The organism is Paenibacillus sp. NPDC056933 (assembly GCF_042674385.1).
In the GTDB taxonomy this organism is placed as follows: Bacteria; Bacillota; Bacilli; order Paenibacillales; family Paenibacillaceae; genus Paenibacillus.
Map to the genome: position 1 here is coordinate 792846 of NZ_JBHUQN010000003.1, position 106937 is coordinate 899782.

Genomic DNA, 106937 nt, shown 5'->3' on the forward strand with positions numbered 1-106937 from the left:
TCTGAAATGGAACGCAGTAACCGGAGCTACCGGATATGACCTGGAGATAGATGGCGCTGTAGTGTCCACTACTGCCACTGCCTACACGAAGAGTGGCCTTGCATCAAACACAAATCACACCTTCCGTATTCGTTCCAAGAATGCCGCAGGAGTAGGAACATGGGGTGATTTGATTAGCGGAACCACGCAATTGAACACCCCAGTATTGAAAGCCGCATCGGAAGAAACGGCTATTAACCTGACGTGGGCAGAAGTCGCTGACGCTACGAAATATGAAGTGGAGGCTGATGGCGTGGTAGTAGCAACAGTGAACAAACCATCGTACATGCACAGCAGCTTGCTCGCCGGAACAGCACACAAATATCGCGTACGGGCTTTGACTGACACTAATACGAGTGCATGGACTGCCATTTTGACACAAAGCACATTACCTGCTTCCGTTAGCGGTCTGACTATAAACTCGGTAACGAACGCGGCAATAGCTTTGAAATGGAACGCAGTAACTGGAGCCACAGGTTACGATCTGGAGATCGATGGTGTCGTAGTGTCCACTACTGCCACTGCCTACACGAAGAGTGGTCTCGTAGCAAACACAGAGCATACCTTCCGTATTCGCTCGAAGAATGCTGCAGGAGTAGGGACATGGAGTGATTTAATTAGCGGAACTACGCAACTAAACATTCCAGTGTTGAAAGCCGCATCGGAAGAAACGGCTATTAACTTGACGTGGGCAGAAATCGCTGACGCTACAAAATATGAAGTAGAAGCTGATGGCGTAGTAGTGGCGACAGTGAACGAACCTTTGTACACACACAGCAGTCTGCTCGCAGGAACATCACATAAATATCGCGTACGTGCGCTGACTGCTACTAATACAAGTGCATGGACAGCCATTTTGACACAAAGCACAATTCCAGCTTCTGTTAATGGACTTACCGTAAACTCTGTAACTAATACGGCTATTGCTTTAAAATGGACAGCTGTAACCGGAGCTACGGGGTACGATCTGGAGATCGATGGAACAGTTGTCGCTGTTACTGGCGTTGCCTACACCAAGAGTGGTCTTGCAGCCAATACAGAGCACACCTTCCGCATCCGCTCGAAGAATACCGCAGGTGTAGGAACATGGAGTGATTTAATTAGCGGAAGCACGCAATTGAACACCCCTGTATTGAAAGCCACATCGGAAGAAACGGCTATTAACCTGACATGGGCAGAAATCGCCGACTCTACGAAATATGAAGTGGAAGCCGATGGCGTAGTGGTGGGGATAGTGAACGAACCTTCGTACACTCATAGTAGCTTGCTCGCAGGAACAGCACACAAATATCGCGTACGTGCTTTGACTGCTACCAATACAAGTGCATGGACAGCCATTTTGACACAAAGCACACTGCCTGCTTCCGTTACTGGATTGACTATTAACTCCGTAACGAACGCGACGATCGCACTAAAATGGAACGCAGTAACTGGGGCCACCGGATACGATCTGGAGATTGATGGGACCGTAGTACCCACTACTGCCACTGCTTACACGAAGAGTGGTCTTGCAGCGAACACAGAGCACAGCTTCCGCATCCGTTCGAAGAATGCCGCAGGTGTAGGTGTGTGGAGTGATTTGATTAGCGGAACCACGCAATTGAACACACCAGCGTTGAAAGCGACATCCGAAGAAACAGTTATCAACCTGACGTGGGCAGAAATCGCAGATGCTACGAAATATGAAGTAGAAGCCGATGGCGTAGTAGTAGCGGCAGTGAACGAACCTTCGTACACACACAGCAGTCTGCTCGCAGGAACATCACATAAATACCGCGTACGGGCTTTGACTGCTACTAATACGAGTGCATGGACAGCCATTTTGACGCAAAGCACATTGCCTGCTTCGGTTACCGGGTTGACCATTAACTCCGTAACGAATGCAGCAATAGCCTTGAAATGGAACACAGTAACTGGAGCTACCGGATATGATCTGGAAATTGACGGTACAATCGTCGCTGTTACTGGCGTTGCCTACACCAAGAGTGGGCTCGTAGCAAACACAGAGCACACTTTCCGCATCCGCTCAAAGAATGCCGCAGGTGTAGGTGGGTGGAGTGATTTGATTAGCGGAACAACACAATTGAACACCCCAGTATTGAAAGGAACCTCAGACAGAACAGAAATTCTATTAACATGGGATGCTGTCATTGGTGCCTCTTCATATGAAATTGAAGCAGATGGTCAAATCGTAGCGACTATAAATGATACAACCTTTATTCATTCCGATTTGCTTCCATCAAGCCTTCATAAATATCGCATTCGTGCACTGAATGATCAAAATGTAAGTGCTTGGTCTTCTGTATTAAGCATCAAAACATTGAATTAAGGATGTAGATCAGGGGGATAGGTTGCGCATAAATGCACCCTATCCTCTCTTTTGTTCGTAAAGAGGTTATGGACTTGAAGTGAGAAAATAAGGTAATGTATAGTTATTATCCATTCGGAATGAGAAGTTTGAGAGGGGCGTTTTAGCGATGAATCTGGGTAACTGTCCTCGCTGTGGTAGATTATATGCTTTGAATTTTCGGGATGTATGCTCGAATTGTATTAAGGAAATAGAGCAAGAATACCAGGTTTGTGCAGATTACCTGCGTGAGAATAGAGGCGCCAACATTCAGGAATTATCCGATGCAACAGAGGTTTCGATCAAAACGATTACGAAGTTCATCCGAGAGGGGCGGATTTCCATCGAAAACGCCCCAAATATGATGTATCCTTGTGAAGTATGTGGAACCCTGATTCGCGAAGGCCATATGTGCGACTCATGCCGGAATCGTTTGACTAAGGATTTGGCTGGAGCAGCTCGCGAAGTAGGTCAGAAGGATAACGGCAATATAGGCGGACGAACCTACAATGCCGTCGACAAACTGCGCGATTCATAGGAACGAGGGCTTAAATACAAGTTTTGCTATAACAAATGTTTTGGAACGTACCGATAAACTTATTAAAGATTATCGGTTTTTTTTATTATCCTAATCGTTTGATAACATAAAGATAATGTGAAAAATCCTAAGGTGGAAGGAAGTGCAACTCGTATGAAAATCAATGAACCGAGTAGAATTGGTGCAATCAATTCATATCAGAGGAACGTTGAATCCAATCAGCAGGCTGATGCCAAAAAGAGCCGCCGTAAGGACGAAGTATCCATTTCTCCGGAGGCGATGAAGATGCTTGAGGAACAAGGTCGTACACAGGATGCAGGACGTATACAACGGATACAGGAACTGAAAGAACAAGTAAGTTCGGGAACTTACCAGGTGGACAGCAGCAAGCTTGCTGACAAGTTACTGCCGTACTTTAAGTCATTTGATAAGGAATAGGTGATCACGTAATGGCAGCACTGGACAGATTAATTGCAGTTTTGCAGCAAATGGAACAAAGTCACCGCGAGATGCTGGCACTCAGCGAGATCAAGAGACAGGTCATTGTCAAAAACGATGTGGATCAACTCATTGCTGTAATGAATAAGGAATCCAAGTTTATGAAACAGCAGGAGCCACTGGAGAGTGAACGATTGAGTGCAGTTCATGAACTGCTTCAGGAGCGGGGCATTAAGTCGATGCTTAACCTGAATATCACAGAGATCTCCAAGCTGATCTTTGATCCGGCTGATAAACAGCGATTGCTTGAAGTCCAGAAGAAGCTAGCGGGAACATTGCAGGAATTGAAAGAAATTAATCAATTGAATCAAAAACTGATCGAGCAATCATTGATGTTTATTGATCTCTCAATGGACATATTTGCTTCTCGGCCGGAACAGGATGCCACATATCAGCATCCTGCTGATAAGAACGGTAATCCAGGGCGAATCGGTCTGTTTGACACGCGTGCCTGATTAATTAGGGGGAAACCAGGTGACATCTACATTTCATTCAATCGAAACCGCTAAACGCAGCTTGTTCACACAGACGACAGCTCTTAGCACAACTGGTCACAATGTGGCTAATGCCAACACTGAAGGATATTCGCGGCAGAAGGTAAACATGCAAGCATCCATTCCAATGGAGCCGTTTGCATTTTTACATAGTACAACACCGGGACAATTAGGAACAGGGGTAGAGTTCGACTCTATTACCCGTGTCCGTGAGAAGTTTCTCGACGACCAATTCCGCAATGAAAACACCAACTTCGGAAGTTGGTCCATTCAACGGGATACGCTTGAGAAGCTAGAAGCCATTGTGAATGAGCCATCCGACACAGGATTTCGGACTGTAATGGATAACTTCTACAAATCCTGGTCTGATCTGAGCAAAAATCCGGAGGATGTAACGGCACGTCGTATCGTAAAAGAAACGACATTGGCACTTACAGATGCGATGAACCAAATCAGCCGTCAACTGGATGCGCTCAGTCAGGATTTGGACAGTAACATTGCTGTGAAAGGTAATGAAATTCAGGGCTATCTCGGTAACATTGCGAACCTTAATAGTGCAATTGTAAAAGTCGAGTCTCTTGGAGACAATGCCAACGATTTGCGTGACCAACGTGATCTGATGACGGACAAGCTGTCCAAAATCATGAACGTTACAGTTACGGATTCTCCGCAAGGATACCAGGTTCAGATGAATGGACAGGCACTCGTTACAGGCGGTGCGGTACAAGTAACGGTAGATCCTGCTTTTCTGAATGCTGCGTATACAGCAGGCACGCTCACTAACGGCGAGGTTCACGGCATGATCAAGTCCAGAGACAGTTTGGTGAGTGATTATCAGAAACAAATGGATGACTTAGCTAATACGCTTGCCAACGGTGATATTGAGATCACCCTTCCAGCAGGCTCAGTCCTGCCAGACAATACTGTTCTGGGTGGGGTGACATATACAGGGGCTGCACGTACCCTGGCAACTGATCTGAAGGTTACAGTCAAAGGTCTGAACGGTCTGCACCAACTTGGGTATAGCATGGATGGAACGACTGCACCAGGAATTCCATTCTTTACCGCTTCGGGTGGTGGAACAGCAATAACAGCTGGCAATATCTCATTAAATGCCGCAATTCTCGCTGATCCGAATAAGATTGCAACATCTTTAAGAACAACTATTGATTCCTCGGGAACAGAGACCGTAATCAAGGGGAATAATACGCTTGCCAATCTGCTTGCCAACCTTAAAGATACGCCGATGAAATCAGCTGACGGTTTGCGTAATGCAACGGTTGGCGCTCAATTCAGTGCCATTGTAGGTCAACTTGGGGTTCAATCCCAAGAGGCTGCACGCCAGACATCGAATTCGGAATTCCTCGTGGAGCAGGTCGACACGCGTCGCCAATCTGTGAGTGGTGTTTCCTTGGATGAAGAGATGGCAAACATGATCAAATTCCAGCACGCGTACAGTGCCTCTGCACGTTTTATGACCACTTACGACCAGTTGCTTGATAAATTGATTAACTCTACGGGTACAGTAGGCAGATAATAAGAGAGGAGTGACATAGTAGACGATGAGGATTACAAATAATATGCTTAGCTCGCAGTTGGTGCTCAACTTGAATCGCAATGCACAGCAAATGAACAATACACAAACTCAGCTGGCAACAGGCCGTAAAATCAATAAACCATCTGACGATCCTGTAGGGATTACATACTCCCTTCGTTATCGTGGAGAACTTTCTTCCAACGAGCAATATCAAAAAAACGTGGATAGCACGATTTCATGGTTGGAATTTAATGATACGGTGATGGACCAGACAGGAAGTGTCATTGGACGTCTAAGGGAACTAACAGTGCAGGCAGCTACCGGAACTAATCCCCAAGAGGCACTGGATGGCATTAACGAAGAGATAAAGCAACTTAAGGCACAACTCGTTGATATTTCAAACAGTAAGCTGAATGGGAAATACATTTTCAATGGCGAAACCTATGATCAAAAGCCTTATGATTTTCCAGCAAGCGCGGATGGTTCATTTGATACAACTAATGCAGCTGCGGTAATAACCGACCCTGGCAAAATAAACTTCATTGTTGGTGAGAGCATACAAATGCCGATTAACGTAACCGGAAATGAGTTTTTTGGAAACTCTACAGAAACAGACAATTTATTTGTTATCTTTAATACGATTAGCCAAGCTCTTACAGACGGAAACTTGGGTGAATTGTCTAATCAGCTTGATGCGATTGACAGTCGTACAGATAAAATTTTGGCTATTCGTGCTGAGGTTGGGGCTAAAACGAACAGGGTTGATCTCATGCAAGGAAGATTGAGTGATCTTGAGGTTAATCTGACCGACCTGCAATCGAAAGTGGAGGACGCAGATTTTGCCGAATTGTCTATCCAATCCAAGATTCAGGAAAATATCTATAATGCTTCGTTATCTACAGGTGCCAAAATTATTTCTCAATCTTTGGTTGATTTCCTTAGATAACTAGGAAGGGTGATCTTTTGAAAACTCTCCCCATCCTACAGATTCATACAACACCTTCTGTGTTGCAAATTGATGCCGATCTAGGTCAGTATTCCATTCGTCAGCCTAAGGCAGATGTTCAAATGACGACACGTCCGTCGAAGCTGACCGTGGAGAGCCATCCGATCCGATTCGAGGTAGATCAGAGTAGGGCGTTCTCCGCCTATACGGGTGGAAACATGATTGATATGAACGCACGCATCTATTCGGGAATCGAGAAAATTTTTCTTGAAAACATGGCTGAACGTGTTGAACAGGGGAATGAATTGGCTGCTATTCACAAACCGGGTAATACGATTGCCAACATTGTAGGAACTAACTGGAAATCAAAACCTTTTCCTGAAATAAGGACGCCTGCTTCCATGGATAACGTCGATATACGAATTGAGACTCGAGCGCCGAATATTCGTTTCGAATCGGCTGTCTCTGAAATGAACGTTACCGTGAACAAACCAGAGATTGAGTACCATCGGGGGAAATTGGATATCTATGTGAAGCAGTATGCTTCAATTCAATATACTCCGCCTGCTATAGATATAGGGATGTAGTAGTTATAATAGAGCTATAGACGGTCTTCATTGTAGACTTCTATGGCTCTTTCTGTATAAAATCTTCGCCAAGGAGGCGCTTATTATTAATATTCAGACAAGCATGTGGGGAGAACTTGATGTTAGAGAAGAAAATATATATCACTTTTCGAAAGGTTTGCCTGGGTTCGATGAAGAGACTCAATTTGCATTAATTCCATGGGAGGAGACTCCCTTCATCTACTTGCAGTCTATAAAGGAACCTGACTTGTCTTTCTTGCTAGTAAGTCCTTTTGTTTTCGCCCCGGACTATAGTTTTGAGCTTCCTGAGGCAGATCGTGCTGAACTGGAGATTAGTGAAGAGGTTTCCGTATACTCCATCGTAACCATTCAATCAGAAGTGAGTAGATCCACGATGAATTTACTTGCACCTGTGGTACTTAACCCGAGTAAGAGAACAGGAAAACAAGTGGTTCTTCACCAGTCATCATATGCAACACGTCATCAGATCTGGCCAGCAAAAGATACAAATTCAGTGAAGGGTGGAGTTTGAGATGCTGGTATTGTCACGAAAAAAAGGAGAGTCCATTATCATCCAGGATCATATTGAAGTGACTGTACTGGCAGTAGAAGGTGATACGGTGAGGATTGGAATATCCGCTCCTAAGCACATCGACATATTCCGTCAGGAAGTTTATGCATCTATTCAGGAGGCAAACCGTGAGTCTGCTACACCCCTTGCGCCTAGCGTCGAGGCATTTATGGAATTACTCCGTGAGACAGAAAATAAAAAAAAATAAAAAAAATCCAATTTGCTATAAACAGTTCCTCACAATCTGTCGATATATAATTTAGACGCTGCTTCGGCAGGGCGGCCGACCTTAATGTCGCGGCGTTTACCACAAGGATGTGGAACTAACTTATTTCAGGGAGGAAACACTCAATGATTATCAATCACAATATCGCTGCGATGAACACTCATCGCCAACTGAACGCAAACACAACTAACACAAACAAAGCTATCGAAAAATTGTCTTCCGGTCTTCGCATCAACCGTGCAGGTGACGATGCAGCAGGTCTGGCAATTTCCGAAAAAATGCGCGGACAAATCCGTGGTTTGGATATGGCTTCCAAAAATGCTCAAGATGGTATCTCTTTGATTCAAACTGCTGAGGGTGCATTGAACGAAACACACAGCATTCTGCAACGTGTTCGTGAATTGTCTGTTCAATCTGCGAATGATACGAACACTGATGATGATCGTAAAGAACTTCAAAAAGAAGTAGCTGAGTTGACCAAAGAAGTAGATCGTATTTCGACTACAACTGAGTTTAACACTAAAAAATTGCTCGATGGCGCTGGTGTCAGCGGTGCAGTATTCCAAATTGGTGCTAACACAGGTCAATCAATTACATTGTCAATTGCGAATATGGGCGCAGCATCCTTAGGAATTTCTGCAGTAAACATCGATACTCAAACAGGTGCTAACGCTGCAATTTCAACTCTGGATGCGGCTATTAAATCGGTATCTTCCGAGCGTGCTATGTTGGGTGCAAACCAAAACCGTTTGGAGCACACAATCAACAACCTGGGAACCACTTCCGAGAACCTGTCTGCTGCTGAATCCCGTGTTCGTGACGTAGACATGGCTAAAGAAATGATGAACCAAACGAAAAACAATATCCTTGCTCAAGCTTCCCAAGCTATGTTGGCTCAAGCAAATCAACAACCGCAAGCAGTTCTTCAATTGCTTCGTTAAGTTTAATCGAATATCTTTCCACTATCGAAAAACTCTCATCTTTTTTAGATGGGGGTTTTTTCTTTTTTTATTTTTTCTAAACTAATCACTCATCTAAATATGACCGATATAAGGAGTAACGAAAACTATTCTTTAGTGAGAGGAAATTCTGATATATGTATAAAACAATTGCATTATGTATGATTGTAAAAAATGAGGAACAGTACTTAAGAAGATGCCTAGATAGTGTGAAAGACAAAGTGGATCAAATCATAATCGTAGATACTGGTTCGACGGATGCGACGGTGGATATAGCGAAAGAATATACAAATGAAGTTTATAACTTTGCATGGGTCAATGACTTTTCTGCAGCGAGAAATGAAGCGATTAAATATGCAACTTCAGATTATATTTTAATATTGGATGCAGATGAATATTTGGATGAGAGCTCAGACTTAAAAGCGGATGTAAGTTCAGAATGTGATTATTATTTTCTGAAAGTTCATAATATTTTTTCTCATAACCAAAAAATAGAGCATACCTCTATACGAATTTTCGCTAATTTTAAGGGGTTATTTTATCGCAATCGGCTGCATGAGCATTTAAATAATTTAGACGAGGATAAGAAGGCATTTACAAGCGGCTTTGGAAAATCGTATCTCTACCACACAGGGTACACAGATGAAATGATGCAAGATAGAGATAAACAAAAAAGAAATTTACCTTTAATGCTACAGGAAGTAAAGGAAAATCCCAATGCTTATAATTTGTTTAACATGGGCAGAACCTATAAGTGGGTTGGGGAGCATGAAAAGGCAATACACTATTTTAAAAAGGCATATCCATTAAGTACTAATTTAATTATTGTATCTGATCTTTTGACCAATTTAAGCCACTGCTTAGTTTCTTTAAAAAGAGAGTTCGAGGCTTTGCAAATACTTAATGATGCTACTGCTCTGTACCCTAATGAAACAGATTTACGTCACACCCAAGCACTGGTGTTCTCGGAGGTTCATTACTATAAAGATGCTACAGCAGCATTAAAAACTTGTTTGCAACTCGGTGATCAAGGAATAACAGTAACTGAGGGCAATGGGGGGTTCATGGCATATTATAGATTGGCAGAATTGCATGAGAAAAATTATCGCCTTTCGCTAAGCTATGAATACATTATTGAATGCGTTCGAATAAAAAAGGACTTTATGGCTGGAATTGCAAAATATTTTGAGATAGTGACCATGGCGAGTATCCCACTGACTGATGTTTATCAGAATTTTAATCAAATATATCGTATCTCAGCCATTAAAGAGCTTAAGGTTTTACTTGAAGTGCTTTATGCTTTACGGCATCCTATTCTGAACAGATATCTCAATGACTATAAAATTAATCCCGAAGATAATGTCCTGGTGATAGCAACTCAGTACGATAAGCAATATGACAAAGCAAAATCCATGTGGTTAGGGATGGCAAATATTGATGCGGAGAATGGTGAAGATATTTTGCTGCTTGCACTAATTCTCAAGGATTCTGAGCTTTTCGAATTGTCCAGATCTTATTTGAATTTAAGTGTAAAAGAAGCAAAGGTGCTTCGAAGCATTATTATGAACCACGAAATAGATATACCCAAATATACAACATACTTGGAAAATATACTAGAAAAACTAGTTGATCGCTTGTTGATACTCCAAGAGTATGAAATCTTCCAATGTAGTTTGGAGTATATTTGGTTGGGTTCTTTAGAACTTAAATATAATACTTTAGAAAAAATGATGAGGTATGGTTTTAATGAAGTAGCTATTGATCTTTTAGTTAAATTATTCGAGGTTAATCCTAATGATGCGAAAATAATAAGATTATTGGGAGATGCTTGTTTGAATTCCGGTTATCTGGAAGATGCACAGCTTCTTTATACAAAGTTATTAGATCTTTGCCCTGAATACAGCTCTTATGAAAGAAGCTATCGTTTGTACGAACAATTAGAAGATAAGGAAATGATGAAGAATATTGTTGATAGCATCAAAAATAAATTCCCACTTTGTTTGTGGGTTCATGAAATAGCTATCTAAGGAAGGTGAGGGAAATGAAAGTTAGAGTTGCTGTCATTGGTACAGGTAATATGGGTCTTAATCATATACGTAACTTATATCATAATCCCAACGTTGATTTAGTTGGTATGGTTGATATTAGTGAAGAAAGAATAAAACAAGTGCAGAATTTGTTTGATGTGGAAGGATTTCATGACTACAAAGAACTCTTGGGAAAGGTTGATGCAGTAAGTATAGTAACACCAACAAGTACCCACTTTGAAATTGCTAAGTTTTTTCTCGAAAATCGCGTGAATGTTCTTTTAGAAAAACCCATCACTCAAGAGATAGATGATGCTGAGAAACTCATTGGAATTTCTGGAAAAATGGGAGCGAAACTAGCTATTGGACATATTGAGCGTTTTAATCCTGTCATGACTGAGATGAAGCAAATGCTCAATGGTAAGAAGCCAGTTTATATTGATATTCACCGGGAGAGTCCGTTCGATGCTCGGATTTTCGATACAGATGTGATATCTGACTTGATGATTCATGACATTGACTTGATACACTTTTTGCTTAATGAACCTATTCGGGTTATATCTGCACAGGGAGTAAGTGTTCATTCTGATAAAAATGACTTAGTGAATGCGCAACTTATAAGTAAAAGCGGTGTTCTCATTAGTATAACTACTAGCCGAGCTACTGAGCAGAAAATCAGATCATGGAGAGTTATTATGCCGGATAAGTTAATAGAGGCAGATCTTCTAGAGCGTAAATTATATCTAACTCGCAGAACATCTGTAGGAGTAGACTTATTCCAAACAGGCTTTGATCATAAATATACGCAGGAACAGATTACTGCAAAAATTCTAGTCGCTAATTATGAACCTTTGCAGATGGAAATAAATGATTTTATCAATTCTATAAAAACTGGAATTGCCCCTCAAACTGGTGGAGTTGAAGGTTTAAAAGCTTTGAAAATAGTAAAAGAAATTCAAAAAGCGACAATACTTGATTCTCATTCATGGGTATTAGAAGAACAGGAGCTGAGTATAACGATATGAGACATATTCCTATAGCCAAGCCATCCATAGGAACAGAAGAAATTGAAGCTGTAACTCGAGTTTTGGAGACAGGACAGTTAGCTCAAGGTGAGACAGTTTATCAATTTGAACGGGAATTTTCAGAACATTTTGGTTATACAGGATCAGCAGCGGTTGCCAATGGTACTGCAGCTTTGCACATTGCCCTATTGGCTGCAGGCGTCAAGCCAGGAGATAAGGTTCTAACTACTCCATTCACCTTTGTAGCAACTAGTAATGCTATATTATATTGCAATGCAGTTCCTGTTTTTGTTGATGTAGACGAGGCTAGTTTTAATATCTCACCGGAAGCTATACGTAAGGCAGTTCATGATTTTCCCGAGGCAAGATATCTTCTGCTTGTTCATTTGTTTGGACAATCTTGCGAGATGGACAAAATAGCTGAAATAGCAAAAGAAGTTAATCTAACCATTATTGAAGATTGCGCTCAAGCACATGGTGCAACTTACCAATCCAAGCCAGTAGGTACATTTGGTTGTGGCGGCACGTTTAGCTTTTATCCTACCAAGAACATGTCTACGGGGGAAGGGGGAATGATTGTTTCTCAGGATACGCAGTTCTTGGATACTAGTAAATTGCTAATCAATCATGGTTCAAAACAAAGATATGTGCATGAAGTGCTTGGCTATAATTATAGAATGACTAATATTGCAGCAGCTATCGGTATTGAGCAACTCAAAAAAATTGATCGAATGAATTCTGCTCGCAGAAAAAATGCCGAATATTATTTCTCCAATATACACAACAGCCTGGTTACATTACCATTTGTTCATGAATATTCACATCATGTGTTTCATCAATTCACAATAACGACTACTCATAGAGATCAACTCGTAAGCTATTTATCTGAAAAAGGAATTGGGACGGGCATTCATTATCAATTACCAGTCCATAAGCAAATGCACATAAAAGAGTACTTGGCATCTGTTAAGCAAAAGCAGTATTCGTGTCCTACAGCAGAAAAACTATCAGAACAGGTATTGTCTATTCCAGTGAATCCTGAGCTGTCTATGGAAGATCTTGAGTATGTGGTTCAGACAATCAATAACTTTTCTGTATAGTTGAAATTTACTATGGTAGGGTGATTTTAAATGGAATTTGAATTATGTATGAATCCCACATTGTTATCTACTATAGCGGAGCAATTTAATTGTAAAGTTTTAGGGGGTAATATTCTTATCTCTAAATTTGGGAACTTGTCCAGTAGGGCGAATATGCCTCAAATGCAGCTCAGCTATATTAATTCAGAAGTGTATGTAGAGCAATTTAATAATTCTGATATTGGAGCCTGCATTGTTCATAGCTCCTTCAAAGAGTTGAAATCATTCAGTTCAGTAAAAAGTTATTTAGTAACTGATGAAAATCCTGAGCAATTATTCTATCAAATTTTTATGTATTTTGTTCAAGAAAATACATTTCAAGTTGTGGAAGACCGAAGAGGAGCTAATATTTATTTGGCAAAGACAGCGGTGATTGGAGAATCAGTTACCATTGGGAATGATTGCGTAATAATGGATAACGTAGTTATCATGCCTAACACTATTTTGGGTGATCGGGTCGTTATAAAACCCAATACAGTTATAGGTGGAAATGGATTTCAAGTGAAAGATATAGGTGGAAAGAGAAAAGTTATTCCGCATGTAGGTGGAGTCTATATATCTGATGATGTTGAAATTGGATCATGTGTGACGATAGATAAAGGTCTATTTGGTGAGTTTACAACTATTGGTAGTGAAGTGAAAATAGATAATAATGTATATGTAGCACATTCTGTTTGTATTGGTAAGAGAACGATGCTAGCAGGGGGAGTAGTGGTAGCGGGAGGAGTATCTATAGGTTCAAGTGTATGGTTGGGTATACAGGTTTCAGTAAACCAACTCTTAACTATTGAAGATTATATCTATGCAGGAGCTCATGCGGCTATAGTGAGGTCAGTGAAAGCTCATCAGAAGATAGTTGGTGTTCCAGCAAGAGTAATCGGATGGGTATGCACTTGTGGAAATGATTTACATTCGACAAAAGAACCTTCCGTCTGGGTTTGTCCTCAGTGTGAAAGTCACTATATGTTAAATGATAGTGGAAATATGAATAAACAATAGAACTTATAAGTTAAAGTATAGATAAATTTTAAGGAGATGAAGGATAATTACTGTAAAAAATGGTATGGATATAATCGATTGCTACAACGATATTGAGAAACTAAATGTACTTAGAAATGAAATGGTTGGACTGAGTAGTGATGAAGAAATATTTAGTTGTATTAACATCTTGGTTGAATTCATTATTGGAAGCCAAAAATATTTAAGGTATCAAGAGTTCGAACAACTAACGGAGAGTGTCACCACATTTATCGAGTATTGTAACGGTGAGTATACTCGAGAAGAAATGATTTCACTCTATAATGGAGTCATATTTAAATGCAGTGAGTTTTATCAAGTTCTAAAAAATCAACATCGAGTCAATATTTATTTTTTAGGACAAGATGATGAAAATATTATAACCCAATGTTTTCGTGAAGAATATACAGTGTTCAAAGGGTTTTTCTCAGATGATAAAAATTTATTCCCTTTTTTAAAGGGAATAGTAGAGAAACAAGAGGCCGAATATCATGTTTTGATTCAAAATGTGGATGATGTAAGTGAAGAATTAGTTGGTTTGCTAGCTAATTTTGACGAAGTCATTAGTTATAAAAAATTGGTTCAGGAATTGATTAGTAATTTTGTGAATCAGAAATATTATAGTAATTATGACTACTACTATTTATCTAAAAATATGAAGAAAAATACTGATTCAGAAATTTTAGCAGCAGGATCGTCTTATTCAATGTTTGGGCTTAATGAACGCAGTTTTGATAAAAGTGTTCTGAATTTGTCTCTTGCTTCTCAGGATCTTTACTATAGTCATAAAATCGTAAAAGAGGCCTTGAAGTATAGTCGAAACATTAAATACTGTATTATAGGTATGTCCTACTACAGTTTTCACTTTGATTTATCCAGAAGTAAAAAAGAAGCTGAAAAAAGGATAAACAAAGTTTATTATCCTATTTTTAAGGATTCTCACCATTTCGAAGTAAACGATAGTGTCACCTCATCTGATATGAATTTTGATGATAATAACCTGAGTTTTTTATATCATATTATATTCAATAAAATAAAATTAGACCAAACTATTGTTGAAGCAGTAATTGTACACGATTCATACTTTAATAATAATGTTAACAGAGAACTCTTCAGCTTACTTGGAAATGTTAGATTGGAGGATATGGATCTCTCTCAAAAGGTAGCAGTAGGTCAACAAAGAGCAGAACAACATAATCAATTATTAGTCCATAATAAAACTGTAGAAGAAAATACTAATATTATGAGAAATCTTATTAATTATTTAAACGAAAAAAGGATAACTCCTATCGTTGTGGCATTCCCGGCGACGGAATATTACCAAAAGTTTTTTGATCACGAATTTAAGGCTGTTTTCTATGAAGTCATGAACAGTCTAGCTAATACACACACGTTTAAGTTAGTCGATTTATTTAATTCAGATGACTTTGTTGAGTCTGATTTTTTAGATATGGACCACCTAAATGAAAAGGGTGCTGTTAAAGTTAGCAATATGCTGAATATGGTATTAAATAGTCTTCAATAAACTATTATAGTTTTAAATTCTTCACAATATACCCTAAACAACCGATAAAATAATAAATAGGCCATCGGAGGTTGGAAGAATGAATCTGCAATTTTCAGTTTCAACGAATCAGATGAATGGACCGTCTCAAAGTAGTGAAAATTTCACTACTGGTAACAAAACAACTGAATCATTAGTAACTGCTATAAAAAGTGGATCTGCTTTAACTAAATTGGAGCAACAGGGGGTTGCTATTCCTCTTGGAGAAGAGCAGCTTATTCGTGCTATTGACCGCGCAGTCAAAGCTCTTCAGGGTCCAACCACAACCTTGGAAATGAGTGTGCATGAGAAAACACACCAGATCCTGGTTAAAGTTTTGAATAAAGAAACTGGTGAATTAATTCGTGAAATTCCACCTGAAAAAACACTTGATCTTGTAGCTAACATGATGGAAATTGCCGGAATACTTATAGATGAAAAAGTATAAGGGGGTACTGTAATGCGTATAAATGGCTTTTCTGGTATGGATATAGATAGTATGGTGACATCATTAATGACTGCGAAGAAGTTACCATTAAATAAACTAAATCAACAAAAACAAATTTTGGAGTGGACACGAGAAAGTTATCGTGAACTGAATAGTAAAATTGTGCAACTTAGTGATAAATTACAAAAAATGAATAGGTCAGAAGCAATGAACACCAAACTTTCAACAATTTCTGGAAATACTACTGCTCTTAAAGCAGATGCCAATTCTAATGCAAGTTCTACACCGATGTCGGTTGAGATCACCCAATTGGCAGCCCAATCTCATTTAAGTACTAAAGCGAATGAAACATTGAATGCTACACTTAGTACTACCTTAGGAGAGATCGCCGGAAGCGACACACCAGGAGAATATGAGTTAAATATCAATGATAAAAATATTAAATTTAACAGTACGGATTCTATTACAACAGTAATCGCTAAAATCAATTCTGGAGGAGCAAATGTAACAGCATCCTTTGATGAAATAAGTGGGAAATTTTCAATAACTGCAAAAGAATATGGGACAAAAAACAATATTAAATTACAAGACGGTGCTACAAATACTTTACTTGCTTTATTAAAAACAGGTACAGGTTCAGCAGATGTGAATGCTGCTGTAAACGGTTCTGTTAAAGTAAAAAACTTAAATGATGGAACTGAAAAAACGTATAGCCCCGAAGGCAATACGCTTACTGTGAATGGTGTGAAACTTACTCTTTTAGAGAAAACTGATTCTAATAATCCTGTAAAAGTTACAACTCAATCTGATCCTGCCAAAGCGATGGAAACGATAAAATCCTTTGTGGACACATATAATGAACTACTGGGAATGATGAATACCAAACTAAGTGAACAAAAATTTCGTGATTTTGCTCCATTGACAGCGGATCAGAAGAAAGACATGAAGGAAGACGAGATAAAAAATTGGGAAGAAAAGTCCAAAAGTGGATTACTAAAGAATGATTCGATTCTTAGTACGGCTGTTTCTTCAATGCGCATGGTTATAGCAGGGCAATTAGGCGATTTAAGTTCTTTTGGTATTACAACTGGACAGTATTATGAGAAAGGTAAGTTGCAAATTAATGAAGAAAAATTGAAGGCAGCTTTAACTGCAGATCCAGATAAAGTATTGAGTGTTTTCCAAGGGTCTGGGTCAGACGGTACTAAAAAACCTATATTCAGTGAATTAAGAAGCCAGCTTAACACTCCGTTAGATATGTTTGCTAAGAAGGTAGGTACTTCAAAATACGATTCAAATGCGAGTATTTCTTTGAACGTTGATAGTATAATGGGAAAACAACTTAAAGAATATAAAAGTCGAATTACGGAGTTCGAACGCAAAATGAAAGATGCTGAAACGCGTTACTATAAACAATTTACAGCAATGGAGTCTGCAATGAATAAGTACCAATCACAATCATCAAGCTTAACAAGTTATCTACAATAGTGAAGAAAGGATGATCTAACTTGATTACATCTCCTTATGAAAAATATAAAAATTCATCAGTGCAAACTTCTACTCCTGGACAGCTTGTCATCATGTTATATGATGGTGCTATTCGTTTTGTTAAGGCTGGCTTGGATGGAATATCTTCGAATGATTACGCTAAAGCAAATATGAACTTAGGGAAAGCTCAAACCATCATAAGCGAGCTAATGTCTACATTGAATCGTTCTTATGATATTTCGAAAAATTTGTATTCTCTTTATGAATATATGAACTATTTGCTTATTCAAACGAACATTAAAAAGAAAGTGGAATCAGGTGAAGAGGTCTTGGGTTACCTCCAAGAGCTTCGTGAAACCTGGATCACAGTAACTAAACAAACAGCAGGTATGCAATTACATGGTGAGTAATAGTATCGGTGATATGTTAGAGGAAAGTCTTACCCAGTTAGAGCGAAAAACACAGCAATTCATTTTACAACTTGATGAGACTGACTATGAAGAAGTTGAGAGATTTGTAGAAGAACGTCAGGATCATGTAGATCATTTACTCAAGATGCTGGATGGACAAGTAATTACTGTAGAACAAAAACAAATGTTGAAACGTATATTAAGTCACGATGCTCAGATAAACCAGCGTATGCAATTTCTTAAAGAAGAAGCCAAAGATTGGCTAGTCCAACGTAGTCGAGCTAAATCACAAAGAAATGCTTATGATTCTAAATATGCACCTGATAGTTATTTAATGGATAGAAGGAAATAGTATATTACAGAGGAGCCTTGTGGATAAATTCCACAAGGCTCCTCTGTTTTTCTAGAAAAACTATTTTCTTTTTAGCCAATGATAATCAATAAATATTCGTAAAATCGATTAAATCGTCCTCTTCTTCATAATTAAACACTAATGTATGTTTCCCCAATCTATAGGTCATTTCATATCCACCGGCCGCTTCGTTATAATATTCATTATAAGGTTTACCCAGCCAGAGCCGCACATTCTGTGGGGCGAGATTCTGTTTCTCGTTGTATAGTTGCAGAATGGCAATGCGTGACTTGGCATTAAGTTCATGCATATACGAATCAAAGCCTAAGCCAAATTGAGGATAGTAATAAAATGCTCCCCATTCCCCGTTTCCACGAGACTTAGGTTTATTTAGATTACTCTGCACGGACTTGAGAGTCATTCCAATCTTGATGTCAGATCGACCTGGCAGCATGCCCTTTGATGCAGCGGCCTTAAGACTCTCCAGATAGGCTCGATCCCCCATTCCGGAGTTTGGCCAAGACGATTGATCCAAATAACGGGTATCGCAGAGACGCAGCTCCAGCTTGCTAACATTTAGCTTAAATGTATCAACTGCATACTTGAATTGCATATTGTTATAATATTTGAATTGTACTCTGGAACCTGACAAACTGCGGATACCATCATTTCTGAGAGCCCAGTATGTGTCGGAAATCTTTTTGCCTTTATTGTCGGTGAATTTTATTGGTTGCAACACACCAGAACGGATTATATAAGTGTGTACCTCATTAAAGTTGGAAGTACCCCAATCTGTAAGCATTAACATGTCAGGCGTTCCTGCATCTTTCCCTTTAATTGTATAATTCCAGGTCTGAGGCAAAATAATAGTTTCAATAGGTAATTTTGTAGTTTGAATGGTTCCGAACTTAGCTCCTTTTTTTAGAAGCGCTGCACGATACGTTCCAGAATAACTTTTGTCGCCTGTTTTATTGTTTGTCCAGTCATTAGGCTCTGTAAGGGTAAATTTCTGCTCATCATCCGCGAATAGATAAACGGTATAAGACGTTTGATTTGCATCCCGCAGTGTGAAGGAGAGACGGCTCTTACTTTTGAGTTGATCGGCAGAGATTTGTTTTTCTTTTGCAGCGGCAGTTGTCGGTAGCATTAGTAATGTGCATAATGTGATACTGGCGAAAATTAGTATTGCTAGTAAGCTCCACTTTCTGTAATACTTTGAATAGATCATCGTTGATTCTCCTCTGGCTATTGTAGTGAAAATATGTAATTTGAAACTTTATAAATTGTATCATTTTTGCTGTTATTCGCACAGCAGAGTAATTCCAAATAAATCTGTAATTAATACATAAAAATAGATCTATCACTAGACTAACAACCCTCATTATTAACAATCCCCCACCATTCAACAAAACCCCCAATTAATCTACAAAAAATTCCAAGAAAACATTTACTTTACCAATTGACAATGGATAAGTTTGGATGGTATCATCTGAATTGTGAGCAAGGGTCTTTGACACAACCTCACTTCATTTGATGACGAAGGGAATGTTAGTGCATGCAAGGTAAAGTAAAATGGTTCAACGCAGAAAAAGGTTACGGTTTCATTGAAACTGAAGACGGCGGCGACGTATTCGTACATTTCTCCGCAATTCAATCCGAAGGATTCAAAACTTTGGAAGAAGGTCAATCCGTAGAATTCGACATCGTCGAAGGCGCGCGTGGACCGCAAGCAGCTAACGTAATCAAATTATAATCATCCGGACAATCCGACCTACATATATGGTTAGATGGTTACCAATTGAATTATCGCTAGCATCAGACTCCGGTTTTTCCGGGGTCTTTTTTTGTTTAATAGATTCGAGATTTGAGGATCAGTTGAGGTCAATATTCGTAGGAGTCTGGCAGATACAACAGGTAAATTAATTTTCATTTTACAGAATAGATTGAAGGAGCTCGGAAACGGTTAATTACATCATCAAGCGCCTATTAAGACAATCCATGTTAATGAATGATTATGCCTCAAAATGGAGAAATATCGCGAAATATGGCGGTAAGCCTATGTTGGCAGATGTGACTTGAACAGATGTCATTATTCGGTCACCTGGAGTTTTTACATGGCGCTTACATTCGTGTTATAATGAAGTGGCAAAGGAAAAGGAGGAGTGCCCTATGAATTTAAGTATTCGAGGTCAACAAATCGAGGTTACCGATGCTTTGAAGGATTATGTCGACAAAAAGTTGAGTAGACTCGAGAAGTATTTCGATGCACCCCTTAACTCTGACGGTGCTGTTACATTGAGCACGACGAGAGGCTTGCATACGGTAGAAGTGACGATCCCTTTGAAAGGCTTTGTGCTCCGCGCCGAGGATGAGAGTGACGATATGTACGCTTCCATTGACTCCGTGGTAGACAAGTTGGAACGCCAGATCCGTAAACACAAAACGAAAATTAACCGTAAGTTCCGCCAGGAAGGCAGCCTGAAAACGCTCTTCGTGGAAGATCCGACAGGCACAGTGGCTACTGCTGAACTGGATACGGAAACGGATGACGATGATTTGGAAGTGGTTCGGACGAAACGGTTTATGTTGAAACCGATGGACGTGGAAGAAGCCATTCTCCAAATGAACATGGTTGGCCATAATTTCTTCGTATTCTCCAACATTGAGAATGAAGAAGTTAGCGTTGTGTACAAACGGAATGATGGAAAATACGGTTTGATCGAACAAGGTTAATGGATTGATGATAATACCTAGCCTAGTTTTAATGACTGAATCTATGAATGACTAAACCTATGTTTGAAAAGAAAAAGTGATTACTTAATGATAACGAATAATGACAGGGACACAATGCTTCCTGTATTGGAATTGAAAAACTAACAAGAGCCTCCATCCTTTATGGGATGGGGCTCTTTGGCGCGCGGCGGGGGCTGGAAAAAAGTCGCTAAAGCAAGATTGTGAAACTATTTCCCATGCTGCTGCGTCTAATAGATAGTAGAAATGCGATAGATCCGTGGAAAGGATATACTAAATTTTCATAGCACGAAGATGTCAGGGCAGATATAATTCTCAGATGTATTCTTTTTCTCTATATTGAGATTTTCATCCAAATTTACCACCAAACTTCGTTAACATGGCTTATCTTTCTGGCAAATGAAACGGCATAATTTAAGGCTTCCGCTAACGACTATGATTTTTTGCACTTATTCTCCTTCCGAGAGGCGTCAGAAGTTCAAAGAAGTGTACCGTGGCTTGTTGCGGGGACCCTTACAAACTGTTACAATTTATACAAAGAGAATCATTGTCCTGATGAGGAATTGTCAACGAATGATCACTAATCATAATCAATGACAGGCACAGCACCATGAACATGATTCATAAGGCTCGGTATTCGGTTGTTTCTAATAACCGGATCCGGATGAATTACCGAATCAGCTTCATGAAGGAACCTTGGCAAGCCTGGAGTTGATTCACTTATATTATTTATATCGTTTGTCACCCCCGGGCAAGTGGATACATATCCATCCGATGGTGTCGCGTGGCGGCAGCAGGGGGTCTATTCTGTTTTGCACGAAAGGGGTATACCATGCTAGGACTTGTCAAAAAGATCTTCGGCGACATGAACGAACGTGATGTTAAACGTCTGATGAAGACAGTCGATGTGATCAATAAACTGGAACCACAATTTCAGGCTCTGTCTGATGAACAACTGAAATCCAAAACGGATGAATTCCGTGCCCGCATTGAAAAGGGAGAAACCACGGACGAACTTCTTCCAGAGGCATTTGCAACCGTACGTGAGGCATCTCGCCGTGTACTGGGCAAACGTCACTATGACGTACAGATGCTCGGAGGCATTGCCTTGCATGAAGGCCGGATTTCAGAGATGAAAACGGGTGAAGGTAAGACACTGGTAGGAACGCTCCCGGTATACCTGAATGCATTGATGTCCAAAGGTGTACACGTGGTAACGGTCAATGATTATTTGGCTCAACGGGATAGCCAGGAAATGGGACAAATTTATGAATTCCTGGGCATGACGGTAGGGGTTAACCTGAGCGGTATGGACCATGCGTTGAAGCAACATGCTTATGCATGTGATATTACGTACGGAACGAATAACGAATTCGGTTTTGACTATTTGCGTGACAATATGGTGTTGTACAAAGAGCAGATGGTACAGCGTCCATTGTTCTTCTGTATCATTGATGAAGTGGACTCCATTCTGGTCGATGAGGCACGTACACCTCTGATCATTTCCGGACAAGCTCAGAAATCGACAGATCTGTACTATGCAGCTGATCGTTTTGTGAAACGTCTGGTTCCGGAAGAAGACTTTACGGTGGACATCAAGGTGAAATCCGTAGCGTTGACTGAAGCTGGTGTGGCGAAGGCGGAGAAAGCGTTTGGTATCGAAAACTTGTATGATCATGCCAATGTTACGCTCAACCATCACATCGTACAGGGATTGAAAGCCAACGTAATCATGCGCCGTGACGTCGATTATGTGGTGAGTGATGAGGAAGTACTGATCGTCGATGAGTTCACTGGCCGTCTGATGGCAGGCCGTCGTTATAGCGATGGATTGCACCAGGCGATTGAAGCCAAAGAAGGCATTGAAGTACAGAACGAGAGCATGACACTTGCTACGATTACATTCCAGAACTATTTCCGGATGTACCGCAAGCTTGCGGGAATGACGGGTACAGCGAAGACTGAGGAAGAAGAGTTCAAAAAAATCTATGGTCTTGAAGTATTGCAAATTCCAACCAACCGTCCGAATAAACGGAATGATATGGCTGATGTGGTGTACAAGAGCATCGACGGCAAGTTCAAAGCGGTTGTGGAAGAAATCGTGGAACGTCACAGCAAGAACCAGCCGGTTCTGGTTGGTACGGTATCGATTGAGAACTCCGAGCGTCTTTCGGACATGCTGAAACGCCGTGGAATCAGACACCAGGTACTGAATGCCAAGTACCACGCTGAAGAAGCGGAAATCATCTCAGGTGCAGGCCAAGCAGGCGCGGTGACGATTGCAACCAACATGGCTGGACGGGGTACAGATATTATCCTGGGCGAAGGTGTTGCTGAAGTGGGCGGTCTTCACATCATTGGTACAGAGCGTCACGAATCTCGCCGGATTGATAACCAGCTGCGCGGACGTGCAGGACGTCAGGGTGACCCAGGTTCCACACAGTTCTACCTGTCACTGGGTGATGAGCTAATGAGACGTTTCGGTGCAGATAATGTACTGAACATGATGGAGCGTCTTGGTTTTGAAGAAGACCAACCAATTGAGAGCCGGATGATTACCCGTGCGGTAGAGTCGGCACAAAAACGGGTTGAAGGTAATAACTTTGACGTACGTAAAGTCGTTCTCCAATATGATGATGTCATGAACCAACAACGTGAAATTATATATAAACAGCGCCGCGAGGTGCTTGAGTCCGAGAATATCAAACAGATCGTTATGGATATGATCAAACCTTCCATTGAACGTATCGTGGAAGCTCATTGCAGTGACGATATTCCAGAAAACTGGGAACTGCAGGAAGTCGCCGACTACATGAACAGCAAATTGCTGGATGAAGGTTCCGTAACGAAGGATGATCTGTGGGGCAAGGAAGCCGAAGAGATTATCGATTATCTGTTTGAGAAAGTTCAGAACAAGTACAATGCGCGTGAAGAGCGAATCGGTGAAGAGATGGTTCGTGAGTTCGAGAAAGTGGTTGTGCTCCGTGCAGTAGATAGCAAATGGATGGATCACATTGATGCGATGGATCAATTGCGTCAAGGTATCCACCTTCGTGCCTACGGCGGTACAGATCCGCTGCGTGAGTACCAGTTCGAAGGCTTCGAAATGTTCCATCAGATGATTGCTTCGATCCAGGAAGAAGTGGCAACCTATGTGATGAGAGCGCAAATCGAGAGCAATCAGGAGCGTCAGGCGGTTGTGGACGAAAGTCAAATCTCAACTAGCGGCGAACCTACGGAGAAACGTCCGGTAAAAGTGTCTGACCAGATCGGACGTAACGACCCATGTCCATGTGGCAGCGGCAAAAAGTTCAAACACTGTCACGGTCAAGAGTAGTCAAACGACTCTCATATATTACCCTGCGTATAAGTTGGATCTGAATTTTTTACACCATAACGGAGAGTGCAGAAGCAATCTGGAGAAGCGAAGCGTTCGCATTTATCACCGGATTTTTCCCTTGTGAAAGGGAATCAAGAAAATCTGGGGATAAGAGCGATCGGAAGATGCTACTGTAATTGGAGTGGTAAGGTGTAACGAATGCTGGATCAACTTAAATAGAATGACATGAACGGCTCCTTGCGGCCGGGTATTCTAAATGATCAAGTGAAGGATGCACAACCTGTCATTGGTGCATAGTTATAACTATGGGACCATGTTCATGGAGAAGAGGATTGCCGATATAAAGGTAACCTGGACTCCAAGGTGAAACATCGGATACTTGATCTTAAGGAATGCCCTGGATGCGGGGAGCTTATCTTAATGAAAAGAGGAATTGCACATGATCGATCCAAGCGTGAAGCAGGACCTGCGTGAAATAGGCAAGAAACTAACAAATCTTAGGGGGTCTCTTTGACTTAGATCTGAAGCAAGAGATGATCGAGAACTTCGAAGTGAAGATGTCTGCCCCGGATTTCTGGGATGATAATGATAAGGCGCAATCCGTAATCGCCGAGCTAAACGCAGTGAAGGGATCTGTGGACCAGTATACCAAGCTGCAGCAGGATTATGACGATGCGGTCATGATGGCAGAACTAGCTGATGAAGAAGGCGATGATGATCTTGCTGTGGAAATCGCCAACAGTGTGACGGCCATCGTGAGCAAGGTAGAAGAGTTCGAGCTACAGCTTCTCCTGAATCAGCCGTATGACAAGATGAATGCCATTCTCGAGCTTCACCCGGGTGCTGGGGGTACCGAGTCACAGGACTGGGGACAGATGCTGATGCGGATGTATACACGCTGGGCCGAGAAACGTGGCTTCAAAGTTGAGGTGCTGGATTATCTGGCAGGAGATGAAGCAGGAATCAAGAGTGTCACGTTATCCATCAAGGGGCACAACGCTTATGGGTATCTGAAAGCTGAGAAGGGTGTTCACCGGTTGGTGCGGATCTCACCTTTTGACTCCTCAGGGCGTCGGCATACTTCCTTTGTATCTTGTGATGTGGTGCCTGAGATTGATGACACGATTGAATTGGACATTCGAACAGAAGATCTCAAGATTGATACCTATCGTGCGAGTGGCGCGGGTGGACAGCATATCAATACCACCGACTCAGCCGTACGGATTACTCACCTTCCAACAGGTGTGGTTGTAACGTGTCAGAATGAACGTTCACAGATCAAGAACCGTGAGCGAGCGATGACGATGCTTCGTTCCAAATTGTATGAACGTAAAATTGAAGAACAAAAACAACAGCTGGACGAAATCCGAGGAGAACAGTCGGATATTGCGTGGGGTAGCCAGATTCGCTCCTATGTATTCCATCCCTATAGTATGGTAAAGGATCACCGTACGAGCGTGGAGACTGGAAACACAGGAGCAGTTATGGATGGCGACCTCGATGGATTCATCGATGGTTATTTGCGCAGCCAGATTAAAGTAGATACCGATTAATCAAAAGTTCCTGTATAGACCCGATACGTGTAGGCGTATGCTGGTGTATACAGGGGCTTTTTTTTGAGCATATATACAAAAAAAGGAGAGCACGATGACATGCAGCAGCAACAGCATTTACACAATAATCGCAAAAAGAGGTGGACCACCCTCATCCCCCTGAACGGCCCCTGGAGAAATGTTGTGGATACCGCATCCATCATTTTAGGTTCGTTTTTGATTGCCGTGGCCTTTAATTTATTCTTACTTCCAAACCAGATTGCGTCAGGCGGAGTATCCGGGTTATCGATATTGGGCAAACATTGGCTGGGGCTTGAACCGGCATATACCCAGTGGGCCATTAATATTCCGCTTCTGATCGCAGGTTTTCTCCTGATTGGCAAGCAGTATGGTATCCGTTCAGTGCTTGGCAGTATTGTGCTTCCACTGTTTGTCTATCTCACGAAAGACTGGGCTATTCCAACAACGAATCCGCTGCTCGGTTCTCTTTATGGAGGAATTGGGGTTGGACTTGGTATTGGGATTGTATACAGGGGGAGAGGTTCAACAGGAGGCATGAGCATCCTCGCCAGAATCGTGCAAAAATACAGTGGACTGAGTTACTCTCTTTGCGTCGTGATTATGGATGCTACAGTCATCATTATGGCTGCCTTTGTATTGTCATTGGAGCAGTCGCTTTATGCGCTGATTGGGTTGTATGTTACGGGGAAAGTCATTGATGCCGTCGAGATGGGATTGGGGTACTCCAAGGTGGCGTACATTATCTCTAACCAGATCGAACCGATTACGAAGGTGATTCTCGAAGATCTGGATCGCGGATTAACGAAGCTGGAGGCAAAAGGTGGATACACTGACGATCAGCGAACCGTACTGATGGTTGTGGTTGGGCAAAATGAGGTGCCGCGACTGAAAGCATTAATCCGGTCGGTAGACCCCGGGGCTTTTGTCATCATTAGTAATGCGCATGAAGTGCTCGGCGAAGGGTTTAAGCGCGAACACACGTAAGCACACGTGCCACAAGTATATTCCATGAATCATCTATATAGAAAAAAAGCAGGGAGCGTCTCAGCCAGATCTGGCGAGGGTGTCCCTGCTTTTATATTGAAATTACCTATAGCGACAATTAAATTGAAATCTTATCGATGGACGTTATGGACAGTAAAAATCACCGAATAACATGAATCGGCAGATTGTCTGTTCAGTCTACAACGCTTCTGCTATTACAAAATCGGAGACAGCAGTCGAGATATGGCCTCTTTGAAGCGAATTTTCAGACTACGATTGTTGTATTCCTCCAGCGTCATCTCACGGGATACAAGAAGATCATGCTCAAACGTCTGCACAAGTGCAGTCGCAATCGCTTCGTCATACATAAAAGCATTGACCTCAAAGTTCAGTCGGAAGCTGCGGTAATCAATATTAGCCGTTCCCACAGATGCGACCATACTGTCGATAATAAGCGTTTTGGCATGAATGAAGCCATTATCGTAGATGAATACGGTAGCGCCCACTTTTAATAACTCACCGATATAAGATAGCGTAGCCCAATATACGAAGGCGTGATCCGGTTTATTGGGAATCATAATGCGAACATCAATCCCTGACAGGCACGCAAGACGAATGGCTTCGAATACACTGGCATCCGGGATAAAATAAGGCGTCTGAATCAGAATGGAGTGTTTGGCTCCATTGATCATCTTCAGATAACTATTCTTGATGTGCTCTGTCTCTGCATCCGGTCCGCTGGACACAATCTGCATGGCCGTTGTTCCTGTCCCCTCAATATGAGGGAAATGCGCCGGAACATACGGAGTATCATGCTGTTTGGACGCTTCATTCCAATCCAGAAGAAAACGGGTCTGAAGCGCATGAACAGCGTTCCCCTGAATACGCAAATGAGTATCTCGCCAGTATCCGAACTTGGAGTTCAAACCAAGATATTCATCTCCTACATTAAACCCGCCTGTATATCCGAGGTTACCGTCAATGATGACAATTTTACGATGATTTCGATAGTTCATACGCAAGTTGATCAGACTGAATTTGGATGGGAAAAAGACTTCAACCAGGCCACCTGCTTCGCGCAACTCTTTGAAAAAGCGTTTGGATACCCGCCGCGATCCCAGCGCGTCATATAGCAGACGAACCTTGACGCCTTCCCGCGCTTTGCGGATGAGTGCATCCCGGATTCTTTTGCCGAGTCGGTCACCTCTATAAATGTAATATTGCACATGAACATGATCCTTCGCTGCCTCGATATCATCGAGTAATCGCTGGAATTTGTCTGTCCCGTCGGTAATAATCTCGACCGCATTGTCTTCAGTCAGTAGAGCATCGTTCTGCTTCAGGTTCATATAGATCATGTCCTGACTGCTCTCTGTCGCTTGGTTACGGAACGGTGTCCGATTGTCGTGCAGCTGTTCAAGCTGGCTAGCAATACGTTCTTCAAGCCCGAGTTTCTTGCGCTCTTTCCACTGGAAAAGCCGGTAGCGCGTCAGATTTTGCCCTGTTAATAGATAGAGTACAAACCCGAACACCGGAATAAAGTTCAAGACGAGCAGCCAGGCCCAGGATGCACTCGCATCCTTTCGTTCGAAGAAGACGACCGCCGCAGCGAAAATAATATTCAGGCCCAGGAGTACAACAAGTAAAATGGATTCGATATGCACTGTAGTCCCCCATGTTTCATAATGACCATCATGAATCCATTCATAAACCCTTCCTCGTGTAGATTGATTATGAATTAGACCCTGGTTGTAATGTTTCCTATAATACGTATTTTAGCAGAAGTATCCCGGTTCGTCCGCAGATGTTGGAAAGATATGTTCGGGAGCCATAAGAATCCATGTGAAATTGATGAGAGAGTGTTGTATTTATATAACTAGAGTCGTATAATAATACACAAATATGCATAGAAGCGACGGAATTGCTGTATGAAGGCTCATTGAGAGCAGGAGAACAGTATGAGTAGCGCATACAACGAGATTGGGGGAGCGAGAGTGAATAACAAATTAAAAGTGGCAATCGTCGGTTCCACCGGCTACGGCGGGGTGGAGCTGATTCGTTTTTTCCAGAACCATCCGCAGGTTGAAATTACTTCGGTAATCTCTTCATCCAGCAGTGGTGAGTCCATCGCAGATGGATTCCCGCATTTGACGGACGTGATTCATAGGCCGCTCGACGGAGTAGACCCGGCTGAGATCGCAAGTCGTGCAGATCTGGTGTTCACAGCAACCCCGTCTGGTGTAAGCGCGAAACTCGTTCCGAGCCTGCTTGAAGCAGGTCTTAAAGTCATTGATCTGTCTGGAGATTTCAGACTCAAGGATGGAACGGTGTATGAGGAGTGGTATAAACACCCGGCACCATCTGCTTCATTGCTGGAACAGGCGGTATACGGCATGGCAGAGGTGTATGGAGACGAAGTGAAGGGCAAAAGCTTTATTTCCAACCCAGGCTGTTACCCGACGGCTACGTTACTCGGCTTGATTCCAGCTGTTGAGGCGGGATGGATTGATCCTTCCAGTATCATCATTGATGCCAAATCCGGTGTATCGGGTGCGGGGCGGGGAACAAGTCTGACGAATCATTATGCAGAAATGAATGAGAATTTCAAAGTATACAAACTCAATAAACATCAGCATATTCCTGAAATTGAGCAAGTGCTGGGCAATATCATTGGAACTCCAGTCACAGTAACATTCACAACGCAGCTGGTGCCGATGACGCGTGGGATCATGAGTACGATGTATGCCAAACTAACTGGCGAACACAGTGACCGTGAAATCATTGATCTGTATCGCAAATATTATGAGAATCGGCCTTTCGTGCGTGTGCGTGAGCCGGGGATCTGGCCTTCAACCAAGGAAGTGTACGGATCGAACTATTGTGATATCGGATTTGCCGCTGACCCTCGTACAGGTCGTTTGACGATCATTTCGGTTATTGACAACCTGGTGAAAGGTGCATCCGGGCAAGCGATTCAAAATATGAACCTGATGATGGGATGGGAGGAGAACCTCGGGCTGAACATGACGCCGGTATATCCGTAAGGATTGGTTTGGTGGAAGAGCGTGCAGACGTCATTCCGGAACCAGCTAAGGAGAATCGGATCAAGCTAAGCGAGCGGATCATCGGCATGCAGCCGAACGCATAACGGGGGATAACATATGGGAACGAATGTGGAGCAAAAGGCTTTTACGATAGTTGAGAACGGAACGATTGTAACCCCGCGCGGGTTTACTGCTGGCGGACTGCATTGTGGTTTGAAAAAAACATCTCGCAACGACATCGGAGCGATCCGCTGTGACGTTCCAGCTACCGCTGCCGCGGTGTATACAACGAACGTGTTCCAGGCTGCGCCTCTGAAAGTCACACGTGAGAGCTTGAGCAATGGACGCCTTCAGGCAGTCATCGTGAACAGCGGCAACGCCAATGCGTGTACCGGGCAACAAGGCGAAGAGGATGCCTACGCCATGCGTACGGCGGCTGCGCGTGAATTGGGTGTAGCGGAAGAGGATGTTGCTGTCGCTTCCACAGGTGTCATTGGTGAATTGCTGAAGATGGACGCTGTGCACTCGGGGATTAGCGGCCTTCCGGCACACATGGGCAAGGAAGAAGAAGAAGCGGAGCATTTTTCCCAAGCTATTCTGACAACCGATTTGGTGAAAAAAGAAGCCTGCGTCGCCGTTGAAGTGAACGGCAAAACGATTACGATTGCAGGTGCCGCCAAGGGATCGGGGATGATTCATCCGAATATGGCGACCATGCTGGCCTTTATGACCTCAGATGCGGTCATTGGCGCAGAAGCGTTGCAGCGCCTGCTACGCCAGGCGACCAACCATACCTTCAACATGATTACAGTGGATGGAGATACAAGCACAAACGACATGCTTGTAGCGATGTCCAGTGGTCTGGCAGGCAATGAAGAGCTGACTGTGGAACACCCGGATTGGGAAGCTTTTGCTGCCGGATTTACTTATGTGTGCGAAGTGCTTGCCAAAGCCATTGCGCGTGATGGCGAAGGAGCGACGAAGCTGGTTGAGGTACAGGTAACAGGTGCAGTAAGTGATGAATCCGCGCAAGCGATTGCGAAGACCGTTATTGGTTCCAGTCTGGTGAAATCCGCCATGTTTGGCGCGGATGCCAACTGGGGACGAATTATTGCAGCCGTAGGGCGCGCAGGACAGCCGGTGAACCCGGAGACGGTTGATATCCGTCTGGGAGAGATTTCTGTACTTGCACAATCTCGTCCGGTCTTATTTGACGAAGAAGCAGCGTTGGCCTACTTGCAGACGGATACCGTACGCATTGGGGTCGATCTGCACCACGGCGAGGGAACAGCCATCGCTTGGGGCTGTGACCTGACGTATGACTATGTACGAATTAACGCGGCATACCGCACGTAATAGGCAACTATTTATATTTACACGTTAACGGAGAATGCAGAACCAATCTGAAGAAGCGTAGCGTGCGCCTTTATCCCCGGATTTTACCCTTTTTAAAAAGGGATCAATAAAATCTGGGGATAAGAGCGATCGAAAGATGGTACTGCAGTCGAAGTGGTCGAGTGTAACGATCCATAGTTCATTATACGAAATACGAAAGGAGTGCCCTCATGAATTCAACATTGCAAAATGAAAGTACCGGAACTGAATCTGGAGCTGAGAAGCAGACGTTTGTCATGAAATGCGGAGGCAGCACCCTGGCGGCATTGCCTGAATCCTTTTTTGCAGATCTGCGTGACTTGCAGTCCCAAGGGACTCAGCCTGTCATCGTGCATGGCGGCGGCCCTGCGATCTCGGATAATTTGGCGAAGCTGGGCATTGAGACCGAGTTTGTGAACGGATTGCGTAAAACAACGGAACCCGTACTGGATGTCGTGGAGATGGTTCTTGCGGGGAGTATTAACAAACAGATCGTACGCCTGATCCAACGTGTTGGTGGACGTGCGCTGGGCTTGTCGGGTGTGGACGGTGGTTTGATCCAGGCGAAACCGGTTAGCAACCACGCAGAGATCGGTTGGGTAGGTGACGTAACAGGCGTTAACGCGGAGATTATTCAAGGTATCGTAAACATGGGCTATATGCCAGTTATTGCGCCAGTTGGTGTGGATGCATCAGGCCAACGTTATAACATCAACGCAGATACAGCTGCAGGTGCGGTAGCTTCCCATCTCGGGGTGAGCCGAATGATCGTGGTGACTGATGTTCCTGGCATCATGAAGACCGTAGGCGGCGAGAAAAAAGTACTGCCATCCGTCTCGGTTCAGGAGATTGAGGATATGATCCAAACTGGAGAAATCTACGGCGGCATGATTCCAAAGGTGCGTGCAGCCATCGCTTGTATTCACGGCAAAGTGCGTGAGGTCGTCATCGTAGACGGCAGCGAACCACAGATCCTGAGCCGTGTGCTTGGCGGAGAAACGATCGGAACCCGAATTATGCGTATGCAGTAAGGCGATTTTGTAATAACCGAATTTGTAATAACCGAATTTGTAATAACAGAGTAATCAACATGATGTACAAGGCTTTTCTATATAAGAAAAACAAACATTACACAATAACGTAGAGGACAGAAATAACCTGAAGAAGCGAAGCTAAAAGCTTTCTGAAAGAAAGCTGCTTCAAAAGCATATGCTGCGCCTTTATCCCCGGATTTTACCCTCTATAAAGGGATCTAAAAAATTCCGGGGGATAACAGCGGTCGGAAGATGGTACTGCAATCGAAGTGGCCTAGTGTAAAGCGGGGTTGGCTTATATAACTGCCACTGTACTCACATAAAACGAAGGAGTGAAAGGTGATGGCAAAAGGCAATGAACAGCCAGGTTCTGGCACAGCAGTAGCGGGCGTAGCGGCGACAGGGGCAGCGGCCCAGACGGAAAGCTCTCTTTTCCAAACGTATGCGCGTTATCCGATTAATCTGGTCAAGGGAAAAGGCAGCTGGTTATGGGATGATCAGGGCAACCGTTATCTCGATTTTATGTGCGGATTGGCTGTAACGAGCCTGGGCCATGCACCGGAGAAGGTAGGAGCCAAGCTGAAAGCTCAAATAGATGAGCTGTGGCATGTCTCTAACCTGTTCCAGATTCCGGGTCAGGAAAAAGCGGCGGCTTTGTTGACAGCAAATACGTGCGCAGATGCCGTGTTCTTTTGTAACAGCGGTGCAGAGGCGAATGAGGCTGCAATTAAACTGGCTCGTCGCTATCACCAGAAGGTGAAGGGTACAGATCGGTACGAAGTCATTACATTTGCCCAGTCCTTCCACGGACGGACACTCGCAACATTAACGGCAACCGGGCAGGATAAGGTGAAAGAAGGATTTTTGCCATTGCCAGCCGGATTCGTAACTGTACCATTGCATGACACAGCGGCACTTGAAGCGGCGATTGGACCCCATACAGCAGCGATTATGCTGGAGATGGTGCAAGCTGAGGGTGGCGTGCATCCAGTCAAGCCGGATTTTGTCCACCATGTTCGGAAACTGTGTGAAGAGCACGGACTGCTGTTGATTGTAGACGAAGTGCAGACGGGAATGGGACGTACAGGTAAACTGTTCGCGCATGAGCATTATGGCATTGAGCCAGACATTTTCACGGTAGCCAAAGGTATTGGCAGTGGATTCCCTGTAGGTGCGATGCTGGGTAAAGGTTATCTGAAGGATGCGTTTACGGCGGGCAGCCATGCAACGACGTTTGGCGGCACACCGCTTGCTTCCTCTGTTGTCATTGCAACGATTGAAACGATGCTGGAAGACCACCTGCCAGAGCGTGCAGCTGAAATGGGCGAATACCTGATGAACTCCCTGCGGGAGCGCCTGACAGGTAATGCGTTTGTAAAAGAAGTACGGGGTATGGGTCTGCTGGTCGGAATCGAATGTGCTGAAGCGGTAGGCGACATCGTGCTTGCTGGTCAGAAGCGAGGCATTCTCTTTGTATCCGCAGGACCGAATGTCATTCGTCTGCTTCCGAATCTGTATGTGAGCAAAGAAGAGATTGACGAAGCAGTATCCCTGGTAGCTACGCTGATTGAAGAGCATGTGGCGGCGAAGAACGCCTAATAAGGCTTTATACGACCTTTCTGACTCGGGGCCTTCACCGGCCTCGATGCGGAACAAGATGATGAATCCCTGTAGCCGCGCGGTAAACTAGCGGAAGATGAAAGTGAGCAGCCGGATGGTCAAATCTCAATCTTCTACACTCTTCTGCCCATGCGGGTGCAGGGAACCGGAAATAAGGAGGACAACACTAACATGACACAAGCGCAACAGACGGAAAAGGTACAGAAGGTCGATCTTAGAGGCCGTGATTTTATTGAATTTACAGATTATACGGCGGAGGAAATCCGCTATTTGCTGGATCTTGCGATTGAGATTAAAGGCAAGCAAAAAAACGGTGTTCCGTATCAGCCACTCCAAGGCAAAACGATCGGACTCATTTTTGAAAAATCATCTACACGTACGCGTGTATCCTTTGAAGTCGGCATGTTCCAGTTGGGTGGACACGCACTCTTCCTGAGCAAAAACGATATCCAACTTGGTCGCGGGGAAACGACACATGATACAGCCAAAGTCCTGTCACGTTACCTGGACGGCATCATGATTCGTACCTTTGGACACCATAATGTGACTGAACTGGCACAACATTCGGATATTCCGGTTATTAACGGTCTGAGCGATGCAGCACATCCGTGTCAAGTACTTGCGGACTTCCAAACCGTATTGGAGCACAAAGGCAAGTTGGAAGGTCTGAAAATGGCTTATGTTGGAGACGGCAATAACATGGCGCATTCCCTTATGCTTGGTGCAGCGAAGATGGGCATGCATGTTGCAGTAGCAACTCCGGAAGGGTATGAGCCTGACAGCGGAGTTGTAGAGCAGGCGCGCAGCATTGCACAGGAGAGCGGCTCACAGGTGATTGTAACGTACAGTGCACAGGAAGCTGTGAAAGATGCAGATATCGTGTACACGGATGTATGGGCAAGCATGGGTTTTGAAGAGGAACAGAAGATTCGTGAGCAGGCATTTGCCGCGTATCAGGTAGACGAGGAATTGATGAAAGGCGCCAAGCCGGATTATATGTTCCTTCACTGTCTGCCAGCTCACCGCGGGGAAGAAGTGAGTGCCGGAGTCATTGATGGCCCGAACTCCCTGATCTTTGATCAGGCGGAGAATCGTCTGCATGCACAGAAAGCATTGATGGCTGCGTTAATGAGCGAATAGAAGCTGTTTGCCTGAATGGGTTGATTTTAGGCACAGATTTCGCGATGATAGGTTTATCTATTTATACTCTAAAAAGTAAGATAAACAGGAGCGTTACACAAACGGAGAGACAGAAAAGACCTGAAGAAGCGGAGCGTTCGCCTTTATCACCAGATTTACCCTTTTAAGAAGGGGAATCAAGAAAATCTGGGGATAACAGCGATCGAAAGGTTTTCTGGCTCGTAGTGCTCAGTGTATGAAAGCTTTGTTTAACTTATCGCAACTGAACTTGGGGAGGACCATTGAACATGGCTAAGGAAAAAATCGTACTCGCTTATTCTGGCGGGTTGGACACATCTGTAATTTTGAAATGGTTGAAAGAAACATATGATGCAGAGATTATCGCATTTACGGCGGATATCGGACAAAAGGATGAACTGGACGGCCTTGAGGAAAAAGCACTCGCTACAGGCGCTTCCAAAGTGTACATCGACGATCTGCGCGACGAGTTCGCAAAAGATTTCATCTATCCCATGTTCCAGGCGGGTGCCCTCTATGAAGGGCAATACCTGCTCGGTACAAGTATCGCACGTCCACTCATTGCAAAACGTATGGTGGATATCGCTCGTGCAGAAGGCGCTACAGCGATTGCTCACGGCGCTACAGGTAAAGGGAATGACCAGGTTCGCTTTGAGCTGAACGCAGCTGCGCTGACACCAGACATTCAGGTCATCGCGCCTTGGCGTCTGGAAGAGTTCCGCAACCAGTTCCCAGGACGTGCGGAGATGATCGCTTACGCTGAGAAACATGGGATTCCGGTAACCGCATCGGCGGCGAAACCGTATTCCACTGACCGTAACCTTCTGCATATCAGCTATGAGAGCGGTGTGCTCGAAGACCCTTGGTTCGATCCAAGTACGGACGAGAACAAAGACATGTTCCTGCTCAGCAGCGCACCTGAAGATGCACCGGATCAAGCGGAATATGTTGTACTTGATTTTGAACAAGGTAATTGTGTTGCACTGAATGGTGAGCGTTTGAGCCCACTGCAAGTGATGGAGCAACTGAACGAGCTGGGTGGCAAGCATGGTATCGGCCGTGTGGACATGGTTGAGAACCGCTTTGTTGGCATGAAGAGCCGTGGCGTATACGAGACACCGGGCGGAACCATTCTGTTTACAGCACACCGCAAAATGGAATCCATCACGATGGATCGCGAAGTCATGAACCTGCGTGATAGCCTGATCACACGCTACAGCACACTCGTTTACAACGGTTTCTGGTTCGCACCGGAACGTCTGGCACTGCAAGCGCTGGTGACCGAGAGCCAAAAAAATGTTACAGGTACGGTTCGTGTGAAACTGTATAAAGGCAACATCATCGGCGCAGGGGTGAAAAGCCCTGTCAGCCTGTACAATCCAGACATTGCAACGATGGAAGCTGATCCAACGCAAGCATATGATCAAGGGGATGCAACGGGCTTTATCCGCTTAAATGCGCTGCGTTTGAAAGTAAACTCCGGTGTGGAGCAAAACAAAAACTAATTTCATCATGCATACAGAGAATAAACGATTATAACTGACAAGGCGGGCCGTTCTTGCACATCTGGCAGGAGCGGCTTTGTCCATGAGCGAAAGGGGAGTACTCACTGTGAGCAAGCTGTGGGGAGGACGTTTTACAAAACAAACCAATCACCTGGTTGAGGAATACACGGCGTCAATCAACTTTGATAAAGCGTTGGCCGAGGAAGATATTCAAGGAAGTCTGGCGCATGTAACGATGCTGGGCAAATGCGGCATTCTGCCGGCAGAGGATGTAGAGACGATCAAGGAAGGTTTGATCACCGTTCTGCACAAAATCCGTGCAGGCGAAGTGGAATTCTCCGTATCGGATGAAGACATCCACATGAACATTGAGAAAAACCTGATCGATACTATCGGCCCTGTAGGCGGCAAATTACATACAGGACGCAGCCGGAATGACCAGGTAGCAACGGATATGCACTTGTACCTGCGTGAGCGCGTGGTTGGATTTGTTGGCATGCTGCACTCGTTGCAGGAAGCGCTGATCGGACAAGCCAAAGACAATCTTGATACAATTGTACCGGGGTATACGCATCTTCAACGTGCACAACCGATTCTGTTCGCCCATCACCTGATGGCGTATGTCTCAATGTTCCAACGGGATGCGGAGCGTCTGATGGACAGCTACAAACGCATTAACGTGCTGCCACTGGGTGCAGGTGCACTTGCGGGCACAACGTTCCCGATTGACCGTCATTTTGTGGCGGAACAACTGGGATTCGATGGGGTATATGAGAACAGTCTGGATGCGGTCAGCGACCGTGACTTTATTGTGGAGTTCCTGGCAGCCGCTTCGCTGATCATGACTCATTTGTCCCGTCTGAGTGAAGAACTGGTGCTGTGGAGCAGTACGGAGTTTGGTTTTGTTGAACTGGATGATGCATTCTGCACGGGCAGCAGCATTATGCCTCAAAAGAAAAATCCGGACGTTCCCGAACTCGTCCGTGGTAAAACCGGACGTGTATATGGAAACCTGATCGGTTTGCTTACCGTACTGAAATCTCTTCCGCTCGCGTATAACAAGGACATGCAGGAAGACAAGGAAGGCATGTTTGACACGGTAGCGACACTGGAGGGGGCACTTCAATTGTTTGCTCCGATGATTGCCACGATGACGGTCAACAAGGGTCGGATGCGTCAAGCGGTCAATCAGGATTTCTCCAACGCTACAGATATTGCGGACTTCCTCGTGGGCGAAGGCTTGCCATTCCGCCAAGCGCATGAAGTGATCGGTAAAACGGTGTTGTACTGCATCCAGAACGGCAAGTATTTGCTGGATCTGACCATTGATGAATTCCGGCAGTTCTCCCCGCTGTTCGATGAGCGGATCTATGATGTCCTGCAACCGGAAGCGGTTGTAAATGCTCGTAATGTGTATGGCGGCACAGCTTCGAACCAGGTGGCTGAGGCGATTGCACGTAGTGAAAAGGTGCTGGAAATTACAGAGCAGTGGATTACCAATCGAGGTTAATTTTACGGCATCTTTTTGAAATAAAACAAAAAAGCAGGCAGTGAGAATTTTCACGGGCCTGCTTTTTTGGTTATGTTACGAACGATGTTTCAGCGAATGAACTGTCCGCCTGAGTAAGGATTGGCGGGTTCCACCGGATGTTTCTTTTATTTACGCTCACGCAGAGGCAACCATTTCAATACATTCTGAATCTTCTGATCCCAATAGCCCCACTCATGTTCACCGGGTTCCTCCTCATAGGTTAATTGGAGGTCGGTCTGCGCACAGGCTTCACGGAAGGATTGGTTCTGATCATACAGGAAGTCTTCCGTCCCACAGCATTGATAGAGCAATGGCTGAGGTCCGCTGCTCGCTTGGTTATCTTTCAGTAGTTGGAGCAGGTCGTTCTGCGAGCCTGCAATCTTCGGCCCAAAGATACGTTCCATTTCGGCCCGCCAGAGTGGGCTGGAATTCATATTATCCATATGCGCCGTCATGTCGAGTGCCCCGGATAAACTTGCTGCCGCAGCATATTGATCTGGTTTACGAAGAGCTAGTTTAAATGCACCGTAGCCCCCCATAGATAAGCCGGCAACGAAGTTATCCTCCCTTTGATGCGATAACGGGAAGAAAGAGCGGGCGATGGTGGGCAGTTCCTCACTGATGAAGGTCCAATACGATCCTCCCTCAACCATGTCCGTGTAGAAGCTGCGATGCACTTGAGGCATGACCACAGCAATCCCCAAGTCAGCGACGTATCGTTCAATGGATGTGCGGCGAAGCCAGATAGAGTCATCGTCCGATAGACCGTGCAGCAGATACAGTGTGGGATGCAGTCCTTGACCCGATACGTTCTCCATACCAATCTGATTGTGGGTTTGTTGTGGCAGGATCACATGCATGCTGGTGCTTAGACCAAGCGTGTCCGAGTAAAAATTACATTGAATAAGTGCCATGTGCTAAAGTAACCCCTTTCATAATTCATTGTCGAAGTGTTCTGATTTGATACAAGGGATGGAAGCTGGAGCTGTCATGGCTCCAAAGTGTTTATAGTAAACAGGTTATACGTAAATCTCTTCCGATGCAACAACAAGGTCCACTGTAGGGAGAGGAAAGTAAACGCTTCCGAAAATATGTGAATTTTTATGTGGGAGCAGGAGATAGGAATAGAAAACGGTGGTTCAATTCACAATGTTCTTCGCCTTCTTTACAACGTAACAATGTTATGTTACATTGATATCAATATAAAGGGGGACCATATATGACCGATGATTTGATCTCCAAAAAAGAATTGCTGGACCTGACGGGTATCTCCTACGGCCAGTTATACCGCTGGAAGCGGAAAAATCTCATTCCGGAAGAATGGTTTATTCGGAAGTCCTCCTATACCGGACAGGAGACCTTTTTTCCGAAACAGCAGATTTTACTGCGGATCGACAAGATTCTCAATATGAAGGATGGATTGTCGCTGGATGAGCTGGCAGACGTATTTTCACCTACATTGGGTGAAGTGGAGATGTCCTCTCAACAGCTGGTGGAGCGAAACATTGTTTCGCAAATATCGCTCGATCTGTTGAAAGAAGCACATCAGGAACGACCGCTGTATGCATTGGAACAGATTATGATGCTGTATGTACTTGATAAGCTGTTAATGAGCGGAGATATAACTCGGCAGGAGGGTGCGTTGCTGATCGATGTGATGTCTGAACATTATTATCGTTTCACTGGCAGACCAAGCGAGCTGGTCCTTATTCGCAAGATGGGTGTTCCATCATTCATGCTGGTGGCGGCAGGAACGGAGTTTTATTTTGACAATGGTGTGAAGGTGGTTCTAAGGCAGCCTATGGGCACGTTTATGGAAGAATTAAAACTCAAATTGGGATAAGGAGAGGATCATATATGGAGGAACGAAATTTGCGAAATGATCTGAACGTAGCAGGCTTGAGCCAAACGGCAGGCGGGGAATTTCACCGGGTATCCATTGATGGCATGGCTAAGGTAAACGGTAACCTGGACTGTACCTCTCTTAATGTGAATGGGACATTGAAGATGCATGGATCTTTGAGTGCAGAAAGTGCAACGATCAATGGCATGTGCACCCTGAATGGCCCCTTGATCAGTTCTCGTGTTCGTGTGGATGGGTTGACCACTATTAACGGAGATCTCCGCAGCCCAGAGCTTGAAGTGAACGGAAAGTGTACCGTACGCGGACGAGTGGATGGAGAACGAATCGATATTGGCGGGGTGATCGATATCGAAGGCGACGTACAATGTGAGTCCCTGAACGTACAGGGCAATATTAAAATCAGTGGCTTCCTGAATGCGGGAACGGTTGAGATCAGGCTGCATACATCCTCTTCGGCCAAAGAGATTGGCGGGGAACGCATTGATATTCGTCGTAAAGAACAGACTGGTTTTTGGAAAAGTATTGGCCTGAGCGGTACACCTTCATTCAAGACATCCTTGATTGAGGGGGATGAAATCGTGCTGGAAGATACCGAGGCTGACATTGTTCGTGGCAACAAGGTTCATATCGGTCGCGGCTGTAACATCAGACTGGTCGAATATTCGGGTGAGCTTGAGGTAGATCGGGATGCCAAGGTGGGCAGCAGTCAGCAAATTTAATTTTTGATTTGGAGCGAAAGGGATGTGGTCGGCTTGAATAACCATTTTGCGGGTTCAATGGATAAAAAACATGATATTAGCATCATCGGCGACGGCAGTTCTTCTGGTGGTGTGTACGGAAAGGTCAAGGTAGTGGGGGATTCCTCATTTAACGATAATCTGTTGTGTGATCAATTCAAATGTACTGGCACATCGGTTATATATGGATCTCTTGAATCAACCGATATCAAAATTACGGGAACCCTTACCCTGAAAGAGCGGGCTGCTGCCGGCGACGAAGATCAGGAGGGCAATTATGCTCCTAACCTACATGCAAAAGCTGAACATATGAAAGTGGTAGGGGAGCTTCATGTGTCAGGCGATTGTCAGGTGGAGGATATGAAGCTAAACGGCCGTTTTACGATAGCAGGTATGCTCAGCGCCGAACAAATGACACTTAGAATCATGGGGCCATCCGAGGTCAGGGAAATGGGTGGATCTATCATTTCAGTGAAGAGCGGCAAGGGCAAACTGTTCGAAGGTTTATTTTCGGGGCAGAAATCGGTACTCAAGGTAGAAATGATCGAAGGTGACGATATCGAATTGGAGTACACCGAGGCAGAAGTTGTTCGAGGGGATAAAATAAAAATTGGCCCCGGCTGCCGGATTGGTACAGTGGAATACCGCTCTTCTCTGCAAATACATCCGCTATCGGAAGTTTTGGTGCAAAGCAATCGGTCCTTGGACTGATTATCCGCCGTAACTTTTCGGATATACTAATGCAGTCATATGAATAGAGCGTGAATGGAGAGATAGAGTAGAATGGTTGCACGTAAAAACAATATTGGATTGGTACTGGCAGGGTTACTGCTGAGCATACTGATGGCTTCGATGGACAATACCATCGTGGCAACGGCTATGGGGGACATAGTCGGGAAGCTGGGTGGACTCGACAAGTTCGTCTGGGTGACCTCCGCGTACATGGTAGCCGAGATGGCGGGTATGCCGATCTTTGGTAAATTATCGGATATGTACGGACGGAAGAAGTTTTTTGTATTTGGCATTATTGTGTTTATGCTTGGATCAGCATTATGCGGAACGGCAACTTCGATTGTTGAGCTGACGATGTACAGAGCTATTCAGGGTATTGGTGCTGGTGCACTGGTGCCGATTGCCTTTACCATTATGTTTGATGTGGTCGCGCCTGAATCCCGGGGCAAATTAGGCGGTTTGTTTGGAGCTGTGTTCGGCTTGTCCAGCGTATTCGGTCCGCTGCTGGGTGCTTACATTACACAGTATGCGACATGGGAATGGGTATTTTATATCAATCTGCCGCTTGGCCTGGTTGCATTTGTGTTTATTGCATTTTTCTACAAAGAATCTCATCAGCATCAGTCCCAACAGATTGATTGGCTGGGTGCAGTGACGCTGATTGGTGCTGTGGTTTGTCTGATCTTCGGTCTTGAGCTAGGTGGCAAAACATACGCCTGGGGATCGTGGCAGATTATCGGATTGTTTGCCGGATTTGTAGTGCTGGCGCTGCTTTTCCTGTTTGCGGAAACAAGAGCCAAGGAACCGATTATCTCCTTCGGCATGTTCCGCAACCGGGTGTACTGGTCCAGTAACGTCATTGGCATGTTCAGTGGCGCGGCATTTATTACGGCATCCGTGTACATTCCGATCTTTATTCAGGGCGTGCTCGGCGGCAAAGCGACCAATTCCGGACTCGTTCTGCTGCCCATGATGCTGGGTTCTGTCGTAACCGCCTCTATGGGTGGGGTACTCATGACCAAAATCAAGTATCGTAACATTATGATTCCTACATTGGCCCTGCTGGTCGTTGGCCTCGGGTTGTTAACCACACTGGATGAGGGTTCTTCCCTCTGGACGATACGTATTTACATGGTGATGATAGGTCTTGGTGTTGGAGCTTCGTTCTCGGTGCTTAGCAATGCAGCCATGAACTCGTTTGAACCGCAAAGACGCGGTGCTGCGAGTTCCACGCTTAACTTTTTGCGGTCACTCGGCATGACGATGGGGATTACGATCTTTGGTATCGTGCAGAGCCAGGTATTTACGCGCAAAATGAACGATGCCCTCGCCGGATCAGCGGCGGAAGCGGGTAGCGCCGGTGCTCCAGCAGGCGGTGTACCTCAGGGAGTGGATCTGAGCGATCCGCATGCGTTGCTGTCGCCAGAGCTGAGAAAGGCGATCCCGCCACAGGTGCTGGATGCCATTACGCATGCATTGTCTTCCTCCATCGTGCAGCTCTTTGCTTGGGCTGCGATTCCGGCAGCGCTCGCATTAATTGCTGCGTTCTTCATGGGTAAGGAGAAGATGGTCATTGGCGAGGAGCAGGGAGAATATACAGGCGGACATTAAAAAGGTTTCAGTCTGATCGTTACAACGATAAGAATCTATACAACAAACCAAAGACACATCTCTCAGGAGCCCAGTATGGGAAACGGGAGATGTGTCTTTTTCTTTTTTTTATTTTGGCAACGTGATTCCATCTAAAGTGCGATCAACTAGATATAGAGATTAAATTTAAGGTTGCTTCGTGTCGCTAATGCCATCTTCCACAATAGAGGGTTCCTGAGGATCAGGCAGGTTAATATGACCAGAGGAGCGGGCAATCAGGCGATTCTGAGCTTTGTACGTGTCACGTGTTATGGTTTTGGATTCGACAACTTTACCGTCGACCTTTTTGGTGCGGACCGTTTCAACAATATACCCGGGCTGACCGTTCTGGAGCACTTGCTGGACTCCATCCGGCAATACATTGCTGGCAACATATTTCACGGGGGCACTTAACGTTTCAATCGTATGTGATTCCAGCGCATAACTGACGTTCTCCGGGAAGGTGCCGAAAAATTTGACTGTTAAGCTTCCACCTTCCACTTTGGCCTGAATCAGCAAGGATTTGCCGGTATTGTTTTTGAATCGAAAATTAATCGAACCTGAGGCAAATGTGGCATCCAGCCCCTTTGGCAAATATTTGACGGGCAGGGAGTGATTGCGGCGCTCCACAATATCCAGCCCGGTTAACAAGGCAGCGTTATAGACCGTGCTGGATACCTGGCAGATGCCGCCTCCAATACCAGGGGTTAACCGTCCATTCACGATGACTGGTGCTTCCCGGAAGCCATAGTCTTCCTCCGCCTTGCGGATGATCTTCTCATAATTAAACGTACCATTAGGCGGCAAAATCATGTTGTTAACGGCTTGCGCTGCTGCACTGACGTTATGTATCCGGCCTTCACTGCTGTTGCCAAGGCTGGTGGAGAACTGGATGATCTTCCGCTCAATCCCCTCCTTGCGCAGCGAGTCGAGAGTTATCTCAGGTTGCAGTGTATACAATGGCAGCTGAATTAGCAGCGGATTCGGCTTCGCCTCTTGCTCCAGTGCAGCGAAATCCCGGTGCAGCTTGACCTGCATCAGGCTCGCGAGTTCATCCCACGCGATCCGGCGGACGCCCTTTTCCGGGATGTATTGCACCTGGTCACTTGCGGTAATGCGGCGGACAGCGTCCGCGGGTGAACCGAAGCTTTCCTTTTCCCAGGCAGGATTCAGTTGTTCTTGCAGTGGTTTTGAATGATACGTCAGCTTCAGGGGCCACTCCTGGATGAAATGATACCGGGCATAAGCGCGCTCCCACAGATTGCCTTCATCCAGCTGCTTTACGGCTGCCCGGAAGTCGTCAGCACTGTAATTTGCACCTGTCTGGGCAGCGGTGAACGTCATTGTTTTGGCTGCTGGATCGTCCACCTTCAGAGTGACAGGCCACTCCTCCAGTTGTTTCAATCGTTCATCCAGTGCTTGTTGTACCTCCTTGCGATTCATCCCCTCTACGGACCATTCGCCAACACGTACACCTTTCGGCAGAGCAGGCTGGTTCACGTACATGTACAGTAATCCGTAAGATGCGGAACCGATCAAGAGGATTGAGAATAGCACAATGACTGTCAAATGTATTTTTTTCATATCCGTACGCTCCTTTGTACTTCTGTTGTTCCGCAATTCGTAACACTTTCCATATATATGATCCAATGATGGAAAACTTTCGGGTACTCAATAGGTAACAAATTTGTTACAATAAAATTTATATGTATCCATGCTTCACCATCGAAAAAGGGGCGAAATGGATTTTCCCTGATGAAATTCAGGTCTTTTTAAAGGAAATGCCGGGATTGTGTCGAAATGATAATGGCTAACTATGCAACGGGAAGTGATGATGTGATAGAAATGCAGGACGTGTGGAAGACCTATGCCAATGGGACCCACGCATTACAAGGGGTGTCGGTGAAGATCGACCGCAATGAATTTGTCTATATCGTCGGTCCATCCGGCGCAGGCAAATCGACATTTATGAAATTGATGTACCGGGAAGAAGTTCCGACCAAAGGACAAATATCCATTAACGGATTTAATATCGGTAAGTTGAAGCCACGTAAGATCCCTTATGTGCGCCGTAATATCGGCGTTGTGTTCCAGGATTTCCGTCTGCTGCCACGCATGACGGCATTTGAGAACGTGGCATTCGCCATGGAAGTTATTGAAGCGCCGAAGCGTCACATCAAGAAGCGAGTGATGGAAGTGCTTGATCTGGTGGGACTGCGCAGCAAGGCGAACCGTGAACCTTCACAGTTGTCGGGTGGGGAACAGCAGCGTATTGCCATCGCACGTGCCATCGTGAACAATCCGTCTGTCATTATTGCGGACGAGCCTACGGGGAATCTGGATCCGGAGACGTCTTGGGGGATTATGCAACTGCTGGATGAGATTAATTTCCGGGGGACAACCATTGTTATGGCAACCCACAACAAAGATATCGTCAATACGATGCGTAAACGGGTTATTGCGATTGAACGGGGACAGATTGTACGGGATCAGATGAGAGGGGAATACGGTTATGAATTTTAGTACTCTCTTGCGCCATTTGCGGGAGGGATTCAAAAATGTATTCCGCAACGGCTGGATGTCCGTGGCCTCCATCATGTCCATTATCGTGTCACTGCTTATTTTGGGTGTGTTCATGCTGCTGGTTCTCAATGTGAATTCCATGGCCAACCAGGTGGACAGTCAGGTCGAGATCAGTACGTTTCTTGAGCTGAATGTGGATGAGAACCTGCGTAACACGCTGGAGCAGGAGATCAGTGCCATGCCTGAAGTCAGTGAAATTCGTTTTGTCTCCAAAGAGGAAGGACTCAAAGAGTTCCGTGAACGTCTTGGCGAAAGTGCAGACAATGTGCTGAGCGGTTTCGATGTGGATAACAATCCACTGCCGGAGACCATTGAAGTAGAGGTCATTGAACCGGAAACCGTCACTTTTGTGGCGCAAAAAATTGAAGCATTGAACGATAAACATCCGGAGAAGCCAATCATGAAAGTGAATTACGGCAAGGAAACGGTGGAAGTGTTGTTCAAATTTACGAAGCTTGTCCGGAATATCGGATTTATTTTTGTCGGGGGACTGGCTCTAATGTCCATGTTCCTGATCTCGAATACGATTCGCGTAACGATTCTGGCACGGCGCCGGGAGATCGGTATCATGAAGCTGGTTGGGGCAACCAATACCTTCATTCGTTGGCCTTTCTTTATCGAAGGGGCATTGATTGGACTGATCGGTTCGGCCATTACGGTAGCCGTTCTGTTCTTCGGATATAGCCGTTTGATGGCTACGATTGGTCAGGATGTATTTATGCAGATGCTTAATTTGATTCCACTCGGTGATATTTGGCTATTGTTTGGAACACTGTTGATCGGACTTGGTGTGTTGGTTGGAATTTTGGGAAGCACATTGTCCATCCGCAAGTCTCTTAACGTTTAATCGAAAAGAATGACATAGCAGGTTCACATATGAGCACTGTTTGACGATATGTAGTAATGACGGAGTCTTTAGTGTAAAGAAAGCAAGAACATGCTGTTCACCACCTGTGCAGGTTGCTTTCTTGTGAATTCATAGGATGGGGGATCACATTTTGAAAAAAACAGCTTCCCTGCTGGCTTTAACGTTATTGGCCAGTTTGACGCTTCAACCTTCTGACGGATATGCCAAGAGTAGCATTAGCGATATTGATCAGCAGATTCAGCAACTGGAGAGTAAGGCGGCTTCGGCCAAAAAAGAGCAGCAAAAGGCTGCCAGCAACAAGAAGGAAGCCCAGCATTACAAAAACAAGACCAACGCTTACCTGAAAGTTGTCATGGAGCAGATCAATGTGGTAAGTGATGAACTGGCGAACGTATCCTTGCAGATCGAAAATACAGAAGAGGATCTTCGCGCAACGAAGAAAGATCTGGAAGCAGCAGAAGATCGTATTGTGGCTCGGGAGAAATTGCTTGAATCACGTGTACGTCTCATGTATACAGACGGCGCCGTTTCTTATCTCGATGTGTTGCTAACTTCAACAAGCTTCTCCGATTTCCTGACTCGTGCAGATTCACTCAAAACGATCGTGGATCAGGACCAGCATCTGCTGGATGAGCATAAAAAGGACAAGCAGCTCGTAGTGGACAAAAAGGCAGAACTGGATGTGCAATATGCGGAAGCCAAGAGCCTGTATGCGCAGAAGAAACAGCGCAAGTCCCAGTTGAATGAGAAGGAACAAGAAAAGCAAGTGCTTCTCGCTTCCTATGATGCTAAAATTGAAGAGTCAGAAGAGCTGACGCAAGAACAGGAAGACGTATTGATGCAGATTGCAAGCAAGCGTTCGGCGCTTCTGCAAGAGAAAAATAAATTGCGTGAACAGCAGGCGGCAGCAGCAGCCAAAGCAAAAGCAGCGGCGGCGGCCCGCGCGGCGGCGGCGGCCAAGGCGCCGACCAAAGTCAGCTCCAACAGCAGCAGTAGTACTACGTACTCCAGTGGTAACGGTATCTTTGGGATGCCTGTATCGGGTGCGCGTGTATCTTCCGGCTTCGGACCTCGTATTCACCCGATTACGGGTGAAGTGGGTAAAATGCATGCGGGTGTAGACTTTGCGGTTGCTCAAGGAACGTCAGTTCATGCGGCTTCTGGCGGGATCGTGATTATGGCTGAATGGTACAGCGGCTATGGTTACACGGTCATTGTTGACCACGGAGGCGGCTTATGGACGTTATATGGTCATTTACGTGAAGGTGGATTTAAGGTCAGTAAGGGAGACACGGTAAGCCGTGGCGATATTATTGCTGAATCAGGCAGTACAGGCAACTCTACTGGACCGCATTTGCATTTTGAAGTACGTGATAATGGAACAGCGGTGAATCCATTCAACTATTTGTAGATTTTAGGCAACGGTTGGAATGGAACGAACATATTCCGTACAAGCTAGACATATACTAAGCTGGCATGTTCAGGGAATGATTTACGGAACAATTGAATTTGACACGCTTCAATACTAAAGGCGGTGACAAACGGATGATGAAGAAAAGATCGGCCCTGCTGCTTGTCATTGTAGCCCTTCTTGGGGGCAGCCTGCTTACGCTTGCGCTGATGAGCTCCCCTGGCCTGGCACAGACGACATCTGGCGAAGGACTGCTCGCCAGTGTTACTGGCAGTTCGCAGCAGAAGAACGATTTGAAGAAGATTGAAACCGCGATGGATTTGATCTCAAGCAACTATTATAAAGATGTGGATCGAACCAAACTGATTGATGGTGCGATCAACGGCATGATGGAATCCCTTGGTGATCCGTACTCCAACTATATGGGGCAGGAAACAGCGGCCCAGTTCGAGGAATCAATTGAAGGTTCATTTACCGGAATCGGTGCAGAGGTATCCTCGCAGGACGGGAATGTGGTGGTAGTATCCCCAATCAAAGGATCGCCAGCCGAAAAAGCGGGTATTCGCGCCAAAGACATGATTATGTCGGTCAATGGTGAATCCTTACAAGGTTTGGAACTGAACAAAGCCGTTAACAAAATCAGAGGTCCAAAAGGTAGTGAAGCGAAGGTACAGGTTAAACGTGCCGGATCTTCCGAGCTGATTGAATTTGTCATTGTACGTGATGACATTGATTTGGAGACGGTGTATGCCCACATGGAGGATAACGGTGTTGGTGTGATTACAATTACCCAATTCTCGCTCAACACAGGAGATCGCTTTAAGGAAGAACTGGCGAAGCTGGAGAAGCAGAACATGAAAGGCCTGATCATTGATGTACGTAATGACCCGGGTGGTGTTTTGCAGGTCGTTATTGATATTGCCGAGCAATTTGTTCCGAAAGGCAAGGTTATTGTTCAAGTCGAAGACAAGAATGGTAAAAAGGAACAAAGTAAATCAAACGGTTCAGGTAAATCCTATCCAATTACGGTATTGATGAACAAAGGAAGCGCGAGTGCGTCCGAGATTTTGGCCGGTGCCTTGCAACAGTCCGCAGGCGCAACGCTGGTTGGAGAAAATTCCTTTGGTAAAGGAACCGTACAGACGAGTTATGACAAACAGATGGGTGATGGCAGCCTGCTCAAAATCACCATCGCCAAATGGCTGACTCCGAATGGTGACTGGATCCATGAAAAAGGAATCAAACCGGATATTGCGGTGAACCAGCCGGATTACTTCTCGGTGGCACCCATCAACAAAGAAAAATTACCTTTGAAATATGACAGCAATAGCACGGATGTGAAAAGTGCGCAGACGATGCTGAGAGGACTTGACTTTAAGCCGGATCGTGTGGACGGATACTATGACCAGAAGACGGAAGAAGCGGTCAGAGCATTCCAGAAACAAAAAGGCATTCAGGCAACAGGCCAGATTGACGAGAAAACCGCGGAATCACTGGAAGCGGCTCTGATTGAACGCATTGCCAACCCTCAATATGATGCACAGCTGAAGCGCGCGATCGAAAATGTCTCAAAGGATATTTCGTCCGCGGTGTCGAAGCCATAAAGAAGGCTGATTTTCAGCCTTCTTTTTTTCTGAACCGGCTGAAGGAGAGGAGTGACCGTCCACAATGGAATGGGTTTGGCTGTGGTTGACTACATTAGGGGAAGCATTGTTGCAGTTGTTGATTCAGCCGTTTTATTATATTGCGGTAATCTTGATTGCTCTCGTTTATCATCGTCAATTATTACAGGAACGCAAATTGTTCCACGTTCGTCTGCAAAGCTCGATCACTCAGACCATTCGTGCAGTGCTTGGAGGTATAGTGATCGGAGTAATGGTCTCCATCGTGTCTCTGTTCCTCGGAGCACATCTCACACTGAGCAGTCTGATCTGTATATGGGCAGCTACGCTCTTTCTGGCGTTGTTCCGTATTCGATACTTATGCTTCGCTTATGCTGCAGGTTTGCTTGGTGTGTTGCAGTTTGGTTTAAATATGGCTTCGGGCTGGCAGCCCGAAGGATGGATAGGAACTGTCACTGAAGCCTTACGTGCGCTGGATATGCCTGCACTTCTTGTGCTCGCAGCAGTATTACATATCGGCGAAGGATTCATGGTACGGATGCAAGGGGTATCCATGGCATCGCCGTTGCTCTTTGAAGGCAAACGCGGCAAGCTTGTCGGAGGGTACCAACTGCAACATTTTTGGCCGATTCCATTATTGATCCTTGTTCCTGTTACGGGCGGGGCAGAGCTCCCATGGTCCCCTCTGGTGAACGGAGGTAGTGGCTATATGTTGGTTGCACTACCGATTTTGCTGGGATTCGGAGAGGTTACCCAGAGTATGCTTCCTGGACAGAAAGTGAAGATTTCGGCGAAACGGTTGCTGCTCTATGGGACAGGACTACTCGTATGTAGTCTTCTGGCAGTATGGTGGTCTCCATTCATGGTGGTCGCTGCCCTCGCTGCTTTCGCAGGACATGAGTTCCTGGTGTGGTACAGTGGCTTCGAGGAACAAAACCGCAGCCCGTTGTTTGTTCATCCTGAACACGGCCTGAAGGTGCTGGGCGTCATTCCTGACAGTCCTGCGGAAGAATTGGGGATTGAAGCGGGGGAGACGTTGTACAAGGTGAATGGCGTACTGGTGCATTCACCCGAACAATTACATCGGGCCTTGCGCATGAATCCGGCCTTTTGCAAGCTGGAGGTGCGTAATCATCAGGGAGAGAGCAAGTTCATGCAACGGGCGATCTATGAAGGCGAGCATCATCAACTTGGCGTTCTCATGGCCCCGGACAATCATGAAGCCTGGGCGCTCCGTTTACGTCCCCTAACGTTGTTTCATATCGTAAGTCTCAAATTGTTCGCACGACGTAATGATAAACGAACCGACGAAGCTCCGTTGGCCCTGCCCCCTGCACCTGCAGGAGAGCAAAGGTCTGTAGAGATGTGATCCAAGAAAGGGTATTTCCACAACCTGCACAGGTGAGGAAACACCCTTTCTTTTTATTTATTTTTTAGCATAAAGATGGCAATCTGAGTCCGATCCCGCAGGCTTAGTTTACCTAGTATATCGGTGACATAGTTTTTGACCGTACCTTCGCTGAGGAACAGTTTGGCGGCAATTTCCTTGTTGGATAACCCTTCGGATATTGCTACTGCAACCCCCAGTTCCATACGGGTCAGTCCGTAGGAGTCGATGGGTCCGTGTGCCTGAGGAACTGCAGCTGGACGGAGAAGACTGGCCAGCTTGCGGGCGATATCAGGATGAATGAGCATATCGCCATTATGAACGGTTTTGATGCCTTGAATGATCCGGTCAGGGGGCACATTTTTGAGCAAATAACCGCTGGCTCCGTTCTGCAAAGCCTGAATAATGTACTCGTCATCGTCAAATGTGGTAAGCATTAACACCCGCACGTCAGGAAAACGTGACTTAATGATTCGAGTCCCTTCGACTCCGTCGCAATCTGGCATACGAATATCCATGAGTACAACGTCGGCAATGGCTCCTGTCTCCAGCAGTGTAAGTGCTTCCCTTCCGTTTGAAGCTGTTCCTGTGACCGTAATGCCAGGATCAAGTCCGATCAGTATTTTGAGACTTTCGCGGATGAAGGAATCATCATCGGCGAGAAGCAACCGAATGGATTGGGGTGAGACAGCATCCTTCATTGGATCGATACTCTCTTGTTCAGACATGAGACACATCACTTCCTTTTCAAATCATATCCGTTTGTTTCGTGGTTGGCAGCCGTGTGATCACCGTATAGGGATAATCGGATTGAATCTCCAGGGTGCCCCCAACCGAATGGGCTCGCATACGCATTCCTTCGTGTCCCATGCCATGCTTTGCAGACTCTGCTTTCGCACTCCGGTCAGTATGTGATTCCCCGTCATGTTCTTTCATTGATCCTTTGGTGGGCCGGGAATGGATCTGCCCGTCATTGGTTACGGTCATGCACACTTCACGCTCACCAAATGCCAGTTGTATAGATATCATCGTTGCATTCCCGTGTTTTAGAGCGTTCGTCAGGGCTTCTTTGGCATTTTTGTACAAGACGATTTGTATGCTGGGATACAGGGCTTGGGAATGACCGTGAACCTTGTAATTTGTTTTTACGCCCGTTTCCCTGCCCAATTCTTCGAGTAGACGATCCAGTGCATAGGCATCCGATAAGTATGAGTCAGACCGCAATTTGTGGAGTGTCGTGCGCATATCATCCATACTGGCCGCCAATTGATCCCGGATCTGTCTTACCATTACCGTACCTTGTTCCGTATTCGTTGGAAGAGTCAGCAGGGCAGCTTCAGACATCATCTTGGTGCGAATCAGGCGGTGTCCGATATCATCATGAAGCTGTCTTGAGATACGGGTGCGTTCCTCCGCTTGTGCCAAGCCTTCAAGTTGCTTCGTGAATTGCAATAGCTGTGCGCGTGCTTCCTGTAGCTCGTAATGTTTGCTGCGAATTTCATCATACACCTGTTCCAGCTGTCCCCGGCTGTTTGCCGTCTTGGCCCCCTGCCAGGAGAGTGCAGCCATAATGAGCAAGAACAGGTTACCGACAATTCTTCCGGTTGTCTCTTCAGTGAATGGGGTGCCTGATATGGTCAGGGATACATTGAACCATGGGGGTAGCTCCGATGGGGCTGCGTAGTGCCAGTGTAATGCGACATTGCTTATAAGGAGTTGGGCTCCCAGCATCAGCCAGCGAAGGTTCCCTCCCAGTTTATACATATATACATATAGCACGGATAGGGAGAGGAACAACATGAATGGCCCATATAAAACGATCAGCCAGCAGTTCCAGAGCATTTCCACCAGAAACAACAGCATACGTGAAGTGCTTGAACGAGCGAAGTCTTTACACACGGCAAGTCCAATAGCAATGATGATATATAGGGTATACACATCTTCTCGTTCCATGGGAAGCGTCAAGATGTACAACACAGACGGAACGATAATTAAACCGTATTGCAATAACCGCATCGGCATATGTCAGTAACATCCTTTTCAAAAGGGGAGTGAAAAAATTACCCGTTAATGTACCCTGAATTATATCATAAGCCGCATCTCGAGCAGGAGATGACTTAAGTCACCTTCGTTTCATGACCTTTCGTACCTTCGCAAAAGAAGGCAATCCGTTACAATACAGATATGAAATCCAGCGAGGATAACTGGAGTGAAGAGGAGCGAGGAACGATGGTTGTTATACTTGAAGTCGAAAATATAGTGAAACGATATGGCAGCAAGATTTCGGTGGATCATTTAAACCTGAATGTGGGCAAAGGTGAAATCTTCGGGCTGCTGGGTCCCAATGGGGCAGGCAAAAGTACAACCATCAGCATGATTGCCGGGCTCCTGAACTTCGATCAGGGCGAAATCCGTCTGGCAGGCATATCCGTTAAGGAAAGACCGCTTGAAGTTAAGCGAAAGATCGGGCTGGTGCCGCAGGATCTGGCTTTATACGAAACGATGAGTGCTGAAGATAACGTCACTTTTTTTGCCCGGTTATACGGTCTGCGGGGGAAGCTGCTGAAGGAAAAGGTAGAGGAATCGCTGGAGTTTGTAGGTTTGCAGGACAGAGCGAAGGATGCCCCGTCCACCTTCTCCGGTGGGATGAAACGCAGGCTGAACATTGCATGTGCCATTACGCACCGCCCGGAGCTGATCATTATGGATGAACCGACGGTCGGTATTGATCCGCAATCTCGGAATCATATTCTGGAATCGGTGCGCACACTTAATCAGATGGGTTCAACCATTATCTATACCAGTCATTATATGGAGGAAGTTGCTGCGATCAGCCACCGGGTAGCGATTATGGATAAAGGTCATATTATTGCTTGCGGGACTGAAGCAGAACTGAGAGAACGGGTCGCATCCGAGGAAAAAATCGTACTCACGACTTTGGGCATCGGTCCAGCTGTGGTGGAAGAGTTGAAACTGCACCCCCGCGTGCAAGCGGTAGAGGTCTCGGGGGATACACTGACGATTACGTTGCCTGCGGCACAGCCAGATCTGCAAGATATGCTTTTCATTTGCAGCAAACACGAAGTTTCCATTCAGTCGCTCCAGGTCGAAGAGCCGGATCTGGAAACGTTGTTCCTCAATCTGACCGGACGTACGCTGCGGGACTAGGGGGATATCCGATGAAAGTATGGCATATTTGTATCTTTGAGTTAAGACGCATACTGAAAATTCGCTCGGTTCTGCTGAACCTGTTCATTTTGCCGTTGCTGCTGATCTTTATATTGGGTACTGCACTTTCCAGTACGATGGATACTGGTAAGGGAGCGATCCCGGACTCGGTGAGAGTGGGTATTCTACAGGCAGAATCTTCATCCGGTTGGGTCAGTAAAGCGCTGAAATCGTTTGTGGCTTCTCCGGCGATAGCGAGCATGATGAATGTACAATCCATGTCTTCAGAAGAAGAGGCTGTGAATGCTCTGCGTCGTGGTGAACTGGATTTTGCAGTCATCGTCCCAGCCGATCTGGAGGAGCAGATCATGAAAGGGAAAGAGGTGAAACTGCACTGGATACTGGGGAAAGACGGCACGCTTAATGTCGTGGGTCAGACGTTGTTTGCCCGATTCACAGACGAACTGAACAGACAAGTCGCTGGGGCAAGGGTGTTAGGTCCGGAAGCGATGGCTGTAATGGGTATGAAATCGCAAACCAATGCCTCGAACGCATCCTTTGTAACGGTCAGTAGTCCTGGAAAAGCGGGGAATTCCTATAGTGCCTCACAATACTATGCGGCTTCCATGCTCGCCATGTTCATGCTTTATTCAGGCATGACAACAAGTAATAGCCTTTTTGGGGAGAGAGACAAAAAAACATTAATGCGCTTACAGGCAGCCCCAATTGGCAATGGAGTCATCTTTGCAGGGAAAATTGCAGGCAATAGCCTCCTTGCTTTCATGCAGGCCATCCTCATCGTACTGATGACACATTGGTTATACGGTGTGAACTGGGGTACACATCCTTGGCTGATTGTTCTGATCTGTGTGCTGATTACGCTGGCTTCGATGACTCTCGGCGTGATTGTTTCTCTGGTCTGCAAAAATGCCACATCGGCAAGTGCTGCTCTGCAGGGCATCATCATTGCCATGACGTTTATCAGCGGCGGCTTTACACCGATTGCCATTGATTTTGTACAACGAATAAGTGAATTTACGGTAAACCACTGGGCTTTGCAAAGTTTTCTTCGAATGATGCTGAACGCTCCCGTAAGTGAAATCATGTCCAGCATCATGATGCTGAGTGTGGTATGTGCGGTACTTGTAGCGGCAGCGGCATTGATCTATAGAAAGGCGGGATACCGCTATGAATAGTCTGAATATTGCCTGGTTGATGATCCGGCGTACCATATTGCGCAAACGTGGCTTCATTGCGTTTTTTCTCCTTCCCTGTCTTGTCGTCAGTGGAGCGGTTCTGTTGTTTGGGAGTGAGCAAGGAACACGTGCGGTCATTCCCTATGTAAACGAAGATCAGGGAGCAGCAGGCGAATGGATCTTGGATGAGCTTGGCCAGAAGGAGGAATACCTGCTCAAACCAATGAACAATGTCGCCGAACTTAAGGAAGCCATAGCCCAGCAAAAGGGGAGTTCCGGGATGATCATCCCGGCGAATTATACAAATGACCTGTTGGAAAATAAACAGGCTGAAGTACAGCTGGTCGAGCTTCGTGTCAGTGAAAGCTCTTATACGCTGAGAGCCGCGGTGGAGGGGTTGGTAGCTGGTCTGAATCAGTCGGCTTCGACAGTACTGGCGGCAACAAATGCAGCTTCTGGTGAGGCTCCTGATCCTGCTCAGGTACAAGCCAAATTCGAACAGTTGTTAGTGGAATTGGGCAAACATCAAATTTCGGGCGAAGCAACCGACCTCCAGATTTATCCGAAACCGGGCCTGAACAACGTGACCGGATTTACGATTATGTTCATGATGGGGCTGCTGACGAGTGCTGTCGCTGTTATTATGGAAGATCGCAGGCAGCGAACGATGGCAAGGGTCTACACGGCCCCAGTCCGCGCCTCTGAAATCGCGCTTGGTAATTTCCTGGGCAGCTTTGCGATTGGCATGATCCAGATTGTTCTGGTTCTGGGGATCAGCAGATGGGTGCTTCATTATGATGCGGGAATTCCCTTTGGCATTCATTTCCTCATTCTGGCTGCGTTCATGCTGGTTTCCATGGGCATTGCAAGTACGGTTGCCGGATTGATCCGTGAATCCAAAAATGCAAACATGTTGAATTCGCTGATCATTACACCGACGTGTATGATTGGCGGCTGCTTCTGGCCGCTGTCGATTATGCCGGACTACATGCAAAAACTCGCTAATTTTGTGCCACAGAAATGGACGATTCAGGCTGTTGAAACAGTCTCTGCAGGCGGTACATTGTCAGATATCACACTGCCGCTGTTAATTCTGGGGGGCATGGCTGCCATTTTGCTGACCGTGGGTTCGGTGATTTTACGTCCCAGCCAGCCGGGTGTAGACTCTTGATAGGTAGGTTATAGAAAAATTAGATCAGAGTATAATCAAAAAGCACGTTCTTCTGAATCGAATTCAGCAAGAACGTGCTCTTTATATTATGGAGCAAAGATGCATTACGCGAAAGGTTGAAGACTAGGGCTGGAGTTGGCGCAAAACGGTAATTTCCACACGGCGGTTCTTTTGCCGTCCAGCCGCTGTGGTGTTGTCACTGGTTGGGCGGGTGTCCGCGTATCCGGCATACTGGAATCCGTCAGGGTCGAGTTTTTCTTTATCCAGGAAAAATCGTAATACAGACAATGCACGTTCACCGGAAAGTTCCCAGTTGTCTTTATAGGTAGAGTTCGCACCGACAGGAACGTTGTCCGTATGCCCTTCAATGCTGACAACAGTGTTGAGATCACGGAACAGGCTTGCCAGTTTGGTCAGTGTGGGTGCAGCATCGCCTTTGAGGGCCGCTTGTCCCTGATCAAACAGGAAGTGGTCACTGAGCGTAATGGAGATGCCCTGGGGCTTGTCCGCGACAAAAATCTGATTTTCCAGTTTATTATCCTCAATATATTGGGTAATCACGTTGAACAGATTTTGTAACTCCTGTTCCTGTGACCTGAATTGTTCTTCCCGTTCCGTAAGGGGCTGATCATCCTCTTCCGGAGTATCCGTCTCGGAACCTGAGGTGGAGCCTTCACCCTCTCCGGGGTCCTCCCCTTGAATCTGAGATGGCGGATTCTTGGTAATCGCTTGTCCCGCTGTACCAGCAATCCCTTCACCTTGGTCAAGCAGGGAGTTGGATTGGTTAAACGTATTTTGCAATGATTGAGTAACAACGTCATATTTACCTGAATCGAGATGGCTCATGGCATACATGATGACGAAGAAAATCAGCAGCAGGGTAATGAGATCGGCATAGGTAATCATCCAGCGATCCCGATGATCGGCAGGTTCACGTTTTCCGCGCCGCTTACTGCGCCGACTCATCCAATCCCTCCTTCACTACAGGTCGTGTGGTTTGACGATGAGTAAGTGTGAAGGATTCCAGCCGTTTGCGCACCAGTTGAGGGTTCTCCCCGTTCTGAATGGCAAGCACACCTTCGAGCAGCATTTCCATTGTTTGAATTTCGTCTGCTCCACGGGATTTAATTTTGGAGGCTATGGGCAAAAAGATCAGATTGGCACTGGCGACCCCGTATAGGGTTGCGGTAAAGGCTACAGCAATCGCTGGTCCGAGTCCGGTAGGATCGGTCAGGCTGCCAAGGACCTGAATAAGGCCCATAACGGTACCGATGATCCCCATGGTTGGAGCATAACCACCTGCTGATTCGAAAATTTTGGCATAACCTTCATGTTTTTGTTCAACGGAATCAATCTCCATCTCCATGATCTGGCGAACAACATCCTGATCAGTACCATCGACGACCATTTGAATACCGTCTTGTAAAAAGGGATGCGGGTGATCCATCACTTTGCGTTCCAGTGCAAGTACACCCGAGCGTCGAGCAATGGAAGACATGTCCACAAGTTCTTCAACCCATTGGCTTGATTCGTTGTTGTTGCGTCCAAAAGCCATTCTCAGGGCAGCTGGAATCGTACGCAGTCGATGTGCAGGGAAGCTGGCAACCACTGCTGCAATCGTTCCACCAAATACAATTAAAGCAGCCGTTTTCTGTAACAAACCTGATAATTGGCCCCCTTCCCATAAAAAACCGCTAATGACTGCGGCAATCCCGGCAATAATGCCGATAAGTGTCGCAATATCCATAAATTAACCCACTCCTATCTTCACTTCGCGTTTGCATCACTTGCACAGACGAGGTATAATTAAACGGGAACAAATATTCTTATTAATATAAGTTTTCCCATATGTAAATTCGGGGAACTTCGACAATATATAGTGACTATTATTTTAGACGATAGGGTGAGATACGGCAATGAGCGATATTATAATGAGCGACAAAACGTTCGAAATCGAGTCAGAGTTTTCTCCCCAGGGTGATCAGCCTGCAGCCATTGAAGAATTGGTGAAGGGTGTTCAGGAGGGGAAGAGATATCAGACGCTGCTGGGTGCAACCGGTACGGGTAAAACGTTCACCATTGCACAGACGATTGCCAAGCTGCAACGTCCCACGCTGATTATTGCCCACAATAAGACGCTGGCAGCACAGCTTGCAAGTGAGTTCAAAGATTTTTTTCCGAATAACATGGTTGAGTATTTTGTCAGTTACTACGACTATTTCCAGCCAGAGGCCTATATTCCTTCCTCGGATACGTACATCGAGAAGGATTCGAGTATCAATGAAGAGATCGACAAGCTTCGCCATGCGGCTACGAGTTCATTGTTTGAACGCAGGGATGTCATCATTGTAGCGAGTGTGTCCTGCATTTATGGTTTGGGTTCACCGCATTCGTATTCCAGCATGCTTTTGTCCCTGCGGGTAGGCATGGAGAAACCGCGTAATCAGATTTTGTCTCGTCTGGTTGAGATTCAGTACCAACGGAATGATATTAACTTTGTGCGGGGCACGTTCCGCGTACGCGGCGATGTCATTGAGATCTTCCCTGCGTCGAAGGGTGAGCATGCGATTCGGGTGGAGTTGTTCGGAGATGAGATTGAGAAAATTACGGAAATTGACGTGTTAACCGGAGAACTGGTTGGCGAACGTGAACATATTGCGATCTTCCCGGCGTCTCACTTCGTAACCCAAGAAGAGACGATGCGCGTGGCGCTGGTGAATATTGAGCGTGAATTGGAAGAACGGCTTGAAGTATTGCGTGAACAAGGAAAATTGCTGGAGGCTCAGCGACTGGAGCAACGTACACGGTATGATATCGAGATGATGAAGGAAGTCGGTTTCTGTTCAGGAATCGAGAACTATTCCGGACCACTGACATTCCGTGAACGTGGTGATACACCCTACACGCTGATGGACTATTTTCCGGATGATATGTTGATCGTGGTCGATGAGTCTCATGTGACGCTGCCACAGATCCGTGCGATGTATAACGGTGACCAAGCCAGGAAGACCGTGCTGGTTGAACATGGATTCCGTCTGCCATCTGCACTGGATAACCGTCCGCTTAAATTCGAAGAGTTTGAGGAAAAGATGAATCAGATCATCTATGTATCTGCGACACCAGGTCCTTATGAGATAGAGCATACGGATACAATGGTACAACAGATCATTCGTCCAACAGGTCTGCTTGATCCAATTATTGAACTACGTCCGACGAAGGGGCAGATTGATGACCTGATCGGTGAGATTAACGACCGGATTGCGAAGGATGAACGGGTCCTGATTACGACATTAACGAAGAAAATGTCCGAGGATCTGACAGATTATCTGAAAGAGGTCGGAATCAAGGTGCGCTATTTGCACTCCGAAATCAAGACATTGGAACGTATGGCGATACTGCGTGATCTCAGGTTGGGTACATTCCATGTCCTTATCGGAATCAACTTGCTCAGGGAAGGTCTGGATCTTCCCGAGGTTTCGCTGGTAGCCATCTTGGATGCCGACAAGGAAGGGTTCCTGCGCTCCGAACGATCACTGATCCAAACGATTGGCCGGGCAGCACGGAACAGCGAAGGTCGAGTTATCCTGTACGGCGACAAAGTGACTGATTCAATGGATAAGGCAATAAAGGAAACGGAACGCCGTCGTACCATTCAGATTGCGTATAACGAAAAACATGGCATTACACCACAGACGATTCGCAAAAAAGTACGTGATGTGATTGAAGCTACCAAAGTGGCTGAATCCAAGAAAGACTACCTTACAGGCGCTGCCGAGAAAATGTCGAAGAAGGAACGTCAATCGCTTATTCAGCGCCTAGAGGCAGAGATGAAAGACGCAGCCAAAAACCTGCAGTTTGAGCGTGCTGCTGAGCTCCGCGATGCATTGTTGGAGCTGCGTGCAGAATAGTCTTGAGCGGGCATGATTTGTAAGATCAGATAGAGCAGCGATATGATGCGGTTGAAGGATAAATGTGCAACAAGAGAACGGCCAACTGGCCGTTCTCTTGTTGAGTAAGGAAATCAGTCGTATCTACCGATAATTAGACATGTTGAAAACGTAAAATCAGGTCTATACTGATAGAAAACTTGAAATTGGTTAAAAGGTTTATAGGAAAGCATTTGGTAGTCGTGTACCTGGGAGCCGAGCCAAAGGCAATGGCGACCTTCGCGAACGAGGCGAAGCCGTGAGCGTCCTCTCACGGTAGAGCGGCCGTCCAAGAGAACCGGCAAACGGCCGGAATCTTGGACGAGGCTGCGGGCACACGACACACCTTCACATAGCAAGACCCGACCCCTCACCAAGCACCGCCTGTTTCGGGTGTCCAGAGGGCTGCGCCCTATGGGGCCCTCCCTTGGAAGGGAGGGTTTGGGTGGGATCGAAAAGCCTTTAATAAAGGCTGGAATTACAACATTGAGAGGATGAATACTATTGGCGAGCGAGAACATTGTCATTAAAGGCGCGCGAGCGCATAACCTGAAGAACATCGATATCACCATCCCGCGTGACCGTTTTGTCGTATTGACCGGTCTGAGTGGCTCAGGCAAGTCCTCGCTGGCTTTTGACACGATATATGCCGAAGGACAACGACGTTATGTGGAATCGTTGTCGGCCTATGCACGACAGTTTCTGGGACAGATGGAGAAGCCGGATGTCGATTCCATTGAAGGGTTGTCCCCGGCTATCTCCATAGATCAGAAAACGACAAGTCGTAACCCGCGTTCCACCGTCGGAACCGTTACGGAGATTTATGATTATCTGCGTCTGTTATTTGCACGTATTGGGCATCCTCATTGCCCGGATCATGGTGTGGAGATCACATCCCAGACCGTGGAGCAGATGGTAGACCGCATCACGCAATATCCTGAGCGGACCCGGCTACAGATTTTGGCACCGATTGTCTCAGGCCGTAAAGGGGAACACAAAAGTGTGTTTTCCGATATTGCAAAGCAAGGGTTTGTCCGTGTACGGGTAAACGGGGAATTACGTGATTTATCTGAAGATATCCAATTGGAAAAGAACAAAAAACATACGATTGAAGTTGTCGTTGACCGGATTGTCATCAAGGAAGATGTGCAATCACGGTTGGCGGACTCGATTGAGACTGCACTTAATCTGTCTGGCGGACAGTTATTGGTAGATATTATGGGTGAGGAAGAGCTGCGCTTCAGTTCCAACTTTGCCTGTCCGGTATGCGGATTTAGTATTGATGAGTTGGCGCCGCGGATGTTTTCATTCAACAGTCCATTTGGAGCTTGTCCAGAATGTGATGGTTTAGGTGTCAAAATGATTGTTGACCCTGATCTGCTGGTACCAGATCGCAGTAAAACGATTGAAGACGGTGCTTTTGATGCTTGGACAGGCGGAACGTCAACCTATTACCCGCAGTTCCTTAAGTCGGTATGCGAACACTTTAACATTCCGCAAAACGTACCTGTAGAGGATCTCCCTGCTGAACAGATGAACAAGCTGTTACTGGGAACAGGTACGGAGAAAATACGTTTCCGGTACGAGAATGATTTTGGTCAACGGAAAGAGGCTCTGGTTACCTTTGAAGGGATAGTCAATAATCTGGAGCGTCGTTACCGTGAGACAGCATCCGAAGGTATCCGTGAATTCATTGAAGGTTATATGAGTGCGAAGCCATGTGGCACATGCAAAGGACACCGACTGAAACGTGAGAGCCTTGCTGTTACCATTAACGATCACAACATGGCGTATGTGACAAGCTTGTCCATTGGAGAAGCTGGTCGTTTCTTCGATTCACTGCAATTGAGTGAGAAAGAGCAGACTATTGCCAAACTTATTTTGAAAGAAATCAATAGCCGCCTCGGATTCCTGGTGAACGTAGGTCTGGATTACCTGACCCTGAGTCGTGCTGCCGGAACATTGTCCGGTGGTGAAGCCCAACGGATCAGATTGGCGACACAAATCGGTTCCAGTCTCATGGGTGTATTGTACATTCTGGACGAGCCAAGTATCGGTTTGCATCAACGGGATAATGATCGCCTGATCTCTACCCTTGCTCATATGCGAGATATCGGTAACACTCTGATTGTCGTTGAGCATGATGAAGATACGATGTTGGCTGCCGACTATATCATTGATATTGGTCCGGGTGCAGGTATCCACGGGGGGACCGTGATGTCGCAGGGTACACCGGAAGAGATCATGAATGACGAGAACTCGTTAACGGGTCAATATTTAAGTGGACGCAAGTTCATTCCGGTACGTACCGAACGCCGCAGTGTTGGAGACCGATGGCTGGAAGTGCGCGGAGCGAAGGAAAATAACCTGAAAAACCTGAATGTGAAAATTCCGGTAGGTGTATTTACCGCGGTAACAGGCGTCTCCGGCTCGGGTAAATCAACGCTGATCAATGAGATTTTGTACAAAACACTGGCACGTGATCTAAACCGTGCACGCGTACGCCCAGGTATGCACAAAGAGATTCGGGGCCTGGAACATATTGATAAAGTCATTGATATCGACCAGTCGCCAATCGGGCGGACACCACGGTCTAACCCGGCTACGTACACAGGTGTCTTTGATGACATCCGGGATCTGTTTGCACAGACCAATGAAGCCAAAGTGCGCGGATACAAAAAGGGTCGGTTTAGTTTTAACATTAAAGGTGGACGTTGTGAAGCTTGTCGCGGGGACGGCATTATCAAGATCGAGATGCACTTCCTGCCGGACGTCTATGTACCTTGCGAGGTCTGCAAAGGCAAACGGTACAATCGTGAAACACTTGAGGTCAGATACAAAAACAAAAATATTGCAGATGTGCTTGAAATGACGGTAGAAGATGCAACGCAATTCTTTGAGAACATTCCGAAAATTCATCGCAAAATGCAAACCTTGCTCGACGTGGGTTTAGGTTACATTAACTTGGGGCAGCCTGCAACAACGTTATCCGGCGGTGAGGCACAACGGGTGAAACTTGCTTCGGAGCTGTATCGCCGCAGTACGGGCAAAACGATATACATCTTGGATGAGCCAACCACGGGTCTGCATGTCGATGACATCGATCGTCTGCTGAACGTACTGCATCGTCTGGTGGACTCCGGCGAATCCGTATTGGTTATCGAGCATAACCTGGACGTTATCAAAACAGCCGATTATATCGTTGATCTGGGTCCGGAAGGCGGCAGTGGTGGCGGAACCATCGTTGCGACAGGCACGCCAGAGGATATCATTAAAGTGGAAGCTTCCTATACAGGCAAGTACTTGAAGCCAGTCTTGGAGCGGGATACGGAACGAAGCAAAACGTTACAATTGACGGAATAACTGCTAACAGAGAAGAGGATGAAAAATGGGTATGATCTATCTTTTCATACTCATCAGCGATCTTGTTATCCCACAACCATATTTACGCCCGCTTCATCTGTTAGTCATTGCAGTATAGTAGGAAGATTGGTTTTCACATTTCTAACCCTTCTTTTCATGAAGTAGGAGGCATCAATGTATGATCTGATGTTCTTCTCTTCCGTGGAGAAGGGTTTTACGATTATGATGACGTGAAAGTGTTTACATATGCGACGGAGCAAGCTTTGCAAGAATGTGCGTTCAAGCTGGATTTTTTTCATTTTTCTGGATGATAGGGCTTGCATTACAAGCGGGGTACAGATAACATAGAGGAAGATATTAGGGTATGCGTTAGCATTAAAGCATTTTTCATCATTAAATTTATGCAAAATGCTTGTTCAACTATGGTGAGGAGGTCTGTCTATCCATGCTGTTTGCAGAAGCTGCCACGGCGAGTACTTCGAATTTTAACGCATTTGATATTTTTGTCATCTTGTTTACGATTCTGATTTTCATCGGAGTGGTTCGCCTGATTCGCGCACCGAAGAAAAATTTGTTTGCCATCGGATTTGCAGTGGTCAGTCTTTTGGTATTTTTGTTGACGGATTATGCTATGATCACCGGTTGGTTTGGTTCGTAGGGACACCGCTGAATAATTCAAAAAAACAGCAAGTTGAAGAACAGATAAACACTTTCCAGGGGAGTTGAGGAGGGTGTTTTTTTGTGTTTTGAAGTGTGGAATAGAAAATATGATTACTTCTATTAAAATAGGGCTTAAAGCAATTGTACAGGAATAATATGTATGATAAATTGGGGGATACCGGTATTGCAGATGATAGAGAGAATAGAATAGATTCAGTAATGGATCGTATGGCTAGGTCGCATAACGGAGGATATATAGAGAGGGTTAGGTGAGGGAATGAGAGTGTTGGGGAAAAAGGCCGTAGCCATGTTGATGACTGCTGTACTCTCGGTTAGTGTTGCGACAACGGCTGGAGCAGCAGAGACTGCCAAGGGAATGAAAGCTAAAATGGTCGATGGACAAGTCTATGTCAATTCAACGGATTTGGTCAAAGCGCTTGGCGGAAGTGGGCAGTATGATGCCAAAACCGGAACGTATCAGTATAAGGGTAGTGAAGCCATTCCGAAAGTGATCGAAAAGGTATCTCCGTCCGTTGTTGGTATCATCGGCAAATCTGATGAAGCTCAGGATGGGGTCACATCAGACCGCTATAACCTGGCTCATGGCACAGGCGTGATTATCCGCTCCAACGGCTGGATTGTGACAAATGCCCATGTAGTTGATGGATTAACCAATCCTCTGGTCGTGACGACCGATGGCAATACATACAAAATTACTAAAACATACAGTGACCCATTGAGCGATCTCGCCCTGATCAAAATTAATGCCAAATCTCTTCAAACAGCGACCTTTGCCAAAGCTTCACAGACAACGGTTGGAGAAACCGTCATCGCCATTGGTACACCGATCTCTTTCTCTTTGCGTAACTCGGCAACGGTAGGTGTGATCAGTGGGCTTAATCGCGGGGTGGAGGCCACCTATCGGTTGATTCAAACCGATACGGCCATTAATCCGGGCAACAGCGGGGGACCGCTGGTCAATATGAAAGGTGAAGTCGTTGGCATTAACTCCATGAAATTTTCAGCAGTGGGTATCGAGAGCATGGGGTTTTCAATCCCGGTAGATACCGTTCAATATATAACCAATCAATTCTTTAAGTACGGAAAAATCAAACGCGCAAGCCTTGGTCTGCAACTGGAAGAGAGCTGGTCTGCGATTGTGGGACTGCCTACAGATGATCCATTGACGGTCACGGGTGTGCTGTCGACTGAAGCGAAGAAAGCCAAAATTAAAGAAGGCGATCTGTTATACAGTGTGGCAGGCACACGTGTATCCTCTGCTGTCGACATCAATGAGTTGCTCAAGAAGTATTTGCCCGGACAAAAGATGAAGTTGTTGATGCAATCAGACGGTGATATTGTCACCCGCACCGTGATACTCGCTGATCGGGCGGACATTCAGGACGATGAAGACGAACAGTTCCCTATAGATGAAGATCAATAAAGCCCGGCGAGTATCCCGGAATCAGAGAGGACGAATGAACGGAATGAAGAAGTCATTTTTACGTGTGCTGAGCACAGGTGTGTTGGCCGGGATGCTGACCATCGGTGCGGCATTGCCCGCATGGGCATCAGAACATACAACAAGTGAACTGCGGATCAAAGCAGGGAGCACAAATGCATACATCAATGGCAGTAAGCAGGCAATCGCCAAGCCATATCAGATTAAAGGAATTACCATGGTGCCTGTCGGTGTGTTCAAAAAGGCATTTGGCAGTGAAATCCGGCTGGAGAAGAACGATGTTGTCAAAATCAAGGAAGGCCCGCATACCGTCACGTTGACGATTGGCAGCTCGATTGCCTGGGTGGATGGAGTCAAAAAGGAGATGGGGGCAGGCCCCAAAATGGTGAATGGAGTTCTTATGGTGCCACTTCGTCCGGTTGCTGCAGGCATTGGTGCGACGCTTGCCCCAAATAGTGCAGGTGAAATGGTTATTCGATTAATGCAATCGGATGATTCGATCGATGAGGATGAGGGCGGCATTGATCTGGATGCAGGCAAAACACGAATTGGTAACAGCTACTACGGCTGGTCCATTAATTATCCGGCTGACCTGATGATTCTGCAAACGGGTGAGCAGGAGCGCATGATGACTTTTGGTACGGCGGACAGCAGTTATTATCTCGAGGTGTATGTGAGCGATCAGGATGTGGCGCTGGATGCGGATGATTTGTTGCAGCAGCTGGTTCAGGAAGCGAAACAGTCGGGAGATACGGTACTGGATCGGGAATCGATTGCCAAAGGCAAAACACCCTATGCTCGAATCGTTGTTAAAGATGTTGACGGCTTGTTATGGGAAATGCGTCAGTATATCCGTGATGGTCGCCAATATGATGTATACCTTGCAGATTATGAAGCTTTGAATTACAAGGATTTAAGCAAGCGTGCGGCGCTGCTCAATTCATTCCAGCCTACATATGCAGTGTCCGATCGTACGATCAAGGATCTCTCCACGGTGGATGATGGGATGCGTTCTGCATGGAATGATGATTATGGCATTGAACTCAATATTCCTGCGGGCTGGTCTATGGACAATAATCAGATGGTATACGAATCCAAAGACGGGGCCTATCTCCAACTTCGTGTTACATCGGCTCCAACGGGGGCAACCGTAAAAGACTGGAGTGGCCAATTGGACAAATGGATGCGAGAGACATTTACACCAGACAGTTACGAACCGATTGGTTCCTCCACGATGAATATATCGGGCGAGACTGCCGAGGTCAATGAATTCCGTTATAACTTTGGCGATGGATGGCAGACGGAGTTCGACGTTCTTTTTCAGAAAAACGGCTATCGCTATTATGCTGAATACACGTTCCCTGAGGATCAGGCCGAGGATCGAGAGTGGTTTAAAAGGATCATGAAGAGCGTTGAGATTGATTTTGATACGGTATCCGATAACTTTGGTCAGCTGGATGAGGACCCGTATTTGACAGATAAGACGAAAACTTTGACGCGGACGTCCAAACGGTATCATTATAGTGTGGATATCCCTCGCTATTGGACGCCGTACAATGACCGCTTTGAGTATTCTCCTGTAGTCTATACCTTTACTGGTGGAGAGTTCTCCATTGTAGCGAGCGATGACAAATCGATCGAGATGACCGTCAGTCAACTGAGAGAGGCGTATGCCGAAGCGACCAAGACTCGTAAAAACTTCAAACTGCTTAGCAGTGAGGAGCTAATGTTTGCAGGTGTACCTGCCTTTTCCTTCACGTATCATGAGGTGGATAACGGTGTGCCGTATAGCGGACGTCAAATTGTGTTCGAACAGAACGGTACAACGTATACCATAACGAGCGGGCTCAATGATGCCAACAAGACGGAAGTACAGGCAGCAGCGCTGGAAAAAGCAGTGAACTCATTTACGTTTATTAAATAAAAGAAATGAATGCCGGAGGGTCAAGAGACCTTCCGGTTTATTTGGTTTCTATACATTTACACTGGAACGAAGAGTGCTGATCGGAAGATGGTACTGCAATCGGAGTGTCTAGGGTAAATTTTAATGGAAATGAAAATGATAAACGGTTTTTTTAGGAAAGCGTAGAAGAGTCCGTTCAGAAGTGATACAATATATTAGTTCAGGAGTTATGACTGCTGATCTGATAAATAAAGATGATTGTAGGCTTGGGAATCAGGCAATACAGACATAATGTATAGAGATAGCGATATAGTGACAATGCAGGAGTACGGAAGAGTACAGGCTCAGCGTATAAGGATACAGGGATGAAATCCGGCTATGGCCGGTTATGGGGAGGATCTACATGAAAACAGCAACAATACGAAGAGAAGACGTCGAGCTTCTGGCACCCGCAGGTGACTGGGATTGTATGCGTTCGGCGGTAGCCAATGGCGCAGATGCGATTTTCTTCGGAGTCGAAAAGTTTAATGCACGGGCACGTGCGAACAATTTCCGTATGGACGAGCTGCCTGAGATTATGGCATTTTTGCACAGTTATGGCGTAAAAGGTTTTTTGACCTTTAATATATTGATTTTTGAAAATGAATTGACGGATGCCAAGGAACTGATCGACGCTTGTGTCGATGCAGGTGTGGACGCCGTGATTGTACAGGATTTGGGTCTGGTCAAATTGATTCGCGAGATTTCGCCTGATTTCCCGATTCACGGTTCAACTCAAATGACGATTACGTCACCGGAAGCGGTGGAGTTTACGAAGCCGTTTGATATGGAGCGTGTCGTACTTGGACGGGAGAACAACCTGAAGCAGATTCAGAAGATCGGAGAACAGGCGAAGCTGCCGATGGAAGTATTTGTTCACGGTGCGCTGTGTGTATCTTACTCCGGGCAGTGCCTGACTTCTGAAATGTGGGGCGGACGTTCGGCCAACCGTGGGGAATGTGCACAGGCTTGCCGCCTGCCTTATGACCTGATGGTGGATGGAGTGCACAAGCCGATGGGTGATGTCGCATATCTGCTGTCTCCTAAGGACTTGGCTGCGATTGACTTGATGCCAGAGCTGATCGAAGCAGGGGTGACTTCCTTCAAAATTGAAGGACGTCTCAAAACGCCGGAATACGTGGCAAACGTGGTTAGTAAATACCGTAAAGCGATCGACCGTTACTTTGACGGGGATAACACGCCACCAAGCAAGGAAGAAGTCCGTGAGTTGCAGCAAAGCTTCTCCCGCGGATTCACGCACGGTTTCCTGGACGGAACGAACAATAAACAACTGGTTGACGGTACATTTCCGAAAAGCCGTGGCGTCTATCTTGGTCGTGTAGACCAAGTATTACGAGATGGAGTGGTCTTGAAGCTGGATGCGCCAGTGAAGCGTGGGGACGGGATTGTTTTCGACGCCGGAGACCCAACGCAGAAGGAAGAAGGCGGACGTGTTTACGATGTGCGCCGCAAAGGCGTGAAGCTTGAAGGCGAAGCTGAGGAAGGCTGGATCGTGGACGTTGTACCAGGCCGTAGTGACGTGGACCTGCGCCGCGTGAAAGTTGGCGACAAAGTATGGAAAACGAATGACCCGGCCCTCGACAAACGTTTGCGTCAGAGCTTTGAAACCGAGAAGCCGTATCGTGTCTTCCCGGTAAACGTAAAAGTCATCGGTAGCCCAGGGCAGCCGCTTAGCACATGGTGGACGGACGTGCAGAAGGGCACAACGGTCCGTGTGAACTCCGAGATGGAACTGGATATTGCCCAGAAGCGTCCCATGACACACGACCTGCTCGAGGAGCAATTCGGACGTCTGGGCGGCACGGTGTTCCAGCTGGAAGAATTGGACGTCAACCTGCACGGTGACGTCATCATTCCGATGCGCGAGCTGAATAACATTCGCCGTCAGGCGGTGGAACAGCTCGCGGGTGAGCGCCCTAAGCCGCCCGTCTACGTGAAACGGGCGGTGGAAGTCTACGGCGATGCGGTTAAACCGGCCTCGCCAGTCGCTCGCGGTCATGCGGAGCTGACCGCGCTCTGCCGCAGCCTGCCACAAGTGGAGGCAGCGCTGGAAGCGGGTGTCGGCATGATCTATGCCGACTTCGAGTTTATCAAGCAATTCCCGGCAGCGGTGGAAGCTGTGCATGCCGCAGGCCGCAAGATTGCGCTGGCAACGCCGCGTATTCATATGCCTGGCGAGAACGGATACCACAACAACATTCTGCGTCTGAAGCCAGACGCTGTGCTGGTACGTAATACAGGTGCTCTGTACTTCTACCTGCGCCACCGGATGGAGAATCCGGATGCGAAGCACCCGGAACTGATCGGTGACTTCTCATTGAACATCGCCAACCATAAAGCGGTAGAACTGTTCCTGGAAGCAGGATGTGACTGGATCACGCCATCCTATGACCTGAACATTCAACAAATGGTTGATCTGCTGGGTAACTCCCGTACAAGCCAGACCGAAGTGGTTATTCATCAGCATTTGCCGATGTTCCACACCGAGCATTGTGTGTACTGTACGTTTATGAGTGAAGGAACGGACTATACGAACTGCGGACGTCCTTGTGAAGAACAGCGTGCATCGCTGCAAGACCGGATTGGCATGTCCCATCCCGTACGTGTGGATGAAGGCTGCCGCAATACCGTTTATAATGCGGTGGAACAGTCCGGTGCTGAATATCTGACCAACTTCATGGATCTGGGTGTATCTCGTTACCGCGTGGAGTTCCTGGAGGAAACACCGGAGCAGGTACGTGAGGTTATTGATCTGTATAACCGTGCTCTGCGTGGCGAGATTAGTGGTACACAAGTTTGGAAAACACTGAAAGCAACAAACCAGCTTGGCGTAACGCGTGGTCAATTGGTGAAATAAACGGAACAGGAAGCTAGAGTTACTCGCATTACGCATTACGCATTAAGTAATAAGCAACCCCAATCTCTGCTTTACGGAGCTCTTGGGGTTTTTTCTATAAAAGAAACCTTGAACTATACTGAGATCAGATTCGTATGTATTATCTTGGTTGTCAGAGAAATGTTCGTATCGGTGTGTGAAATTTATATATTTTTGCGAGAAAACAACAACATCATGATATAGGAGGCGAAGAACCGTGGCACCATTCACGATGATGGATATCAAATTGCTGTGCGGGGTCACGGCATTCAAACGGGGAGAAGCGTATAACCAATCTGGCAGGGTGACCAATCTGGTCGCCAGTCAGGACGAACGTCATTACGAAGCAGTGGTTCGAGGTACAGAACGATACAAAGTAACGGTTAATCTGGATGATGAAGGTGAGGTTGTTGCCGGATGTAGTTGTCCGGGCGATGGGAGATATTATGACTATTGCAAACATGTGGCTGCCGTATTGCTGGCGATTCATGAATGGGGAGAACAGCGTGACACAGGCTCTCAAACATCCTCGAAGCTGGTGTCTAAACCTCTTCGCGGCTCCACTTCCAGAGTAGGAACGCTGGTGGAGGAGAATGAGTGGGAGCGCCCAAACTCCATTTCAAATACCGACTCAGTAATGAATGTGGTGTCTCATTCAACTTCATCTGCTCAGGTCTTTGCAGCGGAGTCATTGCCTTCCGATTCCAAGCTTGATGACCATTTGGACATGGATCGTCCATCCGTACATTTCGCACAAGCAGGTCGTCCAAGCTCGGCCCCTGGATGGGGAAGATCAGCAGATAAACCTTCCTACCGAACAGCAGATCAGATTCTTTCCATGTTTGCCAAAGAACGCAGCCCTCTGCATGCAAATGATCGTAAATACACTGCGCCTGTAACCCGGTCTTCATTGCGGGAGGAGCTGCAGCTTCAGTTTATATGCAAGCTAGTGCAGGTTCACAAAGGCGGAGCCAAACTCGCGCTTGAACTAAAGGTAGGCCATAAACGCCTGTATGTAGTACAGAAAGTAAAGCAGTTTCTGAGTTGTATTGAGAAGGGCGAGCCAATGACGTTTACAAAGCTGTTTTTCTACGACCCTTCGATGCATTATTTTAGCCCCCAGGATCAGGCGATCCTTTCTATGCTTATTCGGATGAGACAGAGTGAGGAAGCGTACCGCGAGTCGATTTCGGGTTACTTGGGAGCTTCGGACGGAAGAGATATATTGATTGCTCCTTTGGTCTGGAAACCTTTGCTGGATTTGCTGCTTCAGGCAGATAGCCGGGTGGAGGGAACGGGATTAGCCAATGGACCACTTACCTTGGGTGAGGGCGCACTTCCTTTGTTTTACCGTATTGCACAGGGCGTTAATGAAGGATATCAGCTGGAAATCTCCGGACTGCGTGAGCTGATTCTTCTTCCGGCTTACGACGCTGCCGTGGTGGAAGGACAATTGCACATGTTGGAACCGACGCAGATGCGAAGTCTGGAAGATCTGAGCAGGGCGCTCACTTCATATGGAATTAAGGAAAGTATCGATATTTCTGCCCAACAGGTGGATGAATTCGTACAGCATGTGGTGCCGGAGCTGCGCACGCTTGGACATCTGTCTATTGATTCCCAGGTGCGCGAACAGATTGCAGAGCCTGAACTTGCACCGAAGTTATACATTGACTTTTACCGTGAACGAATTACAGCGCGTTTAGAATTTGATTATAGTGTTATGGTGATTAATCCACTTGCCGAATACTTGATCGATGAGGAAGAGAAAAAGGTGATTTTGGTGCGTGACCGCCATGCCGAGCGGGATCTGATTGACCGGTTAGATCATTCCTTCCTGGAGCGGGATGGCAGTGTATGGGCGAGTGAACGAGAAGATGCGATATATGATGTGATGTATCATTTGCTGCCTGAGCTTGAGAAACAAGTGGATATCTATATTCCGAATGCCGTGAAGGCCATGGTGCAATCCTATCCGACACCTCTTAAAGTCCGGGCAGACCTGGGTAAAGGGTTGGACTGGCTGGAGATCTCATTCGAGATGGAAGGTGTAGACGAGCTGGAGCTTCAGGAAATGATGCGCAGCATTGTGGAAAAGAAACCGTATTTCCGTTTGCGCAGCGGTGTCTTTCTCTCTCTTGAAAATGAAGGGGCAGACAGCTTTGCGCACATGGCGGATTCGCTTGGGCTTGCAGCGGGCGATATCAAGAGCAGTCATATTCGGCTGCCGGCGGTTCGAGCGCTGCAGCTTCCTGGCCGGGACGAGGTTTCGGGACATGTGAAATGGGGAGGTTCCCTGAAACGTTTCCTGGATGATCTTCGTGACCCCGAACGAATGGATTTTGCACTGCCGGATGCACTGGCTCCTGTGTTGCGTGATTATCAGGTCAGCGGGTATCAGTGGCTGCGTACACTTGCATTTTACCGATTTGGCGGCATTCTGGCCGATGATATGGGGCTTGGCAAAACGCTGCAAAGTATCGCTTATATTGCAGCTGAACTGAAAGAAAAGCCGATTTTAAACGGAGATTATGACGGCGTAGATGTTTATGGGAAGAACGGATTACGGGCAGAGGGACTTTCGGGTGCTGCTTATTCTGGAATTGATCCTGTATCCGGGCTGCCATTGAATGAGGCGTCTTTGGAAGGGGTTGGGAGTCTCTTTACTGCCTCAGATACATTACAGGATGGATTATCGATCCAAAGCCAGGCTGCTCATCCTCCAGTACTCGTCGTTGCACCCGCTTCATTAACGTACAACTGGGCCAATGAATTTGCCCGATTTGCTCCGCATTTGCGGGTTCTGATTGCGGCGGGGCAAAAAGACGAACGAGCCAGTATGCTAGAAGGCATGGATGACGCAGATGTTATTGTGACTTCATACCCGCTATTGCGCCGCGATCTGGACACATATCTCGGAAGAACGTTTCATACGCTTATTTTGGATGAAGCCCAGGCGATTAAGAACTCTTCTTCCCAGACGGCTCAGGCCGTTAAACAGATTCAGGCACCACGTCGCTTCGCTCTTACAGGAACACCTGTGGAGAACTCATTGGATGAGCTGTGGTCGATCTTTGAAGCGGTTTTCCCAGGACTGTTCCCAAGCTATCGCAGATTCCGTGATTTGCCTCCTGAGCGCATCGCGCGAATGGTCCGTCCGTTTATTCTCCGTCGTCTGAAGAAAGATGTGCTGGAAGAACTGCCGGATCGTATTGAAACCGTGCAGCGCTCTGAACTAACGGTTGAGCAGAAGAAACTGTACGCCGCCTACCTGTCCCAGCTTCAGGATGAGACATCCAAGGACATGGAAGAGAACGGTTTTCAGAAGAATCGGATCAAAATTCTGGCCGGCATTACACGCCTGCGCCAGTTATGCTGTCATCCCGCCCTCTTTGTGGAGGGTTATCAGGGAGATTCCGGGAAGATGGAGCAGCTAATGGAGACGGTCCAGGATTGTCTGGCTGCGGGTAAACGCATCCTCATCTTCTCCCAGTTTGCAACCATGCTGAATCTGATTCGACAGACGTTGGCAGCGCAGGGGAGGGATTTGTTCTATCTGGATGGTCAGACACCTGCACAGAGTCGGGTGGAAATGTGCCGCAGATTCAACGAGGGTGAAGCTGAACTGTTCCTGATCTCCTTGAAGGCTGGTGGTACCGGATTGAATTTAACAGGTGCAGATACGGTTATTTTATACGATTTGTGGTGGAATCCCGCCGTGGAAGAACAAGCCATCGGACGCGCCCATCGCATGGGGCAGAAACAGGTGGTACAGGTTATCCGTCTCGTTACGGAAGGTACCATTGAGGAGAAGATTCTGGAGTTACAACAGCGCAAAAAAGATCTGATTGCCGAAGTCATTGAACCGGGGGATGGGGGATCGACCACCTTATCCGAGCAGGATATTCGGGAATTGTTGATGGTATAATGAAGTCTAGCCAAATTAGTATACGATTCATCTAATATATAATTATTTCTCCACCAGAAGGGGCGGATCTAGCGTGCGTATTCGCAAAGCAATTATTCCAGCGGCCGGGCTCGGTACCCGGTTTCTGCCTGCCACGAAGGCGATGCCCAAGGAAATGCTGCCGATCGTTGATAAGCCGACGATTCAGTACATTATTGAAGAAGCTGTGGCTTCAGGCATTGAGGATATCATTATCGTCACAGGTAAAGGTAAACGGGCCATCGAGGATCATTTTGACTATTCATTCGAGTTGGAGCAGAACCTGGCTGGTAAACAGAAGTGGGACTTGCTGAATGAGGTCCGCAAACCTTCCGAGATGGCTGATATTCATTATATCCGTCAAAAAGAACCCAAGGGCCTAGGGCATGCGATCTGGTGTGCACGCAAGTTTATTGGGGATGAGCCTTTCGCTGTTCTGCTTGGGGACGATATCGTAGAGGCAGAAACGCCTTGCCTGCAGCAGATGATCGAAGTGTTCGACGAATACCAATCCCCAATCGTGGGTGTGCAGCCGGTAGATTGGAAGGAGGTATCCCGCTACGGGATTGTGGACGGTGAGCAGATTCTAAAAACCGATGAACGAGTATTCCGATCGAAGCGTTTGGTTGAAAAGCCAAAGCCTGAAGATGCTCCTTCGAATCTGGCCATTATGGGGCGATATATTCTTACCCCGGACATATTTGAGATCCTTGGCCAACAATCGGCAGGTGTCGGCGGAGAAATCCAGTTGACCGATGCCCTCTCTCGCCTGAATGAACAGAGAAGGATATTGGCGTACCACTTTGACGGCCTTCGTCATGATGTGGGAGAGAAACTGGGCTTTATTGAGACAACGATTCATTATGCGCTTCAGCATGATGATCTACGGGAGGATTTGTTGAACTATTTAAAGAAAGTTGTTTCATCGAATTAATTGCAAAGTATAGGAATTAATTGCAAAGTATAGGAATTAGGTTTCAAAGCAAAAAAAAGGTCTGCCTTTGGTGAAGGCAAACCTTTTTGCTGTGTATAAAAATTGTGAGGAAAAACTACTAACTATACAACATATTAAAAATTTAATTCTGAGATCTTTGTAATTTCATCTGCCTCGGTCGGTGCAATAGCAATCAGTTTATCATATACAGCTTGATCCTGTTGTCCTTCCTTCGCCAGCACAGCAAGATACCACCTTGCAATTTCACGGTTGGTTGCATCGGTTAGATCCTCTATTATTCCACCTTTCAGGATCGCAACAGATCCAGCCGAGTCGTTTAACATATATTTCATCTTGCCTGCATCCAGAATCATTGTAGGAGTGAGATCGAATGGTTGTCCTTGAAGCTGCCCTTCAGGAAGAGTCTTTAAGTGCTCGATTCCCTCTACAACGCGCTGGTAAGCATCCAAACCCGAAGCGAAGTAGGATTCCTTCTTGGCTGTATCTCCTTGTCCAATGGCCTGATATCCCAGATTGAATGAACGGTTGATCAACTGTTCATACCAGTCCATATCATAGACGTAATTGGCAGCATATTCTTTTTGAAGTGCATAGGCCTGGTCAAACTCACCCTTCAAATCGTATAGACTTATGAGTTGCTTCACCATGCTCTTATTGAATGGCTCTGCTTCAAGACCATGCTGGAGCAACTGTGCAGAGGCCGTATAGAACTGATCATCTTTCGTTTGCTCATAGCCCTGTTGATACAGGGAAGCCAGCATCAGCAATGAGTCTGAATGTGTGCTGCGAATCGAAAGATCTTTCTCCAGTGGAGCTTTGATCATCTGAAAGTCCTGGCTAGTCTGAGCTACCTCTTTTGCCTCGTAGGCATAATGATTCGCTTGCAGGAAACGGACAGATATAATGAGCAGGACGATTACAGCTACTCCAGCAATTGCGCTGTAGATTCCGCGTGCAGTGGAGTCACTCATCTTCAATCGACGCACGGGCTTGGAATCCATGGCAGCAGCCATACCTCCGAGTCCAAGGAATACCAAGATTCCGATAAAGACATAACTCATATTGAAGTCGAGAAGACTCAGTACCAGAATGGACATCGACAGAATGAAGTACACGAAATGTGCTTCGCGTTCTTCCTCACTTCGTTTTAAGTAAGCACGCACATATTGATAGAATACAACGAGAATAAATGTCATAAATACGACAAAGCCTATGATCCCTACTTCAACCAGGTATTGCATGAAGAAGTTGTGTGCTTGGGCACTGACATAAGGATTGTTCTGATATTTTTCATACAAGGTGGTCCATGCTCCACCACCCGCACCAATGATCGGGTAGTCTGCAAATAGTTTCGTAGCATCTTTATAAAATGTAATCCGCTCCAACACACTGTGCTGTTGGAAATTGATATTTTCAAGCCGGGTACTAATGCTGTCTGGCAAAATGTTTCGTACACTGGTACCAAGCAGAAGCACGGCAACAATAACGGTGAGAATGACGGAGCCTAGTGGAATCCATAAACTGGACCCTTTCCGATCTGACCAGGATTGAAGTCTGCCCTCGAGGCGAGGTGCAACCCAACGCTGGATAACCCAACATAACAACGCCACAACTATGGATGCAACAATTAGATAAATCCAACCCTTGGCTGCGAGTGAGCCAGAGTATTGCTTTTGTAATTCCAGTCCAGCTGCATTTATCGGATTTAAAACGATAAGTGTACCGATTCCGGCTACTCCACAATAGATAAACCACAAAATTTGCTTTGCAGGTTTCAACAGCAGCAAAAGAATAATAAACACAACCGGAAGCATGACAAGCCCCGTCCGGGAAAGTGTCAGCAGTAGGGACAGAATGATCGGCACAAGCATGAAACCATGTAGAAGCTGCATGTACACTTTTTTGGAACGGATCATACTGAAAATGGTAATAAACAAAAATGCCATCAGGAAAGCGGCGTATGTATTGGGATACTGAAACACCGATGCAAGCCGTGGACCGTTTGAATCGTTCCAGATGGCTTGGTTATAGACTCCATTCACAACGCCGGCCGAGAACCACCCGACAAGCTTGCCTGCGAAACTGAAGGCCCCCAGCCAGTTTAACAAACCAAATCCGACAATAACATATGCAATTCCTATTAAGGAAGATTGTATGATATGATTGATTTTGTTGTTTTGGAGCAGGTACATAGCCATTACAAAGATCATTGCATAAATGCACTGGATGAGAATCATGTTGACTGCCAAATATTCAGATGCTGCACTGATGAGTGACAGGACATAGGTAAGTGGCAGCAATATCACCGCGATCTTAAGCCAATCTTGCTGAGTTTCTAACTTAATCTGCTTGAAGTAGAGAGCAACCCACATAGTGAATAGGAGGGTTGTAATTGCAATCGCCCAATAAATGGGTCCTTCAAATTGAAGCGTTTGTCCGTTGAATAACGCAACTTGGAAAGAGGACCAGAGTAAAAATAAGATAAGCCCTATGGTAAGTGTCCATAATAGTGGCGAGGTCGAGTTGGTAGTTGCTTTGCTCGACGTTTTCTTTTGTTTCCCGTATACTGGATTCGACAAGATATGATTCTCCTTTACTTGTAGGTACGACAATATTTTAGCATAACATAATGGGATAGGCCAAAGTAGAAAAGCTATAGATTAATAAATATATGAAAAAAAGATAGAGTACTCTAATGTTAAGGAGCTTTTTAATGTCTTTGTTTAAACGAATAGTTTTATTATTTGTTGCAGTTATCGCTTTTGTTGGTTCATTTCATTTAATTGATAATTACCAAAAAGATTCGGCAAGGGTTTCTTTAAGTTTTGAAGTAAATGCTCCCAACGAAGACGACTATCAAGTATTCTTTCTAACAGTTGCAGAGGGTGGTGAATGGAACGAGGCTCAGTCCAGACATTTAATTTATGATAAACCTGGTCAATGGAAAAAAATGAGTTATGAACTTCCGAATAACACTTTAAAAGTTCGAATTGATCTCGGGACGCAAAAAGCCGAAATATCTATTCGCAATGTGGAAGCTAAAGCCATATCTACCCAACCTATACAGGTGGAAAAATTGAATGTTAATACCAATGAAGTCAAGATTGAGAAAAAGCAAAATGAAAGTTTGCTCATCGAATCTATAGGGAGTGACCCGTATATCGCATTTAATTTCACTCCTATAGTTCCTACTATCTTTGATGGATACAGTATGTTTCATATAGTTGGAAATCTATTAGTCAGTTTATTAATAGCCGTGTTGACGACTTGTATAGTGCGACACATGAAAAAGAGTTTAGAATTGATTAAGCCCATATATCAAAGTAGAAATTTAGCGCTCAATCTAGCAAAAAATGATTTTAAAACAAAATTTGCATCTTCTTATCTTGGTGTAGTATGGGGATTCATTACTCCATTATTGACAATAGTAACCTACTGGTTTGTTTTTCAAGTGGGCCTAAGAAGTGGTGACGTAGCGGATGTACCTTTTATACTTTGGTTTATAGCTGGAATTATTCCATGGTTCTTTTTTTCGGAAGCTTTTTCTGGTGCGACTAATGCATTTATCGAGTACAGTTATCTAGTCAAGAAGGTAGTTTTTCGTATTGAGTTGTTACCTTTCGTAAAAATAGGTTCTGCACTTTTTGTTCATTTATTTTTTATTCTATTTATTTTTATTGTCTATGGTGTTTATGGATATTATCCAACAGTATATACAGTTCAAATACTTTACTATTTAATATGTATGATCTTTTTAATCTTTTCAATGTCATTACTGACTGCTTCGCTTGTTTTATTCTTTAAGGATTTAAATCAAATTATTGGAATTGTCTTACAAATGGGTTTTTGGTTCACGCCTATTGGGTGGCCTGTTACTATGTTGAATGAATTCTGGGCGTTTATTTTCAAACTCAATCCAATGTTTTATATTGTTCAGGGGTTCAGAGATTCTTTGATAGACCATGTAATATTCTATGAGAGACCATATGAAATGCTTTATTTTTGGTTCTTCTGTTTTAGTGTTTTGACACTAGGAGTTCTCACATTTAAAAAATTAAAATCACACTTTTCTGATGTGCTCTAGGGGTGGAATGATGGAGCCTATAATTAAAATTCAGCAAGTAGTTAAAACGTATAAACTCTATGATAAACCGGCAGATCGACTGAAAGAAGCTTTATCTATCACTAAAAAAAAGTATCATCGTGAATTCTCTGCCTTGAATGGAATTAACTTTTCGGTTAAAAAAGGTGATGCACTTGGCATTTTGGGGAAAAATGGATCGGGTAAATCGACCTTGTTGAAGATGATTACAGGTGTGCTATCACCAACGAGCGGAAATATTCAAGTTAATGGGAAAATTGCAGCAATACTTGAGCTTGGCGCTGGTTTTAACCCCGAATATACAGGTAGAGAAAATATTTATCTGAATGGACTTATGATGGGATATTCGAGGGAGGAAATGGAACCCAGAATAGCAGCGATTATTGAGTTTGCTGATATTGGTACTTTTATCGATCAACCGGTCAAGGTATATTCAAGTGGTATGTTCGCGAGACTTGCTTTTGCCGTATCCATTAATGTGGATCCAGATATACTGATTGTAGATGAGGCGTTGGCTGTAGGAGACATCCGATTTCAAACAAAATGTATCGATAAAATGAAGGAACTGAAATCAAAAGGGACAACTATTCTTTTTGTATCGCATGCAGTGGAGCAAGTGAAGAGGTTTTGTAATAAAGCAGTTTGGATTAAGAATGGGGTAGTTGAAGCTATTGGTGATGCAAGTGAAGTCGTCGATGAGTATGAAGACTTCATGAAAAACTATATAGAAGACCATGTTGAAAAGCGAAATGTAACTTTAGATATTCAAGAGAATCAGGCGGTAGAGGAGCTTGTTTTGCCTGAGAATCCTGATATTTTGGCCTATATAACAGAGGCTCATATAAATAAGGAGAATTTTAGAACACATGAAAGGCTCGAAGTCGAGGTTGACTATGATGTATACGAGCCTGAAATTCCCGATTTACTCCTAGGTGTGGCTATTTACACTCCAAATCGGGACTATATTTTTGGTCCAAATACATTCCTTGAGAAGGTTTCAATTCCTACAAAGAGAGGGAAACATCGAGTGAAATATGTTATTCCAACAATTCCATTGCTTGGGGGAACTTATTGCATAGATATAGGGCTTTTTAATAATGAGGGGCTGGTGTGTCTTCATTATCAGGAAAATAAGTTGGCCTTTAAAATTACAAATAAGTATTTTTCAGAAGGTTTGGTATATATCAATCATGAATGGGACGTGGTTAAATGATTGATTTCTTATTCGATCAATATCAACGCTATAAAAATGTCGCGGATGTAATTAATAGCATGAGAGATGACGGTGAACATTTTGAGATACTTGAGGTGGGCGCCAACGAACATCGGAATTTAGAAAAATTTCTATCTCAGGATACTATTAAATATTTGGACATTGAACTACCAGAAGAATTGCAAATGCATCCCGACTACATTCTTGGAGACGCCACAAAAATGGAGTTCCCCGATGATCATTTTGATATTGTTGTAGCGTTGGATGTCTTCGAACATATTCCTCCAGATAAGCGGGATGACTTTATTAGTGAGCTAGATCGAGTAAGTAAAGAGTTTTTTGTTATTACAGCTCCTTTTGCTTCTCCCCTCGTGAGCGAAGCTGAACGCAGGGCGAATGCTGTGTATAAATCTCTGTTTCGTGAAGATTTTAGATGGTTGGCTGAGCACTTTGAAAATGGACTTCCTAGTCAAAACGAGTTGAACACATTTTTGTTAAAACTGGGACTGAACTACCGAATAATTAGTCATGGAAGTCTGCCAATTTGGGAAAGTATGATGGAAGTTCACTTTATGGCTGCCTATTCGCCTGAGCTGTATGGCTATCGTGCAGCGATAGATCGTTTTTACAATTCGCAAGTTTTCGAAGTGGATTATACGGAAAATTCCTATCGAAAGATATATATAGCTAGCAGAAATCGCAGAATGTCCGAACTTATTGAAAAAAGAAGTCAGCTCATTAAGGCACCGGAACGGTTCGAAGAATTAGAAAGGCTCAAGGGTACATTCTCTTCCCTGGCTTCAGTACTTGTCAAGAATAAAACAGTTGGAGGATCGGAGCCGGATAAGATTCAAGTGTTTGTGGATAGCGGGAGTGGATTTAATGAAGAGGAAAGCTTTAAAGTTGGATTGTATGAAAATCAATCTGTCAACAAGTTCCTATGGAATTATAACCGGAGTGAGCCTATTACTGCACTGCGGATTGATCCATCCGATTATAAAGGCATCTTTAAAATAGAAAATTTGACAATTCGTGATCTTCAGGGGGAATTGGTTGAGGCATTATTTGAGAGCGGGAATTACTTATACGCCTTTGATGGGAATTATGGATTTTCAAATGATGATCCTTTTCTCATTTTAAGCTTTCCAGACCCGATTTCAATATTTTCAATCAGCTTCGATGTTATTTCACTTACAAAAGACGAGCGTAGATTACTTTTGGAAATCGAAAAGACATTTTTAGAAGCGAATAGGCTTCAGGAAAACAAAGAGCAAATATTAGAAGAGTCCGATCATCGTAAGGCTGAGATTCATAGGCTGAATGAAGAACTGCATCAACTTGCATTAGATAAGGAAAAGATGAATCAGCTACATCAGCAGCAAACTTATCAGTTAGAGCAGTCAAAATTGGAAGTAGAGCAACTGAAAATTGAAACCGAGCAGGAGCTAAAAGCGCGAAACGTTGAATCTGAAACTTTAAAAGGGGAATTGAGTAGGGCTCACCAAGAGCTACAAAACATATATAGCGCGAAATACTGGAAGGTTATTACAGTAATTAAAAAGATAATTGGAAGATGATGTTTGGGGGGCTTGTTTTGGGTATCAAAAGCATATTGAGAAATCGAGTTGGACCTGCATTTGCGGGCTTGTTTGGAATTAAGACAAAAGTTACATTAAATCCTATTTCACAGTTAGAAGACAAGGATGGAAGATGGATATCAACTGGAAATGACCCAGCTTTTTTGGTGAAGGGGAAGTACTTTCCAGGATGGAACAAGATGAAATGGGAATCTGAAGCGGAATCCTTTATCCCACTTAAGATGTATTGGGATCAGGGGAATGGGTTTTCTGAGTCTGAAAGTCTCACTTTTTCTTCTATCCCGAAAGGTTTTGCGAAACGTGAGGTCATGCTATTTATTCCACCAGGCACCAAGAATTTGAGAATTGACCCAGGTGAAGATGAAGTAGAGTTTATACTAACAAATGTACAAATGAAAAAAACGACGCGATTTGCAATGGTGAGTCAATTTTTCCTGAAAGTGATCAATCAAAAGGGAGTAACAAATCCAGCAACCAGAGAATTGCTCAAAAAGGCTTTTCAGATCATGCGTACAAGAGGTTTGAAGGCAACTTGGTCCAAGTTTAAAGCCTATGCCGGAAATCAAAACATTGAGTCAACTAATAGTTACGAAAATTGGATTGCTAATCAGGAACTGACATCTAAGGATCTCGAGAGGATACTTGATGAGATCGATAACTTGGCATACCAACCTCTTATCTCAATTATTCTTCCTGTCTATAATGTCGAAGAAAAGTGGTTACGTCTCTGTATTGATTCTGTATTAAAACAACTTTATTCAAATTGGGAACTTTGTATTTCAGATGATGCTTCTACTAAACCGCATATTAAGAAAGTTTTGAATGAATATGCACAAAAGGATAACCGGATCAAGGTGGTTTTCCGTAATAAAAACGGACATATCTCTGAATCATCAAATTCGGGACTTGAAGTAGCGACGGGTGTATATATTGGGCTATTGGATCACGACGATGAGCTGACCGTTGACGCTTTATATGAAAACGTCAAACTTCTTAATCAGCATCCTGAAGCTGATATTGTCTATAGTGATGAAGACAAGATTACTGAAGATGGTGTTAGACATTCTCCTTACTTTAAGCCTGACTGGTCTCCTGATCTTTTGCTTTCACAAATGTATACTTGCCATTTCAGTATATATCGTAAAGATTTGATTGATCAGGTGGGAGGTTTCAGAAAAGGATATGAAGGAAGTCAGGATTACGATCTTGTATTAAGGGTTAGTGAATTGACTGAACATATTTATCATATTCCCAAAATACTGTACCACTGGAGAACAATTGCTGGATCTACAGCATTTCAGGGTTCTTCCAAAAGCTATACTCATATCTCTGGTATGAAGGCCTTAGAAGATGCATTGAGTAGAAGAAAGGTTAACGGTTGGGTAGAAGGGGTTGAAGAGATCCCCAACTTGTATCAAGTTAATTATAAATTAGAAAAAGAACCATTTGTATCAATTGTAATTCCTAATAAAAATTTAGCTGATGTATTAGAAAAATGCCTATATTCTATTTTCAACAAGACGACCTATTCCAACTATGAAGTGATTGTGGTGGACAACGGAAGCGATACTTTAGATACATTTGAGGTCTACAAAAAATGGGTTGCGGCAGAACCAGACCGTTTCCGATACTTTGAATATGACGTTCCTTTTAATTATTCTCAAATCAATAACTTTGGTGTGAAACAAACGCGTGGAGAACTAATCCTTCTCCTAAATAATGATGTTGAAGTGATTACTCCTAACTGGCTGACTGAAATGGCAAGTCAGGCTTGGAGACCGGAAATTGGAGCAGTAGGTGCATGTCTTTACTATCCAGATAATACTATACAGCATGCTGGGGTCGTGCTAGGCATTGGTGGAGTAGCGGGTCATAGTCATAAACATTTTAGGGCATCCGAGAAGGGCTACTTTAGCCGGTTGAAGATGGTCAGCAACTATACCGCAGTCACAGCGGCCTGCTTGATGGTTAGAAAGGATATTTACCAAGAGGTGGGTGGATTGGAGGAAGACCTAAAAGTTGCATTTAATGACGTGGATTTTTGCTTGAAGATTTGGAAGGCAGGCTATCGTAATATTTGGCTACCACAAGTGCAATTGTATCATTACGAATCTAAAAGTAGGGGGTATGAAGATACTCCTGAAAAACAATTGAGATTCAAAAAAGAAGTTGATTTTATGAGAGAAAAATGGGGTGATATTCTAGACAATGACCCTCATTACAATCCAAATTTGAGCAGAGTGAAAGAGGACTTTTCTATTAGTAATAAAATATGAATCTAATTTAGGGGAAATTTAATTATGGATAGGAGAATTGCAGTTGGCTCTTTTTATACACTGGTTTAAAAAAAATAAGTTTATAGTTAGTCTACTTTTTTTGAGTTTCTTTTTATATTCAATATGGGCTATTATTGTGCCCTTCAATGCTGCGCCTGATGAATTTCAAAGGTATGATGTAGCGAATTTTATCTTCAGGTATCACGAACTGCCTATTCCAGGTGATGAACGATTGATATATGGTGACTATGGCTATACTTATGCTACAAATCCGTACCTGCCTTATATTTTTGGAGCAGGTTTAATGTTCTTATTTAATGATTTGTTTGATATTGGTAATTTATATTTAGTTCATCGCATTATTTCTATATTATCTGGTGTCATTTCTGTTTATTTGGTATACCGAATTTGCACAGAACTTAATTTAGAGAAAAAACTCGTATATTTTACATCTGCTATTTTTGCATTTATCCCGGGTTATTCTTTTATTAATGCTTATGTTAATCAAGATTCCTTTTCTATAGCAGTAAATTTATCAATTATCTATTTATGGGTATTAGGAAGAAAAAAAGGTTGGTCCTCAAAATACTATATTTTCATTGGTATTGGCCTATCTTTCTGTCTGCTTACATACTTAAATGGATATATTATAATACCCGTAACAGCGATTTTACTACTTGTTGATTTTTTTGTGATGTCCAAAAAAGGATTTATCAAGAAATTGTTTTTCCTTGTTATCCCTATCCTTGTTTTAAGTGGATGGTGGTTTGTGAGAAGTTATATACTATATAATGGAGATTTTATTGGTTTTAATTATAGTAAAGAGCTTTCTGAAAGACTTGCAATTCCGGAGCTTAAGCCATCAAATCGTCTGACTATGGAAAAGCAGGGGATTGGTATTTTTGAAATGTTATTTACTTACAACTGGTTAGGGATCACTTATAAAAGCTTCTGGGGGATATTCGGTTATATGGACAAACCCTACAGTGATAAAGTGTATACTGTAATCTCTGTAGTTCAAATAGCTGCTTTCATAGGCTTAATAAGTTTATTTGTGAATTCGATAAGAGGGAAATTGTTGAATTTTAAAGAGATAATGAAGTACTTGCACAATAAGGCTGTGTATATTGCAATATTATCATTAATACCACTTGCTTTTGGACTAAGTATCTACTATTCTTACTTTTCTGATTTTCAGGCTCAAGGGCGCTACGTATACCCAGCTCTATTTCCTATAGTACTATTTTCTTGTATTGGTTTTTCTAAATTTATTAGTCCTAAATTAAGCGGGATTACTTATTTGGTAGTTGGAACATTAATGTTAGGGTTAAACATATTTGCTCTAATGAAAATCATTGTGCCTAGTTATTATCAATTGTGATGGAGATAACAATGAAAAAGTATATTATTTTTATCGGGATGCTAATATTAATCATAACTTTTAGTTTGTCGCTTTTTTATACAGAAAGTAAACAATATCAAGATGTTTCACAAACTTCATCTGAAGTTCCAATAGGAGAGTTAGTTAAGAGCGATATTATTCGTCAAAGTTTTATTGTGCAACATAATAACTTTAACGAGGTACAAATCTATTTTGGAACATATCAAAGATTAAACAATTCGACTTTGAAACTTGAATTGTTTGACGAAGAAAAAAATGTTATTTATGAAGAATTATTTAACAGTATTGAGTTAGAGGACAATAAATTTCGAGATTTTGTCTTTGATCCTGTAAAAAACTCGGCAGGGAAAAAATTTATAGTAAGTATAACAGTTGAGGGTGGTGAAATAGGTAATTATATAACTTTGTGGAAGTCTTCCAGTGATTTGTACAAGGATGGCGAATTGTATTTGAATGGTAATCAACTTGATGGAGATATGGTTTTTAAGACTTTTTATACTTCCAGTATGCTAGACAAACTTAATGATCTTTTAAGACAGTTACCAGTATCAATAGTTATTTCATATATTGTTTTAGTTGGTGGAATACTAAGTTGCATCTTTTATTTTATCGTTGTTATATACGAGGTATATAAATATAGAAAGAATTAGCACAACTCCTTTAAATAATGTTTTTGGAAGATCATTGCTTTTAGTTGAAGCGTGGTTCTGTTCTTAGATCTTGTCTGGGTGCAAGAACCTAAAATATTTATATGATAAGCACTTAGATGTTTAGTGCTCTGAGTAGATATTCAATTTTAATGGTTTCTAAAGGAATGGTCCTCAAGTGATGTGAATTTGAGGTTTTATTTTATAATAAGTAGAGAATCCCAATCCAATTGATATCAAATTTTTTGGACAACATTAAGGAGGAAGTAATAAGTGTCTAAGCTAGAAAGTGGAAATTTAAACATCTCAGTTGTAATACCGATTTATAACAATTCCCCTTTTATAGCGGAGCTTTATTCTAGATTAAAAATCTCACTAGAAGTGATCACGAAAAAGTTTGAAATCATTTTCGTGAACGATTCAAGTAAAGATAATTCTTGGAATCTTATAAAGGGGATAGTAGATTTAGATGAGAGAGTGAAAGGGATAAATTTCTCGAAGAATTTCGGACAACATTATGCTATTACGGCAGGATTAGATTTAAGTCGTGGCGATTGGATTGTGGTAATGGATGGGGATCTCCAAGACAAGCCAGAAGAAATTTTGAAAATGTATGAGAAAGCTTTAGAAGGTTATGATATAGTTCAAGGCAGGCGAGTAAATAGGCAAGATAGCTTTTTGAAAAAACTATCCTCGCGATTATTTTATGGCTTATTTAGTTATTTAACTGAGACTAGGCAAGATGAGGCTATTGCTAACTTTGGAGTCTATCATAGAAGAGTAATAGATGTAATTATCTCCATGAGAGAAAGTTTGAGATTTTTTCCTGTAATGGTCAGATGGAGTGGTTTTATTTCTACTTCTGTTGAAATTGAGCATGGGAAAAGAGAACAAGGAGAATCGGGGTATTCTTTAAAAAAGCTAATACGTCTATCTCTAAATACTATAATATCGTTTTCGGATAAACCTTTGCGCTTAACTGTGAAGTTAGGTTTTATAATTTCATTTTTATCTTTTTTATATGCTTTGTATATAATTTTGGAAGCTCTATTAGGTATAACTAGTATCCAAGGGTGGGCGAGCCTTATAGCGTCTATTTGGATGGTAGGGGGATTTTTGATATTTGTACTAGGCATTGTAGGTTTATATGTCAGTAGAATATTTGATGAAACAAAAAAACGTCCTATTTATATTGTGAGGGAAGTATATGGAAAAAATAACGATGTTTTTAATGAATAAAAAGGGCTTCAGTGTACTTGAAAGTTTTCTTAGGAAGTACGGTTCGAAATATATTGACTTTGTAGTAGTGGGTCAAGATAAAAATGTTGAAAGAGATTATAGTGTGGAAATTCGGAAACTATGTGAATCGAATCAAGTGAGGATTTACTATCGATCTGAAGCTCCAAGTGTAAAAAGTAATATTACTTTTGCTATTGGATGGCGATGGTTAATTAAAGAAGTTAATAGACTTATTGTTTTTCATGATTCTCTTTTGCCCCAATATCGAGGGTTTTCTCCGCTGGTTAACTGTTTAATTAATCACGAAGAAACTTTAGGAGTCACTGCCTTATTCGCTTCCAAGGAGTACGACCGAGGGGAGATTATTGCTCAGAAATCTATTGATATTCAGTATCCAATTAAAGTGGCTGATGCTATAGAGTTAATTTCTCCAATATATATTTCGTTAGTAGAAACAATTATGGAAAAGTGGATCAAAGGGGAGCAAATCCAGTCAAAAAAACAAGATGAGAGTTTTGCAACTTATAGTTTGTGGCTAGATGAAGAAGATTATCAAATTGATTGGAAGAAAGATGCGGAATTTATAAAACGATTCATAGATGCTACTGGATTCCCGTTCAAAGGAGCCTCCTCTTATATTAATGGGAAAAAAATCCGCATTAATGATAGTATAGTAATTGAAGATGTTACTATTGAAAATAGAACTCCAGGGAAAGTTATATTTATGGAAGATGGAATTCCAATCATAGTTTGCGGTAAAGGACTGATAAAAATTTTAAGTATTGTAGATGAAGAGACAAAAGAAGAGTTAATACCATTAAAAAAGTATAGGGTTAGATTTAAATGATAGGATATATATATATATTAGGTACAATTATTTTCACCGTTTATGGTCAATTAGCAATGAAATGGCGTGTTTCAAGTTATGGTAATATGCCAGATCCATTCATTGAAAAAATAATGTTTTTAGTGAAATTAGTGTTTGATCCATTTATTTTTTCATCACTCGTATCGGCATTTGTTGCCTCATTGTTTTGGATGGCTGCCATGACTAAGTTTAACATAAGTTATGCATATCCTTTTATGAGTTTTTCTTATGTTTTAGTATTTATCTTTTCAGCTTTTTTATTTAAAGAACCTATTACACTATATAAAATTGTAGGGCTTTTGTTTGTTGTAGTAGGAATCCTAATATCAAGTAGGTCGATGTCATAATGATACCGTTTAATAAACCCGCAATTACTGGAAAAGAAGCAGTATACGTAAGTGAAGCTATAATAAGTGGGCACTTATCGGGAGATGGGGGATTCACAAAAAAATGTAATGAATGGTTCGAAAAGAATTTTGAAGCTAATAAAGCGTTGCTGACCACATCTTGTACGCATGCTCTAGAAATGGCAGCGATTCTTATAGATATTAAAGCAGGGGATGAGGTCATAATGCCCTCTTATACATTTGTATCCACAGCTAATGCATTTGTAGTTCGAGGAGCAAAAATTGTGTTTGTAGATGTTCGTCCAGATACAATGAATATGAATGAAAATTTAATTGAAGGTGCAATTACTTCTAAAACAAAAGCTATTGTTCCAGTGCATTATGCTGGGGTATCATGTGACATGGATACTATTATGGAACTAGCTAAAAAATACAATTTAATTGTAGTTGAAGATGCGGCTCAGGGAGTTATGAGTACTTTTAAGGGCAAAAAATTAGGCACAATAGGACATCTTGGTTGTTATAGTTTTCATGAAACTAAAAATTATAACTGCGGTGAGGGCGGAGCTCTTATTATAAATGATAAGCGATTTATTGAGAGAGCTGAAATTATCCGTGAAAAAGGAACAAACAGAGCAAGATTTTTTAGGGGGCAGGTTGATAAGTATTCATGGGTGGACATCGGTTCGTCCTATCTTCCTAGTGAACTTAATGCTGCTTTTCTGTTTGCACAACTTGAGAATTCGGAATTAATAAATGCCTATCGTTTAGACTGCTGGGAAACTTATTATAAAGGTTTGAAAGAGTTGGAAGTTAGCGGGAAAATAGAGTTACCTACTGTCCCTGGGAATATTTCACATAATGCACACATGTTTTACTTAAAAGCTGCTAATTTAGATGAAAGGACTCGATTAATAAACCATTTGAAAAGTAGACATATTCAGTCCGTTTTTCACTACATTCCTTTGCACTCATCTCAAGCTGGCAAAGAGTACGGCAGATTAAGTGGTGAAGATATTTACACTACACAAGAGAGTGAACGCCTAATTAGACTGCCTCTCTATTACAACATTACTCTTGATGAGATAAATAAAGTAATCACCGAAATCAAGGATTTTTACATGCAACAATAAGCTCATAAACAAATTGAATTGAGGGGTAACTATTTATGAAGGGCATTATTTTAGCTGGTGGAACAGGCTCGCGTTTGTATCCACTTACCAAAGTCACCAACAAACATCTTCTTCCCGTAGGGAAGTACCCAATGATCTTTCACTCGGTCTATAAACTCAAACAGTCAGGAATTGAAGACATCCTCATTGTAACAGGTAAAGATCACATGGGTGATGTGGTTAACCTGCTCGGTAGCGGAAGTGACATGGGGGTTAGTTTTACATACAAGGTCCAAGACGAAGCTGGTGGTATAGCTCAGGCGTTGGATCTTGCTGAACATTTTGTCGGAACTGATCAGATGGTGGTCATTCTAGGAGACAATGTGTTTGAAGATGATATTTCACCTTTTGTTAAAAACTTCAAAACTCAATCTGCTGGTGCAAAAATTCTTATCCAAGAAGTTCATGACCCAACTCGATTTGGTGTTCCCGAAATTGATGGTTCTCGTATTCTATCAATTGAAGAAAAACCTAAAGCTCCTAAGAGTAATTTCGCGGTAACTGGAATTTACATGTTTGATCATACCGTATTCGAGATTGTAAAAACATTGAAGCCATCCGACAGAGGAGAATTAGAAATCACAGACGTTAACAATGCATATATTGAAAGAGAACAATTGTCTTTTGATATTCTCCAAGGCTGGTGGACTGATGCAGGTACGCATCCTTCATTAGCACGTGCTAATGAATTGGCTAAAGATATTGCTTTCGGAGAAGAATTCGGCAAGTTGAAATTGTAGGAGGGTATGGAGATGAAAATAACCCCTTTAAAATTGCAAGGCGCAAGCTTGATTGAGCCAGTGGTTCATGGTGATCATAGAGGTTTTTTCGTTGAAAGTTATAATGAATCTGTTTTATTAGAAAAAGGAATTAAGCATGCGTTCGTTCAAGATAATCAATCTCTATCCACACAGACTGGCGTACTTCGTGGCCTGCACTACCAGCTCAATCCTAAAGCTCAAACGAAGCTGATTCGGGTTCTATCCGGTGCTATTTATGATGTCATCGTAGACATCCGTAAAGGATCGCCGACCTTTGGTGAATGGGAGGGCTTCATCCTAAGTGAGCACAATCACCGTCAGCTGCTGGTACCTAAAGGATTCGCACACGGCTTCTGTACGTTGGTCCCGAACACCCAAGTCTTGTACAAAGTAGACGAATACTATTCCCCGGAGAACGATCGAGGCATATTATGGAGTGACCCGGCGCTTGGTATTGATTGGCCTACATCAAATCCGATCTTATCAGATAAGGACCAAAGGCACCCGCTACTGAAGGACGCGGAGATCAATTTCAATTTTGAAGTGAAGTAATTAGGAGGTTTCCACATATATGAAACTGCTCGTTACCGGCGGAGCCGGATTTATTGGAAGTAACTTTGTAATGTATATGCTTGAGCAGTACCCAGACTATGAGATTATCAACGTAGATGCCCTCACGTATGCGGGCAATCTGGAGAACTTGAAGTCGCTTGAAGGCAACAAAAGGCATACCTTTGTCAAAGCAGATATCACTGACGCGAAGGAGATGGACCGCCTGATCGGTCAGGGCGTGGATGTGGTCGTTAATTTTGCTGCTGAATCGCATGTGGATCGCAGTATCCTGGAACCGGATGTGTTTGTGAGAACGAACGTCAATGGTACTCAGGTATTACTTGATGCTTCCAAGAAGCATAATGTGACCAAGTTTGTTCAAGTTTCAACGGATGAGGTGTACGGTTCTCTTGGACCTACAGGATTGTTTACAGAAGAGACACCACTTCAGCCCAATAGCCCATACTCTGCCTCCAAGGCAGGAGGGGATCTGCTGGTACGTGCTTATCACGAAACCTTTGGTCTTCCTGTAAATATTACACGCTGTTCCAACAACTACGGACCATTCCAGTTCCCGGAGAAACTTATTCCACTCATGATCTCACGTGCGTTGAATGATGAGGCTCTACCCGTATACGGAGACGGGCTGAACATTCGGGATTGGCTGTATGTAGAGGATCACTGCAGTGCGATTGATCTGGTCATTCACCAGGGACGCAATGGCGAGGTGTACAATATTGGTGGCAATAACGAACGAACTAACGTGCACATCGTGAAAACCATTCTGGAGCAACTCGCCAAGCCGGATTCTTTGATCACGTATGTGCAGGATCGACCTGGACATGATCGCAGATATGGTATCGACCCAACCAAGACGATGACCGAACTCGGCTGGAAGCCCAAGCATAACTTTGAGACGGGAATCAAGGAAACCATCCAGTGGTATCTCGATAACAAAGAATGGTGGACGCGTATTCAATCAGGAGCTTATCAGGATTACTATGTGAAGCAATACGGTTCTCGTTTGGGAGACGCCAAGGCATGAAGGTGCTTGTGACTGGTGCCAATGGACAGCTGGGACGGGATATGGTATTACTATTGGAAAAAGAGGGGCATGACGTTCTGGCTTGTGATCGCGAACAATTGGACATTACGGATCAGCTTCAATGCAACGATGTTATATCGTCTTATCATCCAGAGGTGATCATTCATTGTGCGGCTTACACCGCAGTGGATGCCGCCGAGACGGATGTAGACGGAGCATATCAAGTCAATGCCACAGGGACCCGAAATATTGCGGTAGCTGCTGAGCAGACTGGAGCCAAGCTCATCTATATCAGTACGGATTATGTATTCGACGGTACCTCCGAAGTACCTTACCAGGAATATGATAACACCAATCCGCAAAGTATCTATGGCAAATCCAAGCGCGCCGGAGAGGTGCTGGTACAATCGTTATCTTCACGATGGTTTATTGTCCGCACTTCGTGGGTGTATGGCGTTTACGGAAATAATTTTGTTAAAACCATGTTGAAACTTGGTCAGGAGAAACCCAAGCTTCAAGTTGTACACGACCAGAAGGGGTCACCTACGTATACAGTTGATTTGGCCCATTTTTTGCTTGAATTAATGAGTACTGAAAAATACGGCGTCTACCACGCTTCCAACAGTGGGGCATGTACATGGTATGAGTTCACTCAAGCAATTTTTGAAGAGGCTCAGTTATTACCTGGTTTCCATATTCAAGCTGAAGTTGATCCTTGTGCTACAGATCAGTTTCCTCGTCCTGCCCCGCGCCCACAAAACTCAGTGATGGAGCATCTGTCAATCCGTACCAATCGTTTAAAAGACCTTAGACCTTGGCGAGAAGGATTGCGCGATTTCTTGAAAGAAATACACATAGAGCAGAATTGAGTATTTTAGATCTCCCGCCCAGTAACTTATGAGCGGGAGATTTCGTTTATAATAGAGAAAATCTCTATTAGGAGAAAGACTTAACCCTATTTAACAATGAGGTGCGATGTGAAACAACCCAAGGTATTAATTATGATGTCCACCTACAATGGTGAGCACTATATCAATGAGCAGATGGACAGCTTGATGGCCCAAGTAAATGTGGAGACTCAAATCTATATAAGAGACGACGGTTCTACAGACGGTACAATAGAGAAGTTGAGACCATATATAGAAGCATACCCGGACCGGATTCATATTCGTTCGGAGCAGAATCTGGGGGTCATTCGCAGTTTCTTTGAATTGATGGGTTCTTCACCATCCACGTTTGACTATTACGCTTTTTGCGATCAGGATGATGTGTGGGAACAAGATAAGCTTATTCGAGCAGTTACATTACTTCAGACCAGAAGTGCAGCAATTCCATTACTCTATTGTTCTTCAACGCAGATGGTGGACCAGCACTTAAACGCTATTGGTGTATGGCCTAAGGTTCCTCAAAAACCACTTGAACTACACAATGCATTAGTGGAAAATTCGTGTGTTGGGTGTACGATGGTTATGAATAACATTACGTTTAACCAAGTCAAAGCCAGTTTGCCGTCCGAAGTAAATCAGGTGATTATGCACGATTGGTGGATTTATCTGTATGTTTCTACATTCGGTGAAGTGCTCTTTGATGGACAACCAGGTATAAAGTATCGGCAGCATCAAGGTAATGTACTTGGTGGGGGGCGTGACGGATGGATTCAGAAATGGCGTAAGCGTTTGAATCGATTCGTGAACGGGAACAACCATTATATTTTAAGTAGTCAGGCCAGGTTATTTCTTGCTATGTATGAAGAATCCCTAACACATACACAAATTGAAGAAATAAGAAGCTTGCTTCATTGCTTAGAAAAAAGTGTTATTGATAGAACCTGGTATGCGTTTAAGACACCCTTTTACAGACAGTCCTTTCTGGATAATATTGTTCTGAAATTTGTTATTATTACAGGCAAACTCTAAAAAATGTATGCATTGCGTTCTGCTTCCTCCATCCAAAATATGCTATACTCACGTTAAGTGGGTGATAGCCATGCTAGGTTTATCATCATATTCTATTTTATTAATTCAAGATCGATTTATTATATAAAGCACTACAAGTCAGGAGTTTTACAAATGACCCAAGTATCAGAAGCCGCCCAGACGGACGGTTTACAATCAACAGAAGCATCTCAAATGGTCGACGTCAGCATCATCATCGTTAACTACAATACTCGTCAGCTGACACTGGATTGCCTGGAATCCGTCTATGCCTCCATCACGTCATACAGCTACGAAATCATCGTTGTGGACAACGCTTCACGAGATGATTCTGTGCAAGCGGTCCGAAAGGCATATCCTCAAGTCCAACTTATTGTTAACCGTGATAATACAGGGTTCGCTAAAGCGAACAATCAAGGCATGAAGGTAACCAAGGGGCGCTACATTTTACTGCTGAACTCCGATACCATCGTACATCCGGACACCCTCCATACCATGATCTCCTTCATGGACCGCCATCCTGAAATGGGAGCCTCTGGCTGTAAAGTCATTCTCCCGGATGGCTCACTGGATAAAGCATGCAAGCGTGGATTTCCTACGCCATCGGCATCCTTTTATTACGCATTCGGTATTTCTCGCCTCTTCCGGGATCAGCCGAAGTTCAATCAGTACCAATTGGGACATCTCAGCCCGGATGATGAATATCCGGTAGACTGTCTTGTTGGTGCGTTCATGCTGGTACGTCGTGAGACGATTGAGCAGGTTGGTGGGTTGGATGAGACGTTTTTTATGTACGGAGAAGATATCGACTGGTGTTATCGCATCAAAGAGGCGGGTTGGGGCATTTTTTATTATCCGCGTACATATATTGTGCACTACAAGGGTGGCAGTGCCCGACGCAAACCTTTGAAAATTACGTATGAGTTTCATAGAGCGATGTGGGTGTTCCACCGCAAGCACTACGCCAAGAAATACAATCCTTTCACGAATGCAGCCGTGTGGATGGGCATCTCGCTCAAGTTTACGTTGTCCCTGCTGCGCAGCAAGCTGTCTCCTCCTGTCCGCCCAGGGCAGACTGTAACCCGCATGAGAGCGGAGAATGAAGTATCTTCCGAGGTGAACCCATGATTCGGCGTAATCAGCGATTTTTAACCCAACTGTATATTGCGGCTGACTTTGGCGTGATCCAGCTTTCGTTCCTGCTGGCCTGGTGGCTGAAATTTGAAAGTGATCTGTTAACACACCAGAGCCCCTTGCCTATAGAGAAATACATGTTATGGAGTCTGGTTTACGGAGTTCTTGCGATCGTCGTTGGCATGATGTCCTCTCTATATACGCCCAAGCGCAAAAAGCGTTTTGCAGACGAACTTTGGAGAATTGTTCAATCTCATGGCGTGGCCTTTTTCATGTTGCTGAGCCTGATGTTCTTTTTCAAAGAAGTAAACATCTCTCGTGCGTATCTCGCCATGTACATGATTGGCAATGTATCATTCACACTGTTCTATCGCTATGTTGTGAAATTACAACTGAAACGATTGCGTAAAAAAGGATTTAACCGCCAGTTCGTTCTGATCCTTGGTGCAGGTTCTTTAGGCAAGCGTTTCTACGACAACCTCAAAAGTTATCCAGAACTGGGATATGAAGTCACGGGATTTCTAGATGATTACCGCCATTGGGACCAAGTGGAACAAAAGAGATACAAACCAATCCTCGGTCGTATTGACCAACTGGAAGAGTTTTTGTCCAACCAGTTCATAGACGAAGTCATTTTGGCGCTGCCTTTGGATGCTCACGATAAGTACTCGCACATTATTAATGTCTGTGAGAAGGCGGGAGTGCGGACGCTAATCATCCCAGACTTCTTTGATTATTTACCGGCCCGTCCTCATTTTGACAACTTCGCTGGTATGCCAATGATTAATGTGCGTGATATCCCGCTGGATATTGCGGTGAACAGACTGATGAAGCGGGCGTTCGACATCGTTTTTTCGTTAGCTGCGATAATACTGACTTCCCCAGTAATGGCCATCGTTGCACTGGGGGTACGACTGACCTCTGCTGGTCCGATCATCTTTAAGCAAGAGCGTGTTGGACTCAATCGTCGCAACTTCATGATGTATAAATTCCGCTCCATGAAAGTCATTCCTGAAGGTACATTTGACACGGGGTGGTCAACTAAGAATGATCCACGACGAACCACATTTGGTACTTTTATCAGACGTACAAGTCTGGATGAGCTGCCTCAATTTTTCAATGTCTTGCTTGGTCATATGAGCGTGGTTGGCCCTAGGCCAGAACGTCCTTACTACGTGAATCAATTCCGGGATGAAATTCCGAAGTATATGATTAAACACCACGTTCGCCCAGGAATTACCGGATTGGCGCAAAGTAAAGGACTACGAGGAGATACGTCGATCGAGGATCGGATTGAACAGGATATCTTTTATATTGAAAACTGGTCTTTATTATTTGATATCAAAATTATATGGGAAACCATTCGAAATGGCCTCAAGAATGCTTATTAGGTTTGAAACGCTAGATTGTCACCATTGTGAGTAACAAATCATCCCTAGATTTAACAGCCGCCTTCGGGCGGCTTTTTGTTTTACACCTCTCCAATCAGGGTAGTTAGCTATCAAAAAGGAAATACCGCACATGCTTCGTCATATCATGATTATCATACTCTTTTTCTTCTCTACCACCCTTACTAAGGATGTGAACGCCATATGAAACGAATTGCGGCCGTCATTACACTACTCATCGTAACTGTGGGCACACTCTTTTTTGCCTATGAAAGTCAGAGTGAGGAGCAGCACGACGGATTTACGGCCTATCGACTGATTGCCCATGCCATGGGCAGTATCCGTGAGCAGCCTTACACCAATGCCTATGAGGCGATGATTGCCAATTATGAGAAGGGTACACGTGTGTTTGAGATCGACTTTATGCTGACCTCGGATCGTATAGCGGTAGCCAGACATGAATGGACCGCCAACATGAGCAAAATGCTGGGACAGGATGAGGAGTTACCTGAAGACAAGCAGGCAGGGGCGCTGACACATGATGAATTTATGAATACGCCCATTCTGGGCATGTACCAACCCATGGATGCCGCCGGCATTGTGGATGTATTGGCCAAGTACCCCGATATGTATATCGTGACCGATACCAAAGAACAGAAGGACGAAGATATTCAGCAGGTACTGAGATCACTGGTGGACGCAGCCAAGAAACACGATCCGGCAGTCCTTAATCGTGTTGTCGTTCAGATCTATGACGAGCCGATGCTCGAAACCGTGAAAGAAGTCTACGCGTTTCCTTCTATTATTTATACGCTCTATGCGACTCAGGATACAGAAGCTCAGGTCGTTGATTTTGTGCAAAAGAATGACATTGATGCCGTAACCATGCCGGAATATAAAGTGAACCAGAATTTCGTTGCCAAGCTGAAGCAGGCAGGAGCCGTCACCTACGTGCATACCATTAATGACACTGACCAGGTAGCGAACTATGAGAAATGGGGTGTGTACGGCGTGTATTCGGATGTATTGACCGAGCAGGAACTGGATGAGATGAATACGCGATTTGCTTGGAAGCCTTAAGATATTAAAATGTAAATATATGGGTTGTTAACTGTTGCGAAAGCCTGTTGTGCTCTACCCATGATATGTTTTTGAACTTCGCACTGGCATATAGTGCCTGATTTAAAGTTCTCAACATCAACATCCTTACTTTTAAAATTACAGGCTTCTCCTGCAATTCCAGAGGAAAGTCTGTGATTTTTTGTTCCCCTTTTTATACGAACATTGACACTCACTCCCTGCTGACTTAGACTGAGTTTACAAGCTTTTTAGGATGCAGAAGAACCTCTGGAGGAATGTTCGTTGATAGACATGATTAAGCAGTGGAGACATGTATTTAAGCTCGACCCGGACAAGGAAATAACAGATGAAGCATTGGATCTGGTGTGCATGTCGGGAACCGATGCCATTATTGTAGGCGGATCTTCGGGAATTACCTATGACAACACAGTGGACCTGATGTCCCGAGTACGTCGCTACGAGTTGCCCTGTGTGCTTGAAGTATCCGATCTGGAGGCGGTAGTCCCTGGTTTTGACGGATATCTGATCCCGATGGTACTGAATGCAACGGATAGCAAATGGATGATTGGACAGCATCAGCAAGCCATTGAACGTTACGGTTATCTTATCCCATGGGATCTGCTTATTGCTGAAGGATATATTGTCCTCCATGCCGACTCCACCGTTGCCCGAATGACCGGGGCGGATACGGAATTGACGACGGAGGCTGCGGTTGCTTACGCCCAGGCTGCGGAACGACTGCTTAACCTGCCAATCGTATACATGGAGTACAGCGGAACGTTTGGAGACATGGAGCTGGTTGGAGAGACGCACAGACAACTGGAGCGAGCGCACCTCATTTACGGCGGCGGGATTGATACTCCGGAGAAAGCTGGACAAGCTGCCCAGGTCGCAGACACCGTTGTGGTTGGCAACATTGTGTATATTGATTTACACAAGGCGCTGGAGACGGTCCAAGCTGTGAAACAATGCGTTTAATCGGTTTAGTTTACCATTCCCCCATTTTTCCCTTTTGATCTGTTAAAATAGAACTTTGCACTACTAATTAAAAAGTTATATTAAGCACAATTACGTTTACACAATAACGGAGAGGGCAGAACCAATCTGAAGAAACGAAGTGTTCTCTCTTTCAACAACTGAAAGATAGTAATTGCAGTTTATTTGTAATCTCAACTACCTTACAAATATAAGCTAAACTAATTTTTACACGAGAACGAAGAGGACAGAAATAAGCTGGAGAAGCGGAGCGTTCGCCTTTATTCCCGGATTTTCACCTTTGAAAAAGTGAATCGAAAAATCCGGGAATAACAGCGATCAGAAGATTATTCTGTCATCGTAGTGACGAGTGTAACCTTAGTATGACTTTTATCGATCAACCAATGAAAGGAGCATGCATGCATGCAACCTGTAAATATACATGATGCCGTTGCACGGCTTAACACCCCTCAGCGGCAAGCCGTCGAGGCGACGGATGGACCGCTGCTGATTATGGCCGGAGCGGGTAGTGGCAAGACCCGGGTGCTCACACACCGGATTGCCTATCTTATAGCAACACGGAAAGCACCTCCGTGGGGCATTCTGGCTATTACCTTTACGAACAAAGCGGCACGCGAGATGCAAGACCGGGTATCCCAGCTCGTTGGCGGCTCTCAGGGGCGTGACATTTGGGTATCGACGTTCCACTCGATGTGCGTGCGTATTTTGCGCCGTGACATTGAACGCATTGGGTTCACCTCCAATTTCAGCATTTTGGACTCATCTGACCAATTATCTGTCATTCGTAGTTGTATGAAGGACCAGAACATCGACACCAAGAAATTTGAACCAAAAGCCGTTCAATCCATGATGAGCACCGCGAAGAATGAATTAATCAGTCCGGAGCAGTATGAGAAGCAGGCTGCTGACTATTTCGAAGGCATTGTGGCGAAGGTATATAAGATGTACCAGAAACGGCTCAGAGCCAACAATTCGCTTGACTTCGACGACCTCATTATGTCGACCATTCAACTTTTCAAAGAAGTACCGGAAGTTCTCGACTTTTACCAAAAGAAATTCCAGTACATTCACGTGGATGAATACCAGGATACCAACCGTGCGCAGTACATGCTGTGCCGTATGCTCGCTGACAGTCACCACCGCATCTGCGTCGTAGGGGATAGTGACCAATCCATCTATCGCTGGCGGGGAGCGGATATCAGTAACATCTTGAACTTTGAGAAAGATTATCCAGAAGCACAGACCATTTTGCTGGAGCAAAACTATCGTTCCACTTCGAATATTCTGAATGCAGCCAATGAGGTGATCGGCCTAAACTCCGGACGTAAACCGAAGAAGCTGTGGACGGACAAGGAGGGTGGTTCGAAGATTAAGGTATACCGTGCGGATTCCGAGCATGATGAGGGATACTTTGTTACCTCCGAGATTAGTAAAAATGTGAAGAACGGCAAATCCTATCAAAATCACGCCATTCTGTATCGTACGAACGCTCAGTCGCGGGTTATAGAGGAAATTCTGATCAAGTCTGATATTCCGTATCAGATCGTTGGAGGCATTAAGTTCTATGATCGTAAAGAGATCAAGGACATCTTGGCATATCTGCGCCTGCTATCTAACCCCGACGATGACATCAGTCTGACTCGGATCATTAATGTACCGAAACGCAGCATTGGTGATACAACGGTAGCGAAACTGGCAGCTGCGGCAGGAGAACGGGGGATTTCCATATTCCGTGTGCTTCAGGTCGTGGACGATCTTGGTTTTGCCGGTCGAACGCGAAATGCGTTGGTGGAGTTCTATGACATGATTGCCGCGCTGCACCAGATGGTAGAGTATTTGTCTGTAACCGAACTGACCGAGAAGATTCTCGAGATGAGTCAGTACCGACTAGAGATGCAAAATGAAAACACGCTCGAATCCCGTGCACGGCTCGAAAACATTGATGAGTTCCTGTCCGTTACGATGGAATTTGAGAAAAATAATGAAGACAAAACACTCGTTTCATTCCTGACCGATCTGGCACTGATTGCGGATATCGACAGCATGAACGATGATGAAGAGGATCAGAGTGACGCGATTACCCTGATGACGATGCACAGTGCCAAAGGTCTGGAGTTCCCCGTTGTTTTTATCGTTGGTATGGAGGAAGGTGTGTTCCCGCACAGCCGAGCCTTTATGGACAACGAAGAGCTGGAGGAAGAACGCAGACTGGCTTACGTGGGCATTACGCGTGCGGAAGAACAACTCTTCCTGTCTTGCGCGCAGATGCGGACCTTGTTCGGACGAACAACGGCGAACCCGCCTTCACGCTTTCTGGATGAAATTCCGGATGAGCTAAAAGAAGATACTTCTATCGCTCGTGACCGCTACCGTCGTGGTAGCAGCGCAGGTGGATCTTATGGTGGTCGTGGGCTTGGTGCTAGTGGAGGGAGCAACTTTGGTGGCGGCAATGCAACCAAGCTTTTCGAACAACAAAGCAGAAGTGGTTCCTCTGCTACCTCATCCACGCCAACTTCGCGTGTGACCACAAGTACTTCCCGCCCAGCATATGCTACGCCATCGTCTGCTTCCAAGCCTGCAGCTTCTAATGGCGATGCAGGGTTCAAAGCTGGAGATAAAGTACAACACGGTAAATGGGGGACAGGTACCATTGTTGGGGTGAAAGGCACGGGTAATGACACGGAGCTTCAGATCGCATTCCCGGCCCCGGTTGGCTTAAAGCGTCTGCTTGCAGGCTTTGCTCCAATTACCAAAGTGGAATAGATTAAGAACGAAACTTCAATAATGCACAATAACTAAGAGGGAAGAAATAACTTGAAGAAGCGAAGCTAAAAGCTTTTCTAAGGAAAGCTGCTTCGTAAGCATACGTTCGCCTTTATCCCCGAATTTCCCCCTTTAAAACGAATTGAAGAAATTTGGGAATAACAGCGATCGGAGAGTTGATCTGCCATCTTAGTTCAAGTGCAAATTTGAGTGTTCGTTCTACATAGATCCAAATTATAATAACGGAGGGATGGCCCTGTATGGACCCGATGCACCGGATGGAGCAACTCGTTACCGAGCTGAACCAGCATAATTATCAGTACTATACAATGGATCAGCCGCAGATCAGCGACAAGGAGTATGACCTTCTGTACGACGAGCTGGTTACGCTGGAACAGGAGAGTGGCATGGTTTTACCTGACTCTCCGACACAGCGTGTGGGTGGTGAACTGCTCAAAGGCTTTACACCGCATCGCCATTTATCCTCATTGTGGAGCTTGGACAAAGCCCAGAACATTGAACAGCTGCGGAACTGGAATACTCGTGTGCTCAAACTGGTCAATGATTACAACACCAAAAATCCGGACAATCCGTTGCCCGAACCTGGCTATGTGATTGAATTGAAGTTTGACGGTCTGACCCTGAATCTAACGTATACGAATGGTGAGTTGGTTCAAGCCTCTACACGGGGGAACGGAACCGTAGGCGAGGGCATTCTGGCTCAGGTTAGAACGATTAAGTCTGTCCCGCTCAAAATCCCTTATACAGGCGGTACGATTGAAGTTCAGGGTGAAGGCATCATGAACCTGTCTGTATTGGACCGATATAATGAAACGGCTGCAGAGCCGCTCAAAAATGCTCGTAATGCCGCAGCAGGAGCACTGCGCAATCTGAATCCAAAGACTACCGCTGAACGGCGGTTAAACGCCTATTTCTATAATGTAGGCTATTCAGATGATATTCAGTTTGCCAATCATCAGGAGATGATGGATTTTCTCCGTGAGAATCGGTTCAAAGTCAATCCATCCATTACGTATTTCCATGAGTTTGATGATGTGATGGAGCAATTGGCTGCGATCCAGGAGAGCCGTGGTCAACTGGACTATCTGATTGATGGAGCTGTTATCAAAATCACAGATATGCGCACCCGTGAGGTACTGGGTTACACGGATAAATTCCCTCGCTGGGCAGTGGCTTATAAGTTTGAGGCGGAAGAGACGACGACTGTTCTGAACTCTGTTGTCTGGAATGTGGGTCGTACCGGCAAAGTGACTCCACTTGCTCGAGTAGAACCGGTTGAGTTAGCAGGGGTAACGGTACAGAACTGTACATTGAATAACGTGGGTGACATTGAGCGGAAAAATCTGAAGTTTGCCTTGGGTACACGAGTCTTTATCCGTCGTTCCAATGATGTCATCCCTGAAATCCTGGGTAAAGTGACGGAAGAGAGTGATGGCGAGGAGATTGTGTTCCCTGAGCAATGTCCGGCATGTGGATTTCCGCTGGAACAGCGGGGAGCGCATTTGTTCTGTAACAACAAGCTGGCGTGCAAACCGCAGACCGTAGCCCGGATTTCTCATTTTGCTTCCCGTGATGCCATGGATATCGAGACGTTCAGCGAGAAAACGGCGATTCAGCTGTACGATGAATTGAACGTGCGTGAGCCTGCTGACCTGTATACGTTGCAATTTGATGATCTGGTGAAGCTGGAGCGGTTTGGTGAAAAGAAAGCGAACAACCTTCTCGCTGCGCTAGAGCAGAGCAAGGATCGTGACCTTGCTTCATTCCTATACTCACTAGGTATTCCGAATACAGGTAAATCAACTACACGCATGCTGGCTGATCATTACCGTGACCTGCATGCCATTATGAATGCTACGGTAGAGGAGCTTGTTGAACTTCCGGACGTAGGTGGCATTGTAGCCGAGAGTATCGTGAATTTCTTTGCAGATCCGTTTACGCAGGCAGCCATCGAGAAGATGCTGAATTTGGGTGTGAAAGCCCAGGCGCCTGAGGCACCTGCAGTGATTGTGGAAGATTCCTTCTTCAGTGGCAAAACAGTTGTGTTAACCGGAACGCTGCATCAACTGACGCGGGAAGAGGCAACGCAACGACTGGAAGCGCTTGGAGCGAAGGTGACGGGCAGTGTCTCCAAAAAAACAGACCTCGTTATTGCCGGAGAAAAGGCGGGTTCTAAACTGGCCAAAGCTCATGATCTCGGCATTCCTACCATTGAAGATGAGGACGAACTTGTACGTCTTTTGAATCAACAGGGATAGATCCTGAATGTGGAGCAGACTAGGTTAGAACTCAGTGTTACCTGAGCAAATAATAAATAACTTAAAAGACCCCTGTACCACGAATAAGTGGAACGGGGGTCTTTGGTTTACACGTATATTTAAACATAACTGTATGTTTGCATTAACTTAAATTAGGTATTCGCTGAGCCGCACCAGTGAGCCATGCATCTTTGTCGTATCCACGTTCTTCCCAGTAGCCGATATGTTCGCTCTCGATCAGTTCAATGCGATTCAGCCACTTAACGGATTTATAGGCATACATCTGGGGAATGACCAAACGTACCGGACCGCCCAGATCTGCCGGGATCGGTTTGCCATCATGCATGACAGCTACCATAATATCATCCATCTGTGCCTGATCCATCGTAATGGCATCCGTATATACACCATCTCCGGAGTAGAACTTGACACTGTGCGCTTCGGGTTTCACTCCGGCTTGGGTCAATAATTGCTTAAGGGATATGCCTTCCCAAGTATTTTTATATACAGACCAGCCTGTAACACAGTGAAAGTCACTGACCTGAACGGTACGTGCAAGCTTAACGAACTGCTCCCAGTTCCATACTTGCGCCCGTTCAACAAGCCCATCAATCCGGAATGACCAGTTTGCATTGGAAAAGGAAGGTATCGGTGTTACCGTATATACACGGAAATGACCTTCGGCTCCGCCTCCCATCGGCGGTGAAGAAGCAGGCAATGCTTGCGGTAAGGGCACCATGTGATTGGGGTCGTTCTCCAGCATACTATCAATACTGTTATCTATATTGAGGTTCCGTCCAACCCATGATATAAAAGTAGGCCCCAAAGTCACAGCTAGCCCCACGCCTACAGCAGACCGGATAAATGCCCGCCGAGTATACAGGGGTTGAGGTTTCTCTGCTTGATGGAGAGGACTTTCCGTAATGGTACGTATAGATTCGGTAGAAACGACCGCTGCTGGCGTCGTATTTTCATCAGGAGCATCAGTTGGATGCACCATATTTCTACTTTCTACTAAAACTGTCGTTGCTTTTACTGCACGGCGTGCAGGATCTTTTAACCATCTCGTTCGCGTAATGGAGTGGTAGATTATATAAGGCAGGCCCACCCAAGTCAGCAAATCATGAACCAGAAGCGCGGCATTCGACCATCTCGGCCCAGCGAGCTTAAATTGCCATAACACTATACCTGATAAAAGCCACCCTACCAGTAGTGCAAGAACAACGATGGTATTTGCTCTCTGCCACGGCCTATTACGAAGTTGTTTCCAGTGCTTTCCGGCCAAAAGTAAGTAATACACCACAGGTGCTAGCATAGCTAGCCCGACGACAATATGCAGCCACTTTAACCAAACGCGTCCAATCCCGAGTAACTCACGCCAGAAACCACCAACCAACATAAGGCCTGATACCGCGAGGATGACTACAATCCAGGCATTCCAGGCATGAATGGAAACGAGCTTTTTACCATAACCCCTTCGGATATTGTTTAGCCATTGATTCATATAGATTCACCCCATATAGGTTATTCGTCGATACATCTTCGATATGAATGAAGCCGGTTATGATTTGAGAACGGGGTTAGAATTCATTATCATTTAGGATGATGGTGTTAATGACTACCTGAACGAAAGTATCATTCCTTATCTTATTTATATATACCTTATTATAGAGCGTTTGGATCACTTGCATCAAAAGGGGAGGGGGAAGCACTTCTTATTATAAGTATCATCTAAATAACTATCTAATACTATTTACGTACATGTAGCTTTGCCTATCTGTTTTTTAGTGCAGAATCTATGTATTCAGTAAGCAGAAGTATCTGTGTGCAATTAGAGAAAGTCCTTTTAAATCTATATAATCTGCCTATTGATGTATTTGAGAGGATCCTGACTTAGAGGGAGTTGAGGACTATAAAGCATTTATATAAAAGCTATTAAAAAGTGCTTGCTAAATGAATTAGATCATGATATATTATTTCTTGTCGCCTCAAACGAATGATTGTCGAAACGCTTTGAACGCTGACGAAAATAAATAGTTGACAGTTAGTTAGTCAACATGATAAGATAAGATTCCTGTCCGGTTGACAAGCATTAACATAAACGGACAACAAGTTCCTTGAAAACTGAACAAATGGATAGTAACTTTTGATTCATAATGAATCGTCAGATTCAAAATGAGCTAATCGCTCTTTTCAATACTTTATTGGAGAGTTTGATCCTGGCTCAGGACGAACGCTGGCGGCATGCCTAATACATGCAAGTCGAGCGGAGTTGATAGAAAGCTTGCTTTCTGGATGCTTAGCGGCGGACGGGTGAGTAACACGTAGGCAACCTGCCCTCAAGTTTGGGACAACTACCGGAAACGGTAGCTAATACCGAATAGTTGTTTTCTTCGCCTGAAGAGAACTGGAAAGACGGAGCAATCTGTCACTTGGGGATGGGCCTGCGGCGCATTAGCTAGTTGGTGGGGTAACGGCTCACCAAGGCGACGATGCGTAGCCGACCTGAGAGGGTGA

At 44.7% G+C, this 106937-nt stretch carries 82 protein-coding genes and 1 rRNA gene; 73 read left to right on the forward strand and 10 right to left on the reverse strand.

Going from position 1 to position 106937, the window contains the following annotated elements:
- From ACFTRD_RS23635 to fliT, 19 genes are all read left to right on the forward strand, one after another.
- The coding region (locus tag ACFTRD_RS23635; RefSeq protein ID WP_379384283.1) for a fibronectin type III domain-containing protein at positions 1–2368 on the forward strand (2368 nt) is incomplete at its 5' end.
- A gap of 148 nt (positions 2369–2516) precedes the next feature.
- On the forward strand, positions 2517–2924 hold the full coding sequence (locus ACFTRD_RS23640) for a TIGR03826 family flagellar region protein (protein WP_379384285.1): 408 nt from the start codon (positions 2517–2519) through the stop codon (positions 2922–2924).
- A gap of 153 nt (positions 2925–3077) precedes the next feature.
- Positions 3078–3362 (forward strand): flagellar biosynthesis anti-sigma factor FlgM, encoded by a 285-nt coding sequence (flgM, locus tag ACFTRD_RS23645; RefSeq protein WP_053779526.1) that lies wholly within the window; start codon positions 3078–3080, stop codon positions 3360–3362.
- Between the two features lie 11 nt (positions 3363–3373).
- Positions 3374–3877 (forward strand): flagellar protein FlgN, encoded by a 504-nt coding sequence (locus tag ACFTRD_RS23650; RefSeq protein WP_072733605.1) that lies wholly within the window; start codon positions 3374–3376, stop codon positions 3875–3877.
- A gap of 19 nt (positions 3878–3896) precedes the next feature.
- Positions 3897–5453, forward strand: a complete 1557-nt coding sequence (gene flgK / locus ACFTRD_RS23655; protein WP_379384288.1) for a flagellar hook-associated protein FlgK — start codon at positions 3897–3899, stop codon at positions 5451–5453.
- A gap of 25 nt (positions 5454–5478) precedes the next feature.
- On the forward strand, positions 5479–6399 hold the full coding sequence (gene flgL / locus ACFTRD_RS23660) for a flagellar hook-associated protein FlgL (RefSeq protein ID WP_379384290.1): 921 nt from the start codon (positions 5479–5481) through the stop codon (positions 6397–6399).
- A 17-nt stretch (positions 6400–6416) separates the two neighbouring features.
- On the forward strand, positions 6417–6986 hold the full coding sequence (locus tag ACFTRD_RS23665; protein WP_379384292.1) for a DUF6470 family protein: 570 nt from the start codon (positions 6417–6419) through the stop codon (positions 6984–6986).
- Positions 6987–7089: 103 nt separating this feature from the next.
- Complete coding sequence (gene fliW / locus ACFTRD_RS23670; RefSeq protein ID WP_379384294.1) at positions 7090–7518, forward strand: flagellar assembly protein FliW; 429 nt, start codon at positions 7090–7092, stop codon at positions 7516–7518.
- A 1-nt stretch (position 7519) separates the two neighbouring features.
- Positions 7520–7765 carry a carbon storage regulator CsrA gene (gene csrA, locus ACFTRD_RS23675; protein WP_379384296.1) on the forward strand — a complete coding sequence of 82 codons (246 nt, stop codon included), beginning with the start codon at positions 7520–7522 and terminating at the stop codon, positions 7763–7765.
- Positions 7766–7908: 143 nt separating this feature from the next.
- Positions 7909–8724, forward strand: coding sequence for a flagellin N-terminal helical domain-containing protein (locus tag ACFTRD_RS23680; protein ID WP_379384298.1), 816 nt, complete (start codon positions 7909–7911; stop codon positions 8722–8724).
- Between the two features lie 155 nt (positions 8725–8879).
- Entirely contained in the window at positions 8880–10769 is a 1890-nt protein-coding gene (locus ACFTRD_RS23685; protein ID WP_379384300.1) for a glycosyltransferase, read from the forward strand.
- Between the two features lie 14 nt (positions 10770–10783).
- Positions 10784–11794, forward strand: coding sequence for a Gfo/Idh/MocA family oxidoreductase (locus ACFTRD_RS23690; protein WP_379384302.1), 1011 nt, complete (start codon positions 10784–10786; stop codon positions 11792–11794).
- Positions 11791–12894: a DegT/DnrJ/EryC1/StrS family aminotransferase gene (locus ACFTRD_RS23695; RefSeq protein WP_379384304.1), complete on the forward strand. Its 1104-nt coding sequence runs from the start codon at positions 11791–11793 to the stop codon at positions 12892–12894. The genes ACFTRD_RS23690 and ACFTRD_RS23695 overlap by 4 nt, the downstream gene beginning before the upstream one ends.
- 30 nt (positions 12895–12924) lie before the next feature.
- Positions 12925–13932, forward strand: coding sequence for a hypothetical protein (locus ACFTRD_RS23700; protein WP_379384306.1), 1008 nt, complete (start codon positions 12925–12927; stop codon positions 13930–13932).
- A gap of 64 nt (positions 13933–13996) precedes the next feature.
- Positions 13997–15475, forward strand: a complete 1479-nt coding sequence (locus ACFTRD_RS23705) for a hypothetical protein (RefSeq protein WP_379384308.1) — start codon at positions 13997–13999, stop codon at positions 15473–15475.
- Positions 15476–15554: 79 nt separating this feature from the next.
- Positions 15555–15941 (forward strand): flagellar protein FlaG, encoded by a 387-nt coding sequence (locus ACFTRD_RS23710; protein WP_379384310.1) that lies wholly within the window; start codon positions 15555–15557, stop codon positions 15939–15941.
- Positions 15942–15953: 12 nt separating this feature from the next.
- Complete coding sequence (fliD, locus tag ACFTRD_RS23715; RefSeq protein ID WP_379384312.1) at positions 15954–17429, forward strand: flagellar filament capping protein FliD; 1476 nt, start codon at positions 15954–15956, stop codon at positions 17427–17429.
- Positions 17430–17449: 20 nt separating this feature from the next.
- Positions 17450–17839, forward strand: coding sequence for a flagellar export chaperone FliS (fliS, locus tag ACFTRD_RS23720; protein WP_379384314.1), 390 nt, complete (start codon positions 17450–17452; stop codon positions 17837–17839).
- Positions 17829–18191 carry a flagellar protein FliT gene (fliT, locus tag ACFTRD_RS23725; protein ID WP_379384316.1) on the forward strand — a complete coding sequence of 121 codons (363 nt, stop codon included), beginning with the start codon at positions 17829–17831 and terminating at the stop codon, positions 18189–18191. The genes fliS and fliT overlap by 11 nt, the downstream gene beginning before the upstream one ends.
- A gap of 85 nt (positions 18192–18276) precedes the next feature.
- Here the strand turns inward: fliT and ACFTRD_RS23730 are convergent, their stop codons facing one another.
- On the reverse strand, positions 18277–19419 hold the full coding sequence (locus ACFTRD_RS23730) for a DUF4309 domain-containing protein (RefSeq protein WP_379384318.1): 1143 nt from the start codon (positions 19417–19419) through the stop codon (positions 18277–18279).
- A 327-nt stretch (positions 19420–19746) separates the two neighbouring features.
- Between ACFTRD_RS23730 and ACFTRD_RS23735 the strand changes: the two genes are divergently transcribed.
- The 5 genes from ACFTRD_RS23735 to ACFTRD_RS23755 all read left to right on the forward strand — a co-directional run bounded on the left by ACFTRD_RS23735 (position 19747) and on the right by ACFTRD_RS23755 (position 26840).
- Positions 19747–19944 (forward strand): cold shock domain-containing protein, encoded by a 198-nt coding sequence (locus ACFTRD_RS23735; protein ID WP_024631599.1) that lies wholly within the window; start codon positions 19747–19749, stop codon positions 19942–19944.
- 416 nt (positions 19945–20360) lie between these two features.
- Positions 20361–20924 (forward strand): ribosome hibernation-promoting factor, HPF/YfiA family, encoded by a 564-nt coding sequence (gene hpf / locus ACFTRD_RS23740; RefSeq protein WP_192271217.1) that lies wholly within the window; start codon positions 20361–20363, stop codon positions 20922–20924.
- Between the two features lie 850 nt (positions 20925–21774).
- Entirely contained in the window at positions 21775–24279 is a 2505-nt protein-coding gene (gene secA / locus ACFTRD_RS23745; protein WP_379384321.1) for a preprotein translocase subunit SecA, read from the forward strand.
- Positions 24280–24721: 442 nt separating this feature from the next.
- A protein-coding gene (prfB, locus tag ACFTRD_RS23750) for a peptide chain release factor 2 (RefSeq protein ID WP_247899578.1) occupies positions 24722–25835 on the forward strand; the annotation gives its coding sequence in 2 pieces (ribosomal slippage) (positions 24722–24793 and positions 24795–25835; 1113 coding nt in all).
- 99 nt (positions 25836–25934) lie between these two features.
- Entirely contained in the window at positions 25935–26840 is a 906-nt protein-coding gene (locus tag ACFTRD_RS23755; protein ID WP_379384324.1) for a YitT family protein, read from the forward strand.
- 215 nt (positions 26841–27055) lie between these two features.
- On the opposite strand, the gene cls is transcribed toward ACFTRD_RS23755, so the two are convergent.
- Entirely contained in the window at positions 27056–28504 is a 1449-nt protein-coding gene (cls, locus tag ACFTRD_RS23760) for a cardiolipin synthase (protein ID WP_379384325.1), read from the reverse strand.
- Positions 28505–28834: 330 nt separating this feature from the next.
- On the opposite strand from cls, the gene argC reads away from it, so the two are divergent.
- The 7 genes from argC to argH all read left to right on the forward strand — a co-directional run bounded on the left by argC (position 28835) and on the right by argH (position 38085).
- Positions 28835–29884 (forward strand): N-acetyl-gamma-glutamyl-phosphate reductase, encoded by a 1050-nt coding sequence (gene argC / locus ACFTRD_RS23765; RefSeq protein WP_192271207.1) that lies wholly within the window; start codon positions 28835–28837, stop codon positions 29882–29884.
- A 117-nt stretch (positions 29885–30001) separates the two neighbouring features.
- The gene (argJ, locus tag ACFTRD_RS23770; RefSeq protein ID WP_379384327.1) at positions 30002–31240 is read left to right on the forward strand and encodes a bifunctional glutamate N-acetyltransferase/amino-acid acetyltransferase ArgJ; all 1239 of its coding nucleotides are present in this window, start codon (positions 30002–30004) and stop codon (positions 31238–31240) included.
- 209 nt (positions 31241–31449) lie between these two features.
- Positions 31450–32289, forward strand: a complete 840-nt coding sequence (gene argB, locus ACFTRD_RS23775) for an acetylglutamate kinase (protein ID WP_379384329.1) — start codon at positions 31450–31452, stop codon at positions 32287–32289.
- A 345-nt stretch (positions 32290–32634) separates the two neighbouring features.
- A complete protein-coding gene (locus tag ACFTRD_RS23780) occupies positions 32635–33891 on the forward strand; it encodes an aspartate aminotransferase family protein (RefSeq protein ID WP_379384331.1) in 1257 nt (418 codons plus the stop codon).
- 192 nt (positions 33892–34083) lie between these two features.
- Complete coding sequence (gene argF, locus ACFTRD_RS23785; protein WP_379384333.1) at positions 34084–35052, forward strand: ornithine carbamoyltransferase; 969 nt, start codon at positions 34084–34086, stop codon at positions 35050–35052.
- A 287-nt stretch (positions 35053–35339) separates the two neighbouring features.
- The gene (locus ACFTRD_RS23790; protein WP_079350374.1) at positions 35340–36575 is read left to right on the forward strand and encodes an argininosuccinate synthase; all 1236 of its coding nucleotides are present in this window, start codon (positions 35340–35342) and stop codon (positions 36573–36575) included.
- Between the two features lie 106 nt (positions 36576–36681).
- Positions 36682–38085: an argininosuccinate lyase gene (argH, locus tag ACFTRD_RS23795; protein WP_090903650.1), complete on the forward strand. Its 1404-nt coding sequence runs from the start codon at positions 36682–36684 to the stop codon at positions 38083–38085.
- Between the two features lie 146 nt (positions 38086–38231).
- Here argH and ACFTRD_RS23800 read toward each other — a convergent pair whose 3' ends face one another.
- Entirely contained in the window at positions 38232–39020 is a 789-nt protein-coding gene (locus ACFTRD_RS23800) for an alpha/beta hydrolase (RefSeq protein ID WP_379384336.1), read from the reverse strand.
- Between the two features lie 305 nt (positions 39021–39325).
- On the opposite strand from ACFTRD_RS23800, the gene ACFTRD_RS23805 reads away from it, so the two are divergent.
- The 4 genes from ACFTRD_RS23805 (at position 39326) to ACFTRD_RS23820 (ending at position 43050) form a co-directional block, all read left to right on the forward strand.
- Positions 39326–39949 carry a YhbD family protein gene (locus ACFTRD_RS23805; RefSeq protein ID WP_379384338.1) on the forward strand — a complete coding sequence of 208 codons (624 nt, stop codon included), beginning with the start codon at positions 39326–39328 and terminating at the stop codon, positions 39947–39949.
- Between the two features lie 14 nt (positions 39950–39963).
- A complete protein-coding gene (locus tag ACFTRD_RS23810; RefSeq protein WP_379384340.1) occupies positions 39964–40689 on the forward strand; it encodes a polymer-forming cytoskeletal protein in 726 nt (241 codons plus the stop codon).
- 33 nt (positions 40690–40722) lie between these two features.
- The gene (locus ACFTRD_RS23815; RefSeq protein WP_379384342.1) at positions 40723–41418 is read left to right on the forward strand and encodes a hypothetical protein; all 696 of its coding nucleotides are present in this window, start codon (positions 40723–40725) and stop codon (positions 41416–41418) included.
- Positions 41419–41490: 72 nt separating this feature from the next.
- On the forward strand, positions 41491–43050 hold the full coding sequence (locus ACFTRD_RS23820) for an MDR family MFS transporter (RefSeq protein WP_192271186.1): 1560 nt from the start codon (positions 41491–41493) through the stop codon (positions 43048–43050).
- A gap of 165 nt (positions 43051–43215) precedes the next feature.
- On the opposite strand, the gene ACFTRD_RS23825 is transcribed toward ACFTRD_RS23820, so the two are convergent.
- A complete protein-coding gene (locus tag ACFTRD_RS23825; protein ID WP_192271184.1) occupies positions 43216–44652 on the reverse strand; it encodes a VanW family protein in 1437 nt (478 codons plus the stop codon).
- A 252-nt stretch (positions 44653–44904) separates the two neighbouring features.
- On the opposite strand from ACFTRD_RS23825, the gene ftsE reads away from it, so the two are divergent.
- The 5 genes from ftsE (at position 44905) to ACFTRD_RS23850 (ending at position 50921) form a co-directional block, all read left to right on the forward strand.
- Positions 44905–45591: a cell division ATP-binding protein FtsE gene (gene ftsE / locus ACFTRD_RS23830; RefSeq protein WP_024631580.1), complete on the forward strand. Its 687-nt coding sequence runs from the start codon at positions 44905–44907 to the stop codon at positions 45589–45591.
- Positions 45581–46498, forward strand: a complete 918-nt coding sequence (ftsX, locus tag ACFTRD_RS23835) for a permease-like cell division protein FtsX (protein WP_192271180.1) — start codon at positions 45581–45583, stop codon at positions 46496–46498. The genes ftsE and ftsX overlap by 11 nt, the downstream gene beginning before the upstream one ends.
- A 151-nt stretch (positions 46499–46649) precedes the next feature.
- A complete protein-coding gene (locus ACFTRD_RS23840; RefSeq protein ID WP_192271178.1) occupies positions 46650–47930 on the forward strand; it encodes a murein hydrolase activator EnvC family protein in 1281 nt (426 codons plus the stop codon).
- 134 nt (positions 47931–48064) lie between these two features.
- Positions 48065–49534, forward strand: a complete 1470-nt coding sequence (locus ACFTRD_RS23845) for a S41 family peptidase (RefSeq protein WP_379384346.1) — start codon at positions 48065–48067, stop codon at positions 49532–49534.
- A gap of 64 nt (positions 49535–49598) precedes the next feature.
- The gene (locus ACFTRD_RS23850; protein ID WP_379384348.1) at positions 49599–50921 is read left to right on the forward strand and encodes a PDZ domain-containing protein; all 1323 of its coding nucleotides are present in this window, start codon (positions 49599–49601) and stop codon (positions 50919–50921) included.
- A gap of 53 nt (positions 50922–50974) precedes the next feature.
- On the opposite strand, the gene ACFTRD_RS23855 is transcribed toward ACFTRD_RS23850, so the two are convergent.
- Positions 50975–51667: a response regulator transcription factor gene (locus ACFTRD_RS23855; protein ID WP_379384350.1), complete on the reverse strand. Its 693-nt coding sequence runs from the start codon at positions 51665–51667 to the stop codon at positions 50975–50977.
- A gap of 19 nt (positions 51668–51686) precedes the next feature.
- On the reverse strand, positions 51687–52961 hold the full coding sequence (locus ACFTRD_RS23860) for a sensor histidine kinase (RefSeq protein ID WP_379384352.1): 1275 nt from the start codon (positions 52959–52961) through the stop codon (positions 51687–51689).
- Positions 52962–53168: 207 nt separating this feature from the next.
- Between ACFTRD_RS23860 and ACFTRD_RS23865 the strand changes: the two genes are divergently transcribed.
- The 3 genes from ACFTRD_RS23865 to ACFTRD_RS23875 are packed head-to-tail and all read left to right on the forward strand — an operon-like array spanning position 53169 to position 56474.
- Positions 53169–54107, forward strand: coding sequence for an ABC transporter ATP-binding protein (locus ACFTRD_RS23865; RefSeq protein ID WP_379384354.1), 939 nt, complete (start codon positions 53169–53171; stop codon positions 54105–54107).
- 11 nt (positions 54108–54118) lie between these two features.
- Positions 54119–55303, forward strand: a complete 1185-nt coding sequence (locus ACFTRD_RS23870; RefSeq protein ID WP_379384356.1) for an ABC transporter permease — start codon at positions 54119–54121, stop codon at positions 55301–55303.
- On the forward strand, positions 55296–56474 hold the full coding sequence (locus ACFTRD_RS23875; RefSeq protein WP_379384358.1) for an ABC transporter permease: 1179 nt from the start codon (positions 55296–55298) through the stop codon (positions 56472–56474). The genes ACFTRD_RS23870 and ACFTRD_RS23875 overlap by 8 nt, the downstream gene beginning before the upstream one ends.
- Positions 56475–56597: 123 nt before the next feature.
- Here the strand turns inward: ACFTRD_RS23875 and ACFTRD_RS23880 are convergent, their stop codons facing one another.
- Positions 56598–57440 (reverse strand): flagellar motor protein MotB, encoded by an 843-nt coding sequence (locus ACFTRD_RS23880; RefSeq protein WP_379384360.1) that lies wholly within the window; start codon positions 57438–57440, stop codon positions 56598–56600.
- Positions 57424–58221: a flagellar motor protein gene (locus ACFTRD_RS23885; RefSeq protein ID WP_192271165.1), complete on the reverse strand. Its 798-nt coding sequence runs from the start codon at positions 58219–58221 to the stop codon at positions 57424–57426. The genes ACFTRD_RS23880 and ACFTRD_RS23885 overlap by 17 nt, the downstream gene beginning before the upstream one ends.
- Positions 58222–58390: 169 nt before the next feature.
- Here ACFTRD_RS23885 and uvrB point away from each other — a divergent pair, with 169 nt between their 5' ends.
- From uvrB to galU, 8 genes are all read left to right on the forward strand, one after another.
- A complete protein-coding gene (uvrB, locus tag ACFTRD_RS23890) occupies positions 58391–60382 on the forward strand; it encodes an excinuclease ABC subunit UvrB (RefSeq protein ID WP_379384363.1) in 1992 nt (663 codons plus the stop codon).
- A 522-nt stretch (positions 60383–60904) separates the two neighbouring features.
- Entirely contained in the window at positions 60905–63763 is a 2859-nt protein-coding gene (gene uvrA / locus ACFTRD_RS23895) for an excinuclease ABC subunit UvrA (RefSeq protein ID WP_379384365.1), read from the forward strand.
- A 445-nt stretch (positions 63764–64208) separates the two neighbouring features.
- A complete protein-coding gene (locus ACFTRD_RS23900) occupies positions 64209–64421 on the forward strand; it encodes a hypothetical protein (protein WP_024631564.1) in 213 nt (70 codons plus the stop codon).
- Between the two features lie 279 nt (positions 64422–64700).
- Positions 64701–65867: a S1C family serine protease gene (locus ACFTRD_RS23905; protein ID WP_379384368.1), complete on the forward strand. Its 1167-nt coding sequence runs from the start codon at positions 64701–64703 to the stop codon at positions 65865–65867.
- Positions 65868–65910: 43 nt separating this feature from the next.
- Positions 65911–67809 (forward strand): stalk domain-containing protein, encoded by a 1899-nt coding sequence (locus ACFTRD_RS23910; RefSeq protein WP_379384370.1) that lies wholly within the window; start codon positions 65911–65913, stop codon positions 67807–67809.
- Positions 67810–68191: 382 nt separating this feature from the next.
- Entirely contained in the window at positions 68192–70705 is a 2514-nt protein-coding gene (locus ACFTRD_RS23915; RefSeq protein ID WP_379384372.1) for a U32 family peptidase, read from the forward strand.
- Between the two features lie 235 nt (positions 70706–70940).
- On the forward strand, positions 70941–74651 hold the full coding sequence (locus ACFTRD_RS23920; RefSeq protein ID WP_379384374.1) for a DEAD/DEAH box helicase: 3711 nt from the start codon (positions 70941–70943) through the stop codon (positions 74649–74651).
- Positions 74652–74724: 73 nt separating this feature from the next.
- Complete coding sequence (galU, locus tag ACFTRD_RS23925; protein WP_192271156.1) at positions 74725–75603, forward strand: UTP--glucose-1-phosphate uridylyltransferase GalU; 879 nt, start codon at positions 74725–74727, stop codon at positions 75601–75603.
- Positions 75604–75737: 134 nt separating this feature from the next.
- Here galU and ACFTRD_RS23930 read toward each other — a convergent pair whose 3' ends face one another.
- Positions 75738–78203, reverse strand: coding sequence for an O-antigen ligase family protein (locus tag ACFTRD_RS23930; RefSeq protein WP_379384377.1), 2466 nt, complete (start codon positions 78201–78203; stop codon positions 75738–75740).
- Between the two features lie 134 nt (positions 78204–78337).
- On the opposite strand from ACFTRD_RS23930, the gene ACFTRD_RS23935 reads away from it, so the two are divergent.
- The 21 genes from ACFTRD_RS23935 to ligA all read left to right on the forward strand — a co-directional run bounded on the left by ACFTRD_RS23935 (position 78338) and on the right by ligA (position 104420).
- On the forward strand, positions 78338–79708 hold the full coding sequence (locus tag ACFTRD_RS23935) for an ABC transporter permease (protein WP_379384379.1): 1371 nt from the start codon (positions 78338–78340) through the stop codon (positions 79706–79708).
- 10 nt (positions 79709–79718) lie between these two features.
- Positions 79719–80939, forward strand: coding sequence for an ABC transporter ATP-binding protein (locus ACFTRD_RS23940; protein ID WP_379384465.1), 1221 nt, complete (start codon positions 79719–79721; stop codon positions 80937–80939).
- Complete coding sequence (locus ACFTRD_RS23945) at positions 80936–82516, forward strand: class I SAM-dependent methyltransferase (protein ID WP_379384381.1); 1581 nt, start codon at positions 80936–80938, stop codon at positions 82514–82516. The genes ACFTRD_RS23940 and ACFTRD_RS23945 overlap by 4 nt, the downstream gene beginning before the upstream one ends.
- Positions 82517–82533: 17 nt before the next feature.
- Entirely contained in the window at positions 82534–84813 is a 2280-nt protein-coding gene (locus tag ACFTRD_RS23950; protein ID WP_379384383.1) for a glycosyltransferase family 2 protein, read from the forward strand.
- A 43-nt stretch (positions 84814–84856) separates the two neighbouring features.
- Positions 84857–86194, forward strand: a complete 1338-nt coding sequence (locus ACFTRD_RS23955) for a glycosyltransferase family 39 protein (RefSeq protein ID WP_379384385.1) — start codon at positions 84857–84859, stop codon at positions 86192–86194.
- Between the two features lie 11 nt (positions 86195–86205).
- Entirely contained in the window at positions 86206–86865 is a 660-nt protein-coding gene (locus ACFTRD_RS23960) for a hypothetical protein (protein WP_379384387.1), read from the forward strand.
- A gap of 270 nt (positions 86866–87135) precedes the next feature.
- Entirely contained in the window at positions 87136–88101 is a 966-nt protein-coding gene (locus tag ACFTRD_RS23965; protein ID WP_379384389.1) for a glycosyltransferase family 2 protein, read from the forward strand.
- Positions 88070–88948 (forward strand): formyltransferase family protein, encoded by an 879-nt coding sequence (locus ACFTRD_RS23970; RefSeq protein ID WP_379384391.1) that lies wholly within the window; start codon positions 88070–88072, stop codon positions 88946–88948. The genes ACFTRD_RS23965 and ACFTRD_RS23970 overlap by 32 nt, the downstream gene beginning before the upstream one ends.
- Positions 88945–89316 carry an EamA family transporter gene (locus ACFTRD_RS23975; RefSeq protein ID WP_379384393.1) on the forward strand — a complete coding sequence of 124 codons (372 nt, stop codon included), beginning with the start codon at positions 88945–88947 and terminating at the stop codon, positions 89314–89316. Before ACFTRD_RS23970 ends, ACFTRD_RS23975 begins: the two co-directional genes overlap by 4 nt.
- Positions 89316–90449, forward strand: a complete 1134-nt coding sequence (gene rffA, locus ACFTRD_RS23980; RefSeq protein WP_379384395.1) for a dTDP-4-amino-4,6-dideoxygalactose transaminase — start codon at positions 89316–89318, stop codon at positions 90447–90449. The genes ACFTRD_RS23975 and rffA overlap by 1 nt, the downstream gene beginning before the upstream one ends.
- 35 nt (positions 90450–90484) lie before the next feature.
- A complete protein-coding gene (locus tag ACFTRD_RS23985) occupies positions 90485–91228 on the forward strand; it encodes a sugar phosphate nucleotidyltransferase (protein WP_379384397.1) in 744 nt (247 codons plus the stop codon).
- A gap of 12 nt (positions 91229–91240) precedes the next feature.
- Complete coding sequence (gene rfbC, locus ACFTRD_RS23990; protein WP_379384399.1) at positions 91241–91801, forward strand: dTDP-4-dehydrorhamnose 3,5-epimerase; 561 nt, start codon at positions 91241–91243, stop codon at positions 91799–91801.
- A gap of 19 nt (positions 91802–91820) precedes the next feature.
- Positions 91821–92846 carry a dTDP-glucose 4,6-dehydratase gene (gene rfbB, locus ACFTRD_RS23995; RefSeq protein WP_379384401.1) on the forward strand — a complete coding sequence of 342 codons (1026 nt, stop codon included), beginning with the start codon at positions 91821–91823 and terminating at the stop codon, positions 92844–92846.
- Positions 92843–93715, forward strand: a complete 873-nt coding sequence (rfbD, locus tag ACFTRD_RS24000) for a dTDP-4-dehydrorhamnose reductase (protein WP_379384403.1) — start codon at positions 92843–92845, stop codon at positions 93713–93715. The genes rfbB and rfbD overlap by 4 nt, the downstream gene beginning before the upstream one ends.
- A 108-nt stretch (positions 93716–93823) precedes the next feature.
- A complete protein-coding gene (locus ACFTRD_RS24005) occupies positions 93824–94762 on the forward strand; it encodes a glycosyltransferase family 2 protein (protein ID WP_379384405.1) in 939 nt (312 codons plus the stop codon).
- Between the two features lie 213 nt (positions 94763–94975).
- Positions 94976–95908 carry a glycosyltransferase family 2 protein gene (locus ACFTRD_RS24010; protein ID WP_379384467.1) on the forward strand — a complete coding sequence of 311 codons (933 nt, stop codon included), beginning with the start codon at positions 94976–94978 and terminating at the stop codon, positions 95906–95908.
- Positions 95905–97305, forward strand: coding sequence for an undecaprenyl-phosphate glucose phosphotransferase (locus ACFTRD_RS24015; protein ID WP_379384407.1), 1401 nt, complete (start codon positions 95905–95907; stop codon positions 97303–97305). The genes ACFTRD_RS24010 and ACFTRD_RS24015 overlap by 4 nt, the downstream gene beginning before the upstream one ends.
- 201 nt (positions 97306–97506) lie before the next feature.
- A complete protein-coding gene (locus ACFTRD_RS24020; protein ID WP_379384409.1) occupies positions 97507–98382 on the forward strand; it encodes a phosphatidylinositol-specific phospholipase C/glycerophosphodiester phosphodiesterase family protein in 876 nt (291 codons plus the stop codon).
- A 291-nt stretch (positions 98383–98673) separates the two neighbouring features.
- Positions 98674–99360 (forward strand): heptaprenylglyceryl phosphate synthase, encoded by a 687-nt coding sequence (gene pcrB, locus ACFTRD_RS24025; RefSeq protein ID WP_379384469.1) that lies wholly within the window; start codon positions 98674–98676, stop codon positions 99358–99360.
- Between the two features lie 420 nt (positions 99361–99780).
- A complete protein-coding gene (gene pcrA, locus ACFTRD_RS24030) occupies positions 99781–102141 on the forward strand; it encodes a DNA helicase PcrA (RefSeq protein WP_379384411.1) in 2361 nt (786 codons plus the stop codon).
- A gap of 260 nt (positions 102142–102401) precedes the next feature.
- The gene (gene ligA / locus ACFTRD_RS24035) at positions 102402–104420 is read left to right on the forward strand and encodes an NAD-dependent DNA ligase LigA (RefSeq protein WP_379384413.1); all 2019 of its coding nucleotides are present in this window, start codon (positions 102402–102404) and stop codon (positions 104418–104420) included.
- A 142-nt stretch (positions 104421–104562) separates the two neighbouring features.
- Here ligA and ACFTRD_RS24040 read toward each other — a convergent pair whose 3' ends face one another.
- Positions 104563–105924, reverse strand: a complete 1362-nt coding sequence (locus ACFTRD_RS24040) for a molybdopterin-dependent oxidoreductase (RefSeq protein ID WP_379384415.1) — start codon at positions 105922–105924, stop codon at positions 104563–104565.
- A gap of 697 nt (positions 105925–106621) precedes the next feature.
- Here ACFTRD_RS24040 and ACFTRD_RS24045 point away from each other — a divergent pair.
- Positions 106622–106937 (forward strand): 16S ribosomal RNA (locus tag ACFTRD_RS24045); the annotation flags it as partial.

Bases quoted from the DNA above. Each gene is read 5' to 3' on its own strand.
- ACFTRD_RS23875 (WP_379384358.1), top strand. From the start codon at position 55,296: ATGAATAGTCTGAATATTGCCTGGTTGATGATCCGGCGTACCATATTG.
- ACFTRD_RS23855 (WP_379384350.1), bottom strand. From the start codon at position 51,667: ATGTCTGAACAAGAGAGTATCGATCCAATGAAGGATGCTGTCTCACCC.
- secA (WP_379384321.1), top strand. From the start codon at position 21,775: ATGCTAGGACTTGTCAAAAAGATCTTCGGCGACATGAACGAACGTGAT.
- ACFTRD_RS23790 (WP_079350374.1), top strand. From the start codon at position 35,340: ATGGCTAAGGAAAAAATCGTACTCGCTTATTCTGGCGGGTTGGACACA.
- pcrB (WP_379384469.1), top strand. From the start codon at position 98,674: ATGATTAAGCAGTGGAGACATGTATTTAAGCTCGACCCGGACAAGGAA.
- flgL (WP_379384290.1), top strand. From the start codon at position 5,479: ATGAGGATTACAAATAATATGCTTAGCTCGCAGTTGGTGCTCAACTTG.
- ACFTRD_RS23680 (WP_379384298.1), top strand. From the start codon at position 7,909: ATGATTATCAATCACAATATCGCTGCGATGAACACTCATCGCCAACTG.
- ACFTRD_RS23810 (WP_379384340.1), top strand. From the start codon at position 39,964: ATGGAGGAACGAAATTTGCGAAATGATCTGAACGTAGCAGGCTTGAGC.
- fliD (WP_379384312.1), top strand. From the start codon at position 15,954: ATGCGTATAAATGGCTTTTCTGGTATGGATATAGATAGTATGGTGACA.
- ACFTRD_RS23910 (WP_379384370.1), top strand. From the start codon at position 65,911: ATGAAGAAGTCATTTTTACGTGTGCTGAGCACAGGTGTGTTGGCCGGG.
- rffA (WP_379384395.1), top strand. From the start codon at position 89,316: ATGATACCGTTTAATAAACCCGCAATTACTGGAAAAGAAGCAGTATAC.
- ACFTRD_RS23880 (WP_379384360.1), bottom strand. From the start codon at position 57,440: ATGAGTCGGCGCAGTAAGCGGCGCGGAAAACGTGAACCTGCCGATCAT.
- hpf (WP_192271217.1), top strand. From the start codon at position 20,361: ATGAATTTAAGTATTCGAGGTCAACAAATCGAGGTTACCGATGCTTTG.
- ACFTRD_RS23975 (WP_379384393.1), top strand. From the start codon at position 88,945: ATGATAGGATATATATATATATTAGGTACAATTATTTTCACCGTTTAT.
- pcrA (WP_379384411.1), top strand. From the start codon at position 99,781: ATGCAACCTGTAAATATACATGATGCCGTTGCACGGCTTAACACCCCT.
- ACFTRD_RS23640 (WP_379384285.1), top strand. From the start codon at position 2,517: ATGAATCTGGGTAACTGTCCTCGCTGTGGTAGATTATATGCTTTGAAT.
- rfbB (WP_379384401.1), top strand. From the start codon at position 91,821: ATGAAACTGCTCGTTACCGGCGGAGCCGGATTTATTGGAAGTAACTTT.
- ACFTRD_RS23780 (WP_379384331.1), top strand. From the start codon at position 32,635: ATGGCAAAAGGCAATGAACAGCCAGGTTCTGGCACAGCAGTAGCGGGC.
- ACFTRD_RS23845 (WP_379384346.1), top strand. From the start codon at position 48,065: ATGATGAAGAAAAGATCGGCCCTGCTGCTTGTCATTGTAGCCCTTCTT.
- ACFTRD_RS23820 (WP_192271186.1), top strand. From the start codon at position 41,491: ATGGTTGCACGTAAAAACAATATTGGATTGGTACTGGCAGGGTTACTG.
- ACFTRD_RS24020 (WP_379384409.1), top strand. From the start codon at position 97,507: ATGAAACGAATTGCGGCCGTCATTACACTACTCATCGTAACTGTGGGC.
- fliT (WP_379384316.1), top strand. From the start codon at position 17,829: ATGGTGAGTAATAGTATCGGTGATATGTTAGAGGAAAGTCTTACCCAG.
- ACFTRD_RS23800 (WP_379384336.1), bottom strand. From the start codon at position 39,020: ATGGCACTTATTCAATGTAATTTTTACTCGGACACGCTTGGTCTAAGC.
- ACFTRD_RS23690 (WP_379384302.1), top strand. From the start codon at position 10,784: ATGAAAGTTAGAGTTGCTGTCATTGGTACAGGTAATATGGGTCTTAAT.
- ACFTRD_RS23710 (WP_379384310.1), top strand. From the start codon at position 15,555: ATGAATCTGCAATTTTCAGTTTCAACGAATCAGATGAATGGACCGTCT.
- ACFTRD_RS23985 (WP_379384397.1), top strand. From the start codon at position 90,485: ATGAAGGGCATTATTTTAGCTGGTGGAACAGGCTCGCGTTTGTATCCA.
- ACFTRD_RS23755 (WP_379384324.1), top strand. From the start codon at position 25,935: ATGCAGCAGCAACAGCATTTACACAATAATCGCAAAAAGAGGTGGACC.
- ACFTRD_RS23695 (WP_379384304.1), top strand. From the start codon at position 11,791: ATGAGACATATTCCTATAGCCAAGCCATCCATAGGAACAGAAGAAATT.
- ACFTRD_RS24010 (WP_379384467.1), top strand. From the start codon at position 94,976: ATGGTCGACGTCAGCATCATCATCGTTAACTACAATACTCGTCAGCTG.
- ftsX (WP_192271180.1), top strand. From the start codon at position 45,581: ATGAATTTTAGTACTCTCTTGCGCCATTTGCGGGAGGGATTCAAAAAT.
- rfbC (WP_379384399.1), top strand. From the start codon at position 91,241: ATGAAAATAACCCCTTTAAAATTGCAAGGCGCAAGCTTGATTGAGCCA.
- ACFTRD_RS23650 (WP_072733605.1), top strand. From the start codon at position 3,374: ATGGCAGCACTGGACAGATTAATTGCAGTTTTGCAGCAAATGGAACAA.
- argB (WP_379384329.1), top strand. From the start codon at position 31,450: ATGAATTCAACATTGCAAAATGAAAGTACCGGAACTGAATCTGGAGCT.
- ligA (WP_379384413.1), top strand. From the start codon at position 102,402: ATGGACCCGATGCACCGGATGGAGCAACTCGTTACCGAGCTGAACCAG.
- ACFTRD_RS23860 (WP_379384352.1), bottom strand. From the start codon at position 52,961: ATGCCGATGCGGTTATTGCAATACGGTTTAATTATCGTTCCGTCTGTG.
- ACFTRD_RS23865 (WP_379384354.1), top strand. From the start codon at position 53,169: ATGGTTGTTATACTTGAAGTCGAAAATATAGTGAAACGATATGGCAGC.
- argF (WP_379384333.1), top strand. From the start codon at position 34,084: ATGACACAAGCGCAACAGACGGAAAAGGTACAGAAGGTCGATCTTAGA.
- csrA (WP_379384296.1), top strand. From the start codon at position 7,520: ATGCTGGTATTGTCACGAAAAAAAGGAGAGTCCATTATCATCCAGGAT.
- flgM (WP_053779526.1), top strand. From the start codon at position 3,078: ATGAAAATCAATGAACCGAGTAGAATTGGTGCAATCAATTCATATCAG.
- ACFTRD_RS23705 (WP_379384308.1), top strand. From the start codon at position 13,997: ATGGATATAATCGATTGCTACAACGATATTGAGAAACTAAATGTACTT.
- ACFTRD_RS23885 (WP_192271165.1), bottom strand. From the start codon at position 58,221: ATGGATATTGCGACACTTATCGGCATTATTGCCGGGATTGCCGCAGTC.
- ACFTRD_RS24015 (WP_379384407.1), top strand. From the start codon at position 95,905: ATGATTCGGCGTAATCAGCGATTTTTAACCCAACTGTATATTGCGGCT.
- ACFTRD_RS23730 (WP_379384318.1), bottom strand. From the start codon at position 19,419: ATGATCTATTCAAAGTATTACAGAAAGTGGAGCTTACTAGCAATACTA.
- ACFTRD_RS23870 (WP_379384356.1), top strand. From the start codon at position 54,119: ATGAAAGTATGGCATATTTGTATCTTTGAGTTAAGACGCATACTGAAA.
- ACFTRD_RS23935 (WP_379384379.1), top strand. From the start codon at position 78,338: ATGTCTTTGTTTAAACGAATAGTTTTATTATTTGTTGCAGTTATCGCT.
- ACFTRD_RS23915 (WP_379384372.1), top strand. From the start codon at position 68,192: ATGAAAACAGCAACAATACGAAGAGAAGACGTCGAGCTTCTGGCACCC.
- ACFTRD_RS23850 (WP_379384348.1), top strand. From the start codon at position 49,599: ATGGAATGGGTTTGGCTGTGGTTGACTACATTAGGGGAAGCATTGTTG.
- rfbD (WP_379384403.1), top strand. From the start codon at position 92,843: ATGAAGGTGCTTGTGACTGGTGCCAATGGACAGCTGGGACGGGATATG.
- ACFTRD_RS23900 (WP_024631564.1), top strand. From the start codon at position 64,209: ATGCTGTTTGCAGAAGCTGCCACGGCGAGTACTTCGAATTTTAACGCA.
- ACFTRD_RS23960 (WP_379384387.1), top strand. From the start codon at position 86,206: ATGAAAAAGTATATTATTTTTATCGGGATGCTAATATTAATCATAACT.
- argJ (WP_379384327.1), top strand. From the start codon at position 30,002: ATGGGAACGAATGTGGAGCAAAAGGCTTTTACGATAGTTGAGAACGGA.
- ACFTRD_RS23825 (WP_192271184.1), bottom strand. From the start codon at position 44,652: ATGAAAAAAATACATTTGACAGTCATTGTGCTATTCTCAATCCTCTTG.
- fliW (WP_379384294.1), top strand. From the start codon at position 7,090: ATGTGGGGAGAACTTGATGTTAGAGAAGAAAATATATATCACTTTTCG.
- ACFTRD_RS23735 (WP_024631599.1), top strand. From the start codon at position 19,747: ATGCAAGGTAAAGTAAAATGGTTCAACGCAGAAAAAGGTTACGGTTTC.
- ACFTRD_RS23700 (WP_379384306.1), top strand. From the start codon at position 12,925: ATGGAATTTGAATTATGTATGAATCCCACATTGTTATCTACTATAGCG.
- ACFTRD_RS23970 (WP_379384391.1), top strand. From the start codon at position 88,070: ATGGAAAAAATAACGATGTTTTTAATGAATAAAAAGGGCTTCAGTGTA.
- ACFTRD_RS23945 (WP_379384381.1), top strand. From the start codon at position 80,936: ATGATTGATTTCTTATTCGATCAATATCAACGCTATAAAAATGTCGCG.
- ACFTRD_RS23940 (WP_379384465.1), top strand. From the start codon at position 79,719: ATGGAGCCTATAATTAAAATTCAGCAAGTAGTTAAAACGTATAAACTC.
- ACFTRD_RS23805 (WP_379384338.1), top strand. From the start codon at position 39,326: ATGACCGATGATTTGATCTCCAAAAAAGAATTGCTGGACCTGACGGGT.
- ACFTRD_RS23685 (WP_379384300.1), top strand. From the start codon at position 8,880: ATGTATAAAACAATTGCATTATGTATGATTGTAAAAAATGAGGAACAG.
- ACFTRD_RS24040 (WP_379384415.1), bottom strand. From the start codon at position 105,924: ATGAATCAATGGCTAAACAATATCCGAAGGGGTTATGGTAAAAAGCTC.
- uvrB (WP_379384363.1), top strand. From the start codon at position 58,391: ATGAGCGATATTATAATGAGCGACAAAACGTTCGAAATCGAGTCAGAG.
- ACFTRD_RS23905 (WP_379384368.1), top strand. From the start codon at position 64,701: ATGAGAGTGTTGGGGAAAAAGGCCGTAGCCATGTTGATGACTGCTGTA.